The organism is Rhizobium sp. Root1203 (assembly GCF_001424945.1).
Taxonomy (GTDB): Bacteria; Pseudomonadota; Alphaproteobacteria; order Rhizobiales; family Rhizobiaceae; genus Rhizobium.
The window spans coordinates 55,160-167,280 of sequence record NZ_LMCW01000067.1; the positions used below are offsets into that span (position 1 = coordinate 55,160).

113 protein-coding genes and 1 pseudogene (2 of these 114 running past the window's edge) are annotated in these 112,121 nt (G+C 60.3%); 45 read left to right on the top strand and 69 right to left on the bottom strand.

Features of this window, described 5'->3' with window-relative positions; translation table 11 throughout:
* The 8 genes from ASC97_RS29735 to ASC97_RS29770 all read right to left on the bottom strand — a co-directional run.
* Positions 1-113 carry the start of a hypothetical protein gene (locus ASC97_RS29735; RefSeq protein WP_057471930.1) on the bottom strand. It extends 463 nt beyond the left edge of the window, so 113 of the gene's 576 nt are visible here — the first part of the coding sequence; it begins with the start codon at positions 111-113; its stop codon lies off the left edge, out of view.
* 138 nt (positions 114-251) lie between these two features.
* Complete coding sequence (locus ASC97_RS29740) at positions 252-782, bottom strand: tyrosine phosphatase family protein (RefSeq protein WP_057471931.1); 531 nt, start codon at positions 780-782, stop codon at positions 252-254.
* Entirely contained in the window at positions 779-1,348 is a 570-nt protein-coding gene (locus ASC97_RS29745; protein ID WP_057472079.1) for an HD domain-containing protein, read from the bottom strand. Before ASC97_RS29745 ends, ASC97_RS29740 begins: the two co-directional genes overlap by 4 nt.
* A 29-nt stretch (positions 1,349-1,377) precedes the next feature.
* Positions 1,378-2,217, bottom strand: coding sequence for a CAF17-like 4Fe-4S cluster assembly/insertion protein YgfZ (gene ygfZ, locus ASC97_RS29750; RefSeq protein WP_057471932.1), 840 nt, complete (start codon positions 2,215-2,217; stop codon positions 1,378-1,380).
* A gap of 61 nt (positions 2,218-2,278) precedes the next feature.
* Positions 2,279-3,028 (bottom strand): hypothetical protein, encoded by a 750-nt coding sequence (locus ASC97_RS29755; RefSeq protein WP_057471933.1) that lies wholly within the window; start codon positions 3,026-3,028, stop codon positions 2,279-2,281.
* Between the two features lie 17 nt (positions 3,029-3,045).
* Positions 3,046-3,303 (bottom strand): hypothetical protein, encoded by a 258-nt coding sequence (locus tag ASC97_RS29760; protein WP_037063989.1) that lies wholly within the window; start codon positions 3,301-3,303, stop codon positions 3,046-3,048.
* Positions 3,304-3,403: 100 nt separating this feature from the next.
* Entirely contained in the window at positions 3,404-3,859 is a 456-nt protein-coding gene (locus ASC97_RS29765) for a TIGR02301 family protein (protein WP_200959570.1), read from the bottom strand.
* 36 nt (positions 3,860-3,895) lie between these two features.
* Positions 3,896-4,312, bottom strand: coding sequence for an NUDIX hydrolase (locus ASC97_RS29770; RefSeq protein ID WP_057472080.1), 417 nt, complete (start codon positions 4,310-4,312; stop codon positions 3,896-3,898).
* Between the two features lie 90 nt (positions 4,313-4,402).
* Here ASC97_RS29770 and ASC97_RS29775 point away from each other — a divergent pair, with 90 nt between their 5' ends.
* From ASC97_RS29775 to ASC97_RS29785, 3 genes are read left to right on the top strand one after another with little or no spacing between them, the layout of a single operon-like run.
* The gene (locus tag ASC97_RS29775) at positions 4,403-4,723 is read left to right on the top strand and encodes a YnfA family protein (protein WP_057471935.1); all 321 of its coding nucleotides are present in this window, start codon (positions 4,403-4,405) and stop codon (positions 4,721-4,723) included.
* Between the two features lie 43 nt (positions 4,724-4,766).
* Positions 4,767-5,531 (top strand): SOS response-associated peptidase, encoded by a 765-nt coding sequence (locus ASC97_RS29780; protein ID WP_057471936.1) that lies wholly within the window; start codon positions 4,767-4,769, stop codon positions 5,529-5,531.
* 36 nt (positions 5,532-5,567) lie between these two features.
* Positions 5,568-6,191: a LysE/ArgO family amino acid transporter gene (locus ASC97_RS29785; RefSeq protein WP_057471937.1), complete on the top strand. Its 624-nt coding sequence runs from the start codon at positions 5,568-5,570 to the stop codon at positions 6,189-6,191.
* On the opposite strand, the gene ASC97_RS34830 is transcribed toward ASC97_RS29785, so the two are convergent.
* The 5 genes from ASC97_RS34830 to ASC97_RS29805 form a co-directional block, all read right to left on the bottom strand.
* Positions 6,188-6,328 carry a hypothetical protein gene (locus tag ASC97_RS34830; RefSeq protein ID WP_200959566.1) on the bottom strand — a complete coding sequence of 47 codons (141 nt, stop codon included), beginning with the start codon at positions 6,326-6,328 and terminating at the stop codon, positions 6,188-6,190. The two genes, ASC97_RS29785 and ASC97_RS34830, sit on opposite strands and share 4 nt — an antisense overlap.
* A gap of 160 nt (positions 6,329-6,488) precedes the next feature.
* Complete coding sequence (gene pssA, locus ASC97_RS29790) at positions 6,489-7,337, bottom strand: CDP-diacylglycerol--serine O-phosphatidyltransferase (RefSeq protein WP_057471938.1); 849 nt, start codon at positions 7,335-7,337, stop codon at positions 6,489-6,491.
* 18 nt (positions 7,338-7,355) lie between these two features.
* Entirely contained in the window at positions 7,356-8,138 is a 783-nt protein-coding gene (locus tag ASC97_RS29795; RefSeq protein ID WP_274534189.1) for a phosphatidylserine decarboxylase, read from the bottom strand.
* Between the two features lie 53 nt (positions 8,139-8,191).
* Positions 8,192-10,069, bottom strand: coding sequence for an ABCB family ABC transporter ATP-binding protein/permease (locus ASC97_RS29800; RefSeq protein WP_057471940.1), 1,878 nt, complete (start codon positions 10,067-10,069; stop codon positions 8,192-8,194).
* Between the two features lie 198 nt (positions 10,070-10,267).
* Complete coding sequence (locus ASC97_RS29805) at positions 10,268-12,268, bottom strand: LysM peptidoglycan-binding domain-containing protein (RefSeq protein WP_057471941.1); 2,001 nt, start codon at positions 12,266-12,268, stop codon at positions 10,268-10,270.
* A 155-nt stretch (positions 12,269-12,423) separates the two neighbouring features.
* On the opposite strand from ASC97_RS29805, the gene ASC97_RS29810 reads away from it, so the two are divergent.
* Positions 12,424-13,050, top strand: a complete 627-nt coding sequence (locus tag ASC97_RS29810; RefSeq protein WP_057471942.1) for a TIGR00730 family Rossman fold protein — start codon at positions 12,424-12,426, stop codon at positions 13,048-13,050.
* Between the two features lie 9 nt (positions 13,051-13,059).
* Here ASC97_RS29810 and rarD read toward each other — a convergent pair whose 3' ends face one another.
* Positions 13,060-13,974 (bottom strand): EamA family transporter RarD, encoded by a 915-nt coding sequence (gene rarD / locus ASC97_RS29815; protein ID WP_057471943.1) that lies wholly within the window; start codon positions 13,972-13,974, stop codon positions 13,060-13,062.
* Between the two features lie 113 nt (positions 13,975-14,087).
* Between rarD and ASC97_RS29820 the strand changes: the two genes are divergently transcribed.
* Complete coding sequence (locus tag ASC97_RS29820; RefSeq protein ID WP_057471944.1) at positions 14,088-14,954, top strand: protein-L-isoaspartate O-methyltransferase family protein; 867 nt, start codon at positions 14,088-14,090, stop codon at positions 14,952-14,954.
* Between the two features lie 8 nt (positions 14,955-14,962).
* On the opposite strand, the gene cimA is transcribed toward ASC97_RS29820, so the two are convergent.
* From cimA to cysS, 6 genes are all read right to left on the bottom strand, one after another.
* Positions 14,963-16,579 (bottom strand): citramalate synthase, encoded by a 1,617-nt coding sequence (cimA, locus tag ASC97_RS29825; RefSeq protein ID WP_057472081.1) that lies wholly within the window; start codon positions 16,577-16,579, stop codon positions 14,963-14,965.
* Between the two features lie 31 nt (positions 16,580-16,610).
* Positions 16,611-17,570: a prolyl aminopeptidase gene (pip, locus tag ASC97_RS29830; protein WP_057471945.1), complete on the bottom strand. Its 960-nt coding sequence runs from the start codon at positions 17,568-17,570 to the stop codon at positions 16,611-16,613.
* Positions 17,567-18,043 carry a GFA family protein gene (locus ASC97_RS29835; protein WP_057471946.1) on the bottom strand — a complete coding sequence of 159 codons (477 nt, stop codon included), beginning with the start codon at positions 18,041-18,043 and terminating at the stop codon, positions 17,567-17,569. Before ASC97_RS29835 ends, pip begins: the two co-directional genes overlap by 4 nt.
* Positions 18,040-18,528 (bottom strand): GFA family protein, encoded by a 489-nt coding sequence (locus tag ASC97_RS29840; protein ID WP_057471947.1) that lies wholly within the window; start codon positions 18,526-18,528, stop codon positions 18,040-18,042. The genes ASC97_RS29835 and ASC97_RS29840 overlap by 4 nt, the downstream gene beginning before the upstream one ends.
* Complete coding sequence (locus tag ASC97_RS29845; protein WP_057471948.1) at positions 18,525-19,001, bottom strand: GFA family protein; 477 nt, start codon at positions 18,999-19,001, stop codon at positions 18,525-18,527. The genes ASC97_RS29840 and ASC97_RS29845 overlap by 4 nt, the downstream gene beginning before the upstream one ends.
* Positions 19,002-19,143: 142 nt before the next feature.
* On the bottom strand, positions 19,144-20,535 hold the full coding sequence (gene cysS / locus ASC97_RS29850; protein WP_057471949.1) for a cysteine--tRNA ligase: 1,392 nt from the start codon (positions 20,533-20,535) through the stop codon (positions 19,144-19,146).
* Positions 20,536-20,961: 426 nt separating this feature from the next.
* Between cysS and ASC97_RS29855 the strand changes: the two genes are divergently transcribed.
* Entirely contained in the window at positions 20,962-21,654 is a 693-nt protein-coding gene (locus tag ASC97_RS29855; RefSeq protein ID WP_082530233.1) for a glycoside hydrolase family 25 protein, read from the top strand.
* On the opposite strand, the gene ASC97_RS29860 is transcribed toward ASC97_RS29855, so the two are convergent.
* The 4 genes from ASC97_RS29860 to radA form a co-directional block, all read right to left on the bottom strand.
* Entirely contained in the window at positions 21,636-22,376 is a 741-nt protein-coding gene (locus ASC97_RS29860) for an SDR family NAD(P)-dependent oxidoreductase (RefSeq protein WP_057472082.1), read from the bottom strand. The genes ASC97_RS29855 and ASC97_RS29860 overlap by 19 nt on opposite strands.
* A 96-nt stretch (positions 22,377-22,472) precedes the next feature.
* Positions 22,473-23,963: an amidophosphoribosyltransferase gene (purF, locus tag ASC97_RS29865; protein WP_057471951.1), complete on the bottom strand. Its 1,491-nt coding sequence runs from the start codon at positions 23,961-23,963 to the stop codon at positions 22,473-22,475.
* Between the two features lie 146 nt (positions 23,964-24,109).
* On the bottom strand, positions 24,110-24,736 hold the full coding sequence (locus ASC97_RS29870) for a CvpA family protein (protein WP_057471952.1): 627 nt from the start codon (positions 24,734-24,736) through the stop codon (positions 24,110-24,112).
* A gap of 93 nt (positions 24,737-24,829) precedes the next feature.
* Positions 24,830-26,233, bottom strand: a complete 1,404-nt coding sequence (gene radA / locus ASC97_RS29875) for a DNA repair protein RadA (RefSeq protein ID WP_057471953.1) — start codon at positions 26,231-26,233, stop codon at positions 24,830-24,832.
* Positions 26,234-26,384: 151 nt separating this feature from the next.
* Here radA and ASC97_RS29880 point away from each other — a divergent pair, with 151 nt between their 5' ends.
* Positions 26,385-27,020: a LysE family translocator gene (locus ASC97_RS29880; protein WP_057471954.1), complete on the top strand. Its 636-nt coding sequence runs from the start codon at positions 26,385-26,387 to the stop codon at positions 27,018-27,020.
* On the opposite strand, the gene alr is transcribed toward ASC97_RS29880, so the two are convergent.
* Positions 27,017-28,195, bottom strand: a complete 1,179-nt coding sequence (alr, locus tag ASC97_RS29885) for an alanine racemase (protein ID WP_057471955.1) — start codon at positions 28,193-28,195, stop codon at positions 27,017-27,019. The genes ASC97_RS29880 and alr overlap by 4 nt on opposite strands.
* A 182-nt stretch (positions 28,196-28,377) precedes the next feature.
* On the opposite strand from alr, the gene ASC97_RS29890 reads away from it, so the two are divergent.
* From ASC97_RS29890 to ASC97_RS29900, 3 genes are all read left to right on the top strand, one after another.
* Entirely contained in the window at positions 28,378-29,199 is an 822-nt protein-coding gene (locus tag ASC97_RS29890) for an AraC family transcriptional regulator (protein WP_057472083.1), read from the top strand.
* 71 nt (positions 29,200-29,270) lie between these two features.
* Positions 29,271-29,975, top strand: a complete 705-nt coding sequence (locus ASC97_RS29895; RefSeq protein WP_057472084.1) for an AzlC family ABC transporter permease — start codon at positions 29,271-29,273, stop codon at positions 29,973-29,975.
* Positions 29,972-30,274 carry an AzlD family protein gene (locus ASC97_RS29900; RefSeq protein WP_057471956.1) on the top strand — a complete coding sequence of 101 codons (303 nt, stop codon included), beginning with the start codon at positions 29,972-29,974 and terminating at the stop codon, positions 30,272-30,274. Before ASC97_RS29895 ends, ASC97_RS29900 begins: the two co-directional genes overlap by 4 nt.
* Positions 30,275-30,304: 30 nt before the next feature.
* Here the strand turns inward: ASC97_RS29900 and ASC97_RS29905 are convergent, their stop codons facing one another.
* The gene (locus ASC97_RS29905) at positions 30,305-31,801 is read right to left on the bottom strand and encodes a replicative DNA helicase (protein WP_057471957.1); all 1,497 of its coding nucleotides are present in this window, start codon (positions 31,799-31,801) and stop codon (positions 30,305-30,307) included.
* A gap of 329 nt (positions 31,802-32,130) precedes the next feature.
* Between ASC97_RS29905 and ASC97_RS29910 the strand changes: the two genes are divergently transcribed.
* The 3 genes from ASC97_RS29910 to ASC97_RS29920 are packed head-to-tail and all read left to right on the top strand — an operon-like array spanning position 32,131 to position 35,339.
* Entirely contained in the window at positions 32,131-32,574 is a 444-nt protein-coding gene (locus ASC97_RS29910) for a MarR family winged helix-turn-helix transcriptional regulator (RefSeq protein WP_057471958.1), read from the top strand.
* A gap of 10 nt (positions 32,575-32,584) precedes the next feature.
* Positions 32,585-34,258: an MFS transporter gene (locus tag ASC97_RS29915; protein WP_057471959.1), complete on the top strand. Its 1,674-nt coding sequence runs from the start codon at positions 32,585-32,587 to the stop codon at positions 34,256-34,258.
* Between the two features lie 16 nt (positions 34,259-34,274).
* The gene (locus ASC97_RS29920; RefSeq protein ID WP_057471960.1) at positions 34,275-35,339 is read left to right on the top strand and encodes an HlyD family secretion protein; all 1,065 of its coding nucleotides are present in this window, start codon (positions 34,275-34,277) and stop codon (positions 35,337-35,339) included.
* Between the two features lie 56 nt (positions 35,340-35,395).
* Here ASC97_RS29920 and rplI read toward each other — a convergent pair whose 3' ends face one another.
* From rplI to ASC97_RS29950, 6 genes are all read right to left on the bottom strand, one after another.
* Positions 35,396-35,974 (bottom strand): 50S ribosomal protein L9, encoded by a 579-nt coding sequence (rplI, locus tag ASC97_RS29925; protein WP_057471961.1) that lies wholly within the window; start codon positions 35,972-35,974, stop codon positions 35,396-35,398.
* A 21-nt stretch (positions 35,975-35,995) separates the two neighbouring features.
* A complete protein-coding gene (locus ASC97_RS29930; protein ID WP_057471962.1) occupies positions 35,996-36,979 on the bottom strand; it encodes a DUF2232 domain-containing protein in 984 nt (327 codons plus the stop codon).
* 156 nt (positions 36,980-37,135) lie between these two features.
* On the bottom strand, positions 37,136-37,384 hold the full coding sequence (rpsR, locus tag ASC97_RS29935) for a 30S ribosomal protein S18 (protein ID WP_004680498.1): 249 nt from the start codon (positions 37,382-37,384) through the stop codon (positions 37,136-37,138).
* 12 nt (positions 37,385-37,396) lie between these two features.
* Positions 37,397-37,867 carry a 30S ribosomal protein S6 gene (gene rpsF, locus ASC97_RS29940; RefSeq protein ID WP_057472085.1) on the bottom strand — a complete coding sequence of 157 codons (471 nt, stop codon included), beginning with the start codon at positions 37,865-37,867 and terminating at the stop codon, positions 37,397-37,399.
* A 273-nt stretch (positions 37,868-38,140) separates the two neighbouring features.
* A complete protein-coding gene (locus ASC97_RS29945) occupies positions 38,141-39,898 on the bottom strand; it encodes an adenylate/guanylate cyclase domain-containing protein (RefSeq protein ID WP_057471963.1) in 1,758 nt (585 codons plus the stop codon).
* 203 nt (positions 39,899-40,101) lie between these two features.
* Positions 40,102-41,145 (bottom strand): aldo/keto reductase, encoded by a 1,044-nt coding sequence (locus ASC97_RS29950; protein WP_057471964.1) that lies wholly within the window; start codon positions 41,143-41,145, stop codon positions 40,102-40,104.
* Positions 41,146-41,349: 204 nt separating this feature from the next.
* Here ASC97_RS29950 and fabD point away from each other — a divergent pair, with 204 nt between their 5' ends.
* The 7 genes from fabD (at position 41,350) to gmk (ending at position 47,863) form a co-directional block, all read left to right on the top strand.
* Complete coding sequence (gene fabD, locus ASC97_RS29955) at positions 41,350-42,294, top strand: ACP S-malonyltransferase (protein ID WP_057471965.1); 945 nt, start codon at positions 41,350-41,352, stop codon at positions 42,292-42,294.
* Positions 42,295-42,323: 29 nt separating this feature from the next.
* On the top strand, positions 42,324-43,061 hold the full coding sequence (gene fabG / locus ASC97_RS29960; protein WP_057471966.1) for a 3-oxoacyl-[acyl-carrier-protein] reductase: 738 nt from the start codon (positions 42,324-42,326) through the stop codon (positions 43,059-43,061).
* Between the two features lie 289 nt (positions 43,062-43,350).
* Entirely contained in the window at positions 43,351-43,587 is a 237-nt protein-coding gene (locus tag ASC97_RS29965; protein ID WP_003502080.1) for an acyl carrier protein, read from the top strand.
* Positions 43,588-43,682: 95 nt separating this feature from the next.
* On the top strand, positions 43,683-44,945 hold the full coding sequence (gene fabF / locus ASC97_RS29970) for a beta-ketoacyl-ACP synthase II (protein ID WP_057471967.1): 1,263 nt from the start codon (positions 43,683-43,685) through the stop codon (positions 44,943-44,945).
* Positions 44,946-45,060: 115 nt separating this feature from the next.
* The gene (mltG, locus tag ASC97_RS29975; protein WP_057472086.1) at positions 45,061-46,293 is read left to right on the top strand and encodes an endolytic transglycosylase MltG; all 1,233 of its coding nucleotides are present in this window, start codon (positions 45,061-45,063) and stop codon (positions 46,291-46,293) included.
* 13 nt (positions 46,294-46,306) lie between these two features.
* Positions 46,307-47,194, top strand: a complete 888-nt coding sequence (locus tag ASC97_RS29980; protein ID WP_057471968.1) for a YicC/YloC family endoribonuclease — start codon at positions 46,307-46,309, stop codon at positions 47,192-47,194.
* Positions 47,195-47,197: 3 nt separating this feature from the next.
* A complete protein-coding gene (gene gmk / locus ASC97_RS29985) occupies positions 47,198-47,863 on the top strand; it encodes a guanylate kinase (protein ID WP_057471969.1) in 666 nt (221 codons plus the stop codon).
* 60 nt (positions 47,864-47,923) lie between these two features.
* Here gmk and rsmA read toward each other — a convergent pair whose 3' ends face one another.
* The 7 genes from rsmA to ASC97_RS30020 form a co-directional block, all read right to left on the bottom strand.
* A complete protein-coding gene (rsmA, locus tag ASC97_RS29990; RefSeq protein ID WP_057471970.1) occupies positions 47,924-48,751 on the bottom strand; it encodes a 16S rRNA (adenine(1518)-N(6)/adenine(1519)-N(6))-dimethyltransferase RsmA in 828 nt (275 codons plus the stop codon).
* Positions 48,751-49,776: a 4-hydroxythreonine-4-phosphate dehydrogenase PdxA gene (gene pdxA, locus ASC97_RS29995; RefSeq protein WP_057471971.1), complete on the bottom strand. Its 1,026-nt coding sequence runs from the start codon at positions 49,774-49,776 to the stop codon at positions 48,751-48,753. Before pdxA ends, rsmA begins: the two co-directional genes overlap by 1 nt.
* 6 nt (positions 49,777-49,782) lie before the next feature.
* The gene (locus ASC97_RS30000) at positions 49,783-50,736 is read right to left on the bottom strand and encodes a peptidylprolyl isomerase (protein WP_057471972.1); all 954 of its coding nucleotides are present in this window, start codon (positions 50,734-50,736) and stop codon (positions 49,783-49,785) included.
* A 185-nt stretch (positions 50,737-50,921) separates the two neighbouring features.
* Complete coding sequence (locus ASC97_RS30005; protein WP_057471973.1) at positions 50,922-53,276, bottom strand: LPS-assembly protein LptD; 2,355 nt, start codon at positions 53,274-53,276, stop codon at positions 50,922-50,924.
* Positions 53,276-54,364 carry an LPS export ABC transporter permease LptG gene (gene lptG / locus ASC97_RS30010; protein ID WP_057471974.1) on the bottom strand — a complete coding sequence of 363 codons (1,089 nt, stop codon included), beginning with the start codon at positions 54,362-54,364 and terminating at the stop codon, positions 53,276-53,278. Before lptG ends, ASC97_RS30005 begins: the two co-directional genes overlap by 1 nt.
* On the bottom strand, positions 54,361-55,539 hold the full coding sequence (lptF, locus tag ASC97_RS30015) for an LPS export ABC transporter permease LptF (protein WP_057471975.1): 1,179 nt from the start codon (positions 55,537-55,539) through the stop codon (positions 54,361-54,363). Before lptF ends, lptG begins: the two co-directional genes overlap by 4 nt.
* Positions 55,540-55,636: 97 nt before the next feature.
* The gene (locus ASC97_RS30020; protein ID WP_057472087.1) at positions 55,637-56,434 is read right to left on the bottom strand and encodes a phosphatase PAP2 family protein; all 798 of its coding nucleotides are present in this window, start codon (positions 56,432-56,434) and stop codon (positions 55,637-55,639) included.
* A 150-nt stretch (positions 56,435-56,584) separates the two neighbouring features.
* Between ASC97_RS30020 and ASC97_RS30025 the strand changes: the two genes are divergently transcribed.
* Both ASC97_RS30025 and ASC97_RS30030 read left to right on the top strand, forming a co-directional pair.
* Positions 56,585-58,084: a leucyl aminopeptidase gene (locus ASC97_RS30025; protein WP_057471976.1), complete on the top strand. Its 1,500-nt coding sequence runs from the start codon at positions 56,585-56,587 to the stop codon at positions 58,082-58,084.
* Positions 58,081-58,530: a DNA polymerase III subunit chi gene (locus tag ASC97_RS30030; RefSeq protein WP_057471977.1), complete on the top strand. Its 450-nt coding sequence runs from the start codon at positions 58,081-58,083 to the stop codon at positions 58,528-58,530. The genes ASC97_RS30025 and ASC97_RS30030 overlap by 4 nt, the downstream gene beginning before the upstream one ends.
* A gap of 5 nt (positions 58,531-58,535) precedes the next feature.
* Here ASC97_RS30030 and ASC97_RS30035 read toward each other — a convergent pair whose 3' ends face one another.
* The 6 genes from ASC97_RS30035 to ASC97_RS30060 form a co-directional block, all read right to left on the bottom strand.
* On the bottom strand, positions 58,536-59,081 hold the full coding sequence (locus tag ASC97_RS30035) for a GrpB family protein (protein ID WP_057471978.1): 546 nt from the start codon (positions 59,079-59,081) through the stop codon (positions 58,536-58,538).
* A 60-nt stretch (positions 59,082-59,141) separates the two neighbouring features.
* Complete coding sequence (locus ASC97_RS30040) at positions 59,142-60,068, bottom strand: Gfo/Idh/MocA family protein (protein WP_057471979.1); 927 nt, start codon at positions 60,066-60,068, stop codon at positions 59,142-59,144.
* 95 nt (positions 60,069-60,163) lie between these two features.
* The gene (locus ASC97_RS30045) at positions 60,164-60,994 is read right to left on the bottom strand and encodes a polysaccharide deacetylase family protein (protein WP_057471980.1); all 831 of its coding nucleotides are present in this window, start codon (positions 60,992-60,994) and stop codon (positions 60,164-60,166) included.
* Positions 60,995-61,123: 129 nt separating this feature from the next.
* Positions 61,124-63,007: an ABC-F family ATP-binding cassette domain-containing protein gene (locus ASC97_RS30050; protein ID WP_057471981.1), complete on the bottom strand. Its 1,884-nt coding sequence runs from the start codon at positions 63,005-63,007 to the stop codon at positions 61,124-61,126.
* 47 nt (positions 63,008-63,054) lie between these two features.
* Positions 63,055-64,110 carry a GGDEF domain-containing protein gene (locus ASC97_RS30055; protein WP_057471982.1) on the bottom strand — a complete coding sequence of 352 codons (1,056 nt, stop codon included), beginning with the start codon at positions 64,108-64,110 and terminating at the stop codon, positions 63,055-63,057.
* A 126-nt stretch (positions 64,111-64,236) separates the two neighbouring features.
* Positions 64,237-64,761, bottom strand: coding sequence for a DinB family protein (locus tag ASC97_RS30060; RefSeq protein ID WP_057471983.1), 525 nt, complete (start codon positions 64,759-64,761; stop codon positions 64,237-64,239).
* Between the two features lie 236 nt (positions 64,762-64,997).
* Here ASC97_RS30060 and ndk point away from each other — a divergent pair, with 236 nt between their 5' ends.
* Positions 64,998-65,420, top strand: coding sequence for a nucleoside-diphosphate kinase (gene ndk, locus ASC97_RS30065; protein ID WP_016553456.1), 423 nt, complete (start codon positions 64,998-65,000; stop codon positions 65,418-65,420).
* Between the two features lie 74 nt (positions 65,421-65,494).
* Here ndk and ASC97_RS30070 read toward each other — a convergent pair whose 3' ends face one another.
* Together ASC97_RS30070 and ASC97_RS30075 are read right to left on the bottom strand one after the other, a co-directional pair.
* On the bottom strand, positions 65,495-66,004 hold the full coding sequence (locus ASC97_RS30070) for a hypothetical protein (protein WP_082530231.1): 510 nt from the start codon (positions 66,002-66,004) through the stop codon (positions 65,495-65,497).
* On the bottom strand, positions 66,001-66,549 hold the full coding sequence (locus tag ASC97_RS30075) for a CGNR zinc finger domain-containing protein (RefSeq protein ID WP_057471985.1): 549 nt from the start codon (positions 66,547-66,549) through the stop codon (positions 66,001-66,003). The genes ASC97_RS30070 and ASC97_RS30075 overlap by 4 nt, the downstream gene beginning before the upstream one ends.
* A gap of 63 nt (positions 66,550-66,612) precedes the next feature.
* Here ASC97_RS30075 and ASC97_RS30080 point away from each other — a divergent pair, with 63 nt between their 5' ends.
* Positions 66,613-67,509, top strand: a complete 897-nt coding sequence (locus ASC97_RS30080) for a branched-chain amino acid ABC transporter permease (protein WP_057471986.1) — start codon at positions 66,613-66,615, stop codon at positions 67,507-67,509.
* On the opposite strand, the gene ASC97_RS30085 is transcribed toward ASC97_RS30080, so the two are convergent.
* From ASC97_RS30085 to ASC97_RS30105, 5 genes are all read right to left on the bottom strand, one after another.
* The gene (locus ASC97_RS30085) at positions 67,510-67,983 is read right to left on the bottom strand and encodes a molybdenum cofactor biosynthesis protein MoaE (protein ID WP_057471987.1); all 474 of its coding nucleotides are present in this window, start codon (positions 67,981-67,983) and stop codon (positions 67,510-67,512) included. It lies immediately after the preceding gene.
* Position 67,984: 1 nt separating this feature from the next.
* Positions 67,985-68,239: a molybdopterin converting factor subunit 1 gene (gene moaD, locus ASC97_RS30090; protein ID WP_037063785.1), complete on the bottom strand. Its 255-nt coding sequence runs from the start codon at positions 68,237-68,239 to the stop codon at positions 67,985-67,987.
* Complete coding sequence (gene pgsA / locus ASC97_RS30095) at positions 68,236-68,826, bottom strand: CDP-diacylglycerol--glycerol-3-phosphate 3-phosphatidyltransferase (protein ID WP_057471988.1); 591 nt, start codon at positions 68,824-68,826, stop codon at positions 68,236-68,238. The genes moaD and pgsA overlap by 4 nt, the downstream gene beginning before the upstream one ends.
* Before the next feature lie 110 nt (positions 68,827-68,936).
* Complete coding sequence (gene uvrC, locus ASC97_RS30100; protein WP_057471989.1) at positions 68,937-70,976, bottom strand: excinuclease ABC subunit UvrC; 2,040 nt, start codon at positions 70,974-70,976, stop codon at positions 68,937-68,939.
* Positions 70,973-71,740, bottom strand: a complete 768-nt coding sequence (locus ASC97_RS30105; RefSeq protein WP_113000378.1) for an SDR family oxidoreductase — start codon at positions 71,738-71,740, stop codon at positions 70,973-70,975. The genes uvrC and ASC97_RS30105 overlap by 4 nt, the downstream gene beginning before the upstream one ends.
* Positions 71,741-72,102: 362 nt before the next feature.
* Here ASC97_RS30105 and ASC97_RS30110 point away from each other — a divergent pair, with 362 nt between their 5' ends.
* Entirely contained in the window at positions 72,103-72,738 is a 636-nt protein-coding gene (locus ASC97_RS30110) for an outer membrane protein (RefSeq protein ID WP_057471991.1), read from the top strand.
* Positions 72,739-72,853: 115 nt separating this feature from the next.
* Here the strand turns inward: ASC97_RS30110 and ASC97_RS30115 are convergent, their stop codons facing one another.
* Positions 72,854-73,450: a glutathione S-transferase gene (locus tag ASC97_RS30115; protein WP_057471992.1), complete on the bottom strand. Its 597-nt coding sequence runs from the start codon at positions 73,448-73,450 to the stop codon at positions 72,854-72,856.
* 60 nt (positions 73,451-73,510) lie between these two features.
* Positions 73,511-74,380, bottom strand: a complete 870-nt coding sequence (locus ASC97_RS30120; protein ID WP_057471993.1) for a 23S rRNA (adenine(2030)-N(6))-methyltransferase RlmJ — start codon at positions 74,378-74,380, stop codon at positions 73,511-73,513.
* An 83-nt stretch (positions 74,381-74,463) separates the two neighbouring features.
* On the opposite strand from ASC97_RS30120, the gene ASC97_RS30125 reads away from it, so the two are divergent.
* Both ASC97_RS30125 and ASC97_RS30130 read left to right on the top strand, forming a co-directional pair.
* Positions 74,464-76,602, top strand: coding sequence for a molybdopterin-containing oxidoreductase family protein (locus ASC97_RS30125; protein ID WP_057471994.1), 2,139 nt, complete (start codon positions 74,464-74,466; stop codon positions 76,600-76,602).
* Complete coding sequence (locus ASC97_RS30130) at positions 76,599-77,192, top strand: NUDIX domain-containing protein (RefSeq protein WP_057471995.1); 594 nt, start codon at positions 76,599-76,601, stop codon at positions 77,190-77,192. The genes ASC97_RS30125 and ASC97_RS30130 overlap by 4 nt, the downstream gene beginning before the upstream one ends.
* On the opposite strand, the gene ASC97_RS30135 is transcribed toward ASC97_RS30130, so the two are convergent.
* Together ASC97_RS30135 and ASC97_RS36125 are read right to left on the bottom strand one after the other, a co-directional pair.
* Positions 77,189-77,590: a type II toxin-antitoxin system VapC family toxin gene (locus tag ASC97_RS30135; protein ID WP_057471996.1), complete on the bottom strand. Its 402-nt coding sequence runs from the start codon at positions 77,588-77,590 to the stop codon at positions 77,189-77,191. The two genes, ASC97_RS30130 and ASC97_RS30135, sit on opposite strands and share 4 nt — an antisense overlap.
* Before the next feature lie 106 nt (positions 77,591-77,696).
* A pseudogene (locus ASC97_RS36125) lies at positions 77,697-77,829 on the bottom strand (type II toxin-antitoxin system Phd/YefM family antitoxin); the annotation flags it as partial.
* A gap of 158 nt (positions 77,830-77,987) precedes the next feature.
* Between ASC97_RS36125 and ASC97_RS30140 the strand changes: the two are divergent.
* A complete protein-coding gene (locus ASC97_RS30140; protein ID WP_057471997.1) occupies positions 77,988-79,151 on the top strand; it encodes an alpha-D-ribose 1-methylphosphonate 5-triphosphate diphosphatase in 1,164 nt (387 codons plus the stop codon).
* A 2-nt stretch (positions 79,152-79,153) separates the two neighbouring features.
* Here ASC97_RS30140 and purN read toward each other — a convergent pair whose 3' ends face one another.
* Together purN and purM are read right to left on the bottom strand one after the other, a co-directional pair.
* Entirely contained in the window at positions 79,154-79,828 is a 675-nt protein-coding gene (purN, locus tag ASC97_RS30145) for a phosphoribosylglycinamide formyltransferase (protein WP_057471998.1), read from the bottom strand.
* Positions 79,825-80,898, bottom strand: coding sequence for a phosphoribosylformylglycinamidine cyclo-ligase (gene purM / locus ASC97_RS30150; RefSeq protein ID WP_057471999.1), 1,074 nt, complete (start codon positions 80,896-80,898; stop codon positions 79,825-79,827). The genes purN and purM overlap by 4 nt, the downstream gene beginning before the upstream one ends.
* A gap of 246 nt (positions 80,899-81,144) precedes the next feature.
* On the opposite strand from purM, the gene ASC97_RS30155 reads away from it, so the two are divergent.
* The 4 genes from ASC97_RS30155 to ppx all read left to right on the top strand — a co-directional run bounded on the left by ASC97_RS30155 (position 81,145) and on the right by ppx (position 86,781).
* Positions 81,145-82,266: an AI-2E family transporter gene (locus ASC97_RS30155; protein WP_057472000.1), complete on the top strand. Its 1,122-nt coding sequence runs from the start codon at positions 81,145-81,147 to the stop codon at positions 82,264-82,266.
* Positions 82,263-82,976: a DnaA regulatory inactivator HdaA gene (gene hdaA / locus ASC97_RS30160; RefSeq protein WP_057472001.1), complete on the top strand. Its 714-nt coding sequence runs from the start codon at positions 82,263-82,265 to the stop codon at positions 82,974-82,976. The genes ASC97_RS30155 and hdaA overlap by 4 nt, the downstream gene beginning before the upstream one ends.
* 65 nt (positions 82,977-83,041) lie before the next feature.
* The gene (locus tag ASC97_RS30165; RefSeq protein ID WP_057472002.1) at positions 83,042-85,246 is read left to right on the top strand and encodes an RNA degradosome polyphosphate kinase; all 2,205 of its coding nucleotides are present in this window, start codon (positions 83,042-83,044) and stop codon (positions 85,244-85,246) included.
* Between the two features lie 11 nt (positions 85,247-85,257).
* A complete protein-coding gene (gene ppx / locus ASC97_RS30170; RefSeq protein WP_057472003.1) occupies positions 85,258-86,781 on the top strand; it encodes an exopolyphosphatase in 1,524 nt (507 codons plus the stop codon).
* Between the two features lie 81 nt (positions 86,782-86,862).
* Here the strand turns inward: ppx and ASC97_RS30175 are convergent, their stop codons facing one another.
* The 4 genes from ASC97_RS30175 to ASC97_RS30190 all read right to left on the bottom strand — a co-directional run bounded on the left by ASC97_RS30175 (position 86,863) and on the right by ASC97_RS30190 (position 92,035).
* Positions 86,863-88,221 (bottom strand): esterase-like activity of phytase family protein, encoded by a 1,359-nt coding sequence (locus ASC97_RS30175; RefSeq protein ID WP_057472004.1) that lies wholly within the window; start codon positions 88,219-88,221, stop codon positions 86,863-86,865.
* Positions 88,222-88,266: 45 nt separating this feature from the next.
* The gene (locus tag ASC97_RS30180) at positions 88,267-89,337 is read right to left on the bottom strand and encodes an adenylate/guanylate cyclase domain-containing protein (protein ID WP_057472005.1); all 1,071 of its coding nucleotides are present in this window, start codon (positions 89,335-89,337) and stop codon (positions 88,267-88,269) included.
* 77 nt (positions 89,338-89,414) lie between these two features.
* Positions 89,415-90,560 carry a ribonuclease D gene (gene rnd / locus ASC97_RS30185; RefSeq protein WP_057472006.1) on the bottom strand — a complete coding sequence of 382 codons (1,146 nt, stop codon included), beginning with the start codon at positions 90,558-90,560 and terminating at the stop codon, positions 89,415-89,417.
* A gap of 83 nt (positions 90,561-90,643) precedes the next feature.
* The gene (locus tag ASC97_RS30190) at positions 90,644-92,035 is read right to left on the bottom strand and encodes a multicopper oxidase family protein (protein WP_057472007.1); all 1,392 of its coding nucleotides are present in this window, start codon (positions 92,033-92,035) and stop codon (positions 90,644-90,646) included.
* A gap of 266 nt (positions 92,036-92,301) precedes the next feature.
* Between ASC97_RS30190 and aspS the strand changes: the two genes are divergently transcribed.
* A complete protein-coding gene (aspS, locus tag ASC97_RS30195) occupies positions 92,302-94,092 on the top strand; it encodes an aspartate--tRNA ligase (RefSeq protein WP_057472088.1) in 1,791 nt (596 codons plus the stop codon).
* Between the two features lie 153 nt (positions 94,093-94,245).
* On the opposite strand, the gene ASC97_RS30200 is transcribed toward aspS, so the two are convergent.
* Positions 94,246-95,433: a hypothetical protein gene (locus ASC97_RS30200; RefSeq protein ID WP_057472008.1), complete on the bottom strand. Its 1,188-nt coding sequence runs from the start codon at positions 95,431-95,433 to the stop codon at positions 94,246-94,248.
* Positions 95,434-95,684: 251 nt separating this feature from the next.
* Here ASC97_RS30200 and parC point away from each other — a divergent pair, with 251 nt between their 5' ends.
* Both parC and ASC97_RS30210 read left to right on the top strand, forming a co-directional pair.
* Entirely contained in the window at positions 95,685-97,940 is a 2,256-nt protein-coding gene (parC, locus tag ASC97_RS30205) for a DNA topoisomerase IV subunit A (protein WP_057472009.1), read from the top strand.
* Positions 97,941-98,089: 149 nt separating this feature from the next.
* Positions 98,090-98,599: an SRPBCC family protein gene (locus tag ASC97_RS30210; RefSeq protein ID WP_057472089.1), complete on the top strand. Its 510-nt coding sequence runs from the start codon at positions 98,090-98,092 to the stop codon at positions 98,597-98,599.
* Here ASC97_RS30210 and ASC97_RS30215 read toward each other — a convergent pair.
* The 4 genes from ASC97_RS30215 to hemB all read right to left on the bottom strand — a co-directional run bounded on the left by ASC97_RS30215 (position 98,538) and on the right by hemB (position 101,931).
* Positions 98,538-99,425: a DMT family transporter gene (locus ASC97_RS30215; protein WP_057472010.1), complete on the bottom strand. Its 888-nt coding sequence runs from the start codon at positions 99,423-99,425 to the stop codon at positions 98,538-98,540. The two genes, ASC97_RS30210 and ASC97_RS30215, sit on opposite strands and share 62 nt — an antisense overlap.
* A complete protein-coding gene (locus tag ASC97_RS30220; protein WP_057472011.1) occupies positions 99,426-100,202 on the bottom strand; it encodes an arginyltransferase in 777 nt (258 codons plus the stop codon).
* Positions 100,203-100,381: 179 nt separating this feature from the next.
* Positions 100,382-100,840: an RDD family protein gene (locus tag ASC97_RS30225; protein ID WP_057472012.1), complete on the bottom strand. Its 459-nt coding sequence runs from the start codon at positions 100,838-100,840 to the stop codon at positions 100,382-100,384.
* Between the two features lie 77 nt (positions 100,841-100,917).
* Positions 100,918-101,931, bottom strand: coding sequence for a porphobilinogen synthase (gene hemB / locus ASC97_RS30230; RefSeq protein ID WP_057472013.1), 1,014 nt, complete (start codon positions 101,929-101,931; stop codon positions 100,918-100,920).
* A gap of 134 nt (positions 101,932-102,065) precedes the next feature.
* Here hemB and ASC97_RS30235 point away from each other — a divergent pair, with 134 nt between their 5' ends.
* The 7 genes from ASC97_RS30235 (at position 102,066) to ASC97_RS30265 (ending at position 108,551) form a co-directional block, all read left to right on the top strand.
* A complete protein-coding gene (locus tag ASC97_RS30235) occupies positions 102,066-102,503 on the top strand; it encodes a DUF6163 family protein (protein ID WP_057472014.1) in 438 nt (145 codons plus the stop codon).
* Positions 102,504-102,633: 130 nt separating this feature from the next.
* The gene (gene ldtR, locus ASC97_RS30240; protein WP_057472015.1) at positions 102,634-103,149 is read left to right on the top strand and encodes a transcriptional regulator LdtR; all 516 of its coding nucleotides are present in this window, start codon (positions 102,634-102,636) and stop codon (positions 103,147-103,149) included.
* A gap of 421 nt (positions 103,150-103,570) precedes the next feature.
* Positions 103,571-104,875: a L,D-transpeptidase family protein gene (locus ASC97_RS30245; protein WP_057472090.1), complete on the top strand. Its 1,305-nt coding sequence runs from the start codon at positions 103,571-103,573 to the stop codon at positions 104,873-104,875.
* Between the two features lie 158 nt (positions 104,876-105,033).
* Positions 105,034-106,332, top strand: a complete 1,299-nt coding sequence (gene glyA / locus ASC97_RS30250; RefSeq protein ID WP_057472016.1) for a serine hydroxymethyltransferase — start codon at positions 105,034-105,036, stop codon at positions 106,330-106,332.
* A gap of 9 nt (positions 106,333-106,341) precedes the next feature.
* On the top strand, positions 106,342-106,818 hold the full coding sequence (gene nrdR / locus ASC97_RS30255; RefSeq protein ID WP_037063720.1) for a transcriptional regulator NrdR: 477 nt from the start codon (positions 106,342-106,344) through the stop codon (positions 106,816-106,818).
* A gap of 3 nt (positions 106,819-106,821) precedes the next feature.
* The gene (gene ribD / locus ASC97_RS30260) at positions 106,822-107,931 is read left to right on the top strand and encodes a bifunctional diaminohydroxyphosphoribosylaminopyrimidine deaminase/5-amino-6-(5-phosphoribosylamino)uracil reductase RibD (RefSeq protein WP_057472017.1); all 1,110 of its coding nucleotides are present in this window, start codon (positions 106,822-106,824) and stop codon (positions 107,929-107,931) included.
* A complete protein-coding gene (locus tag ASC97_RS30265; protein WP_057472018.1) occupies positions 107,931-108,551 on the top strand; it encodes a riboflavin synthase in 621 nt (206 codons plus the stop codon). The genes ribD and ASC97_RS30265 overlap by 1 nt, the downstream gene beginning before the upstream one ends.
* On the opposite strand, the gene ASC97_RS30270 is transcribed toward ASC97_RS30265, so the two are convergent.
* Together ASC97_RS30270 and ASC97_RS30275 are read right to left on the bottom strand one after the other, a co-directional pair.
* A complete protein-coding gene (locus ASC97_RS30270) occupies positions 108,514-109,050 on the bottom strand; it encodes a GNAT family N-acetyltransferase (protein WP_057472019.1) in 537 nt (178 codons plus the stop codon). The two genes, ASC97_RS30265 and ASC97_RS30270, sit on opposite strands and share 38 nt — an antisense overlap.
* Before the next feature lie 10 nt (positions 109,051-109,060).
* Positions 109,061-109,558: a cupin domain-containing protein gene (locus tag ASC97_RS30275; protein WP_057472020.1), complete on the bottom strand. Its 498-nt coding sequence runs from the start codon at positions 109,556-109,558 to the stop codon at positions 109,061-109,063.
* Positions 109,559-109,847: 289 nt separating this feature from the next.
* Here ASC97_RS30275 and ribH point away from each other — a divergent pair, with 289 nt between their 5' ends.
* The 3 genes from ribH to ASC97_RS30295 all read left to right on the top strand — a co-directional run.
* Positions 109,848-110,303 carry a 6,7-dimethyl-8-ribityllumazine synthase gene (ribH, locus tag ASC97_RS30285; protein ID WP_057472022.1) on the top strand — a complete coding sequence of 152 codons (456 nt, stop codon included), beginning with the start codon at positions 109,848-109,850 and terminating at the stop codon, positions 110,301-110,303.
* 3 nt (positions 110,304-110,306) lie between these two features.
* Positions 110,307-110,789 carry a transcription antitermination factor NusB gene (nusB, locus tag ASC97_RS30290; RefSeq protein ID WP_057472023.1) on the top strand — a complete coding sequence of 161 codons (483 nt, stop codon included), beginning with the start codon at positions 110,307-110,309 and terminating at the stop codon, positions 110,787-110,789.
* A 214-nt stretch (positions 110,790-111,003) separates the two neighbouring features.
* Positions 111,004-112,121, top strand: partial view of a sodium-translocating pyrophosphatase gene (locus ASC97_RS30295; RefSeq protein WP_057472024.1) — the 5' portion only. It continues 1,018 nt past the right edge of the window; the window shows 1,118 of its 2,136 coding nt (coding positions 1-1,118); the start codon lies at positions 111,004-111,006; the stop codon falls past the right edge of the window.

Genomic DNA, 112,121 nt, shown 5'->3' on the forward strand with positions numbered 1-112,121 from the left:
GTGATGTAAACCGCCTGCCAACTGAAACGCGCGCAATCCTCTTGCTTGTATGCGACGTTCTTCAATGCGCCGAGGCATCGGACAAATGTATCGCGGTAGTCCGGCAGTGACATCGATTAATCTCCTTACACGGGAGAAAACAGATGTCGGCTTAAAACGTTCCGCCTTTGCCGATCGGTTGGCCGGGTTTGCGGATGATGAGCGTACGGGCACGCTCGCGTCGACCTGTGGGATACATAGCCGTCAAACGGCTATCGATCTTGTGGCGCCCCGAGCGTCAGGACGAACGGTGCATTGCCGTCCGCATCGGCGCCACGCCCGATCGCACGTACGGCATCGGTCAGCCGTCCATTCCGGCCGAGGATCGCATCGCCGATTTCGATGATCCGCATGTTCGGCGTCGCAAACGGCGATGCCTCACGGAGACGGTGGGCGAGCGCCTCCTCGCTCTGGTCCGGCACCAGGCAAAGAGCGGCAATCAACGCCGCCGCCGGCGAACGCGAGACGCCCATCCAGCAATGAATGAGAAGAGGTGCGCCCTGATCCCAATGCCTGGAAAAGTCGATGAGTTGGCGAACATGTGTTTCGCCGGGGGCAATGAGGTTGCCTGTTCCCTTGAAAGTGATGTCGTTCATGTTGAGAAGCAGGTGACGGTGCGCCTGGATGACGGCGGGCCTGTGGAAAGCCTGTTCCTTCGCCATCAGGCTGATCATCTCACGGGCACCGTGCCGCACCGCCATTTCGGCGATACGTGCAAGCGGCGCAACGACGATCGCGTTCATGATGTACGCCTCAGGACCTCGAGCGCGTCGAAACGCTCGCAGAAGAGCCGCTGGGCTTCGATCGCCGGCAAGGGATTGATCAGCAGCATCCCCTTGGTGATGCCGCGCGGCCGACCGAAGAACTTCTGGGCTTCCGTCGCGCTGAACCCTGCGAGTTCCGACGCCTCGAAGTAGGCGGCAATCCTGTCGGCCTTCTTGATCCTGTCTTTCAGCTCGCGCGAAGGGTGGGGTGGCAGGCCGAAACGCAGGTGGATCGCCGCCTCCAGCCGCTTCTCGACCGCTTTGTACCCGCCCCCGACGACCGACTTGAAAGGTGAGATCATATCGCCGATCACATATTCCGGCGCATCGTGCAGCAGGGCCATGAGGCACTCCTCGGGCGATGCCCCGTCGAGCCGCCGGAAGATGTCCTCAACGACAAGGCTATGCTGGGCGACCGAGAAGGCGTGGTCGCCTGAGGTTTGCCCGTTCCATCGCGCAACGCGCGCAAGACCATGGGCAATGTCGCCGATTTCCACGTCGAGAGGCGAGGGGTCGAGCAGATCGAGCCGGCGGCCCGAAAGCATGCGCTGCCAAGCGCGCGGAGCCTTAACGGTCAAGCGGTGGCCTCGTCGGCTGCCGACGGGAAAACGAGACCGGACCAGGCCGGCAACGCCAAGGTAACCGGGACAGTCCCCGCAAGAAGAGGCTTGCCCGCGGCAATAGCCTCACCGGCGCGGTCTATGCGGACGATGGCAATGCCTTCATGCCCCACGACTGTGCCGATGGTCCCGATCGGCTTGCCCGCAGCAGTTATCTCGCTTCCGGAGGCAGGTAGCGGCTCTGCGCTGGTCACGGTCACGACGCGACGGCGGGCGGTTCCGCGGTGCTGCATGCGCGACACGACCTCCTGGCCGACATAGCAGCCCTTCCTGAAGGAAAGGCCGCCGTTGATATCCATCAGGACGTCGTGGGGGAAGGCATCCTGCAGGGCGTAATCCAAGCCCGAAACCGCAACCCCGTGGACCGCACGCAGCGCGTCATATGCCGCAGGATCGCTGTCACCATGTCCCCCCACGTTCCGGAAAACTGCAATTCCGGCCTTGGCAAAGCGGCTGTCTTCCCATCCCGGACCGGCGCTGCCGTCATCCCACGAAACCGTAACGCCTTCGCCGTCTGCCTTGAGATCGACGGCGGCGCGCAACTTGTACATGGCCAGTCGCTTCAACAGGGCGTCCCGCTGGCTGCCGTCCGTCTCCATCACATAACTGTCGCCATCCTGCCAGATCATGAAGTCGAACAGGATCTTGCCCTGGGGCGTCAACAAAGCGCCAGGTCGCGCTTCGTCGGTGCCCAGCGACACGATGTCGGTGGTGATCAGGTTCTGCAGGAAGGACTGAGCTTCGGCGCCACTCACCCGGATGAGCGCACGGTCTCTCAGAAAGACGGCTGGCATGGTCGCACCTGTCGCGTTGTTGTCGCTCAGAAGTATGTCTTCGGGAACAGGATCGCAAGCGTCAGTCGCCCGCGGTGAAATACTTCCACTTGCCGTCCGCAGTAATGCCGAGACGGTAAAAATTGTAGCCGCCGAATTCCTGCATGTCGGCCAGGTCACCCGCCGTCACGATACGCAACAGTTCGACGCGTTCCGGCGGCGTGAGGGCCTTGAGATCCTTCTCGGCAAAGTACGGCCAGACGTACATCTCTTCCGCCGTGCCTTGACCGACATGGACGAAACCTGTCGAGATGATATCGAGCATGATCGCCAGGATCTCGTCCCCGTCCGGGTCACCGGAGAGGTCCTTGAGCGCGCTGATCGGGTCGTCCGTCGGCTCGCCGACAGTTACCTGAGTCTGAGTGGCTCCGGTTCCGAGCAACGGACGCAGCCGCTCGAGATCGCCGGACGCAGCCGCTTCGACGATCTGCTCGCGCATGCGCCGAACAGGTTCCGGGACCTTGGTGATATCGTAGATCACGTCCACGGGCTTGGAAGCGTCCTGGGCGCCGGGAGTGGTATCGGAGCCTTGTGTCGCGGGCTTGTCGATCAGCGGGCCGGGCGAAGGAATTCCGGAAGGCGTTGCCGGCGATGTTGCGGGCTTGTTACCGCTTTGACCGGATGCGGCACCGTCGGAAAGGCCGGGCGTCTTCTGCAGTTCGGAGAGGGCTGACGCAGTCGTCGCGCTCAACAAACTGGTGGCGCCGACACTGATTGCAAGCAAAAGCGGCGCGATCGCAGGCCGCGAAGCATTGTCCTTATCGGTGCGCATAAGACTCTCTGTGGCTGTTATTGCAGGGTGCGGCTCGGTGAAAACTCACCGGCCAGCATGCGTTCGCGCAGCGATTCCAGCAAGGCTTCCGCACTGTTTTCGCCGTGAAGGCGAATAGTTTCACGAAGGGCATGAATGATGGCGGTATCGGCGATGATTTCCGGCTCGATGCCATCTGCCATGCCATCGGCCCAAGCTTCATTATGGTACTCCAAGGCCGCCTGCATCTTTTCGTGGACGATCATATCGTCGATGTCATTGAGGCTCGGTTCCATTGTTTTTTCCTCGAACTGCATGCCTTACTGCCTAGTTAACAACTCTATCAGCCTTTTCCCAAAACGACACGTCCGCGAGTGAAAAGAGGTTAATTAAACGTTAATTTCCAAAGCGAGACGTTATTTCTGTGGCAAGTGTTGCACCTTCGTTACGGTAGCGCTCTTCTGCCATGATAGCGGCCGGTGTGCAATCGGTATAAACCGAGGCGAAGGCGCGATAACCGCGATTGAAGGCGGCGGTCAGCTTTTCCTTGCGCTGCGGCTCGTCTTTCGCTTCCGAATCAAGCAGTTGCTGCATGTGCAACCGCCACTTGTCTCCGCTTTCCGCTTTGCACAGCGTCCTTAGGTAGTGCACGGACCCCAGCACTTCGGCGAGGCGAGAGAGTTTTTCGTCATAGGGCACTGTGACCGCTTTTGGTGCAACCGTCTCCGGTAAAGTCGGCGCCATTTGGCCCTGTGCCCGGGCATATATCGGTATCGCCGTGCCGGCGCAGAGAACAACAGACAGGAACACGCGTCGAACGGGAATCATTGAAATAGTTGATACCTTCAGGATGACGGGAACAAGGCATCGCGCCGGATTTCCACTTGCTTATTCTCCCTGCGCTATTCGCTCGGCGCATTCCAGCACGCTCTGTGGCGTAGGAAGCCTCCGGATTTCGTCGACGGTGTACCAGCCAAGCTCAACTGCATCGTCGGCGGCGACGGCAGTGACGGCCTCGTCCGCATCGACGAGAAAGACGGAGAGTAGGAAATGGCTGCGCAAGCTGCCATCCGGGGCATGCGTCTTGAGGTCGTAGGTCGCAAAAGGCCGCGGATCGCGAGCGCAGATGCCCGTCTCTTCCTCGAGTTCGCGCAACGCCGTTTCCGCAGGCGTCTCGCCGGGCTCGGCACGACCGCCAGGGAAAGCGTACATGTCGGCGGACGGCGGATTGCGCCGAAGGACCAGAAGAAATCGTCCTTCGCGCTGCAGGATGGCTGAGGAGGCTGCCGTAGGAACAGAAGTCATGAAGGATACCATTGGTGTCTGGCGATCGGTGCTCTCCTTGCCCCGCGCTCGTTCCACCGGATACTGGGCAGATCGATTCGGGAGGGCTTCGTGACTTATATCATCTACGCAGCCGCTGCCTTCTTCGAGATTGCCGGGTGCTTTGCATTCTGGGCATGGATTAGAATGGCAAGGCCTGTCTGGTGGCTCGCACCGGGAATGGTGTCGCTTGCCCTCTTCGCCTGGCTGCTGACACTGGTGCCGAGCGATGCTGCCGGTCGCACCTTCGCGGCCTACGGCGGTATCTACATCGTCGCCTCGTTGATCTGGCTTTGGCTCGTCGAGAACCGTGTCCCGGATCGATGGGATGTCAGCGGCGCGCTTGTCTGCCTATGCGGCACCGCGATTATCCTCTTTGCTCCGCGAGGCTGAGCCGGCGCTTGACGGGCAAAGGGCAGGGTGCAAAGACATCCCCATGTGTGGACGATATGCGCTGACGGCATCCCCTGAAGAACTGATGGAAATTTTCGGAGTCGTGGACCTCGACGATTTTCCCGCGCGTTACAATATCGCCCCGACGCAGCCGATTCTCGTGGTCGTTTCGGGCGATACGCCGGAAAGAGGGAGCAACCTTCCGGGCCGGCGGGCCGTACTGGTGCGTTGGGGTTTCACGCCCGGCTGGGTAAAGGACCCGAAGGCGTTTCCGCTTCTGATCAACGCCCGCGCCGAGACCGCGATCGGCAAGGCCTCGTTTCGTGCCGCCATGCGGCATCGACGCGTGCTCATTCCCGCCTCCGGCTTCTATGAATGGCATCGGCCGTCCAAGGAGAGCGGTGAAAAGTCCCAACCCTATTGGATCAAGCCCCGGCGTGGTGGCATCGTTGCATTCGCCGGCTTGATGGAAACGTGGTCGTCGGCCGACGGCTCCGAGGTCGATACCGGCGCCATTTTGACCACGGCTGCAAACGCCGCGATCGCGCCAATCCATGATCGAATGCCTGTGGTTATCAAGTCGGAGGATTTTTCCCGCTGGCTCGACTGCAAGACGCAGGAACCGCGCGATGTCGCCGATCTCATGCGTCCGGTCGAGGAGGACTTTTTCGAGGCGGTCCCGGTCTCCGACAGGGTCAACAAGGTTGCCAATATGGGCTCCGATCTGCAGGTGCCCGTCGCCGTCGGGAAGCCGCCGTCGCTGGGAGAGAAGAAGAAGCCGGATGACGGCCAGCTAAGCTTCTTCTGATCCTGTATTCTTGCCTTCCCATTTCCGGAAATTCACATGTTCTCCATCTCGGCCGCACTCTCCGGCTTCTTCCTCGGTGCCTCCCTTATCATCGCAATCGGCGCACAGAACGCCTTCATACTGCGCCAGGGGCTGCTGCGATCGCACGTCTTCGTCCTCTGCCTGATTTGCGCACTGTCCGACGCCCTTCTGATTGCCGCCGGCGTCGCAGGCCTCGGAACGCTGGTCTCCCGGTCGCCCTTGCTGATTTCGGTTGTTACCGTCGGTGGCGCGGTCTTCCTCGGAACCTATGCCGCCATGGCCTTTCGGCGGGCGCTTCATCCAGGCGTAATGCAAGCGGGTGCGCCGCAGGTCCTTGGCCTGAAAGCCGCGGTGGCAACCTGCCTGGCGTTCACGTTTCTCAACCCGCATGTCTATCTGGACACGGTCGTGCTGCTCGGAAGTCTATCTGCAGCCTACGAGGGAACGGATCGCATGGTATACGGCGCCGGAGCGGCCGTGGCATCATTCGTCTGGTTTTTCGGATTGGGGTACGGCGCACGCCTGTTGCAGCCGGTTTTTGCGAAACCCGCCGCATGGCGGGTTCTGGACGTGATTATCGGTTTCGTCATGGGGCTGCTGGCAACGAGCCTGCTCGTCCGGTTTTTCGCGAGCGCCTAGGCGGTTTTCTTGACCAGAGGCGGCTTGCTCTTCAGCATCAAGGCCGCGGCTAGAACGGCCTTAAGGCCGAGCGGGCGGTAGTTTGCGCTGAGATCGGTCGTCTGCGGCTGTTCGGCGCTTGTCTTCTTCGGGGTCACAACTCTCTCCTTACGTGCTGTCCCTAGACTCTTATAATTATTGCTCTTTTGTCTTTAATAGCGACAAAATGGAGGCGAGCCTCATCAGGAATTATGTACGCAAACCATAATTCGCGAGCCTTGAGCCAAGCATTTCGAGTGAGCAGCGCAGGAAAGGGCGCTAGATATGGCGACCGATGTCGTCTTCGCCGACGCCTGGTTCTTCGATCGTCAGCGTGCCGTACTTGCGCTTCCATTTCCGTGCGCCGATCGGCAGCGTCAGCAGGTAGACAACGGCGGTGACGACCATGATCTCCCATGTGAAGCTCGACAGCAGCGCAACATAGAGAACAACGCCGAGCATCATCGGCAACACCAGATCGCGCCTCAACTTGCTGCCCTCGGACTTTCCTGACCAGACGGGTAATCGGCTGATGAGCAGGAATGCGATGAGCACCGTATAGGCGGCGGAAATATAGGCGAAGGTCTTGTCGGTGGTCAGTCCCAGGAAGCCGACGTAAACGGGCAGCAGCACGAGCATGGCGCCAGCCGGAGCTGGAACGCCGACGAAATATTCCGACTGCCACGTCGCCTTGTTTTCGCGCTCGGCCATCACATTGAAACGGGCCAGGCGAAGTCCTGCGGCGATGGCGTAAATGAGCGCGGCGATCCATCCGATCGAGCGAGCCTGGTCGAGCGCGAAGACATAGACCACAAGCGCAGGCGCGACACCGAAGTTGACGATATCGGCGAGCGAATCCATTTGGGCGCCGAACTTCGACGTCGCCTTCATCAAGCGTGCGACGCGGCCGTCGATCCCGTCGAGAAAAGCGGCCAGAAGCACCATGCCCACGGCAAGTTCGTAGCGATTTTCGAAGGCGAGACGAATGCCGGTCAGTCCGGCGCAGATTGCCAGAATGGTGATGAGGTTGGGAACGACCAGCCGAAGTGGTATCTCGCGAAGCCGGGGCCCGCGCGCCGAATCGTCAAGCGGACCGTTCGGTTCGAAAGGCGGGAAGGGCGTTTCCATGTCGCGCTCCAATCGTTCTTAGCTGCGGCGGCTTACGACCGGACCCTTGGCGGAGCCGAACTCGGCAAGCACAGTCTCGCCGGCGACCGCCGTCTGCCCGAGAGTGACACGCGGGGAGGCGCCTGCGGGCAGGAAGACATCGAGGCGGGAGCCGAAGCGGATGAGGCCGAAGCGCTCGCCGGCATCGAGCGGGTCGTTCGCATTTGCCCAGCAAAGAATACGGCGTGCAACGAGACCCGCGATCTGAACGACGCCAATCTGGCCATGTACCGTTTCGATGACGAGGCCATTGCGCTCGTTGTCTTCGCTCGCCTTGTCGAGTTCAGCGTTTACGAAGCTGCCGGAGCGATAGTTGACGCTGACGATGCGGCCACGCATCGGCGCACGGTTCACATGGCAATTGAAGACGTTCATGAAGACCGAGATGCGCAGCATCGGCTCGGAGCCGAGGTTCAGCTCTGCGGGCGGAATAACCATCTGGACAGACGAAACCTTGCCATCGGCCGGCGAAATCACCAGATCGTCGTCCTGCGGCGTCATGCGCTCCGGATCACGGAAGAAATACACGCACCACAGCGTCAGGATCAGGCCGATCCAGAAGAGCGGCTTGAACACCCAGCCCAGAATCAATGAGGCGACGAAGAACGCGGCGATGAAGGGGTAGCCTTCCTTGTGCACCGGAACGATTGTGTTGCGAACCGTATTGAACAAGCTCATGTATGCCGCTCTCCTAGCGTTTTCGTATCCGCTGGTTACAGCGAAACCTTGGCGGGGGCAATGCTGGCGCCCCCTCGTGCACATCTATGGCAGGTTTCTGAACAGCAAATCGCTGACGGGTGTGATCGGGCTGGGTTTCACGTCGCCGGCGCCAGTCTGTCCACGACCCCCATGTCATCGCTTTCGCGTACCTGCTTCAGATGCTCCTCTGCCTGCGTCGCCTCACGCTGGCGGCTCCACATCGAGGCGTAGAGACCGTTTTTCAGAAGAAGCTCCCCATGCGTGCCGCGTTCGGCAATCTCGCCGCTCTTGAGGACGATGATTTCGTCCGCACCGATGACCGTCGACAGTCGGTGCGCGATAACCAGGGTCGTACGATTCTTTGAAACGACGTCGAGCGCAGCTTGGATTTCCCGCTCTGTCGTCGTGTCGAGCGCAGAGGTGGCTTCGTCCAGAATCAGGATCGGCGGCGCCTTGAGTACGGTTCTGGCAATCGCGACACGTTGCTTTTCGCCCCCTGAGAGCTTCAGGCCGCGCTCGCCCACCTTGGTATCGAAGCCTTCAGGGAGAAGGTCGATGAAATGGGCGATCTGGGCGATTTCCGCGGCTGTCTTGACGTCAGCCTCGCTGGCGGACGGGCGGCCGTAGCGAATGTTGTAGGCGACCGTGTCGTTGAACAGAACGGTGTCCTGTGGAACCATGCCGATCACCGTTCTGAGGCTCTTCTGGGTAACCTTGCGAATGTCCTGGCCATCCACCGTGATCGAGCCGCTCTGGATGTCGTAGAAGCGATAAAGCAGGCGCGACAACGTGGATTTGCCGGCGCCGGAAGGTCCGACGACGGCGACCGTTTTTCCGGCCGGCACGTCGAAGGATATCCCCTTCAGGATCGGCCGGGCCGCATCGTAGGCGAAATGGACGTCCCTGAAGGCAATGGCCCCCCGGCCGATGTCCAAGGCAACCGCATCGGGCGCATCCTTCACTTCGGCCTGCACTTCCAGAAGGTCGAACATCTGCTCGATATCGGTCAGGCCCTGCCGGATTTCGCGATAGACGAAGCCGATGAAGTTCAGCGGCACCGAAAGCTGCAGCAGCATGGCGTTGACGAAGACGAAATCGCCGACCGTCTGCTCGCCGCGCTGAACGGCAAGCGCGGACAGGATCAACATGACCGTCGTTCCGAGACCGAAGATGACACCCTGGCCGAAGTTCAGCCAGCCGAGCGATGTCCATACGCTCGTTGCCGCCTTCTCGTAGCGTTCCATTGACGCATCGAAGCGCTTCGCCTCCATCTCCTCGTTGCCGAAATACTTGACGGTCTCGAAGTTGAGCAGCGAGTCGATTGCCTTGGTGTTGGCATCGGTATCGCTGTCGTTCATCGATTTGCGAATGGAGATGCGCCAATCGCTCGCCCGGATGGTGAACCAGATATAGGCCCACACCGTGAAGGCGGTCACCGCGAGGTATGAAAAGCCATAGCCCCACCAGAAGATCACGGCCGTCAGCAGGAATTCTATGAGAGTCGGCACCGAGTTCAGGATCGTGAAGCGCACGATCGTCTCGATGCCCTTCGTGCCGCGTTCGATGATGCGGGAGAGACCGCCGGTCTTGCGCTCGAGGTGAAAGCGAAGCGAGAGCTGGTGCATGTGCACGAACGTCTTGTACGCGAGTTGCCGCACCGCATGCTGTCCCACGCTTGCAAAGAGAGCGTCGCGCATCTGGTTGAGGGCGAGCTGAATGAGACGGGTGAGATTATAGGCGATAACAAGCGCCGTCGCGCCGACGAGCAGGTCCGGCAGCTTGCCGGCAAGATCCATCTTGCCGTTCAGCGCGTCGGTCGACCATTTGAAGAAGTAGGGAACCAGCAGCAGGACGAATTTGGAGACAAGCAGAAAGACCGAAGCCCAGACCACGCGCATCTTCAGATCGGGGCGGCCGGAGGGCCACATGTAGGGCCACAGATTCAGGAGTGTCTGGAGCAGGTTGGAGTCTGAAACCGTCTTGCCGTTTGCCATGCATGTCTCCGGCCCGTAAAGGGCTCTGGCCGTGTCGCGATGTCGGCAAATTGGCAGGGGCGACGTTTGAAAATCCGCCGCCGAACGTGTCGCCGCCACCGCCAGATAGGGTGCCGGCCGGAGCAATACAACAACTGGGCACGACAGGAAAAGACCGGCCGGCTGTCATATTGACCCCGGCCGCTCGCTTGCTGCTTGCTATCGATGCCGGTCCGACATCCGCTTGCGGTGCAATTCCTCGGCGTTCGGCAACACGTCCTTGGGCAGGCCGAAGATCTGGCCCGGCAGAATGCGGTCGGGATTCGTGATCTTGTCCTCGTTCGCCACGTAGATTGTGGTGTAGCGCACACCGGCCCCGTAGATGCGCCGGGAGATCTGCCAAAGCGTGTCGCCACGGCGGATGATGACGGTGTCCTTGCTTTCCTGCAGTGGTGCCTGCTCGATCGTTGCCGGCTGGCCGCTTGCCACTTCGTTGGTCGCCGGTGCGGAAGGAGCCGCAGCGGGCGGGGCAAGGTCAGCGAGCATCGTGCCGAGATCGCCGAGCGCGTTGCCGACTGACTTGGCATCCTTCGGCAGGGCTTGCAGCACCTTCAGTGCGTTGGCGGCTGAAATCGAGGCGCTTGCTGCTCGCTCCTTGAAGTCCGCCGTCGCATCTGCCGCGGCACGGAAATCAATAATCGAGCGCAGCGCGAATTCGTTGGCGGAGCGGGCGGCCGCAAGCTGTTCCGTACCGGGGATACTTCCATCGGCGAACAGGCCGCTCAACAGCGCGAAGGCCTTGCTCAGGTCGTTCTTCAGCTTGCCGAGAGCGCCTTCGTCGAGCGTGGCGGCAGGTGCGGAGCCGTTGGCGTCAGCGGTGCCGCTCTGGGCCGCAACCGTCACCTGGTTTCCTTCAGGTCGATTGAAATTGACCGAGGCGCGAACAGAAACGTTGCCGGCGCTATCCACGACATCGACGCGGATCTTGTGATCGCCGACAGCCAGCGGCATCACGCCGTCGACGACGAAGTGGCCATCGGGGCCGGCGGTCGCCTTGCCGATCAATCGATCATCCGCATAGGCAAGCACCTGTGCCGAAGGCTTTGCCATACCCGCGACGAAAATCTTGTCGCCTTCGATCTCGACTGCGTTCACCATGACGTCGGTGGCAGCCGGAGCGACAGACGTTGGGGCGCCTGTAGCGGGCTGGTTCGATGGCGTTGCCGAAGCCTGATCCGCCGGCGCAGTGTTGCCGGCGCCGCCTGCGACTTCCGTGGTCGGGGCCGTGATCACGCGACTTGCGGTGCCCGGCTTGGAAACCATGGCAAGCAACTCCGAAGCCTTGCCGTCCTTCGGCACCGAAACGGTTGCGACCTCCTCTGAGGTGGAGCTCGTTCCGTCTTTGCCGGTCGCTTTCAGCAGCAGTTGGTGGTCGCCTGCCGAGAGGGGATTGTCGAGCACGACGGCAAAATCGCCCCCGGCGCCGGCCTGTGTGGTGGTGACAACCTTGTCGCCGTCGATAATTTCGATCTTGCTGTTCGGTTCCGCCGATCCCGCGATCACGGTCGAGCCATCCGGCTCGACGCGCAGAACGTCGAACGTCGGAAGCTTCGGGCCGGTATTCGCGGAGGTTTCCGGAGTGGGGTTGGCGGTTCCTTGCGCCCCGCTACCCTGCGTCTGGTTGCCTGCTGCAGGAACTTCAGGTTCCGGCGCGCCGGTCAGTGCCGCTTCTGCCTTTGCAACGGCAGCCGCTGCATCGGCGATGTTCTCGGGTAGCGCTTTGACGATAGCGAGCGCCTTGGCTGCGCCATCCTTCGCCTTCTGAACAGCCGCTGCGGTAACCTGGTTTGTCCCTTCTGGCACGGCAAAATCGGCCAGAGCCTGCAGCGATGTCGTCGCCTTGGACTTGGCGGCTCCGAAAACGTCTTCGGTCGGCCCCTTGCCATCGGCGAAGAGCGCCTTAAGTTCTGTGAGCGCTTGTCCGGCTGCAGCCGTCGCAGCGCCGAGTTCCCGGGTCGTGGCGGCATCGTCCGGCTCTGAGGAGCGCGATGTCTTTGCAGATTCCGTAACTGTATTCTTGACCTCGGAGCCGGCCTGGTTGATTGCATCGCCAACTTTCGCGGCGTCGCCGCCGATGCGGGGCATGACGAAAAAGACCATCAACAGAATTGCGATTACGAGTACTGCAAGGGCCAGCAAGCCGGCACGGTTTTTCATCATTAGGTCTCCCCAGGCGGCAATCTTGCCGGACTTCCTAAAATTGCTAGCGATTCCCGTTGCTTTGCACAAGCAGTCAAACTAGCCATGCAAATGTAAGAAGCAGGTTTTCCGTCATTTTTCTTGACTGGAGGCGGAGAGGATAGTTGTTTGCGACTATGACAGATCAATCTCATTCCGTTCGCTCCATTTGCGTCTATTGCGGCTCGCGCCCCGGTCGCGATCCCAGCCACATGGCCGCTGGCCGTGCTCTCGGCCAGGAAATCGCCGAATACGGCCTGCGCCTCGTCTATGGCGGAGGCACAAAGGGCATCATGGGAGCGGTTGCGAGCGGCACGCTGTCGAACGGCGGTCAGGTGACCGGTATTATTCCCGAATTCCTGATCGACATGGAGGCGACGCGCCACTCTCTCGGCCAGCTCAACGAACTGATTGTAACCCCTGACATGCATGTGCGCAAACACACCATGTTCGAGCGCTCCGATGCATTTGTCGCTCTGCCGGGCGGCATAGGCACGCTTGAGGAAATCATCGAGATCATGACCTGGGCGCAGCTCGGGCGCCATGAAAAGCCGATGGTGTTCGCCAACATCAACGGCTTCTGGGATCCGATGATGGAGCTGCTGCGCCATATGACGGACGAGGGCTTCGTCCATACCGCCCACCGTGTCCAGCCGCTGGTGATCGACAACGTTTCCGAGATAATACCGGCAATCATGGCGAGGGCTGCCGAATTGGCATCGGCCGATCGCGATGGCGAGGAAGCCGTTATCTCGAAGATGTGACGCTCGGCGCTATTGCTCGCGGCTCCCTTTGAGCATCGACCATGTATACAGGACGAGACCGGCCCAGATGAGCGGGAACGCGATCATGCGCGCAGTCCCGAGCGGTTCCTTGAAAAGGAAGACCGCAATCAGGAAGATGATCGTCGGTGCGATGTACTGCATGATTCCGATTGTCGAAAGCCGGAGTAGCTTGGCGCCGTTCGCATAGATCATCAGCGGCACGGCCGTAATGATGCCGCAGCCGAGCAACAACGCGGTATCCGTCATCCCGGTGCGATAGAGGTGCCCTTCGCCGCTGCCGAATTCCAGATAAAGGATATAGATCAGCGCCGGCCCGCTCAGGAGCAGCACTTCCAGGAAGAACCCCTGGTTGGGGCCGAGCGGAAGCGTCTTGCGGAAGAAGGCGTAGAACCCCCAGGTAATCGTGAGCGTGAGCGCCACCCACGGAACGCGTCCGTTGTCGAAGGCGAGGATGACGACCGCAATTCCGGCCAAGGCAATCGCGGCAATCTGGGCGGGACGAAGCTTTTCCTGAAGCAGAACGGCTCCGAGGAAGATGCTGAACAGCGGGTTGATGAAGTAGCCGAGCGCTGCATCGAGCGAGTGCCCGGCGCCGATGGCCCAGACATACGTTCCCCAGTTGATGGTGATGAGCACGGCCGTCAGCGAAGCCATCGCCAGCATCCGCGGCGAGCGCAGTGCCGTGCCGATATCCTGCGTGCGACCGAGAACGAGCAGCACCAGTCCCGCCAGCGGCAGCGACCACAGGATACGGTGCGCGATGACTTCCGCGGGAGAGATATGAGCGACCGCTTTCATGTAGATCGGCAGGAAGCCCCACAACAGGTAGGCCGTCAGCGCGAAGGCAAAACCGCGCGGGCTGTCTTCGTTCTTGATCAGCGGAGCGCTTGCATCTGCGGACATGGGGTGTTTCCATCATTGTTCTAATTATGGAGCCGATTATCGCAACGGCTGTGAATAGGCCAATTCATTTCAGTGAACGGATGCCGGCGCTATGTCACAGCAGGGTGATACAGATGGACACACGAGCACTCGCGATGTGCCGCAGTGCATTTGCCGTTCATATGCTCGCGAAAGAGGGCATTGCGGACGGCGCTCTGCTGCATGCCTTTGCCTCGGTCCCACGGGAGCGCTTTCTCGGACCCCCGCCCTGGAAAATGGCACATTGGGGAGGCTACGTGGACGTTCCCTCGAGCGATCCCGCGGCCGTTTACCAGGATGCGCTGTTTGCCCTCCAGCACGAACGGCAGGTGAATAACGGCAGTCCCAGCCTGCATGCGCGCGGCCTGCACAGGCTCTCGCTTCGGCATGGCGATCGTGTGTGCCACATCGGCGCAGGCAGCGGCTACTACACTGCCCTGATCGCGTCGATCGTCGGTTCCCGCGGCCGCGTTATCGCTGTGGAGTTCGATGATGAGCTTGCGGAACGCGCGAGGGACAATCTCAAGGATTATCCCAACGTCGATATGATCTGCGGCAACGGGCACGAATGGCCACGAGATGTGACCGACGCGATCTATGTGAATTTCGCGGTTCACCGTCCTGCCGATCCATGGATCGAGCGCCTGAACGTCGGCGGGCGATTGATCTTTCCTCTTGGGGTTCCCGATGTCGACGGCGATGGCGGATCGACCGGCCTTTCGTCCTATGCGGGCTTTTTTCTTGTGGAACGCCAACTTCAGGGATACGGGGTCGAGTTTCTTGGTCCTGTCGCCTTTGTTTGGGGAGAGGCGACTACCGGAACCTTCGAAAGCTACCGGACGCTTGAGGCAGCCTTTCGCAAGGGCGGGATGCAAAGCATCCGCGCCTTGCGATGGAAGACGGGTCCCCAGGCGGAGGAATGGTATACGCAGCCGGACTGGGGCCTTGTCAGCGATCCCTAGACGGCGCCCTATTCGGCGGCAATCTTGCCGGCCAGGTGGCGGTTTTTCATCAGCTTGTAGATGACCGAATCCATCAGTGCCTGGAAGGAGGCGTCGATGATGTTCTCGGACACGCCGACGGTCCACCAGCGGACACCGTCGCTGTCTGTCGATTCGATCAGGACCCGCGTGATCGCCTCGGTGCCGCCATTGAGGATACGCACCTTGAAGTCCGCAAGGACAAGGTCGTCGATCTCGTGCTGATATCTGCCGAAGTCTTTGCGCAGCGCCAGGTCGAGGGCGTTGACCGGGCCATCTCCCTCCGCGACCGACATCACCGTATTGCCATCGATGATCAACTTCACGACAGCTTCCGAGACGATCTTCACGCGCCCGTGAGAATCGAAACGCCGCTCGACCATGACGCGAAATCCCTCGACTGCGAAGAATTCCGGGATGGTGCCCAGCGTCCGGCGGGCAAGCAGCTCGAAGCTTGCATCGGCACCTTCGTAGGCATAGCCGGATGCCTCACGTTCCTTGACGAGCGCGATCAGCCGGTCAAGCTTCGGGTCGTCTTTCCCGACTTCGATGCCGCGGCGCTTCAGCGCGTTGATGAAATTCGCCTTTCCGCCCTGATCGGAGACCATGACCTTGCGGAAATTGCCGACGCTTTCCGGTGTCACGTGCTCGTAGGTGCGCGGATCCTTGAGCAGCGCCGAGGCATGGATGCCGGCCTTCGTCGCAAAAGCGGACGCCCCGACGTAGGGCATCTGATGATCCGGCGACCGGTTCAGAAGCTCGTCGAAGGCATGCGAAAGCCGTGTGAGGTTCAACAGCCGGTCGGCATTGATCGAGGTTTCAAACCGGGACGAATAGGTTTCTTTCAGCGCCAGCGTCGGGATCAGCGTCACGAGACTGGCATTGCCGCAGCGCTCGCCGATACCGTTGAGCGTGCCCTGGATCTGCCGCACGCCGGCCTCCACCGCCGCGAGTGAATTGGCGACCGCCTGGCCGGTGTCGTTGTGCGCGTGGATCCCGAGACAGCTGCCGGGAACGCCTTCCGCGATGACGGCTTCGACGATGGCGCGAATCTCCGGCGGCTGCGTTCCACCGTTCGTGTCGCAAAGCACGACCCAGCGGGCACCGGATTCGTATGCGGCCTTGGCGCAGGCGAGCGCATAGGCCGGGTTCGCCTTGTAGCCGTCGAAGAAATGCTCGCAGTCGACCATCGCCTCCTTGCCGGCCCCGACGGCCGCATTGACGCTTTCGGCGATGCTTTCGAGGTTTTCCTCGTTCGTGCAGCCGAGCGCGACCTTGACGTGGTAGTCCCAGCTCTTGGCGACGAAACAGATCGCGTCACTCTTTGCCTGCAACAGGCTCGCCAGCCCCGGATCGTTGGAAGCGGAAACGCCGGCGCGCTTGGTCATGCCGAAGGCCACGAAAGAGGCCCCGATCGTCCGCTTTTCACTGAAAAATACCGTGTCGGTAGGGTTCGCGCCGGGGTAGCCACCCTCGACGTAGTCAAGGCCGAATTCGTCCAGCAGGGTGGCGATTGCAATCTTGTCCTCGACCGAAAAATCGATACCGGGCGTCTGTTGCCCGTCGCGGAGCGTCGTGTCGAAGAGGTAGATCTTTTCGCGTGTCATGGTGTTCATCTCGTCGCGGCCTTGCGGCTCGTTATTGTTTTCCGGCAAACGCGTCCGTCGCGCGGATCAGCCTGTCGAGAATGCCGGGCTCCGAATAGGCATGGCCTGCGCCTTCGATCAGGTGGAAATCCGCCTTCGGCCAAGCCTTGTGGAGCGCCCATGCATAGCGCGCCGGGCAGGGCATGTCGTAGCGGCCATGCACGATCACCCCGGGAATATCCTTCAGCTTGCCGGCATCACGAAGAAGCTGCCCTTCATCCATCCAGCCTGCATTGACGAAGAAATGGTTCTCGATACGGGCAAAGGCGTATGCGAACTCGGCGTCCTCGAACTTGCCGCTCGTCGCAGGCTCCGGCAGCAGCGTGATCGTCTCGCCTTCCCAGATGCTCCAGGCCTTGGCGGCTTCGAGGCGCACGGCCTTGTCGGCATGCGTCAGGCGTCTGTGGTAGGCCAACATCATCTCATGGCGTTCTTCCGGTGGGATCGGCGCGATGAAGCGCTCCCACTTGTCGGGAAACATCTCGGAGACGCCGAACTGATAGTACCAGTCGAGTTCCGCTTTCGTGAGCGTATAGATGCCCCGCACGATCAGTTCGGACACGCGCTCGGGATGTTTTTCAGCATAGGCAAGCGCCAGCGTCGAACCCCACGAACCGCCGAAGACCTGCCACGTCTTGGCACCGGCCATTTCGCGCAGCCGCTCGATATCGGCGACCAGATCCCATGTGGTGTTGGCGTTGAGGTCGGCATGAGGCGTGGACTTGCCGCAACCACGCTGGTCGAACAGCGTGACGTCATAGAGGTTCGGATCGAAAAGCTGGCGATGGCTGGCCGAAAATCCGCCGCCGGGACCACCATGGAGGAATACCGCCGGCTTGGCGCCGGGCGTGCCGGAGCGCTCCCAATAGATCACGTGGCCGTCGCCGACATCGAGGTGACCGGAAGCATAGGGTTCGATCGCGGGATAGAGCGTACGCAGGACTTCAGTCATATCTTCACGCCTTCGGCTGGCCAAATATTTGTATCATGGTCGGGATGCTGGAAGGAGATGATCGCCTCCTGCTGCGCATAGAAATCAGGGTCGGTGTGAACAGGCTGGTCGAAGATCGTCTCGACCCACGGGATACGCGCGCCGTAATTCACCTGGATCTGCGGTGCCAGATCGCTGCGGTCGTCGAACGTACCGATTGCCAGCTCCAGCCCGCCGGGATGCCGGTAGGTCATGGGCGTGCCGCAGTTCCTGCAGAAACCACGCTCGATATTGATGGAAGACTGGAAATAGGTGGGCTCGCCACGCGTCCATTCCATCCCCTCGTCAGGCGTCGTCACCAGCGCCGAGAAGAAGCCACCGAACTGTTTCTGGCACATGCGGCAATGGCAGATCGATGGTCGCCCGAGCTTGCCGGCGATGCGGAAGCGCACGGCGCCGCATTGGCAGCCGCCGGTTCGGATGGGTTCGCTCATGATGATGCTCCGCTTGGCCAGTGGGTTGTGTCGTGATCGGGGTGCTGGTGATTGGTTGCCGCAATCGCGTCTTCTCTATCGGACGTCTCCGCGTCGGGTTCGATGGGCAAACCGTCAAGCTCCTGAAACCAGATCATTTTGCGTCCGGTGTTCGACTGCATGACCGGTTTCACGCTGTTCGGCTCGTCAAGCGAACCAAGCACGATGCTGATGAAATCGGCGTCGGGAACGTCGTAGAAAAGGGGCGTCCCGCACGCGCCGCAGAAGCCCCGCCGGACAACGTCCGACGAATGAAACCACGTGGGTGTTCCGCGCGTCAGCGCGAAGTCCGTTCGCCGCGCGGCGGCAAGCGGCATGAAATAGTTTCCGGCGGCCTTCTGGCACATGCGGCAATGGCACAGATGCGGATAGGCGAGCTCGCCGGCGGCGCGATAGCGAACTGCGCCGCATTGGCATCCTCCACCAAGAGCTGCGGGCGTGGTCACGAGCGCTCCTCTTCGGGCCAAACGGACGTGTCGTGATCGGGATGCTGATAGGAGACGATTTCAAGCACGAACGGTGCCGCCTCGGCGTCCTCTTCGGTTAGGCGCGCGGGAAGTTCGTGCAGGTGGTCGACAAACCCGATCTTGCCCTCGGTTCCAAACTGGATGACGGGCGGCAGGGCAGCCGGATCGTCGAACGCTCCGGCTGCGATTGCGATACCGTCCGGCGCCTCATAGGTCAGCGGCGTGCCGCAATCGCCGCAGAAGCCGCGCTCGACATAATTGGACGAGCGAAACGTCTTGCGCTCGCCGCGCGTCCATTCCAACTCCGCATCCCGCACGGATACGAGCGGCGCGTAGTAGGCACCGAAGGCCTTCTGGCACATGCGGCAATGACAGATCGACGAATCCTTCAACGTACCGCGAACGTGAAAGCGGACTGCTCCACATTGGCATCCGCCGGCATAGATGGTCATCGGCGATCCCTCCGTTGGAGCAGGCGAGAAGGCTCTTTCCAACCCTCTCCGCAAGGGAGAGGGCCAACCCGTCGCAGAAATCGAGGCGCTGCGGTGTAGCCTCGCCCTCTTGTGTGGGAAAGGGTCTCAACAAAATCCAGTCTCACCGCTTCAGCTCCCATTTCGTCAAGCGCTCCCCGGTCGATGCATCCTTGCCGTCCTTGAGCTGGATGCCCTCTGCCAGCAGCGTGTCGCGAATGCTGTCCGCCTCGGCAAAGTTCTTCGCCTTCAACAGTTCCAGCCTCGCCTTGACGCGCCTGTCGATCTCGATGGCGACAGCCTCGTCGATTTCGGCAGCTTGCGGGAGGACACCGAGCAACGCGGCGCTTGCCGCAAAGGTCGCGTGATCGCCAGCGTGTGCAAGCGCGTGAAGCGCCTGGATCGCCGCGACCGTATTCAGGTCGTCGGCGAGCGCGTCGACAACAGCCGGATCGGGCTTCGCACCACCCGCTTCGGCTGCCGGCCACTTGGAAAGCAGCCGCTCCGCTTCTTCCAGCCGCTTGATCGAGAAGTCGATCGGTTCCCGGTAGTGCGTCATCAGCATCGCAAGACGCAGCACTTCGCCGGGCCACCGCCGTCCGCCGAATTTCTCGGTGTGCAGCAATTCGTAGATCGTGACGAAATTGCCCTCGGATTTCGACATCTTGCGGCCCTCGACCTGCAGGAAGCCATTGTGCATCCAGACATTCGCCATGACCTTGGTGCCATGGGCGCAGCGCGATTGCGCGATCTCGTTCTCGTGGTGCGGGAAGATCAGGTCCAGTCCACCGCCATGGATGTCGAAGACATCGCCGAGGTAGCGTCCGCTCATGGCAGAGCATTCGATATGCCAGCCTGGACGACCGCGGCCCCACGGGCTTTCCCAGCCGGGTTCGCTTTCGCTCGACAGTTTCCAGAGCACGAAGTCGCCGGGATTCTTCTTGTGCGCATCGACGGCAATGCGGGCACCCGCCTGCTGCTCATCGAGGTTGCGCTTGGAAAGCTGGCCGTATTCCGCCATCGACTTGGTATCGAACAGAACTTCGCCGGCTGCCTTGTAGGCATGGTCGTTTGCGATCAGCTTCTCGATGATCGCGATCATTTCGGCGATATTGTCGGTCGCTCGCGGCTGCACGGTCGGCTCGAGGCAACCGAGCGACGCAGCATCGTCCAGAAACTGTTTCTCGGTCTTCTCGGTGACGGCCCGGATCGCCTCGTTGAGCGACAGGCCGGGATAGTCCCGCAACGCCCGGGCATTGATCTTGTCGTCGACGTCGGTGATGTTGCGTGCATACGTCACGCGATCACTGCCATAGACGTGGTTCAACAGCCGGAACAGCACGTCGAAGACGATGACCGGGCGCGCATTGCCGATGTGGGCGAAGTCATAGACGGTCGGGCCGCAGACATACATGCGGACATTCTGCGGATCGATCGGCGCAAAGGCCGCCTTCTCGCGCGTCAGCGTGTTGTACAGCTTGAGTTCCGGCGTCTTCGATTCCGGCTGACCGGCCATGTCTACTCTCCCAAAATGCAATGATCCGAAAAAATACTTCCACCGGCGGGCCGGGGCGTTTCTCATCTTGGACTTTTAGGAGACGAAAACGGCCAGGCCAGCGCGCGCGCTAGCGAATAATCTTCCGGCAGATGATGCAGGTAACCGTTTTCATGGCGCGTTTTATGGCCCGGCTTTGGCGTTTGGTCAAGGGGTGAGACGCGGTCCGGCGCAGCCGGAGCGTTGCTCCCGTGAAACGATTGCAACACGGAACGCCAGAAGAGAAAGTGTGGAGCTGAGACGTCGCCCGCGTTACGCCGACCACACACTGCTGGGCAACAACTGAACACGGCTCGAGGAATTCGCGTGAAGCCACTGTATGCAGCCATCGCAGCCATTGCCATCTTGGCAGTCGCGTTCGCATCGTACCTCGCATACGATCGCGCCATGGCTCCTTTCGCTCCTCCATCGCTCGAAGACTATCCCCTGCAGGGAATCGATGTCAGCCACCACCAGGGCAGCATCGACTGGAAGAAGCTCGCCGCGCAGGCGAATGTCCGCTTCGTCATCATGAAGGCGACGGAGGGCGGCGATCACAGGGATACGCGGTTTGCAGAGAACTGGCAGGCGGCAAAGGAGGCGGGCATCGTGCGCGGTGCCTATCACTTCTTCACCTTCTGCCGCCCCGGCCGCGAGCAGGCGCAGAACGTGCTCGCAACTGTGCCCGCGGAGGCGGGAACGTTGCCGATTGCGATCGACCTGGAGTTCACCGGCAACTGCGGCAAGGTTCCGACACGCGAAGAGCTGAGCGCGGAGATCGTTTCTTTCCTCGCCGAATTGAAGGGCACCTATCGGGGCAAGCCGATCTTCTACCTCAACCAGCAATTCTTCGACCAGTATCTGAAGGGAAACGAAGCCGGCTTTCCCGATCACTATCTCTGGCTGCGAAGCATCGCGGAAGAGCCGGGTCGGGGAGGTTGCCGTCAGTGGTCGATATGGCAATTTGCCGACAACGGCGCGTTGGACGGCATCGAGGGGCCGGTCGACCTCAATGCCCTATGTCCATCGGAAACAGATTTCGCCCACCTGTTCCAGACGCCGGCCGCTGAACAGGCAGAGGATTATTCGGGCAGCCGGTAGTCTGCGAGTTTGCTTTCGCGCACGATGTACAGCTTGCCGGTCTCGGTCACATCGGGTCCCACCAGCGGCAGGATCGCCTTCGCGATTTCGGACGGGTGTGGCAGGGTCTCGGGGTTTTCGCCCGGAACGGCCTGCGCGCGCATAGCGGTTCGCGTAGCACCCGGGTCGACGCTTGTGATGCGAAGCGGCGTGCTCTGGCTCTCTCCAGCCCAGGTGCGCGCAAGCGCCTCGACGGCGGCCTTGGAGGCGGAGTAGGGACCCCAGAACGGACGGCATTTGTGGGCGGCAGCCGATGAGAGGATGACGGCACGGCCGGCATCAGAGCGCGCGAGAAGCGGATCGACCGAGCGGATCAGTCGCCACGTGGCCGTCACGTTGATGGTCATCACCTTGTCGAACGTCTTCGCCTCGATGTGGCCGATCGGCGAGATGACGCCAAGCACGCCGGCATTGGCGACGAGGATGTCGAGTTTGCCCCAGCGCTCAAAGATCGAGGCGCCGAGGGCGTCGATGGCGTTCATGTCGGCGAGGTCGAAGGGAACGAGCGTCGCGGAACCGCCGACCGCCTTGATGGCGTCGTCCAGATCCTCAAGGCCGCCGACGGTGCGGGCGCAGGCGATCACATGTGCTCCGGCCTTGGCCAGCTCCAGTGCCGTGAAGTAGCCGATACCGCGCGACGCACCGGTGACGAGTGCGATGCGGTTCTTTAGCTCGATGGTCATGGTCATATCGTCCGTGTCTGTTGCGCGGAAAAGCATTCTTCCTTCAGTCCCGCAGGAATGAGGAAAGGGCGGCGGTCATCAAGGAGATGGCGTTCCCTAGCCGTTACTGGCCATGACGGCAAGCTTGCGCACGTTGCTGGTGCTGTCCTGATCGAGCAGGCGGGTCGGGTAGTCCCCGGTGAAATAGTGATCGGTAAACTGTGGGTTGGCGTTGTCGCGATTCTCGCCGCCAACGGCACGGTAGAGGCCGTCGATCGAAAGGAACTGGAGCGAGTCCGCACCGATATAATCGCACATCGCCTTCAGGCTCGTATATTGGTTGGCCAGCAGCTTGTCGGCGTCGGGTGTATCGATGCCATAGAAATCCGGGAAATAGATCATCGGGCTTGCGACGCGGATGTGCACTTCCTTGGCGCCGGCATCCCGGATCATCTGGACGATCTTGTGGGAGGTCGTGCCGCGCACGATCGAGTCGTCGACCAGAACCACGCGCTTGCCTTCGATCATCGCCCGGTTGGCGGAATGCTTCAGCTTCACACCGAAGGCGCGGATCTGCTGCGTCGGCTCGATGAAGGTACGCCCGACATAATGGTTGCGGATGATGCCGAGTTCGAAGGGAATGCCGCTGGCCTGGGCGTAGCCGATGGCTGCCGGAGTGCCGCCGTCCGGAACAGGCACGACGACGTCGGCGTCGACCGGCGATTCCTTGGCCAAGTTCATGCCCATGTTCTTGCGCGCGACATAAACGCTGCGGCCGCCGACGACGGAATCGGGGCGGGCGAAATAGACATACTCGAAAAGACACAGCCGCTCCGGCTTCGGCGCCTCCGGCTTGCGTGCGTCGATGGTGATGGAACCGTCCGGCTGAATTTCGCAGATGATCACTTCACCGTTTTCGACGTCGCGAATGTATTTCGCGCCGATGATGTCCAGCGCACAGGTTTCGGAACAGAAGATTGGTTTGCCATCGAGCTCGCCCATGACCAGCGGCCGGATGCCGATAGGGTCGCGCGCGGCAATGAGCTTCGTGCGGGTCATTGCCAGCATCGAATAGCCACCTTCCATCTGGCGGATCGCGTCGATGAAACGGTCGGAGGAGGATGCCTGCTTGGAGCGCGCAATCAGGTGAAGGACAACTTCGGTATCGGATGTAGCCTGGAAGATCGCGCCATCGGCGATCAGCATGCGGCGCATCGTCAGGCCGTTGGTGAAGTTGCCGTTGTGGGCAACGGCAATGCCGCCGACTTCGAGTTCGGCAAACAGCGGCTGGACGTTGCGAAGTGCGACTTCGCCGGTCGTCGAATAGCGCGTATGGCCGATGGAGATGAAGCCGGGAAGCTTCGCGAGAGTCGCCGGGTCGGTATAGTGATCGCCGACGAGGCCCATTCGCTTTTCGGTGTGGAACTGCTTGCCGTCGAAGGTAACGATGCCGGCGGCTTCCTGCCCGCGATGCTGCAGGGCATGTAGTCCAAGCGCCGTCAGGGTCGCGCCGTCGGGATGCCCGAGAACGCCGAACACCCCGCATTCCTCGTGGAGCGTATCGCCATCGAGTTCATCGTTGAGCGTGGAGGAATGGGACTGGTTCATTGATGCGGGCCTTTGCTCTCACAAGAATGGATCGGCATTTCCAAAAACGGCTGAGGCCCGGCGGAGCGGATGCCCGGCCGGACCTTTATTCACGTCCCGCTCAAATGGCAATTGCCATGTGCCGGGTCAAGCTGTTGAACACTGCGTCAATTAGACGGCTGCTGTGCACCATTTGCAGGGGCAGGCGTGGCATCTTCGGCAGGTGCCTGGTCGGATGCCGGCGCATTGCCACCTTCCGCGTTGCCGCCCTGCGGCTGAATCTTCTCCATTACGCTTGCCCGCACCATCTGGGCGAACTCAGCCGGCAACACCGACTGCAGCTTCACGACCATCGAATCCAGGAACGGCTTGGACTTTGCGCTGTTGACCCAGTTCGGGCGGTGATCGACATCAACGAGCCAGTTCCAGAAGGCGGTGGCAACGACGAGCAGAAGTATGCCCCTTGCTGCGCCGAAGAGAAAGCCCAAAGTGCGGTCGAGCGCGCCGATACGGCTGTCGATGATGAAATCGGCGATCTTCATGGTGATGAAGGAGATCACGATCAGCGCAATCAGGAAGACGACGGCTGCCGAACCCACGATCGCGATGCGGTCGTCATCGGTGTACTTCTTGGCGTAGGGAACCAGGTACGGATAGAAATAGTAGGCGGCGGCCGCGGAGCCGCCCCAGCTGGCGATCGAAAGAACTTCGCGGGAGAAGCCGCGCACCATTGCAAGTACGGCGGAGAAAAGAACGACGCCGATGACAATACCGTCGAAAATCGTAATGGGCATATAAATTCAACTCCAGGACGTCCGCTTATCCGCGGCTCAGTCGCGCCTCATTGCGTGCTTCCTATATCATCACCGATGGCAGGGATGAAAGGATCAAACCTCGTCTTCCACACGTCGCAGCGCACCTTTCGAGCCCGCGATCCGTGCGACCAGATCCGGCAGGCTTTCGATCTCGCTCCAGCGACCATCTGTGCCCTTCGGCAGTTCGGCGGACCCCGACGGCAGCAACGCTGCAGAAAACCCCAGCTTCTCGGCTTCTTTGAGGCGCTGGGGGGTATGCGCAACCGGCCGGACGGCGCCCGACAGGCTGACTTCGCCGAAATAGACACAATCGGCCGGAAGGGCAATACCGGCGAGCGAGGAAACCAGCGCCGAGGCAACGGCAAGGTCGGCCGCCGGCTCGGAAATGCGGTAGCCGCCGGCGATGTTGAGATAGACGTCGTGCTGTCCGAGCCGGACGCCGCAATGGGCCTCGAGCACTGCGAGGATCATCGACAGGCGCGCGGAATCCCAACCGACGATCGCTCGCCGCGGAGTACCGAGCGACGTAGGCGCCACGAGCGCCTGTACCTCGACAAGAATCGGACGCGTCCCTTCCATTCCCGCGAAAACTGCCGCGCCCGGCGATTTCGCATTGCGTTCGCCGAGGAAAAGTTCGGATGGATTGGCGACTTCACGCAGCCCCTTGTCCGACATCTCGAAGACGCCGATCTCGTCGGTGGGGCCGAAGCGGTTCTTGACGGTGCGCAGGATGCGGTAGTGATGGCCGCGATCGCCTTCGAAATAGAGAACGGCATCGACCATGTGCTCGACCACGCGCGGACCGGCGATTTGCCCGTCCTTGGTGACGTGCCCGACGAGCACCATCGCAGCACCCGTCTGCTTGGCAAAACGGATCATCGCCTGCACGCCGGTTCGTACCTGGGTCACCGTTCCGGGCGCGGACTCTGCAAGCTCGCTCCACAGCGTCTGGATGGAATCGATGATGACGAGATCCGGCCGCTTGCCTTCGGCGAGCGTCGCCAGAATATCCTCGACGTTGGTTTCCGCCGCCAGCATCACATCGGTATCGGCGGCTTGCAGCCGTTGTGCGCGAAGCCGCACCTGCGCCACGGCCTCTTCGCCCGAGACATAGATGATCCGATGGCCGCGACGGGAAAGCTCTGCCGCTCCCTGCATCAGCAGGGTCGATTTGCCGATGCCGGGGTCGCCGCCGATCAGCACGGCCGAGCCGCGAACGAAACCGCCGCCGAGCGCGCGATCGAGTTCGGAGATGCCGGTATGGATGCGCGGCGCTTCCTCGATCTCGCCGGAAAGCGCCGTGAGCGCGACGGCGCGCCCCTTTTTCGGCGTCTTTGCCGGTCCGCCGCCGATCCCGCCCATCGGGTCTTCCTCGACGATCGTGTTCCACTCGCCGCAGCCCTCGCACTTGCCGGCCCACCTGTTGTGGACCGCGCCGCAGTTCTGGCAGATGAATTGTGTTCTGGCCTTCGCCATCAATTGCCGCTTTCGTTCAAACGGCCGGGCTGTTGCCGGCTCGAATCAGTCTTGTTGCCCAGATAATCATTCGAGGCACCGATCAAAACTAATGATTTCCCTATCAGGGGCCAACATGGCATCAGTTCTCCACTTTCTGTGAGGCTGGACGATGCTCGATTACTCGCTCGCACACTGGATCACGTTTCTCTCGGCAGCAGTTCTTCTTAATCTGTCGCCGGGTCCGGACATGGCGTTCATCCTCGGCCATACGGTCAAGAGCGGGATGCGCACCGGCTTTGCAGCCCTGTTCGGAATATGGACCGGCGCGTGCCTGCATGTGGCGATGGCGGCCTTCGGCCTATCTGCAGTCCTTGCCGCTTCCGCGGTGGCATTCACGGCCGTGAAGTGGATTGGCGCGCTCTATCTGGTCTGGCTTGGCATTCAGGCTTTGCGCTCGGACGGCCAGGGAGGTCTTGTCAAGGCGGCGGAAAACACCTTGCCTTGGCGTCGTGTCTATAGGCAGGGGATTCTCGTCTCGCTGCTCAATCCGAAGGTCGCAATTTTCTTCCTTGCGTTCCTGCCGCAGTTCGTCGTCGAGGGAGCCGGCCCGACATGGCTCCAGCTCGCGGTTCACGGCGTCCTGATCATCGTCGTCGCCGTCTTCATCGAGCCTCCGCTCATTCTGGCCGGTGGCCGCCTCGCGGATCTGATCAAACGCCGCAGGAGCGTCGGCCTGTGGCTCGACCGTGGGCTGGGAGCCTTGCTCGTCGCCCTTGGCGTGCGGTTGGCGCTGACGACGCGCTAGATCGCGTCGCTTTCGTCGTCGACGACGTAGCGCCGCTCGTGACGCAGCCCAATGCTGGTCAGGATCTCGTAGCCGATCGTCCCCGCCGCCCGTGCGACATCGTCGACGGCGACGTTTTTTCCGAACAGTTCGACGTAATCGCCTGCGCGCACTGCATTTTCCGGAAGGTCCGTGACATCGAAGATCGTCATGTCCATGCTGATGCGCCCGGCAATGGGGACCGTCCGGCCGGCAATGAAGGCTTGCCCGCCCTGCGGCACGCTCTGGCGCAGCGGTACCCCGGTGCTCGATTGGCTGCGCATGTAGCCGTCTGCATAGCCGACGGACACGATCGCCAGGCGGCTGTCGCGCTTCAACTGTACCGAGTGGCCGTAGCTGACGGATTGGCCTGCATTTGCCGTGCGCACCTGGATGATCCGCGCCTCCGCGGTCACCACCGGCCGCATCGGATTGGTCATGCCGCTGACGGCTTCACCGCCATACATGGAGATTCCGGGACGGGTTAGGTCGAAGTGATAGTCGCTGCCGAGAAAGATGCCTCCCGAAGCCGCAAGGCTTGAATCGATACCTTCATAAGCGGCGCTAACCCTCCGGAATGATTCGAGCTGATGCCTGTTGATCGGCGATGAGGGATCGTCGCTGCATGCAAGGTGGCTCATGACGAGAACCGGCGCGAAACTCGCGGGGCGGGAGACGTCGTCGGCAAGCGCGATCGCTTCGTCCATCGCAAGTCCCAGGCGGTTGAATCCGGTGTCGACGTGAAGCGCACACGGGTAGTCACCATACTCGGACAGCACAGCCATCCAGAAGGCAAGCTGTTCCTCCGACGAAATCACCGGGACCAGATCGTTCTCGAAGAAACGACGCTCGGTGCCCGGCCATATGCCGGAAAGGACGAAAATCCGGGCGTCGGGTGCATAAAGCCTGAGTGTTACGCCCTCATCGACGGTGGCCACGAAGAAGTCCCGCGCACCGGCCATATACAGCGCTTCGCCGGCGTCCTCGATACCGGTGCCGTAGGCGTCGGCCTTCACGACAGCTGCGGCACGCGCCCTGCCGGAGCGGCGCGCCATATCTTTCCAGTTCTCGGTCAGCGCAGTCAGGTCGACGGTCAGGCGCAAGCCCGCGGTGGCGAAAGGATCTTCATTTTCGAAGTCATCAAGAAGTTCTGTCATGGACGCGCCGTGGGAAATGGAGTGTTGGAAATTGGAAGTACCAATCTAGCGATCAACAAGGCAAAGCGAAAGAGTTCGGGCTGCATCTCGGCCTTGCGGTCACTTTTGTTCAAGACGCATGGCGTTTGTTGGACTATTTTCATGCGATGCAGAACGTATCGCAGAAACAGGCCGCGGAAGCGATGCCGCTCGTCGATGTCGAAATGGCACGCTTCTGGCGGGCCAGGCGCTTCCGTGACATGGAATGCCTGAGCGCCAGCTTTCTCACCCATGAATATGCACCGCACGCGCATGATACCTTCAGCATCGGCGCCATCGAAAGCGGCAGCCAGATTGCGAGAGTGAAGGGCAAACGGGAAGAAACCGGGCCAGGCGACCTTTACCTCATCGACCCCGGTGTCGTTCATGACGGGGCGCCCGGCGGGGAGGGATATCGCTACCGGATGATCTATCCGGACACGACACTTCTGGTCGATATCCTGGAGGATGTAAGCGGCAAGGTGTTCAACGCGACGCCCTCTTTCCCGAAGGAGCTTCCGCGCGATCCGCAAATGGCGATCGCCTTTCATGCCGCGCATCGCGCGCTGGAGACCGGCGCCGGAGCGCTGGAATCCGAGGAGGGCATGCTTCAACTGCTCGCTGCCCTCTTCGACAGACACGGCAGCGCCGTCATCGTTCCGCTCGATACGATGGAGCGCACGGCGGTGGCACGCGCCCGCGACTACCTGATCGAGAACTTCGACACCGATATCGGCCTTGAGGAAGTGGCGAAGGTCACCGGCCTCAGCCGCGCTCATCTCATTCGTGCTTTTCGCAAGGAATACCACATCACGCCGCATGCTTTCCTGACCGACAAGCGCGTGCGCGAAGCGCGAAAGCTGCTGCGCGCCGGGCAGGCGCCGGCGGATGTTGCAATCCAGTGCGGATTTGCCGATCAGGCACATTTTACCCGTCATTTCAAAGCGCGCACCGGCGTAACCCCGGGACAGTTCCGGGCGGGCTGATCACTTTCGTTCAATACGGACGCAGTAGCCCGGAATAACACCTCCTCACTTTGATCGATCTGGAGGTTTCCATGCTTCAGCGGAACCGGCCGGGCGGCGAATTTCTCGCCGGAGCGCGCGCCATCCTGCCACTGATTGTTGCCGTCGTCCCCATCGGACTTGTCTTCGGCGCTATGTCCGCCACGTCGGGGCTCTCCGCCCTTGAGGCCACGTTGATGAGTGCGCTGGTCTTTGCCGGCGGGTCTCAATTCGTCGCAATGGGCATTTGGACCCATCCTGCAAGCTGGGCGGGGCTCGGCTTTGCGGCGTTTCTCGTCAATATCCGACATGTGTTGATGAGTGCATCGATCGGCACGAAGATGCAGTCCTTCTCCGGTATCCAGAAATATGTGGCGATGCTTTTCCTTGCCGACGAACTATGGGCGATGGCAGAGTTTCGGGCTGGCGCCACCAAGCTGACGCTATCGTGGTATGCGGGCATCGTAGCGCCCTTCTACGCTGCCTGGGTCGGTTCGACGCTTGCGGGCGCGCTGCTTGGCGCGTTCCTCGGAGATCTTGCGACAATCGGCCTCGACTTCGCATTTCCGGCTGTCTTCGTGGTGTTGGTCATGAGGTTCTGGAAGGGGAGGGAGACCGGCACGGTGCTGGCGTCAAGCGCATTTGCCGCCGTCCTGGTCAATCATTTCGTGCCTGGCGTCTGGTACATAGCCGCAGGCGCTGTGGCCGGACTTTTCGCCTCGCTTTGGGCAGGCAGGACGAAAGCGGTTACGGCATGACGCTCGACTTTCACACCCTGCTTGCCATTCTCGCCATGGCGGCGGCCACTGTCCTTACCCGCGTTAGTGGTCTTGTCATCATCCGTCACGTCGAGATGACCGATCAAACCAGAGCCGCGATCGAAGCCATCCCGCCGGCGGTACTGATGGCTGTGATTGCCCCCACGGCATTTTCCACCGGTTGGGCGGAAACGGCCGCATGTTGCATCACCGCTCTGTCGGCCCGACGCCTGCCGATGCTGGCGAGCGTTGCGCTCGGTATCGCCAGCGTCGCGCTGTTGAGAGCGATCGGGCTTTGACGACGCGGGACATCGGTCCCAACCTCGGAATCAATGTTCCTCATACTGAATGAACGACGGATCGGCGAGATCGGCAAAGCGGGTGAATTCCGACTGAAAGGCGAGCTTGACCGTGCCGGTCGGTCCGTGACGCTGCTTGGCGATGATGACGTCCGCCGTGCCTTTTACCTTGTCGAACAGCGCTTCCCATTCAGGATATTTCGGATCGGCGATGTCGCGCGGCTCGCTGTTCTTGACGTAGTATTCCTCGCGGAACACGAACAGCACCACGTCGGCGTCCTGCTCGATCGAACCAGATTCACGAAGGTCGGAGAGCTGCGGGCGCTTGTCGTCGCGGCTTTCGACCTGACGGGAGAGCTGGGAAAGTGCGATGATCGGAACGTTCAGTTCTTTACCCAGCGCCTTCAGGCCGGTGGTGATCTGGGTGATTTCCTGCACGCGGTTCTCGCCTGACTTGCCCGAGCCGGTCATGAGCTGGATATAGTCGACCACCAGGCAGTCGAGGCCGCGCTGGCGTTTGAGACGACGGGCGCGGGCCGATAGCTGTGCGATCGATATACCACCTGTCTGGTCGATATAGAGCGGCACCTTCTGCATCATCATCGAGCAGGCGACGAGCTTCTCAAAATCGGCATCGTTGATGTCGCCGCGGCGGATCTTCGACGAGGAGACTTCCGTCTGCTCGGAGATGATACGGGTGGCGAGCTGCTCGGATGACATTTCCAGCGAATAGAACCCGACGACTCCGCCGTTCTTCGCCTTCGTGCTGCCGTCGGCCTGGACTTCGCCTTCATAGGCGGCTGCAATGTTGTAGGCGATGTTGGTCGCAAGCGAAGTTTTGCCCATACCCGGACGACCTGCAAGGACGATCAAGTCGGAGCGCTGCAGGCCACCCATTTTGGAATCGAGCGAGTGGATGCCGGTCGAGATGCCGGAGAGGCCGCCATCGCGTTCCTTGGCGACTGCCGCCATGTCGATCGCCAGCGCAACGGCATCGTTGAAGGCCTGGAACCCGCCGTCGTAGCGGCCGTTTTCGGCCAATTCGAAGAGGCGCCGCTCGGTGTCTTCGATCTGTGCCTGCGGCGGCATGTCGAGTGGCGCGTCGTAGGCGATATTGACGACATCCTCGCCGATGGTGATCAGCGCACGGCGCAACGCCAGATCGTAGATCGCGCGGCCATAGTCTTCGGCGTTGATGATTGTCACGGCTTCTCGGGCGAGGCGCGCGAGATACTCGGAGACTGTCATGTCGCCGACCTTGTCGTCGGCCTTCAGAAACGTCTTGATCGTCACCGGATTGGCGATTTTGCCCATGCGGATGATGTCGCCGGCAACCTCGTAGATCTTGCGGTGAAGCGGCTCGTAGAGATGTATCGGTTTCAGGAAGTCCGACACCCGGTAGTAGGCGTCGTTGTTCATCAGGATCGCGCCGAGCAGCGCCTGCTCCGCTTCGATGTTGTTGGGTGCTTCGCGATAGTGCTGCTCCGCCGGAGCAACAGCGGCAATCTTTCGAGCGACGTCGTTCATCTTGATCCGTTCTGTCTTTTTCAGCTTCGGGTGTGCAGCGCACCGGGCGCAAAATCAAGTGTCAGGCGGTTGAAGCTTTCGAAACGGGAGCACTTTGCCCACTGTTCGACTTCTCCACAGCGGAACTTGCGGTCAAAGCAAAAATACCGAAAGTGTCACCTTGAGGACACGACACAAAACGACTCACTTTGGCCTGAGTACGTGCTAGTTTAAGCCTGCGGGAAGAGGGTTGCATTCAAAACTCGTATTCCAGGCCCTTGAAACACATCTAAAAACAGGATAGGTAGCATATATATAATTAGCATACTAACAAAAATGGATTGAATGTAATGGCAAATCCCGTTCTCGGACGTGAACTCATCGAGGACCTGGCGGCTTTCAATAGAAAGCTCAGGGCCGTCTTCGACAAGATCGTCCGGGAGCGCAACATGACGCTGCCGCGCGCGCGGGTCTTCTTTACGCTCAACAAGAAGGACGGAATCAACCAGAAGGAGCTCGCCGATCGGCTGGAGCTCGAGACGCCGACGCTGGTCAGGATCCTGGATGCGATGGAGGGGCAGGGATTTGTCGAGAGGCGGGTCGCCGGCTCTGACCGTCGCGCCAAGGAAATCTACATTACCGAAACCGGGAAGGTCGTTGCAGGAGAAATCGACGAGATTGCCGTCAGCGTACGTGCACAGGTGATCGCCGGCATTTCCGAAAACGATCTGAAGACTACCTTGAATGTAATACGGGCCATGCAGGCCAATCTTCAGGGCATCCGCGGAGTATGAGGTTGTGTGAATGAGCCTTGCTCAGACCGGCAGCGACAAGGTTGAGCCGAAGGTGACAGGCGAGGCGACTGTCGAGCCTCAGCCGGCACCGCCACCGGTGCCAATTGCGATGCCGGGTTGGAAGATACCGTTGTACATGGGCGCATCACTCCTGCTGTTTCTGACGCAGGGTCTCGGGATGAACCTCCTCACGGCGAATATCTATCAGCTCCAAGGTTCGTTCTCGGCGACCACGGCGGAGGTTTCATGGCTCTCGGCAGCCTACATGGCGCCTTATGCAAGTTTGTCGATCGCCCTCTTCAAAATCCGCACACAGTATGGTCTCAGGCGCTTTGCAGAGCTTGGTATCATCTGCTTTGTCGTCGCGGCGGCCCTCAACCTTCTCGTAACCGATCTTCATTCGGCGATTGTCGTCAGGACGATCAGCGGCATTGCGGCGGCGCCGCTGTCCACGCTCGGCTTTCTCTATATGCTGGAGGCGTTCGCGCCCGAAAAGAAGCTTTCGGTCGGCATAAGTCTGGCGCTTATGTGTACACTTTTTGCTGCCCCCGTTTCGCGCATCATATCGCCGTCCCTGTTGGATTTCGGTGGCTATCACGCGCTGTACATGCTCGAGATGGGGCTCGCGCTCATCGCCTTCGCGATTATCTATACCCTGCCGCTCACGGCACCGCCGCGCACTGTTGTGATCCAGCGGCTCGATATCCTGAGTTATCTCCTGCTTGCGATCGGCTTCGGCTGCCTCGCTGTCGTCCTGACGCTAGGGCGCCTGTATTGGTGGTTCGAAGCGCCGTGGCTGGGCATTCTGCTTGCCACCGCGGTCGGCTCTCTCGCCCTGGTGCTGGTCATCGAGTTGCCGCGCGACAATCCGCTGCTCGATTTCCGCTGGCTGCTGGCGGGCGCCAACTTGCGGATGGCGGGCGTTCTCCTTCTCTTCCGATTCGTGTCCTCCGAACAATCCTCGACAGCCGCGAACCTCTACCAGCAGCTTGGCATCCTCAACGATCAGACGACCACCCTCTATGCTGTCATCCTGCTCGCATCATTGGTCGGCGGATTGTTCTGCACGCTGCTCATGACGACGCGCTATGTCGAGACCGCTCATATTCTGGCCCTGATACTGATCGCGGCCGGCGCGTATCTCGACAGCCAGTCGACCAGCTTGACGCGCCCCGAACAGATGTACCTGAGCCAGGCCATGGTCGCAGCCGGTGCCGCGATGTTTCTCCCGCCGGTCATGGCAAGCGGTTTCAAGGCGGCAATGGCGCGGGGCATGCCCTTCATCGTCAATTTTCTGGCGATTTTTCTGTTCACGCAGAGCATAGGCTCCCTCTTCGCGTCGGCCATGCTCGGCACCTTCGTCACCATTCGCGAGAAGTTCCACTCGAACGTTCTGGTCGAACACATGCTCTTGCAAGACCCGGTGGTCGCGCAGCGCGTGTCCCAACTGACTGCCGCCTATGCCAAGGTCATAACCGACAAGACTCTGCTGAATGCGGAAGGCATTGCCCTGCTTGGCCAGCAAGTCACGCGTGAGGCATATGTCCTTGCCTATAACGATACATTCCTGGTGATTTGCCTTGCCTCGCTTCTGGGGCTGGCTGTTCTCCTCCTTCACCAAGCGTTGCGGCGGCTTCCCTGGCTTGAAATGAGCCGACAGGACTCCTCCGTAGCCCAAACCTGATCACAGAGTTCCGCGCATGTTGAAATTTTTCCGGTCGCCGGCAAGCATGATCGCCCTCCTGGCAGGCATAGCGGGGGTACTTCTCGTCCTCTACGCCTGGCGCCTGCCGCCGTTCGTCACCTCGGTCGAGACCACCGACAACGCCTATGTCAGAGGCTACGTGACGATCATGAGCCCCCAGGTCAGCGGCTACGTCGTCGAAGTTCCCGTCAAGGACTACGAGCAGGTGAAGCAGGGTCAGGTCCTGGCAAGGATCGACGGCAGGATCTATGCCCAGAAGCTTGCTCAAGCCCGGGCAGCGCTGGATGGCCAGAAGGCGTCGCTGGATAATTCGCGCCAGTCGGAACTCTCTGCCAGGGCAACGATCGCGTCGAGCGAGGCGCAGATCGACAGTGCCAACGCTGCGCTGAAGCGCGCGCAACTCGCCTGGGACCGGGTCAGCAATCTCAACGATCGCGGCATTGCATCCGCGAGCGAATCCGAACAGGCGCAGGCAACGTTGGAGCAGGCCAAGGCGGCGCTGAACCAGGCCCAAGCGGCTCTGGAAGTTTCCAAGCAGAGCCTTGCGACGATTATCGTCAATCGCTCGTTGCTCGAGGCCAATGTCGCAAGCGCCGAGGCCACCGTGCATCTGGCGGAAATCGACCTTCAGAACACCTCGATCGTGGCGCCGCGCGATGGCCATCTTGGCGAAGTGGGTGTTCGGCTCGGGCAGTATGTGGCCGCGGGCACACAGCTCATGGCCGTGGTGCCGGAGGACGTTTGGGTCGTCGCCAATTTCAAGGAAACGCAGCTTGAGGGGATGGAAGTCGGTCAGCCGGTGTCTATCGTTGTCGACGCTCTCGGAAAGCAGCGTCTGACTGGGCGCATAGAGCGCTTTTCGCCAGCCGCCGGTTCGGAGTTCGCTGTCATCAAGCCTGACAATGCGACCGGCAATTTCGTCAAGATCGCCCAGCGCGTCGGCGTGCGCATCAGCATCGATCCGGACCAATCGCTCGCCAGGAGCTTGACGCCCGGCCTGTCCGTCGTGGTCAACGTCGACAAGAGTGTCGAGCCCGAAGCGAAGACTGCGGCGAAATAGAAAAAGCCCGGCGCGAACCGGGCTTTCTGCACTCAGGAGATCGCTCTCCAGAAATACTATTCGTCGTCTTCTGCGTTGCCGTCAGCTTCCGGATCGAAAAAGTCTTCCGGACGCAGGGCGTCTTCGTCAACACCGTAGATGGCATCGACGGAGGTGAGGGTCTCGCCCTTCAGCTGGCGCTCGGCTTCTTCGGCCGAACGTGCGACGTTCAGTTCGATCTTGATTTCAACTTCGGCATGAAGCTGGAGCTCGACCTGATGCAGACCGATTGCCTTGATCGGCGTGTTCAGGTGAACCTGGTTGCGGCCGATGTTGAAGCCTTCTGCGGCGAGGATTTCAACGACGTCGCGAGCAGCGACCGAGCCATACATCTGGCCGGTTTCGCCAGCCGAACGAACGACGATGAACGACTTGCCTTCGAGAACGTCGGCGACCTTCTGGGCTTCCGACTTGCGCTCGAGGTTGCGGGCTTCGAGCGTTGCGCGCTCGGATTCGAAACGGGTCTTGTTCGCAGCATTGGCGCGCAGAGCCTTGCCGAGCGGCAGGAGATAGTTGCGAGCAAAGCCGTCGCGAACCTTTACGGTTTCGCCCATTTGGCCGAGCTTGGAGATGCGTTCGAGAAGAATGACTTCCATCTTGGTGTTCCTTTCGTGTCTCTAGATTTTCGTGTCTGTCTGTTTGGGGGCATCAGCATCCTTGTTCGGGGTGAGAGCGATCGCCTTTCGGGTATCGCTGAGCCCCACCACGAGGATGAAAAAGGCTGGCACCATCAGCAACAGCGATGCCAGGTAGCAGAGGATCAGCGCCGGCAGGCGCCAATCCTTTCCGCGGGTGCGAAAATGCAGCGCGGCAAAACCGGAGAGCAGGAAGCCGGCGCCGAATGTGCCGACAAGCGTCGCTCCGATCATCGCCGGGATGCCGCCGAAGAAAGTGGCGGCAAGTCCGACGAGGAAAATGAAGATCGAGTTGCGGTTCATCCTCAGTGAGGAGGGGATATCCTCACGGGGGCGCAGGCCGCGGCCCGACGCGCTGACGACGCGCGTGGCAATGTAGTAGGCGGCAAACAGCATGATGACCCACATGCCGCCCTGAATCGCCGGCAGCAGCAGGAGGACCAGCGACTTGGTCTGCGCAATCGTCGCAGCGTCGGGAGCGAATTCGGATTGTTGCTGTGCGATCGAGCCGAACAGGACGTCGACCAGCCTGTCGATAAGATCCGGGCCGTAGCCAATCATCACGCCCACGACGATCACGGCAACCGTCACAAGCGCACCGAGATGCAGGAGGATGTCGGAGAGTGGATACCACGCCATCAGGTGGTCGGGTCCGCCAAGCTCGGCGGCGGGACGGGCAAGGTTTGCGAGATGGCTGAGCCATCCGGCCGGCAGGAGCGTAACCAGCGTCATCATCAGCGCAAACGAAGGCGAGATGGCGATCGCGCCCAGCGCGGCAGCGGTAACCACGGCAGAAACGGCCGCGAGGTTCCCCCAGCCGAGGCCGACGAGAAGGATCGGAAGAGCGGAGGCAGCATAGAGAACGGAACTGAACGACGGCTGCAGGCTCGCGCCGAGCACCAGAAGTGCGGCGGTCAATCCGGCGAGCGCGCCGATGCCAAGCGTTTTAGTGTTCAATTGTTTCAATGTCGCTGTCCTGCTTCATCAAGCAGTTAGAGGGACTTTCCTGAATCGGTTTCAGAAAGGCCTCAACATGGGTTTTAGGAGTTCCGATCCGCGCCCATCGCGAAAGGGAGAAGGGAAGGCATCGCTGCCTTCCCTCTATTCGGTCGCGTCGGCTGATTAAGCGACGACGTACGGCAGCAGGCCGAGGAAACGAGCGCGCTTGATCGCCTGGGCGAGTTCGCGCTGCTTCTTCTGCGAAACAGCCGTGATACGGGAAGGAACGATCTTGCCGCGCTCGGAAATGTAGCGCTGCAGGAGACGAACGTCCTTGTAGTCGATCCGCGGAGCGTTTGCACCGGAGAACGGGCAGGTCTTGCGACGACGATGGAACGGGCGACGGACCGGAGCGGAGGAAGCTTCAGACATTCTCAGATCTCCTTATACACGGTCTTCGCGCGGACGGCGCGGACGGTCTTCACGGTCACCGAAGCCACCCTCGCGCGGAGGGCGAGGACCACGGTCGCGATCGCCGAAGCCGCCTTCACGCGGGCCACGGGCGCCATCACGCGGGCCACGGTCGTCGCGGTCGCGCTTCTGCATCATGGCCGACGGGCCTTCTTCGTGCTTTTCAACAGCGATCGTCATGTAACGCAGGACGTCTTCGCTGATGCGCATCTGGCGTTCCATTTCCTGGATCGCAGCTGCCGGTGCATCGATGTCCATCAGGGCATAGTGAGCCTTGCGGTTCTTCTTGATGCGGTAGGTGAGGGACTTGAGGCCCCAGTTTTCGATGCGCCCGACCTTGCCGCCATTCGCTTCGATCACACCCTTGTACTGTTCTACGAGGGCATCGACCTGCTGAGCGGAAATATCCTGTCGGGCAAGGAATACATGTTCATAAAGAGCCATGACAGCTTTGCCTTTCTTGCGTTGGTTCAACCCGATATTCGGCGGCTAAGCCTCAACGACTGCTCCTGAGAGACGACAAGCGCCAAGCAAGAAAAGCGTTCCGAGACGGTCGAGAGCGGAGACACGGGAGGCTGGAACGCTTCCGTTCCGACGATTCTCTTGCGAAAACCGGCCCTCCGTTCAGCCACCAGCCAGAAGACCGGGTTTGCGAACAGGGCGGCTTATACGGGTTTTTCGCGGAAAGGCAAGGGGTAGCGCAAGATTGCGGCGAGGTCACGTCACGACAGGGAAGCCTGCCTTGCCAAGCCCCTCGAGAAAATGCAGGCGATGGCGCCGGTCGACATAAGGCGTCAGGATCTTCCAGTAGTGCTCGATGTCCGCCGGCACGTTGGACAGCGTCTCGGGAATGAGCCGCTGTGCTTCGGCCTGTCGATCGAGCTGGCCGAGGCTTGCGAGCAGCACGACGCGGTTGAAATAGGCGCGGCGAAGCGAAAGTCCTCGTTCCGAGTAGTGCACTGCCTCCTCGTAGTTGCCGAGATGGTAGTGCGAAAGCGCGATGCGGTCGAGAATGAGGTATGTCAGCGGATCGTGCGGACTGAGTCGAAGCGCCATGTGAAGCGGATCAAGTGCTTCGGCGAAATGCCCGGTGAATATCCGAGCCCAACCCAGCCCCATGTGCGCCAACGCAAGATTGGGATTGAGGTCGATTGCCTGCTGCGCTTCTTCGACCGCTGCCGGCGCATTCTGTCCGACAAAGTGAGCAAGACACATCGCGTAGTGTGAATAGGGGTCGCGGGTGTCGAGCGCCACGGCCCGTTCCGCAGCCGCCCGAAGCTCGGCGCTGTCGCGATCGACGTCATCGCTGAAACCATGAAAGCATCGGGCATAGAGCGAGCGGGCGAGCATCATATGAGCGCGGCCGAAATCCGGGTCGAGAGCTATTGCCCGACGATGCCAGGTGATCGCGTCCACGAAATGCGCCGCGGTGTCTTGCGCGTTGTGAAGCCAGGTGCCGCGCATGTGGCTTTCGTAGGCGTCGAGATTGTCCGTGGCCCTTTGCTGGACTCTGCGGCTTTCCCCGATCAGGATTTCGGGCTCGATCGCCCCGACGACGTTTTGGGTGAGTTCGTCCTGGATGGCAAAGATGTCCGTGATTTCCCGATCGTAGCGTTGTGCCCAGAGATGTACGCCGCTTTCTGCTTCGATCAACTGGCCTGTAACGCGGACGCGGGTTCCAGCTCTGCGGACGCTCCCTTCGACGATGTAGCGAACCCCCAGATCTCGGCCGATCTGTTTCACGTCGACGGCGCGGCCCTTGTAGGCAAAGGACGAGTTCTGCGCGATGACGAAGAACCATCGGTAGAGCGAAAGGGCTGTTATGATATCCTCGGTGAGACCGTCGGCGAAGAACTCCTGCTCGGGATCGTCGGACATGTTGACGAACGGGAGCACGGCGATGGACGGCTTGTCGGGCAGCCGGAGCGGCCCGTCGAGCGCACCGGCCTCAACCGGATCCTCGCGGCTCCAGTGCACCCTGTGGACCGGCACGGGGCGTGGGATGTTCTTCAAAGTGCGGTCGCCCATCCGCACCATGGGAAAGTCAAGCTTGCCTTCGATCTGGTCCCTGACAGCGCCCGAGATGCATATTCCGGCCGGCAACGCGACCTCTTGCAGCCTCGCGGCCACGTTCACACCGTCGCCGAGCAGGTTTTCTCCCGAGACGACGACATCGCCGAGATTGAGCCCGAGGCGAAATTCCATGCGGCGATCCGTCGGCAGGTCCGCGTTGCGGCGATGAAGGGCGCGCTGGATCGCGACGGCCGCACGCACGCCCTGCACGGCACTTTGAAATTCGGCCACGAAACTGTCTCCGGCGCTGCCGAAGATCCGTCCGCCGTGCTCCGAGACCAGGTCGCCGATGGTGGCGTTGTAGGTGGCAAGCGTCGCAAGGGCATCTTCCTCGTTGGCGGCAACGAGGCGACTATAGCCGGCAACGTCTCCGGCAAGGATGACTGCAAGCTTGCGTTCCATGGAGGTGGCACTCCGGTGGCATTTGCCAAGGCCATCCGAAACTAGCTTAAATGAAGAAACTGTAGAAGCGGCAAATTGCAAACGGCCACAGCCTCGCCAAAACCTGTCGTTGTGCCCGAGGCACATCGGTCCGGCAGGGGACGATGGGCTTGAACGGTGCCGGCCGGCGAAAGGCCGGCCGGCACCGTTTGAAGCGTGCCGGCTTAGATCGGCATCGGATACTGACGATGCACCTTCTCTATGTCGGCCAGAACGTCGTGCGACAGCTTGAGGGTCGCTGAACCCACATCTGTCTCGAGTTGCTTCATCGTCGTCGCGCCGATGATCACCGATGCCATGAAGCGGCGCGTCAGGCAAAACGCGATTGCCATGGCCGAGGGATCGAGGCCGTGCCGGGCAGCGATCTCGATATATGCCCTCGTCGGTGCTTCCTGCAGATGTTGCAGCCTGCCGCCGATGTCCCCGTTGATGGACCCGCGTGAACCTTGCGGCTTGGCGCCATCGATATACTTGCCGCTCAGGATGCCCCCCGCAAGGGGCGAATAGGCGAGCAGGCCGACATCCTCATGGTGCGAGAGTTCGGCCATGTCGAGGTCGTAGTGGCGATAGAGCAAATTGTATTCGTTCTGGATGCTGGCCACGCGCGGCAGCCCTTGCTGTTCGGCAATCGTCAGGTACTTCTGCGTACCCCATGTCGTCTCGTTGGAAAGGCCGAAGGCGCGAACCTTGCCTTCCTGCACCAATGCGCCCATCGTTTCCAGGATTTCTGCGATGTTGGCGACCGCCTTGGCACGATCCTGCTTGAAGGGGTCGTAGTTCCATGCCTGGCGGAAATGAAAATGGCCGCGGCTCGGCCAATGGATCTGGTAGAGGTCGACATAGTCTGTCTTCAGCCGTTTGAGGCTTGCTTCTATGGCGAGGCGGATGTTCCTGGCGTCGGCACCCTCGCCGCTGCGGATATAGGCGCGGCCGGGCCCCGCGACCTTGGTGGCAAGGACGATGTCCTTGCGCTTGCCGCTCTTCTGAAGCCAGCTGCCGATGTAATCCTCGGTCAGGCCCTGTGTCTCGGGAGAGAGCGGCGTCGTTGGGTAAAGCTCAGCCGTATCGAAGAAGTTGACACCGTTCTCGACGGAATAGTCCATCTGCTCGTGCGCTTCGGCCTCGGTGTTCTGCGTACCCCACGTCATCGTGCCGAGGCAGATTTCGGACACGGAAATGTCGGTGCGGCCAAGTTTCTTGTATCTCATCTGAGTGCCTTGAAGGTGATCTGAAAAGGAAATCGTCGGGAAGGACGGCGCAATCTAGGCCGGAATCGAACAAGCGCAAGAGGGCGAACCAAGCTTTCTCGCAGCCGCGAAAGCCTTGGAACGCAGGCGCTCAGCACTTGACTCTGCGGGAAAGAATGTCAATTGGAGGCGAAATAACCAGAGGTCCATATAAAAGGACATAGGATGACCATCGCTTTCACATTCCCCGGGCAGGGCAGCCAGGCCGTCGGCATGGGCAAGGAACTCGCCGACAATTTCACTGAGGCCCGCGCAGTTTTCGCAGAGGTCGACGACGCTCTGGGCGAGAAGCTTTCCGAGACCATGTTCAACGGCCCTGAGGACACGTTGACCCTGACAGCCAATGCGCAGCCCGCTCTGATGGCGGTTTCCATGGCGGTCGTCCGCGTGCTCGAAGCCAAGGGGCTGGATCTCAAGGCAAAGGTATCCTACGTCGCCGGTCACTCGCTCGGCGAATATTCCGCCCTTTGTGCCGCCGGCACCTTCTCGCTCGGCGACACGGCGCGGCTGCTGCGCATCCGTGGCAATGCCATGCAGGCTGCCGTGCCGGTCGGCGTCGGCGCTATGGCAGCGATCATCGGTCTCGAACATGCCGATGTGATTGCCGTCTGCAAAGACGCGTCGGTCTTGGGCTCCTGCCAGATCGCCAACGACAACGGCGGCGGCCAGATCGTCATCTCCGGCGAGAAGGTCGCCGTTGAAAAGGCCGCTGCGCTCGCAACCGAAAAGGGCGCCAAGCGGGCGATCCTGCTGCCGGTTTCCGCGCCGTTCCATTCCACGCTGATGGCCCCGGCCGCCGACGCCATGCGCGATGCTCTTGCAAGCGTCGCAAAGTCGAACCCTGTCGTTCCGCTGATCGCCAATGTCCGCGCGGCACCGGTGACGGACGCCGACGAAATTGCCAGGCTCCTGGTGGAGCAGGTCACCGGTCAGGTGCGCTGGCGCGAAACGGTCGAGTGGTTCGGCGCCAACGGTGTCTCCACGCTTTACGAACTCGGCTCCGGCAAGGTGCTCACCGGCCTTGCACGCCGCATCGATAAAACCGTCAACGGCATCTCGGTCAACACAGCAGCTGATATCGACGCGGCCGTCGCCGCACTCATGGCCTGATTGATTTAACGATTACAAGGAACGTTCCCATGCTTGATCTTTCCGGCCGCAAGGCTCTCGTTACCGGTGCTTCCGGCGGCATCGGCGAAGAAATCGCCCGTATTCTTCACCGGCAGGGCGCAATTGTCGGCTTGCATGGAACCCGCGTTGAAAAGCTCGAAGCGCTGGCCAACGAACTTGGCGAGCGCGTCAAGATCTTTCCGGCGAACCTTGCCGATCGCGATGAAGTCAAGGCGCTGGGCGTCAAGGCCGAAGCCGAGCTGGAAGGCGTCGACATTCTCGTCAACAACGCCGGCATCACCAAGGACGGCCTGTTCGTACGGATGAGCGACGAAGACTGGGACAACGTCATCGAGGTGAATCTGACGTCGATGTTCCGACTTACCCGCGAGCTGACGCACCCGATGATGCGCCGCCGCTATGGCCGCATCATCAACATAACCTCTATCGTAGGGGTCACCGGCAATCCTGGTCAGGCCAACTACTGTGCCTCCAAGGCCGGCATGATCGGCTTTACCAAGTCGCTGGCGCAGGAAATCGCGACCCGCAACGTCACGGTAAACTGCGTCGCGCCCGGGTTCATCGAGTCCGCAATGACCGGCAAGCTGAACGACAAGCAAAAAGATGCGATCATGGGTGCTATCCCCATGAAGCGGATGGGCACAGGCGCCGAAGTTGCGTCTGCAGTTGCCTATCTGGCGTCGTCGGAAGCCGCCTACATGACAGGCCAGACTTTGCACGTAAATGGCGGCATGGCCATGATCTGAAACGGGAAACTGCCCGCGGGACGGATTTTCCCCGCAATAGCGTGTTGACCAACCCGGTGGGGTTGATTTTCTGGCTTTGCGGCAGACTTAAACCGTGTTAAGCGGGCCATGACTGTGAACAGTCTCCCGAGAAAGAAGACGGACCGGCAGGCTTTTGTGCAAGCCTGGGACATCTCTGGAAGCCGGGTTCAACGAGTTTGCCGAGGGTGGCTTTAGGGCGCCGCAGGCTGAAACAGGGTAGGGATGTCAAAAGGCATTCTGATCAGGACATAAGGTCGAGGAAACCGACATGAGCGATATCGCAGAACGCGTAAAGAAAATTGTTATTGATCATCTTGGCGTCGATGCCGACAAGGTTGTCGAAGGCGCCAGCTTTATCGACGATCTGGGCGCTGACTCGCTCGACACCGTCGAACTGGTCATGGCGTTCGAAGAAGAATTCGGCGTTGAGATTCCGGACGACGCTGCTGACTCGATCCTGACGGTCGGCGATGCCGTGAAGTTCATCGAAAAGGCCCAGGCTTAATCCTGAGCAATTGAGAAAGGGCGGACCCGGAGTCCGCCCTTTTTATTTCCGGCATGGTTCTCCATAAAACACAAAAGGCGGGGGAAATGCAGTCGATGAGACGGGTCGTTATAACTGGTACCGGCATGGTATCGCCATTGGGATGTGGAACGGAAGTGACCTGGTCCCGGTTGCTCGCGGGCCAGAACGGCGCTCGCCTGGTCACTGAATTCGAAGTCGAAGACCTCCCCGCCAAGATCGCTTGCCGCATTCCCGTCGGTGACGGCACGGACGGTACGTTCAATGCCGACGATTGGATGGAACCGAAGGAGCAGCGCAAGGTCGATCCCTTCATCATCTATGGCATGGCCGCCGCCGACATGGCGCTGAACGACGCCAACTGGCATCCGCAAACGGATGAAGACCAAATCTCGACGGGCGTGCTGATCGGTTCCGGCATCGGCGGCATCGAAGGCATTGTCGAAGCCGGTTATACGCTTCGCGACAAGGGCCCGCGCCGCATCTCGCCCTTCTTCATCCCCGGCCGCCTGATTAATCTCGTGTCCGGCCAGGTCTCGATCCGCCACAAGCTGCGTGGCCCGAACCACTCGGTCGTCACTGCCTGCTCGACCGGAGCTCACGCAATCGGCGACGCCGCCCGTCTCATCGCATTCGGCGATGCCGACGTCATGGTCGCAGGCGGTACCGAATCTCCTGTGAGCCGCATATCGCTGGCTGGCTTCGCCGCCTGCAAGGCGCTGTCGACGCAGCACAACGGCGATCCGACCAAGGCTTCGCGTCCCTACGACAGGGATCGCGACGGCTTCGTCATGGGTGAGGGCGCCGGCATCGTCGTTCTGGAAGAGCTTGAACATGCCAAGGCACGAGGCGCCAAGATCTACGCGGAAGTGGTTGGCTACGGTCTTTCGGGTGACGCCTATCATATCACCGCGCCGTCGGAAGACGGCGAAGGCGCCGGACGCTGCATGGCGGCTGCGCTGAAGCGCGCGGGCCTGACACCTGCGGATGTCGATTACATCAACGCCCACGGCACGTCGACCATGGCCGACACAATCGAGCTGGGTGCCGTCGAGCGCCTGGTCGGCAACGCCGCGTCGAAGATCTCGATGTCGTCCACGAAATCCGCCACGGGCCATCTCCTCGGTGCCGCGGGTGCGATTGAAGCCATCTTCGCAACGCTTGCCATTCGCGACAACATCGCCCCGCCGACGCTCAACCTCGACAACCCCGAGCGCGACACGGCGATCGATCTGGTCCCGCACAAAGCGCGCGAGCGCGAAATCAACGTGGCGTTGTCGAATTCGTTCGGATTTGGCGGTACCAACGCATCGCTGGTGCTTCGCCGCTACGTCGCTTGACGTCAAGCTTGACGTTCGCGACAGGCTGGGCAGTGCGAGATCGGGCTGCCCACCTGCATTTTGCCGCATTGCTTCGCAAGAAGCAGGACGTGGGGCCAAGTTTAGAGGATTGCCGGTGAGCGATACGAACCAGAGCAATGACACGGTTGGCCAGCAAAGCCAGCAGTCGCAAAGCGGGCCGATCATTCCTAAATCGCCCAACGAGGCGTTGCGCCCGGAGCGCGTCCCGGAGCCGCCCAAGCGCTCGAAGAAGGCACGAAGCCAGGTCATTATCTTCCTGAACTTCCTGATGACGCTCGTCGTGCTCGGCTGTGCCGTGGCCGTCGTGGTCTTCTACTATGCCATTTCCACCTATCAAGGCCCTGGTCCGCTGGAAGCGAACACCAATTTCATCGTGCGCAACGGTGCGGGCATCACCGAGATCGCTTTTAACCTGGAGCGGAACAATATCATCTCCGACGGGCGTGTTTTCCGCTACCTGACGGCCACACACCTCAACGATGGCGAAAGCCTCAAGGCCGGCGAGTATGAGATCAAGGCGCATGCCTCGATGAATGATATTATGGAGCTGCTCAAATCCGGAAAATCCATCCTCTATTCGGTTTCCTTTCCCGAGGGGCTGAGTGTTCGCCAGATGTTCAACCGGATGAACGAGGATGGGATCCTGGAAGGCGACCTGCCGGCTGTCCTGCCGACCGAGGGCAGCCTGCGCCCGGATACATACAAATTCTCGCGTGGTACGAAGCGCGCGGAGATCATCGAGCAGATGGCGGCGGCCCAACAGAAGCTGGTCGATCAGGTCTGGGAGAAGCGGGATAGTTCGCTCCAGCTGAAGTCCAAGGAAGAGCTGGTCACGCTTGCTTCGATCGTGGAAAAAGAGACCGGTGTTCCGGACGAGCGTGCGCACGTGGCGTCTGTTTTCCTCAACCGTCTGGGCAAGGGAATGCGGCTTCAGTCCGATCCCACAATTATATACGGCCTGTTCGGTGGCGACGGCAAACCCGCCGACAGGCCGATCTATCAGTCCGACCTCAAGAAGGACACGCCCTATAACACATATGTGATCAAGGGCCTGCCGCCGACGCCGATCGCCAATCCGGGGCGCGACGCCCTGGAAGCCGTCGCCAATCCGTGGAAGACCCAGGACCTCTATTTCGTGGCCGACGGTTCGGGTGGCCACGTGTTTGCAGCCACGCTCGAAGAACACAATGCCAACGTCAAGCGCTGGCGCAAACTGGAGGCGGACAAGGGCGCCGACCCGAATATCGCTGTCGATGGACAGCCCGATGGAGCGGCCCCGGCTGAGGCGCCCGCTGCTCCTGCACAGAAGAAAAAGAAAACGAACTGATTTCGGAGGTCGCATGGCTTTGCAGTCCATGACTGGTTTTGCGCGGCGCGAAGGGACGACCGGCCGCTGGCGCTGGGCATGGGAATTGCGCTCCGTCAACGGCAAGGGGCTGGATGTCCGCATTCGCTTGCCGCAAGGTCTGGAGCGGCTGGAGAACGACGTTCGGCGGCTCATCGGCGAACGGTTCAGCCGTGGCAACATGCAGGCGTCGCTATCGGTGTCCGCAGCCGAGAATCGTTTCGAGACCGTGCTCAATCAGGAAGCGCTTGCTGCCGTCCTCGCTTTGCGGGACCAGCTCGGCGGTATCATCGATCCGACACCGCTGCAGCTGGATACGCTGCTCTCCATCCGGGGTATCATCGAATTTCGCGAGACCGAAGACAGTGAGGACGCACTCGCCGTTCGTGATGCGGAGATCGCCGATGGGTTGCTCGTCGCGCTCTCCGACCTGCGATCGATGCGCGAACACGAAGGTGCCGCGCTCGGGCGTGTGCTGAACGACCATGTTTCGGCAATCGAGGGATTGACCGTCACCATCGAAGGCGACCCGTCGCGTTCGCCCCGCGAGATCGCCGCCAGGCTCTCTGCCCAGGTGGCCATGCTGATGGACACTGCTGGAAAGTTCGATCAGGACAGGCTGCATGCGGAGGCGGCGCTGCTTGCGACCAAGGCTGACCTGCGCGAGGAGATCGATCGGCTCAAGGCGCATGTTGTGGCGGCACGCGAACTGCTTGCCAAGGGTGGCCCCGTCGGTCGAAAGCTCGATTTCCTTGCACAGGAATTTAACCGCGAATCGAATACCATCTGTTCGAAGTCGAATGCATCGGCGGTAACCGCCGCCGGAATTGAGCTGAAGGTCGTCATCGACCAGTTCCGCGAACAGATTCAGAATCTGGAGTGATACATGAGCCCGGCACAGTCGAGCACACCCACCACAATCGCCCGGCGCGGGCTGATGCTCGTCCTTTCCTCGCCGTCCGGCGCGGGCAAGTCGACGATTGCCGGCAACCTGCTAAGAGACGACCATAGCCTGGAAATCTCGGTTAGCGTCACGACCAGGGCCAAGCGGCCGAGCGAGATCGCCGGCAAGCACTATCACTTCATCACCGTACCGCAGTTCGAGAAGATGCGCGATGCGGGCGATCTGCTCGAATGGGCAGAGGTGCACGGCAACTTTTACGGCACGCCGCGGGAGCCCGTGGAGTCCGCGATGGCCGGAGGTCGCGACATGCTGTTCGATATCGACTGGCAGGGCGCGTTGCAGCTTCAGGACAAGATGAAGGCCGATATCGTGTCGATCTTCGTGCTACCGCCGACGATGACCGAACTCCAGTCGCGCCTGCATCGCCGCGCCGAGGACTCGGAAGAGGTCATTCGTACACGGCTTCTGAATTCTCGCGCCGAGATCGAACGCTGGCGCGAATACGACTATGTCATCGTCAATGACGATCTCGACGAAGCCTTTCGCAATGTCAGCTGTATCGTCAATGCCGAACGGGTCCGCCGAGACCGCCGCCACGGCTTGTTCGACTTCGTCAACAACCTGCTGACGGAAGAGCCGAAGCTTTAAGACCATCAATTTTGACGCGATGGTGCTTGCGGGGCAGGCACCCGCACTGCCGTCAGATGTCTACAAGCAGTTTGCCAACAGGCAGAATTCAGCCACGGACAGAGTTTCTGCACGACGCTGCGGGTCGATCCCGGCCCTTTGCAGCAGGGTCTCGCCACCGATCGGTTTCAGGCTCTGCCTCAGCATCTTGCGTCGCTGACCGAATGCCGCATGGGTGACCTTTTCCAGATTGGCGACGGAGCAGGGGATCGGATTTTCGTTCGGCGTAAGGTGAACCACCGTGGAGGTAACTTTCGGCGGTGGCGTAAAGGCCTGCGGCGATATGTCGAACGCCATGCTGGCGCTCGCACGCCAGCCACAGAGGACGCCGAGGCGCCCGTAGTGGTCGTCCTCTTCCGTCGCGACGATACGCTGGCCGACTTCCTTCTGGAACATCAGCGTCAACGACTGCCAGAAAGGCGGCCACTGTTTCGGCAGCAGCCAGTTCACGAGCAACTGCGTGCCGACGTTGTAGGGCAGGTTGGCGATGATCTTCACCGGCCCTTCCGGCGCGAGCGCCTCGAAGTCCGTCTTCAGCGCATCGCCTTCGATGACATCGAGACGTCCGGGATAGTGAGCAGAAATCTCGGCCAGCGCCGGCAGGCACCGCGAGTCGCGCTCGATGGCGACGACCTTTTTCGCACCGAGGGCCAAGATCGCACGGGTCAAGCCCCCCGGTCCGGGGCCGACTTCAAAGACGGTTACGCCTTCAAGCGGACCTGCCGTTCTGGCAACCTTTTGCGTGAGATTGAGATCCAGCAGGAAATTCTGTCCGAGCGCCTTGCGCGCATCGAGGCCGTGACGCTGTATGACGTCGCGAAGAGGCGGAAGCCCGTCCAATGCGGCCATCAGCGACGGCTCTCTTCCACGCGACCGAGGTGCGCGGCAAGCTTGAGAGCCGCGACCAGGCTGCTTTCCCGAGCCAGTCCCTTGCCGGCGATGCCGAAAGCGGTGCCATGATCAGGGGAGGTGCGCACGAAAGGAAGACCGAGAGTGACGTTGACCGCGTCGTCGAAGCCAAGTGCCTTTGCAGGGATCAGCGCCTGGTCATGATACATGCAGATTGCGACGTCGTAGCGGGCACGGGCATCGTCATGGAACATCGTATCGGCCGGCAGCGGCCCGATCGCATCGATGCCCGCTGAACGCAGGAACTGGACGGCCGGAAGGACGACTGTCTCATCTTCCTTGCCGATCGTTCCGCCTTCGCCGGCATGCGGATTGAGCCCCGCAACGGCAAGGCGCGGTTGGGCAATGCCGAACCGATGAAGGAGATCGGCGTGCGCGATGCGGCAGGTCTCGATGATAAGGTCTGCCGTGAGTTTGTGCGTCACATCCTTGATCGGGATGTGGATGGTAACGGGAATGGTCCGGAGCTTCGGCCCAGCCAGCATCATCACCGGGGTAACCGGCTTTCCGGTCGATCGCGTTGCCAATTCAGCCAGAAACTCGGTATGGCCAGGAAATGGGAAGCCGCTTTCGTATAAAACGGATTTGGCAATCGGGTTCGTCACGACGGCGAGCGCCTCACCGTTCAGAGTGAGCGCGACCGCCTTCTCTATGGCCGCAATCGTGCCTTTAGCCGTGGCCACGTGGGCTTCGCCCGCAATGACTGCTATACCGGCTGATATGGGGATAACCGGCAAAGCCTCCGCAAAGACGGTGTTCGCTTGCGCGCAGCTGGTTTCCCGGATCGCTACCGTCAGATCCAGCGACCGTGCACGTGTCGCGAGAACGTCTGGATCGCCGATGAATACGAACGGTGGCAGGCCAAGCTCACGCCGCCGCAGCCACGCCATCAACGTGACGTCGGGGCCGATGCCTGCGGGATCACCTTGACTGAGCGCAAGTGGGCGCGAGAAGGAAATTGTCATCGGGTCTCAGGGGCGCAGGATCTGCGCTTTTTTGCGCAGCTCGTCGAGATACTTCTTGGCATTTGCGTTTTCGGGGGGAGCGCCCTTGCTTCCCTTTGCGTTGGCCAGGTCTTCCTGGCGGAAAACCATCTCTGCCGCCTGGTCGTCCGATACCTGGCGCTGGCTGCAAATCGCGAGATATTCAACGCCCCGCTCCGTCACGCGCGTAGCCGTGGTGTTGCCTTTTGCCTGCTCGATCAGAGGCTTCCATTCCGCGGGTAGTTCGGGTGCCAGAACACGGCCCAGCTCGCGAACAGACACATCGCGCATCGTCGCGGCGAAAACCTTTGCTTGCTCGCAACCCGGATATTTCGAACGCGACGCTTCAGCTTCGCTCTTGCGCTTGCCGACGATTCCCTTCTTGCTGGCCGGGACGACGAAGATCATTTGCTGGAGAATATATTCGGTCGTTTCCGGCTTCTGCTTGTTGTTCTGCATCATGCGGGCAACGAGGTCGGAGTTCGACATCTTGCTGCTAGCGCCATAGCGGGCATTGACCAGCCGCGGCCAGCTCATCTGCACGGCGATGAAGGCCTTGAAATGGTCGACGCCGACACCGGACTGATTGAGAATCTGTGTCATCTGCGCGGCGGTCAGCTTGTTACCGGTCGAAAAGCGTTCAAACGACGCGTCGACGTCTTCCTTGGACACCGACATGCGAACGCGAGATATTTCCTGCTGTTTCAGCGCCTGTTCGACGAGCTGGTCTTCGGCAGCTTTCGCATCGGCCTTCTGATGCTGCAGTCGCAGGAAAGCCTGGCGCTTGGCAACGTCACCGCTGGTGATCGCTGTGCCGTTGACGACGACCCTGACTTCGCTTGCGGCGAAAGCGGTTCCTGCCTGTGGCATAGCCAAGGCCGTCAGCATGGCAAAAGCCATGCCGGCCATCATCGTCTTTACGGTTCTCGTAGCGCCAATCATCTGTCGACCCTTCCCATTGACGCCGCGCTTTCGCATCGCGGCGTGCCTAACTTATCAAGACAAGACGAACATCGCTGCTCCGGGCAGATTCAGCGCATGTTCCAGATGTCAACCGGCGACAATGTCCTGCACAGTGTTACGGCGAAAGAAAGGCTCTCCTTCTTTCGCCGCACTGTAAAATCCGGTCAGTTATAGATGTTCCTGTTGGCGTCGCTTATGTCGCCGACGTTGATGTCGCCGAGCGTGCGGAACGTCAACTTGGCGCCGATGTTCCAATCGCTTGCGGTCTCGTCGCTAGTATCCCGCCTATCAGAGTAGGCGATCGTGAAGATCGTGCACTCGTCTTCATAGGTCAGTCCTATCGTCTGCCTGGTCACGGTTTTCTCGTTCAGATCGTACGCGACCCCGCCGAAGATCGACCAGTAGTCCTTGAATTTGACCGTTGCCCGGGCCTGGACTTCGTCGTTGTCCGAATCGAAGCCGTAGGCGGGCTGCGCGGAGACGTGCGTATAGAGAAGCTGACTCTGGAAAAGGTCGGTCTGGAATCCCGCGGTCAGATCGCCGCGGCGCAGCTCGAAGCTCTTCTCGTCCAGACGATAAGACGCGGCGAAAGCAAAGCCCTGAGGTGTTTCGACGCCGCCGAGGCCGACATAATCGGAGGTGGTGGTTTCGAGACCAGAGTCGGCGCCCACGTTGACGAGATCGTCCGTGTCAAAGGAGTTCTGTCCGGCAAGCTGATAGGACTGGCCGAAAATGCCGTGCAGTTTGTAACCGTTATCGAAAGTACCCGTATATTGGATACCGACGTTGGCGCGTGTGCCGCCCTCGATGCGGTCGTAGCCGGAGAACTTGTCACGCTCGAACAGGCTGGTGGCGTCGAAGACGAAGCTTTGCGCATCTTCGTTGGGAAGGCGGCCGGCGAGCTGTTCATTCGGCCTGGCGTAAACCTGCACGATCGGTTCGAACAGATGCGTGCTGTTCGCTGTCGTGGCAAGGATCGGATAACGCATCTCAAGACCGGCTGTCAGCATCGTGCGGGTCGCCGCATCGCTGTTGTCGTAGTTGCCGTCATAGGCAAACTCGCCGAACCTAGGCGGTGGCGTCATGTTGAGTGCCAGCGCATCGCCACGGGCCGCAAGCAACGGAGTAATGAGCACACCCTCGGGCGTTACGAAGGTACGCTTCCAGGCAAGTTCTCCGGTCAGGCGAGACGTTTGCCCCTCCAGGCCGGGAAAGCGATTGTAGCCGGCGCTTTGGTAAAAATCTTCGTGCGACCGCGATAGATTCGTCAGATTCACGTCCGCGGAGAGTTCGCCGCCTGCAAGCGGCTGCGGCGCAACGTAGTGATAGTCCATCGCCGGATAGACGATCGGCTGTTGCTTTTCCGCCGTGTTGGTGGGATCGGCGTCCTGCACGTCGAAATAGAAGGATCGCAGATCGAAGTAGTTCCGCTTTCCGAGGCCGGTAAGATAAGCCTGATTGGTGTGCGTCGAACCGTTGAGACCCTTGAGATTGTAGGTATAAGCGAAATTGTTGTCGCTTTGCACCATGACGTCCCAACCGAACGTCCAGCGTGGATTGATCCGGAAATCCGCCTTGGACGACACGACGCCGCGGAAATCTTCCTGTGCATCGCTCGTGCCGGGACTAAACGTCCCTGGGCTCATCTGGTTGATGCCCGCTACCCGCAACGTGTGCGTTCCGTTTTCGAAACGTTGGCGAAATTCTGCGTCAACCAGGAAGCCCTGGGTGGTGTAGCCGGTTCCCGTAACCGTGGCGTCCATGCTGGGCGAAATGACGTAGTAATAGGGAACCGATAGCCCGAAGCCCAGGTTCTGGGCTGTGACGAAGCTTGGAAACAGGAAGCCGGATTTCCGCTTCACCGTGTTGTCGGGTACTTCCAGCCACGGCACATAGGCGATCGGGTGGCCGAGGAGCTCCAAGCGCGCCGTCTCGAGACGAATCGTGTGCTTCTCACCATTTTGAATGACGCGTTCGGCCTTCACCTGCCAGAAAGGCGGTTTCTGCGGATTTTCCGCGCAAGGCAGACAGGCGGTGTAGACGCCCCGGTTCAGGATCATCTCTGTGCCGCCGACACGTTCCCCGCTTTCGGCGACGATTCGCGTGTTGTCAGCTGTCTCGATTCGCAGGGAATTGACGAAGCCGTTCGCGAAGTCGTCTGTCACATCCAGCTTGTCGGCATACATGCGGTTGCCGTCGGGGCTGATGAGCTCGACGTTACCAAGCGCCATAAGCCGGCCGGTCTTCTGGTTGTATTCGACGCGCTGCGAAACCATTTTGTAGCCGGCGTAATTGATCTGTACGCCGCCGACAGCAGAAACCACTTCTGCATCTTTGTTATAGATGAGCTCATTTGCCGAAAGAAGCATCTTTGCTTCCGCCGGAACATTGGGCTTCATGCCTTGTAAAGCGTCCTGTGCAATGGCAGCGGGAATGCCGATTGAATAGCTGCACAGGGCTACGCCTGCGAACAGGGCAACCAATTGCTTACCAAAAATCTTGCGGTTGCCTGCCGCCACTAGCCATCCTCCTGATGAAGCAGAATTGTTGCACCCAAAGCCAAGGCGACGGTGACCGGAATCCATGTCGCCACGAAAGGCGGGACAACCCCACTGCTTCCGAATGCTTTTACAAGCACGGTGATCACATAAAGCACGAAGCCCGAAAGGATTCCACCCAGAATCACGGACCTCGATTGGTTGAACCGGCTAAATTTTAGGGACACTGTTGCAGCAATGAGAGTCATTGCCACCAACAACAGTGGTTGCGACAATAATGAGTGAAATTGAGTCTCCAGGGCCTTGGTTGGAATCCCGAAGGATTTTGCGGCCTCGATACGACCCGAGAGATTAAAAAATGCAATAGTTTCAGGGGCTGTAAGCCGCTGCTGGACGAAATCCTGTTTCAAATTGGTGCGGACTCGCACCTCATCCTTGCGCTCGGCGATCTCACCCGGGCGACGCTCGACGACGTTGTTAAGGAGCCAGTAACCATCCTTCAATTTTGCCGTGCCTGCATCCTGTCTCAGAACGATATGCCCGGTCGAATCAAAATGTATCAGCACGGCATCGACAAGCAGCGTGCCATCCTCGAGAATGCTGTGCGCACCGATGATAACGTCGTCCTCGCCGCTGATTTGTCGGATCCAGGGAACCTCAGGTGCGCTGCTGGACGAACCGCCGTCTCCGCGCCAGTTGCTCTCCACGAGTGCGGCCTGCCGCTGCCCCCATGCCGCGAGCGGATTGAGCACTGTCATCACACCAATCCCGAGCAGGAAGGCGCCCGCGACGAACGGCGACATGAACTGCCAGACCGAAATTCCGGCTGCGCGCGTAACGACAAGCTCGTACTTCCGATTGAGGCCGATCAGCACAGTCATGCCGACGAAAAGCGTGATGAAGGGCACGGTCTGCTGCAGAATAAGGGGCAGGCGCGCGGCCGTCATCAGCAATCCGCCTGTGACCGTATACCCGGGCAGATTCCCCATGCGGCTTGCCGTCTCGCTGAAATCGACCAGGTACACGATCGCGATGACACCGAGAAAGAACCAGATCGTTGTCGACAGGTAACGGCGGAAGAAGTAGCGCCCGAGCGTCCCGAAAATCATGCGCCGCCTCCTGTTGACGGCCCCGTGGAACGGTGGCGTCGCTGCTGGAACTTGCGCCAGCCGGTCGCAATCCGGTCGAACAGCATGCCAAACAGCGACAGTCGCTTGTGAAGCGCGAGAGACAGGATGGCGATCAGGCTGACGACAACCGGGATGGCATAGAGTACGCCGATGAACATCGGTTCCGTGTCGATTTGGTTGGCCGCATAGAACGTCGCCCAGCGGATCGTAAAGGCCAGCACCAGGGCGGAGACCATCGGATGAAGCCGCGCTTCGCGATGCGAGCGCGCGTCGCCGGCGATGGCGAGCGATATCAATGCGAATACCATCGGCAAAAGCCAGTCGGTCAAACGACGATGCAATTCCGCGCGATAGCTTTCCGGGCGGGAGATGTAGTCCTTATCGGTCGGATCGGGGTTCAGAAGGAACGGCAATTCGCGGTCGGACGCGCGCAGTGTTGTTTGGCCGCGGTTCTGCGTGAGGTCGGAAAGATCGAAGGAATAGGAATCGAACCGAATGACGGAAACATCGCCAGCCGGCGTTTTGCGGTGAACCTCCCCATCGTGCATGATGAGCGAAGTGCCCTTGCCGTCGACAGCGCCTTCGCGGGCATAATAGATGAGATCGAACGCAGGATCGCGCTCGTCGACGACGAACAGGCCCTTGAGGACGCGCCCGGCGAGCCTTTCCGATATCTGAACGTAGAGGCCGGTATCGATCCGGCGGAAATTCTTCTCTTCGATAACGGTAGACAGCAGGTCGGCATAGGCGGCTGCGATCATCTGGCGTGCGCCGGTCTTCGCCTTTGGCTCGACAACGTTGTCCACAAGGAAGGAGAAGACGCTGATGACCGCTGCAAGAATGAGAATCGGACGGAGGATGATGCTGCGCCGGGCCCCGGCGGCGTCGATGACAGCAAGCTCCGAATCGTTGTTCATCGTCGTAAGCGTCTGCGTTACGCCGATAACCAGCGCAAACGGCAGGACGACCGGGATGATGGACGGCAGGATCAGCGTCGCGAGCTTCGCAAACGAGCCGATCGACTGGCCGCTATCAGTGACCAGATTGATACGCTGCAGCACCTGCGTCGTCCAAATGATCGCAAGGACAGGCAATAGGGCGACGAGAAACATCTGGCCGACGCGCCGCAATATGTATGTTTCAAGCAGTTTCATGCACGCCCTTGAACGCTCTTTGCAAACCCTTGCCGCTGCGCAGCGAAAATCATCTACGCTCTTTGCTTTCCTTTTGCGACAAGCCGTCGTCAAAAATTCATTCAATTTTCAGTTTTTTTTCCCGCTGTGGCGAATCGGCTAGTGCGAGCAATCCCGCGAAAACAACAAGTGACGAAAGCCAGCCGAGGACCACGTCCGAAAGATAGTGGGCGCCAAACGCAACGCGCAGTGCCGGCGCCAGCAACGAAATCGTCGCCAGGGGAGGCAAGAGCGCCGACCGTAAAGGCTGGGGTACAAGGAGGACAAGGCAGAACAGCCAGCCGGCACCCGCCGCCTCGCCAGACACGAAGGAGCAATTCGACAGGCATTTTCCTGCCATGGACCCAGCCTGCACGAAATCGAAATGGCCACCGAAATCGAGTGTTTCCGATGGCCGAGGTCGACCCCAGTAGCTCTTGAGAATCGAATTCACCAGGACAATTGGGCCGATGACAAGTGAGGCGAGCGCGACTTTCAGTGCGCGGGCGCGTTCAGCATTGAACGTTGCGCCGTGGTGTCCGTAGCAATCCAGCAGCTTCCACAGCAAGACAACGGCGACCACAGAGGGCAGTCGAAGGAACAGCGTCCGAAGCAGCTGAAAAAATGGATCTTGCCGGTAGGGGAAATGGCCACAGTTTTCCCCGATCGCTGGGGCAGTGCTACAGGCTTCGCGCACGAAAAAATGCGCGGAGACGTAAGGGTCGATCTGCGGAAAGGTATTGAATAGTGCGAGCGATACACCCCAGAGTCCCAGAAGGACCCAGAAGGCATCCCACGCGGCACGCCGCCGCCGCAGGAACACCCGCGGTCCTGTTGCTTTCAATGTTGAGATCAATGTCGATTCGTGTCCTGTCATTGCGGAGCGATCGATAGCTGCGGCGGATGACAGCCCGTTGACGTGATTTCCGCGCAATGGCGAACGGAACGCCCGACGCAGACTTGTTTTCGAGGGTGAAAACCGAAATGATCAGGGTAGAGGGCTCTCAAGAAACCCACTGGAGAAGACATGTCTGTCAAGTTCGATATATCGTTTGAGAAATCTGCCGAGATTGCCGGTGGTTGCGCAGTTCTGCTGAAGACGAAGGACGCGGATTCGTCCGCTGGCGCGCAGGCCGCGGATCCATCCGGCGTGGTGGCAAAGGCCGCCAAGATTGCCGGATTTACCGCCAAGCTTGCGTCTGCTCTCGATATCGTTGCGCCTGAAGGCTCGTCCGCCGAGCGCATTTTCGTCATCGGTCTCGGCAAGGCCGAAGAGCTGGCATCGCATGATTGGCTGAAACTGGGCGGAGCAGCCGCTTCAAAGATCAAGAACACGACCTTGGCAACGATATTCCTGGATGCGCCAGGTGCCAGGGTCGGCGCCAGCGAGGTCGCGGACTTTGCGCTGGGCATGCTGCTGCGTGCCTACAGCTTCGATACCTATAAGACGAAGAAGAACGAGGACGATGGCAACGGCAAGAGCCGGAATGGAGCCGTCAAGGTGACCATCGTCACGGCCAACGCAAGTGAGGCTGCAAAAGCCTTCAAGATCTCGAAAGCCGTGGCTGACGGCGTCAATCTTGCCCGGGATCTCGTCAACGAGCCTCCGAACGTCCTCGGTCCGGTCGAGTTCGCCGCGAAAGCCAAGGAGCTCGAGAAGCTCGGCGTCGACGTGGAAATCCTGACCGAAACGGAGATGAAGAAGCTCGGCATGGGCGCGCTGCTGGGCGTGGCGCAGGGGTCCGTACGTCCGCCGCGTCTTGCGGTCATGCAGTGGAAGGGCGGCAAGAGCGGACAGAGCCCTGTCGCCTTCATCGGCAAGGGCGTCGTCTTCGATACCGGAGGCATCTCCATCAAGCCGGCGGCGGGTATGGAAGAGATGAAAGGCGACATGGGCGGTGCTGCAACAGTCACCGGCCTCATGCACGTGCTTGCCGCGCGCAAGGCGGCAGTCAACGCGGTCGGCATCATCGGCCTTGTCGAGAACATGCCTGATGGCAACGCCCAGCGTCCCGGCGATATTGTCACCTCGATGTCCGGCCAGACGATCGAGATCATCAACACCGATGCCGAAGGTCGCCTGGTCCTCTGTGACGCCCTCTGGTATTGCAATGACCGCTTCAAGCCGAAATTCATGATCGACCTTGCAACACTGACCGGCGCGATCTTGGTTGCCCTCGGCAATCTGCATGCCGGGTTGTTTTCAAATGACGATCAGCTTTCCGAACAATTGACAGCGGCGGGCCTTGAGACCCGCGAGAAGCTCTGGCGAATGCCGCTCGGCAAGGAATACGACAAGATGATCGACAGCAAGTTCGCCGACATGAAGAACACCGGCGGCCGCCACGCGGGCTCGATCACCGCTGCACATTTTCTCAAGCGATTCGTACAGGAAACGCCTTGGGCTCACCTCGATATCGCCGGGACTGCGATGGGCTCCCCATTGGACGAAATCAACCAGTCGTGGGGATCCGGCTTCGGCGTACGTCTGCTCGATCAGTTCGTCCGCACCAACTACGAATCATGACGGAAGTCCTGTTTTACCATCTGACGGAATCCAAATTGGAGGATGCGCTTCCGCCGCTGCTCGACAAAAGCGTCGAGCGCGGTTGGCGCGTCTGCGTGCAGATGAAGGATGCCGCCCGCCGCGAACTGCTGGACCAGCATCTATGGACATTTCGCGAGGACAGCTTCCTGCCGCACGGCACGGATGAAAGCGACTTCGCCGCAAGCCAGCCGGTGCTCCTGACGATCTCGGACGATAACGCCAATGCCGCGACGGTGCGCTTTGTCGTCGACGGCGCCGAGCCGCCGCCGGTCGATACCTATGAGCGCGTCGTCTTCATGTTCGACGGCTATGACCAGGAGCAACTGGAAGGCGCCCGAGCGCAGTGGAAAAAGCTGAGAGGGGAGGCGCACTCCCTCACATACTGGCAGCAGACGCCCGAAGGGCGGTGGGAAAAGAAGGCCTGAGCTGATTAGGTCAGGCCGCAGTCCCTGACGACCTTGTCGATAAAGTCCCGCTTTGCTTGCGTGTATTCAGCACGGCTTTCGGCATGCTCGCCAGCCAATCCGACTTTCAGCTGCTCGTATGCGCGGGCAAGTCTGGCGTCCCCACGGAGTGCGTCGCGAAACGCGATCATCCGGTTCCAGTTGTGGCCGCGATATTCCACCACATGAACCAGATGGGTTCGGGTCTCGCCCTTGATGCCGCGGCCGAAAATATGGTCGTCGGGAACGATATCGCTGCCGGCGTAGTCGTAGCCGATGCTTTCCATTGCTCCGATACAGGCCAGGCCATCTGCGAAATGCTTCACGCCGACCAATATGTCGATGATCGGTTTTGCCTTGATCCTCGAAATAGCAGTGCTGCCGACGTGCTGTATGTCAATCGCCATGTCACCGAGCGCCTGCCGGATCGCTTCCGCTTCAGCTTCATAGGCGTCGTGCCATAGGACGTTTGGCTCGGCGAGCGAAACCGTTTGATTCTTCAAGCCCAGTCCATAGGACGCATCGTCGCGCATGCCAAACCTCGCGAAAACCCATGAGCGCTTCACAGTATCATGAGGTTCGGCATCGCGAAATCAATCGTAGAACGCGTCGACGAACTTGCGCTTGCCGAGCATGAAGGCATCGGCGACATGGCGCAGCGGGGCAAGATCGACATCGGATTTGCCTGCCTTGACGATTTCGGCGAAGCGGCTGTAGAGCGCCGGGTATTCAGCCTCGGGTGCCGAGAATGTCAGTTCGCCGTTGACCGATAGCTTCGAACCGCCTTCGGCTAGAATCATTTGCCCCGCCGCCGTCTCGGCAACGATGTCCCAGCTTTGCTTTCCCGTCTGGCGCCAATCGAATTCGGCATGGACAGGCACATTGTCGGCGTTCTTGAAATGCAGGTCCGCTGCGATCGGCGCGTCGCGGTTCTCGGGGAATTCCAACGTCGCGCGGGTCAGGAAGATCGCCTTGGGAAGGATGTGCGTGACGATCGAGAGCGCGTTGATGCCCGGATCGAAGACACCAAGGCCACCGGCCTGCCAGATCCAGTCCTGGTTCGGATGCCAATGACGGACGTCTTCCTTCCAGATCACATGAACGCTCTGGAAGCTCGTGGAGGCGAGGAACGACTTGGCAGCTTCGACGGCGGCGGCATAGCGTGAATGCCAGCTCGCAAAAAGCGAAACGCCCTTGCTCGCGGCAAGGCTTTCAAGGTCGGCGACCTCGCTCAGCGTCGCGCCGGGAGGCTTTTCCAGGAAAACGTGCTTGCCCGCCGAGAGTGCCTTGTGAGCAGCCTCGTAGCGATATTGCGGCGGCATGCAGAGGGAGACGGCATCGATCGCGGGGATTGCTTCCAGCATTGCTTCGATGGTCGTGAAACTCTGGATACCCTCGACGGTGCCATGACGGCTTGCCGTCGCGATCAGATTGAAATCCGGGTTCTTGGCGACGGAGGGAAGGTGCTGGTCGCGGACAATCTTGCCGACGCCAACAATGGCGAGGTTGATGGGTGACATGCTGGTAGCTCGCGTTCGGTGTTTCGCTCAAAAGTATGATTTATTTTTAATCCGTTTTATCAGAAAGAAGCCGGCGGGCAAGCGCCGGTTGTCGATTACAGCGACGCCATTTCAGCAGGAGCTGCGGGCCTTTTGAATTTCAGCGTTACTACCTGGTAGCCCTCGGCTTCGAGCCTGCTGAGGAGCGTCGGCAGCATCGTGGCGGTGCGGTTATGGATGTCGTGCATCAGGATGATCCCGCGCCCGCGCTTGTGCAGTAGGTCCATCGTTCGCTTGGTGACATTGGCGGGCGAGACGCTGAAATAGTCCTTGGTGTCGATGTCGACGTCCATAACGACCATGTCGCGCATGGCGACGGCGGCCCTCAGCTTGTGGCTGTCGGCCAGATAGGGAAAACGGAAGAAGTTGACGTCCACGCCGGTTGCCTTCGTCACCGCAGCTTCACCGCGCGTTACTTCCGCCATCGCCATGTCGAATGTCAGCGAGGCGAGGTTGTCGTGCTTGTAGGTGTGGCTTCCGATCGCATTGCCGTCGATGGCCACCTTGCGGGCAAGTGCCGGATGCAGGGCTGCCATTTCCCCGACCATCATGAAGGCGCCCTTGACGCCGAACTCGTCGAGTGTCGCAAGCACGCGGTCCGTGCGTCCGGGGATTGGGCCGTCGTCGAAAGAGAGGATGACTTCCTTGTCCTGCAGGCGCAGCTCGTTGAGCGAAGAAATCGTCAGCGTGCGCCCCGCCAGATGGTGCTTGCCGCCGTAGCGTGAGGCTGGCAGTTCGGTGGTCCCGGCATCCGGTGCCGGCTTACCTTCGGGAGAGACGATCGAAGAGGTCTTTATGGTCGTATCTGGGGCGGGATGTCTTGCGGTTTGGCAGCCGGCAAGCACGGTACATAGAATGAGACCGGAATAAACAGCGATGCGATGCATGAAAGTTGGCTCAACAAATCAGTAATGAATGTTGAGACAACCTTTCGGATTATGGTTAACGATCGGTTTCAATTGCTGCGGATTGCGTTCACGCAAGCCGAATTTGGTACGCTTGCGAGAGGCGTGTGACTATCCTGCCATAGCCTCTTCGTATTGGGAGGAGAGTTCCAGCCATTGCTCCTCGGCGAGGGCAAGCTTTGCCGCGGCCTCGCCACGCTGTTTTGCTTTGTCGGCGGCCTTCGCAGGCGCCTTCTCGTAGAGCATGGGATCCGCAAGTTCGACATCAAGTGCCTGAATCACTTTCTCCAGCTTGCCCGTCAAGGATTCGATTTCGTTGATCTTTTTCTTGAGCGGCGCAAGGGAAGCGCGCTTCTCGGCGTTCAGCTTGCGCTGATCGGCTTTCGAGGCCGCATCGTCATTCAGCTGCGGCTTTTCTTCTTTTTTTTTACCGGATGCGACGACGATGTCTCGGTATTCGTCCATGTCGCCTTCAAAGGTCGTCACCGTGCCGTTGTTGACCAGCCAGAGCCGGTCGACCGTCGCTTCGATGAGGTGCCGGTCGTGCGAAATCAGGATAACGGCGCCTTCGTAGTCGTTCAGCGCCTCGATCAGCGCCCGGCGACTGTCGATGTCGAGATGGTTCGTCGGTTCGTCGAGGATCAGCAGGTTCGGTGCATGGAAGGCCGCAAGGCCCATCAGCAGGCGGGCCTTCTCGCCCCCGGAGAGATCCTTGGCAGCCGTCGCCATCTTTTCGGTCGCAAGGCCCATCTGGGCGACGCGGGCGCGCACCTTTGCTTCCGGCGCCTCCGGCATCAGCCGGCGCACATGCTCGACTGCCGACTGGTCCGGAATGAGATCGTCTAGCTGATGCTGCGCAAAGAAGCCGATCTTCAGGCTCGGCGCGAGCTTGACCTCGCCGGCCTCGGATTTGAGGCGGCCTGAGATGAACTTCGCGAACGTCGACTTGCCGTTGCCGTTCGAACCGAGCAGCGCGATGCGGTCGTCGTTGTCGATGCGCAGGTTGAGGTTCCGCAGGATCGGATTTCCGGGCTCATAGCCGACAGAGCCGCCGCTGATGGCAACGATCGGGGAGGCGGGCTGCCTCTCAGGTTCGGGGAAAGTGATCGGCTGCACATGATCCTCGATCACCGCCGAGACCGTTCCCATGCGTTCCAGTGCCTTGACGCGGCTCTGCGCCTGGCGTGCCTTGGTTGCCTTGGCTTTGAAGCGATCGATGAAGCTCTGAAGATGCTTGCGTGCCGCATCGTTCTTTGCTTTCGCCTTGGTCTGCAATTCGTCCGCCTCGGCCTTCTGCCGTTCGAACTGATCGTAGCCGCCCCGATAGAAGGTCAGCTTCTTCTGGTCCAGGTGAACGATCGAATTGACCGCGTTGTTGAGAAGATCGCGGTCGTGGCTGATGATGATCACGGTATGCGGGTAGCGACGAATATAGTCCTCGAGCCACAGCGTGCCTTCAAGGTCGAGATAGTTCGTCGGCTCGTCGAGGAGCAGCAGGTCCGGTTCGGCGAAAAGTACGGCGGCAAGCGCCACGCGCATCCGCCAGCCGCCGGAAAATGCCGAAGCCGGACGCGACTGCGCCTCCTGATCGAAGCCGAGGCCGGCAAGAATGGCTGCCGCACGGGCTTCGGCGGAATGCGCATCGATGTCGACGAGGCGCATCTGGATATCGGCGATGCGGTGCGGATCGGTGGCGGTTTCCGCCTCGGCGACCAGGGCAGCGCGCTCCTTGTCGGCAGCGAGCACGATTTCGATCAACGCGTCTTCCGTTCCGGGCGCTTCCTGAGCGACCTGACCGATCCGCGTATTCTTCGGGATCGATACCACGCCAGTTTCGGAACCCAGGTCGCCGGTGATGACGCGAAACAGCGTGGATTTGCCAGCGCCGTTGCGCCCGACGAGGCCGGCTTTGGTACCGGATGGCAGCGAAACGCTGGCGTGGTCGAGAAGCAGCCGGCCGGCAATGCGTGCGGAAATATCGGTAATCGTGATCATAGGCGGCGTTTTGGCCGAAACCTGCGGTTAGCGCAAGAGCTTGTCGTTCAGCGCCCGAAGGCCTGGACGGGTTGGCGCCGGTTCGACTGGGCTGCATGCAGCGCAATGCGGCCGTTCGCCACCAACTGCGATGCCGTCGTCGCATCCGCGCTCAACGCCACTCCCAGCGAGATCGTCAGCCGCGTGGCGCCCACAGTGTCGGTGGCGGCAAAGACGACATTTTCTTCGACCGACGTCCGCAGACGCTCGGCGATCGCCAACGCCTCCTGCATTCCCACATTGGCGAACAGGAACGTGAATTCGTCGCCATCCGTGCGTGAAACGAAATCGTTCTTCTTGATCGATTTTCGAAAGAGGTCGGCAAGCTTCTTGAGAAGCCTGCTGCCGGCTTGCGTGCCGTAGCGACCGTTGAGCGCTTTAAAATCGTCGATGTCGACCATGATGAGCGCGCTGCCTGAGGCGCCGTCTTCGCGTTCGTAGAGGTCGAGCATCGTCTTGTTGAGAGCGACGCGGTTCGGAAGGCCGGTCAGTCTGTCGGTCGAAGATGCCGATTGCGCTGCCACAACGCCACGCTCGAGCGCCTCCAGCTTTTCGATGTCACCGCGGAGCTTTGCGGAAAGGCTCGTCTCCCCGGCCAATACCTCGGTCAACGACGTCGACAGGTAGTCCATTTCGCTCATGAAAGATGCGAGGCTTTGCTCCGGATTGCCGGCAATCGAATGAAGAACGGCTTCGGCCGAGCGCACGAAACTCTGCTTCTGCCGCAGGCTTTCGGAGAGATGTGCTGCCATATCCTGCAGCATTCTCCCCATCTCGGCCTGGGAGGACTCGCCGACGAGGCCACAGTGACTTACAAGGCGGTATTTCAGACCGATCTCATCGAGGGCGGGTTGTTTGGGGGAAGGGCCAAGCGCAGCGATGTCCTGCGCCAGGGCGGCGTTCTGCCCGATGATTGCATAATGCAGCAGCTCGTAGTTGCGCGGTATGCCGGCAATGCCAAGCCGTGCCATATGCTGGCTGATCCGCTGGATGTCCGTTGCCGGCACGGCCGCCGGGCGCGGGGCTTCGCGTTGCACCTGTGAACTCGATGCTGCATTTCGCATGGCGGCTTCCTCGCTCGTTGGCTCTGTGCGGCCTGGCGTCTCTTCCGCTATGCACCCGAGGGTTTAAAATAGCCTGAATTCGCACCCGGATTGGAGGAAAGGAGACGCAGCGATCGGAGAACGCGGTTAATGCGATGTTGATCGAAGCCACGGCTTGCCGTCTCCGCGTAGGAAATAGGCCAAATCGAGCCCCAGGCTCGGTTTGCCGAGCGCGGTCAGGATCATATGGCATTGCCCCCGATGATGCGTCTGGTGGTTGAAGAAATGCGAAAGACTTGTCCATAACGGCTGGGTGATGGAGATCGGCTGGGTGATTGGCGTGTAGGTGAAGTCAGCGGCAAGCGCCCGTTCGTCGAGTTCTCTCACCCATTCGACGATGCGTCGGTCCTCGACCCGTCTCGCCAGCGAGAGGGAGGCAAGATCGTCGAACAGGACACTGTCGAGCGCCGTTGGAGCCTCGCCTGTGCCCGTGAAGCGCTTCATCCAGATGCGGTCGGCGGCGATCAGGTGGTTCAGCGTGCGGTGCAAAGAACCGAAGAAAGCGCCCTTGTCGTTCCGAAACTCGGCTTCGGACAATTCGGATGCGGCGCCATAGACGAGTGCGTTCGCCCAGCGATTATAGTCTGCGAGCATTCCATACTGCTGCAACATCTCGTCCTCCGTTTGCAGGCGATACTATGCGATTTCCGCGCCGTTGCCTTTGATGACGCCATGAATATTCATGATGGGCGACGGGCCCACCACCCTCGATGGCATTGAATACCGAAGGAGCGTATCGATGCGGTCAGGCCTGTGACAGGGACGTGAAATTACTGCTGCCCCCTTGTTTTCAGGCCATCGGACGGGTAAAGACCGCCCACTTTTCCCCGATAACTGAGGATTTCACAATGGCGATTGAACGCACCTTCTCGATGATCAAGCCCGATGCAACGAAGCGTAACCTGACGGGCGCCATCACCAAGATGCTCGAAGATGCCGGCCTGCGCGTCGTCGCCTCCAAGCGCGTCTGGATGAGCAAGCGCGAAGCAGAAGGCTTCTACGCCGTTCACAAGGAACGCCCTTTCTTCGGCGAACTGGTTGAAGGCATGACCTCCGGCCCGACGATCGTTCAGGTTCTGGAAGGCGAAGGCGCCATCCTGAAGAACCGCGAAATCATGGGCGCGACCAACCCGGCAAACGCTGACGAAGGCACGATCCGCAAGGTTCACGCTCTCTCCATCGGCGAGAACTCGGTTCACGGTTCCGACGCTCCGGAAACGGCTGCCCAGGAAATCAAATACTGGTTCTCCGACACTGAAATCGTTGGCTGATTCAAGCGTTCAGCAGATCTGCCGAACGCATTGAAATGACTCTCGAAGCCGGGGCATTGCTCCGGCTTTTTGATTCAGACCGCCGGGCACGTGTCTGTGTTGGAATAGTCCACGGTTCCGTCCGGTTTGAAGACCTCCGGGTTCTTGTTGTAGAACGGGCCGACGACGAGCGGCTTGCCTGGCAGCATCGCGGCTTGATCAACATCCGAGATCAGCTGCGTCTTCAGTTCCTGCAACGTCTTGCCGCCTGCATCCACGAGCCGGATATTGACGGCATAAGGCCTGTCCTTGCGGATGCAATGGACGGGCGGGCTCTGCAGCGTGATTTGGTCCCAGGCAGGGTAGACTTTTTCATTGAGCACGATTGGCTCGCCGCCGGCTGGATCTTCGAATTCGGCGATTGCCACGGAACCATCGGGAATGGGTGCCGTCTTTCGCAATGTCACGAGATAGGTTGCCGTGGCGACACGGTAGTTGAAGACGAAGAGGTGACCGCTGACTTCGACCATTTTCTCCATCTCGCGCTGACACCCGGCGATAAGCCAGGCGCTCAATGCCAGCGCGGCAATGACCTTCATCCTCATGGCATCTCCTCCTTCTTTCGGCGATAGTGGCGGTGCGCCTTGGCGCGATTGCCGCAAACCGCCATGTCGCACCAGGCGCGGCTCCTGTTCTTGCTGCGATCAATGAACAGCCATCCGCAGTTCCGGCAAATCTTCGTGCGCTCCGGCTCGGAGGTCGCGATGAGCTTCAGCACGGAATGCGCGGTTGCTCTGTCCAGGTCGTTCTGCCCCGATGAACCGCGCAATATCAGCGCAGTTGCCTCCAGGAGGTCAGCGAGCAGCAAGTCGTCGCTGCCCGTCAGTATGCGGCGGCGAAAATAGCCGTCCGTCGCTTCGCGCAGCGAAAAGAATTTTGCCCTGTTTTCCGGTGCCGCGGGCTGTAGGTCGCCGAATAGCGCGCGCTCGGCGCAAAACACCGACGCCGCCTCTGGAAAGGCATCCAGCTGCTGGTCAACCGCGAAGCGGTCGACACGGCGAGCCTCGTCATGCCTGAGAATGACGCTGTTTGCGACGTCCAGCGCCAGCGCGCCGCCAGAGAAACGATGGGAGGTCCACGAAAATGTCATACAGAAAATATAACTGGTAAAACTTATTTTGCCAGTTATGATTTTGGCGATCGGGAGTTTTTGATGGCGTACCTGCTGCAGCAACTGGCGAATGCGATACCGCTGGCCGCGCTCTATGCTGCGCTCGCCTTTGGCTATGCGCTCGCCTTCGGCGTCACGAAACGGGCCGACATAACCTATGGCGCGATATTTGCGTTTGCAGGGCAGATCCTGCTGCTCTTCACCGATTTCGGGTACAACAGGCTTTGGCTGATCCTCCCGGCCGCCCTGGCGTTTGGCGTTATCCTGTCGCTCGTCTATTCGATGGGGGCGGGAATATGGATCGGCCGCTCGATCATGTTGCCGCTCGTTCGCCAGTCTTCCAACACCGTTATCGTTGCGGCTCTCGGCATCACGATCGTCCTGATGGAGACCGCCCGGCTGGCGTCGAACACAAGAAGCCTCTGGCTGTCTCCCTTTCTCAACGGCGGCGTCGTGTTCTGGCGAGACGGAACCTTCGAGGTCGTGCTGACGGAGATCCAGCTCATAAATACAGTGTTCATGTGCACCTTCATCGCGGTTGGCGCCTTCGTCCTCAAACGCACCTCCTGGGGGCGCGTCTGGCGCGCCGTCACGGACGATCCGCTGGCCGCCGAACTCTGCGGTGCCAGCGCCGACCGGGTCTTTCTCTTCGCCTATGCCGGCGCCGCACTGGTCGCGACGCTGTGCGGCATCCTGTCCACCGCCTATTACGGTACGATGGATTTTGGCGCGGGCCTGATGTTCGGGCTCAAGGTTCTGATGGTAGCGGCCGTGGGAGGCTATTCGGATCCGTTGAAGTCGGCAGGAGGGGCTGCAGGTCTCGGCGTCGTCGAGACGTTATGGACGGCCTACGGCCCGTTCCTGTGGCGCGATTTCGTGGTCTTTTCCCTGCTCGTGCTTCTGTTGGTGCTCAGCCGGCGCGAACGCGCCATTCCATAGTCACTTCCATTTGTCGCGCGCCGCGTCGTCCGCATCCTTGGCAGCGATCCAGGCGCCGGACGACCCATCCGTTCCATGTTCTTTTTTCCAGAAGGGCGCCGCGGTTTTCAGGAAGTCCATGACGAAGCTGGCACCGTCGAAGGCTGCATGGCGATGGCGCGCGGCCGCAATGACGAGCACGATATTCTCGCCCGCTGCGATCTTCCCGTGGCGATGGATCGCTGTCAGTCCCAGAAGGCCGAAACGCTCGATAGCGCGTGTGGCGATCCGCGTCATCTCGGCCTCGGCCATGCCCGGGTAGTATTCGAGTTCAAGCGCCGCGAGCGTTCCGCCTTCGTCACGACAGAGGCCGGAGAAGGTCACGATCGCACCGATACCGGGAACGCGCTTGGTCAACAGATCGACTTCGGCCTGCAGGTCGAAATCCTCGCTTTGAACGCGGATCGTCGGGGCGGAGGATAAGCTATTCGTCAATTTATCCCCCTGTCATTGGCGGGAAAATGCCGATCTCCCGCGGATTGCCTATGGGTTCGTCGTGCTCGACATGCTCCTGGTCGAGCGCCACCCGGATCACGTCGGGGAACTGAAGTGCCGTCTCATACTCTTCGCCTAGCGTCTTCAAATGACTCAGAAGATCCGACACGGTGACAACCGACTGGGGCAGGGTGATCTCTTCCTCGCCCTTGCCGATCCGTTCTCGCACCCAGGCGAAATATACGAGCTTCGTCATTCTTCGTCGTCCACGATGTGCTTGATGCCCGCGCGGAAATAGTCGTAGCCGGTATAAATGGTCAAAATGGCCGCGATCCAGAGCAGGCCGATGCCCGTCTTCGTCGTGTACGGAAAGACTTCGTCCCCGGCCGGGCCGGCGAGCAGGAACGCAATCGCAACGAGCTGGACGGTCGTCTTCCATTTGGCGATGCGGGTGACCGGTACGCTGACCTTCAGGGCTGCCAGGTATTCGCGAAGCCCGGACACTAGAATTTCACGGCACAGAATGGTGATCGCCGCCCAGATCGACCATCCGGCAATCGTCTGATCCGCCGCAACCAGCAACAGGATCGAAGCGACCAGCAGCTTGTCGGCGATCGGGTCGAGCATCCGGCCGATATTCGACGTCTGGTTCCAGATGCGCGCAAGATAGCCGTCGAGGAAGTCGGTCAGCGACGCGATGATGAATATCCACAGCGCCACCCATCGGGCGGTATTGCTGATCGCCAGCTTTCCTTCGAGGAAAAAGCACAGGACGATGAGTGGCACGGCCAGGATACGGCCATAGGTCAGCAGATTGGGAATATTATATGCGCGCGATGCCATGAAGCTTTTCTCTGAATTGGTGCGTCCGTAGATGACGGCTTTGACCGCAAAGCGTCAACATTCTTTCTGTTTTTTTGCTGCCTTTGCGTGGAATTTGCGACCGACTCCACCTATTTCGCGGCGTCGTCGTGAAAATGATTGTAAACCTGCTTGGCAACGGTTTCCGAAATTCCCTCGACGGCCATCAGGTCGGAAAGGGCGGCACGCGAAACCGCCTTCGCTGTCCCGAAGTGCTGGAGCAGGGCGCGCTTGCGCGACGGTCCGATGCCGCCGATTTCGTCGAGGGGATTCTTGACCATCTCCTTCTTGCGTCGCGCCCGGTGCGAGCCGATGGCGAAACGGTGTGCCTCGTCGCGCATGCGCTGGATGAAGTAGAGCACCGGATCGCGGGGCGGGAGGGTGAAGCTCTCGCGGCCCTTCGGGAAGAAGCGCTCGCGGCCGGCGTCTCGGTCGACGCCCTTGGCTACCCCGATGGCCGTAACGCTGTCGGTAATGCCGAGCTCGTCCAAGATTGCCCTCACTGCCGTCATCTGCCCCTGGCCGCCATCGATCAGGATGACGTCGGGCCATGCAGGAAAGGGCATATCCGCAGCGTCGGCAGTCGATACCGGCTGGCTCCGATCCGGAATGCCTTCCTCCTTGATCAGCCTCGAAAAACGCCGCGTCATCACCTCGCGCATCATCCCGAAGTCGTCGCCCGGCGTGATGTCCGTCGATTTGATGTTGAACTTGCGATATTGGTTCTTGACGAAACCCTCGGGACCCGCGACCACCATGCCGCCGACGGCGTTGGTGCCCATGATGTGCGAGTTGTCGTAGATCTCGACGCGCTGCGGCACATATGGGAGCTTGAATGTCTCTTTGAAGCCTTCGAGCAGCCGCGACTGCGATGCAGTTTCGGCGAGCTTGCGCCCATGCGCTTCGCGCGCGTTGCCGATAACGTGCTCGACGAGGTCGCGTTTTTCGCCTCGCTGCGGCACCTGGACGGAAATCCTGCGTCCGGCTTTTTCAGCGAGCGCCGCGGCAAGAAGCTCCATCTCGTCCACCGTCTCCGACAGCAGGATCTGTTTCGGCACTGGCTTGTCGTCGTAGAACTGCGCCAGGAAGGCGCTCAGCACCTCGGCGCCCGAAAGCTGCGGATCGGCTTTCGGGAAATAGGCACGGTTGCCCCAGTTCTGCCCGGTACGGAAGAAGAAGACCTGGATACAGGAAATGCCGCCTTCGTGGTGAATTGCAAAGACATCCGCCTCGTCGACGCCCGCAGGGTTGATGCCCTGATGGCTCGACACATGCGACAGCGATGCAAGACGGTCGCGATAGACCGCAGCCCGCTCGAAATCGAGATCCTCGGCTGCCGCGTTCATCGCCTCCGCCATATGCGCCTTCACCTTCTGGCTCTTGCCGGAAAGGAAATCCTTGGCTTCCTGCACGAGTTCGCCGTAGCCCGCATCGCTGATCTCGTGCGTGCAGGGCGCCGAACAGCGCTTGATCTGGTAGAGCAGACAGGGGCGGGTGCGCGTCTCGAAGACGCTGTCCGTACAGGTGCGGATAAGGAAGGCGCGCTGCAGTGAATTGATCGTGCGGCCAACGGCACCGGCAGAAGCGAAGGGCCCGAAATAGTCGCCCTTTCTGGCGCGTGCACCGCGGTGTTTCAGGATGGCCGGTGCGCGGTGGTCGCCGGAGATGAGGATATAGGGAAACGACTTGTCGTCGCGCAGCAGAACGTTAAAGCGCGGCCGCAAGCGCTTGATCAGATTCGCTTCCAGCAACAGCGCTTCGATCTCGGTGCGCGTCGTCACGAACTCCATGTTTGCCGTCTGGCGCACCATCTGGGCAATGCGATTGGAGTGGACGCGGCCCATCGCATAGTTGCCCACGCGCTTCTTCAGGCTGCGGGCCTTCCCGACGTAGAGCACGTCACCCGCTTCGTTGAACATGCGATAGACGCCAGGGCTGTTCGGCAATCGCTTGACGAATTCGGCGATCAGATCGGCACCGATCAGCCCGGTCTCGTTGAGCCCGCCCTCGTTCCAGTCGACCACAGCCGAGATCGGCTGAGCGGAGGCATCGCTCTCCACTTCGATTTCGTCGTCGTTCTCGTCCGTTTCGTCGTAAAGAACGCCGCCGTCCGGCAGCTTCCTTGATGTCATTCCGTAATCTCCGCCACATCGGGCGTCTGCCAGGCAAGATGCTGGCCGCCGTCCAGGGCAATCATTTGGCCGGTGATCGAGGGCGTGTCGTAGAGGAAGCGGATCGTCCGTCCGAACTCGCCGAATCCCGGCCCCGCCTTCATGATAAGCCCGTCGACCTGTGCCTGGAAGTCCTCTTCCGTTTGCCGAGCACTGCGCACCGTCGGGCCGGGGCCTAGCGCATTCACGCGGATCCGCGGCGCAAAGGTCTGCGCCATGGTCTGCGTTGCCGTCCACAGCGCGGCCTTGGAAAGCGTATAGGAAAAGAAAGTGGGATTGAGCGCCCAGACACGCTGGTCGATCACATTGACGATCAGGCCCGCATCGTCTTCCGGCAATTGTTCGGCGAATGCAGCGGCCAGTATCGAGGGGGCCCGGACATGCAGCGCGAAATGCTCCTCCCACGCGGCAGGGTCGAAACGATTTGCCGAATCGTTGTGGAAGGCCGAGGCGTTGTTCACGAGCAAATCGATCGGACCGAGCGCTTCCGAAGCCCTGTTTATCAGCCCGTTCGTCGCGGCAATATGCTTCAGGTCGGCTTGCAGCGAAATCGCGCCCAGACCCCTTTGCCGCAATTCTGCCGCGAAATTCTCGGCCGCGTCGATCGAACGGTTTGCATGGATGGCGACGGAAAAGCCGTTCGCTGCCAGATCTTCGACTATCGCCCGGCCTATTCTGTTGGCCGCGCCGGTCACGAGCGCGGTACGAAGTCTTTTGTCCCTCAAAATCATGCCTCTTCATCACGCGAGTCTGTGCGATGCTATATAGGCGCGTGCGCTGACCTTATAAATAGGCGGTGCGATCGAGGTGAGGGGGATCGACGTTGTCCCCGTTATTTAAAGTAATGCTCTATTAAAATAAGTATTGAAGTTTTAATCATTCGTTATGGTTAACAAATAGTTTGTTGCGGTAAAGCAACATCGAATTTCAGCCACCCGTGCGCCACAATCAAATCACATTTTGGCTCTTTCAAATCCTCATTTGGGCATCAGTTTCCCTCTCGATCCGAAAGGGACGTAAGTAATTGCTCGCGAATGCTTCGCTGTAAGACAGTTGACGAAGAGCGCGGGTTTGAAAGGAGACGAGTATGCGTACTTTTATTGCTAGCCTGTTGGTTTCGACCGTTGCCCTTGGTGGCGTATCCGCTGCTTACGCGGCAGACGCCGTTGATCAGATTCCCGAAGCCCCGATTGCACAGAATGAGCCGGTGACTCCGGCTGGCAACTGGCAGGGCTTCTACCTCGGCGGCGCCGGCACCTATAACATGGGCAGCTTCGCCGACACGTACAACGCTCGTGCTTTCGGCGGTCAGATCTACAGCGGTTACAACTGGCAGCAGGGCCAGATCGTATACGGCGTTGAAGGCGACATCGGCTATTCCGGCGCTGATGCACCGGTCGATGGCGGCACCGCCAAGAACGAAGTGAACGGCTCGCTCCGTGGCCGCATCGGCTACGACCTGAACCCCTTCCTGCTCTATGGTACGGCTGGTCTGGCTGCGACCAAGAACAAGTTCAGCAACTCTGTCGGCTCCGACACCGATACGGCGCTCGGCTACACGGTTGGCGCCGGTGCGGAAACGTTCATCACGAACAACATCACGGCTCGTGTTGAATATCGCTACACCGACTACCAGCACAACGACTTCAACATCGGCGGCACCAACGTATCGCGCGGCTATGACGAACACAGCGTCAAGGTCGGTATCGGCATGAAGTTCTAAGCCGAACATCGAATGAGAAAAAGCCGGGCGCAATGCCCGGCTTTTTCGTTTCTTGTCGGGAGCTATGCAGCTCGACATCCCCAGGTGCTGTTTTCTCAAAGCGACCGGGCAGGCCTCAGCTCTGAGGCTTCAGCTCGCCGTAGGCCGAGAATTTCTTCTCGAAGTCGCGAAGCCAGCCGATCAGTTCGGAGTGATCCGCCTCCCAGTGCCCCTTGAAGCGCAGATCGAGGTAGCCGAGCGTCGCAGCAAGCGCAAAGTGGCCGCCATGCAGCTTTTTGCCGATCTTCGGCAGGTGGACGCTGAGGTGGTTGAGCCCGCTGACGGCTTTCTTCCATTGCCGATCGATCCAGGGCTGGTGCACTTTTTCCTCGTCGCGGGACCTGCGTTCGTAGACGATTGCCAGCAGGCAATCGCAAATGCCGTCGCACAATGCTTCGAGTGTCTCGGCCTCGGTGCGCTTGCCGTTCTTTGTCGGATAGAGCTGTTTGCCTTTCAGTCGGCCGAAATAGTGCATGATCGCGATGCTGTCGAAGATCGAAACCCCGTCGTCGGTCAGCAGGGTAGGGATTTTACCGAGCGGATTGTTATCCACGAGGACGGCCGGTCCGGCGTTGGTGTCGACACGAATTTCGGTGACATCGAGATCAAGATAGCGCGCGGCCATCCGCACCTTGCTGGAGTAGGGCGAGGTCGGTGCGCAAAGAATCTTCATCGTTTTTCTCTCTGAAAAGCTGCCTGTGTGCCCGGACTATTTCGCTCCGGAAGGCGTCGGTCAATCGTCTTTCGCGGCCTTGCTCTCCCCGCGCAGCCAGAATGCGCGATGTGAGGCGTAGCGGTCCTGGGCCATATGGTCCTTGAGCGCTGGAAGCAATGCGTGCAGCTCGTCCTTCAGCGTATAGGGAGGATTGACAACGATCAGGCCCGACCCCGTGAGGCCGGTAATGCCGCGATCGCTGCGGACGCTGAGTTCGGCGCAAAGTATCTTCGGAATATCGAGGGCCTGGAGTGCCTCATGGAATTCCTTGACGGGCGCGCCCCGCTTCAGCGGATACCAAAGGCAATAGGTCCCGCCCGGGAATCGGCGATAGGCCTTGGCAAGCCCGTCGACCAGGCGGTCGTACTCGCCTTCCTCTTCAAACGGCGGATCGACAAGCACGATGCCGCGCTTTTCTTTCGGCGGCAGATGTGCGCCGAGCGAAAGCCACCCATCGAGCTCGGTGATGCGGGCATGATGGTCGCCTTCGAACACGCGGTGCAGGCGCACATAATCCTCGGGGTGCAGTTCCATGGCCGAGAGCCTGTCCTGCGGGCGAAACAGCATACGCGAGACCTTGGGCGAACCAGGGTAAAAACGGATGCCGCCATCCGGGTTGAGTTCCCGGACAACAGTGAGATAGGGCTCCAGCAGCTCTGCAATTTGAGGCGCGAGCTCGGCGTCCAGTATCTTGCCGATGCCGTCCCGCCATTCGCCCGTCTTCTGCGCCTCCTCGGAGGAAAGGTCGTAGAGCCCGATGCCTGCATGCGTGTCGAGCACGCGAAAACCCGCATCCTTCTTCTGCATGTAGCGAACGAGGCGAGCCAGGACGGCATGCTTCAGCACATCCGCAAAGTTGCCCGCATGATAGATGTGGCGATAGTTCATTTTCGCTGATGCCCGTGATGAATTCGCCTGATCGGCGTCATTTGTGGCTTTTGGCCGGTTCCGCGTTGGAATATAGAATTCCCATGAACATTGCGACCCCCGTCCAAGCCAAATCTCCGAAGTCTGACATCAAGGTCGGCCATACCGCCTGTCCGCACGACTGTCCGTCCACCTGCGCGCTCGAGGTCGAACTGACCGAGGACGGTCGCATTGGCCGTGTGCGCGGTGCCGGTGACCACTCCTATACGGCTGGCGTGATCTGCGCCAAGGTCGCGCGCTATGCCGAGCGGCTCTACCATCCGGACCGGCTCATGCATCCACAACGCCGCAAGGGCGCCAAGGGGGCAGGTCAATGGCAGCAGATATCCTGGGACGATGCGCTGGACGAGATCGCCGAGGCTTTCGTCAAGGCGGAGGCCAAGGACGGCAGCGAAGCGATCTGGCCCTACTACTACGCCGGCACAATGGGCTGGGTTCAGCGCGACTCCATCGATCGCCTGCGTCACGCCAAGCGCTACTCCGGTTTCTTCTCGTCGATCTGCACCAATCCCGCCTGGACAGGCTTCACGATGGCGACCGGTACGCTTCGCGGCCCCGATCCGCGCGAGATGGCGCGCACCGATTGCGTCGTCATCTGGGGCACCAATGCGGTCGCGACCCAAGTCAACGTCATGACCCATGCGATCAAGGCCCGCAAGGAACGCCAGGCTAGGATCGTCGTCATCGACATCTACGACAATCCGACGATGAAGCAGGCTGACATGGCGCTGGTCGTCAAGCCCGGCACGGACGCGGCGCTCGCCTGCGCCGTCATGCATATCGCCTTCCGGGACGGCTATGCCGACCGGGCCTACATGGCGAAATACGCCGACGACCCGAGTGGACTGGAGGCCCACTTGAAATCCAGGACGCCGGAATGGGCCGCAGCCGTCACCGGTCTTTCCGTCGAAGAGATCGAGGCCTTCGGCAAGCTCGTCGGAACGACGAAGAAGACCTATTTCCGTCTCGGTTACGGTTTCACCCGCCAGCGCAATGGCGCGGTTGCAATGCATGCTGCCGCCTCGATCGCAACCGTGCTCGGCTCCTGGCAATATGAGGGCGGCGGCGCGTTCCATTCGAACAGCGACATCTTCCGCATGAACAACGCGGAGCTGACCGGCAAGCCGATGAAGGATGCGGACGTCCGGATGATCGACCAGTCGCAGATCGGTCGGGCTCTGACGGGCGATGCCGTGGCGCTCCGCAACCGCGGCCCCGTTACGGCCATGCTGATCCAGAACACGAATCCGGTGAACATCGCGCCCGAGCAGCGGCTGGTGAAGCGCGGCTTTGGCCGCGACGACCTCTTTGTAGCGGTGCATGAGCAGTTCATGACCGAGACAGCCGAAATGGCCGATATCGTCATTCCGGCCACGATGTTCGTCGAGCACGACGACATCTATCGCGCCGGCGGCCAGAACCACATTTTGCTTGGTCCCAAACTCGTTGAACCGCCCTCGACCGTACGCACCAACCTCTTTGTCATCGAGGAACTTGCCAAGCGCCTCGGCGTCGCCGGTCGCCCAGGCTTCGGCTTCACGGCGCGCGAGATGATCGATCGGGTTCTCGCATCCAGCAACCTGCCGGGCTACGACCATTTCCTCGAGCACAAGTGGTTCGACCGCCAGCCGGAATTCGAGGATGCGCATTTCCTGAATGGCTTTGCGCACCCGGACGGCAAGTTTCGCTTCCGCCCCGACTGGACCAACCAGCCGGCGCCAAACCGCCCGCCCGATGCTGTCGGACTGCTTGGCCCGTATGTGGAGCTGCCCGCATTCCCCGATCAGGTCGATGTCATTGAAGTGGCGGACGCCGAGCATCCTTTCCGCCTGGCGACATCGCCGGCGCGCAACTTCCTGAATTCCAGCTTCTCCGAGACGAAGACGTCTCGCCAGAAGGAAGGACGCCCAGAGCTGATGATCAATCCTGAGGACGCCGTCGCGCAGGGCATTTCGCACGGCGATATCGTTCAGGTCGGCAATAGGAGGGGCGAGGTGCGTCTCCACGCCCGCATCACGAACGACGTAAAACCGGGAGTTTTGATCGCCGAAGGGCTGTGGCCGAACAAAGCGCACGTGGATGGAGAGGGGATCAACGTTCTGACCGGCGCCGATCCCGTGGCCCCTTATGGAGGGGCCGCCGTTCACGACAACAAAGTCTGGCTGCGCAGGGATCCCGCATGACGAAATTCGAGAAGGCAAAGGCCGAAGTCGTTGGCGACGAGACGCTATCGAAAGGCTGGACGCGGCTCAGCAACTACCTGGTCGACTACACCGATTCTGAAGGGGAAACCCATCGCGTCAGCCGCGAGGTCTACCACCGCACGCCTGCAGCGACGATCCTGCTCTACGATCCCAAACACGGGACAGTGGTCCTCGTCCGGCAGTTCCGCCTGCCGCTCCAGCTTCACGGCGAACCCGCCTGGATCCTGGAAACACCCGCCGGCCTCCTGGACGGCGACGAGCCTGAGGCTGCCATCCGCCGAGAAGCGATGGAGGAAACCGGATTTCGGGTTCGCGATGTCCGCTTCCTCTTCACGGCATACAGCTCGCCAGGCTCCAGCATGGAAGTCATCCATTTCTTCGCAGCCGCCATCGATACGACGGATCGTGTCTCGAACGGCGGCGGTCTTGCTGAAGAGCACGAGGATATCGAGGTGCTGGAGATCCCGCTCGAAAAGGCAATGGCGATGATCGAGAGCGGCGAGATCGTCGATCTGAAGACCATCGTCTTGCTGCAATGGGCCGTTCTGAACAGGACTTCCCTTGGCTAAGCCTGGCGCGGTATCCTCACCGCTTCGGCCGCTCGCTTGAGTTTAGCATCGGCCGTCGCAAGCGGCACCGCTTGTATCAAGGCGAGCGCAAGGTAGGCGGCATCATAGGCTGAAAATTGATGTTTGCGCGCAAGTCGGATGACGGTCGGATGATCGTCGTCGAAGTTTGTCCGCAGAGGCAGACTCTCCAACCGCATCAGGCAGGCGAGGACATCTGCGCTGGCGATGCGATGCCGTCGTTCTGCTCTGAGCAGGATATTGCGCATTTCATGCCAGAACAGGTCCGGCACAAGCGCATCTTCGCTTTCCAGCAGCGACAACGCCCTTTCGGCCTCCTGATTGTCGTCGTCCGGCAGGAGCCACGCAGCGGCAACCGATGCGTCGACGACAAAGGGCATCCGCGCTGCCCCTCCCGCCGCCATTCCTGTATCTCTGCAGCGGTTGCCTTCGTTCGTTCGGCTCGTTCGATGCGAAGCAGTCTGATGGCTTCGGCCCGTTCGCCGGCGTTGTCGATCCTGCTCAGACGCGCCACGGGAGTGCTGCCACGCGATATCTCTATTTCCTCGCCCTTCTCAACTTTCGCCAGAAGTTCAGACAGATGCGTTTTTGCTTCCGCGACCTTTTCCTTGATTGCCATTCCGAAATCCTTCTTCTTGGCTCAGGATAGGCCGCGCCAGATAGTGGTCAACTGGTTGACCAACTTCGCAAATGCGTCGGTGGTATTCACACCTATGTCATGAATCGGGGTTATGCGCTCCGGCTTGTCATAATTCATCGTCCGTTAGGAGAAAGCCTATGTGGCTCAGCAATTTCACGATCGTTCTTCCAGATGAGGTCGTGAAAAACGGCTCGATCCGCATCGAGGAAGGCGTTGTTGCCGAGATCCGGCCGGAAGCCGTCGCGGGTGGCGCAATCGATGGCGGCGGACGTCTGTTGATGCCCGGCTTCGTCGATCTGCACGGAGATATGATCGAACGCGAAATCGCGCCGCGTCCGAATGCGATGATGCCGATCGACTTCGGTATTCACGAACTGGACAAGAAGCTTGCCGCCCATGGCGTGACTACGGCTTTTGCTGCCGTCTCCTTTGCCACCGAGAGCGTCTACGGCCATGTTCGCTCGCTCGAAACCACCGCCGCGATCATTGAGGGGATCACCGGTCTCAGGGAGGATTTGCTGATCGATCACCGCGTGCATGCGCGCTACGAGATCACCAATCTGGGTGCGGCGCCGGCGCTGGAGAAGCTGCTCGACGCCGGCCATATCGACATGGTGTCGTTGACCGACCACACGCCGGGGCAGGGCCAGTACAACAACATCCAGAGCTATATCCTGAGCATTGCCGAGCGGCGCGCCGTCTCCGAGGAAATGGCAGCCGAGATGGTGGCGAAGCGTATCGCGATGCGCGACAATCCGGAGATCGACGTCAAGCTCAAGCACATCGTCGACCTATCGCTGCGCCATAAGCTGTCGCTTGCCTCCCACGACGACGACAGCGCGGAGAAGGTCGCCGAGATGCACGATCTCGGCGTCACGATCAGCGAGTTTCCGGTGACGCTTTCGGCGGCCGAGGAAGCGCGGCGTCGTGGCCTGTGGACGCTCATGGGAGCTCCGAATGCACTTCGCGGCCAGTCCATGTCGGGCAATCTGAGTGCACTGGATGCGGCAAGCGCCGGCCTGCTGACGGTTATCGCCGCCGATTACCATCCGGCTGCCTTCGTGCCCGGCATCTTCAAGATAGCCGGTCAGACCGATCTGCCGACCGCCGTTGCTATGGCGACCAGGAACGCCGCGCGCTCTGCGGGCCTTATGGATCGCGGAGAGATCGCCATCGGCCAGCGTGCCGATCTGGTTGTCGTCGAAGCAGGCGATGTGCACCGGATCCGCGCGACCTTCCGCGGCGGTCGCTTCGTCTACAGCGACGGCACACTGCACCAGCCACGGGCACTTGCTGCCTGAGCCTAGGCCCGGTCGCCGATGATGGAGATGACCTGGCCGCCCGTCGCGGGCGCTGAAGCGGTGCCGACGACGACGGCCTTGCCGTCTTCCATCGTCACCTTGCCCTCGGCGAAAAGCCGCAGGGACCGGGGATAGAGTTGGTGTTCGACACTAAGCACGCGCGCCGCCAGTGTCTCGGCGGTGTCTCCGGACAGGATCGGTACCGCGGCCTGCCCGATGACCGGTCCTTCGTCCATGCCTTCTGTCACGAAATGCACGGTGCAGCCCGTAATCCGCATGCCGGCGTCGATCGCGCGCTGATGCGTGTGCAGACCGGGAAACATCGGAAGCAGCGAGGGATGAACGTTGATCATTCGCCCCTCATAGCGCCGGATGAACGTGCCGCTAAGGAGGCGCATATATCCCGCAAGGCAGAGGATGTCGGGCGATAACTCATCGAGCGCGGCAAAGATCGCCGCTTCGTGGGCTTCCTTGCCGGCATAGTCCTTGCGCGCGAAGGCGAAGGTCCGAATGCCTTCTGCCGCCGCCTTGGCAAGTCCGCCGGCATCGGTCTTGTCGGAGATCACGCCGACAATCTCTGCCGGAAAATCGGATGCCTTGGCCGCGGCGACGAGCGCCATCATGTTGGAGCCGCCGCCGGAGATGAAGACGACGGCGCGTTTGCGCGGTGACGTCATATGGCGAGCGTGCCCTTGTAGAGCGTGCCGCCGGCGCCTTCCGCCCGCGCGATCATGCGGCCGAGTTGCACGACCTGCTCGCCCTCCGCTTCAAGCGCAGAGATGACCGTTGCAACGTTTTCGGCGGAGACGACGGCGATCATGCCGATGCCGCAGTTGAAGGTGCGCAGCATTTCAGTCGCTTCGACGCCACCGGTCTTGGCAAGCCAGGAGAAAACCGGGGGAACGTTGACCGCAGCCAGGTCGATTTCCGCCGCCAGATGCTTCGGCAGGACGCGCGGAATATTCTCCGGGAATCCGCCGCCCGTGATATGCGCCAGCGCCTTGATGGCATTCGTGTCGCGGATCGCCTTGAGGAGCGGCTTCACATAGATGCGCGTCGGCGTCAGCAGCGCTTCGCCGAGGTTCTTGTCGGCAGCGAACGGAGCCGGTGCGTCCCAGGCAAGGCCAGAAATGCCGACGATCTTGCGAACAAGTGAGAAGCCGTTGGAATGAACGCCCGAGGAGGCAAGGCCGAGGATCACGTCGCCCTCGGCAATGTCGCCGGACGGCAGCAACTGGCCGCGTTCGGCAGCGCCGACCGCAAAGCCGGCGAGATCGTAGTCGCCGGACGAGTACATGCCGGGCATTTCCGCCGTCTCGCCGCCGATCAGCGCACATCCAGCCTCGCGGCAGCCCGCGGCGATACCGCCGACGATAGCCGCACCCTGGTCGGGATCAAGCTTGCCGGTGGCGAAATAGTCCAGGAAGAACAGCGGTTCGGCGCCTTGGACCACCAGATCGTTGACACACATCGCGACAAGATCGATGCCGACGGTCTCGTGATAATCCGCATCGATCGCGATTTTCAGCTTGGTGCCCACGCCGTCGTTGGCGGCGACGAGAACAGGATCTGTGAAGCCTGCTGCCTTCAAGTCGAAAAGACCGCCGAAGCCGCCGATTTCGCCGTCCGCGCCCGGCCGACGCGTCGAACGCACGGCAGGCTTGATCTTCTCTACCAGCAGGTTGCCGGCGTCGATATCGACGCCTGCGTCGCTATACGTCAGGCCGTTTCTTCCAGACTGGCTCATACTGCTCTCCGATGGCTGTCTTCGGGCGGGTAAATGTCCCCGCGTCACATGCGGGTCGCAATTGCATGACAGGGGCCTTTATGCAAGGGATCGCACGGAGAAAGCCCCAATTTCCCGCTCTTTTGACCGACCTGTTCGGGATTTTGAGCGTCGGGGTTGACCATTCTCGCACCTGCATCCTATTTGGCTCAAAGGCTGCACCAGCGTGGTGCAGCTCGAAGCGGCAGTCGATCAGCGGGGAATGTGATGCCACAGCAGGTTAGCGGTGCAGGCCTCAAGCGCCAGGTCGTCTTCTGGCTTGTCGTACTCGCTGTTTTCATCGGGTTTCTCTTGGTGTTCAGTTCAATCCTGCTGCCGTTCCTGGCAGGCATGGCGCTGGCCTATTTTCTGGATCCGGTTGCCGACAGGCTCGAGCGGCTGGGTCTCAGCCGGCTCATGGCCACGATCGTCATTCTGATCGCCTTCGTGATCGTGATCGTCCTGGCGCTGATAATCCTCATTCCGATCCTCGCCAGCCAGTTCGCCGATTTTGCCGGTCGTCTCCCGACGTATATCGACCAGCTGCAGAAATTCGTTGCCGAGCAGCAGAATTCGATGCTGCCGGACTGGATCAAGAGCCAGCTCGGAACGATCAAGAACAATTTCTCCGAAATCCTGTCTCAAGGCTTCGGTCTGTTGACCGGCCTGTTCGGCCAGGTCTGGAACTCCGGCCTCGCCGTGGTCAACCTGATTTCCCTGATGATCGTGACGCCGGTGGTGGCGTTCTACATGCTTCTCGATTGGGACCGGATGGTCGCCAAGGTCGACCAGTACATCCCCCGCGACTACGTGGCGAACGTCCACCAGATCATGCGCGAGATCGATCAGGCAATCGCTGGGTTTATTCGCGGGCAGGGGTCCTTGTGCCTCATCCTGGGGATCTGGTACGCCGTCGGCCTGTCGGTCGTCGGCCTGAACTTCGGCCTGCTTATCGGCCTTTTCGCAGGCATGATCAGCTTCATCCCCTATGTCGGTTCCATGGTCGGCCTGATCCTTGCGGTCGGTGTCGCCATCGTCCAGTTCTGGCCCGATTACATCTGGGTCGGTGCCGTTCTTGCCGTCTTCTTCAGCGGCCAGTTCATGGAAGGCAATATCCTGCAGCCGAAGCTGGTGGGCCATAGCGTCGGCCTGCATCCGGTCTGGCTGATGTTCGCGCTCTTTGCCTTCGGAGCGCTGTTCGGCTTTGTCGGACTTCTGGTCGCGGTTCCCGCAGCCGCTGCTGTCGGCGTGCTTGTCCGGTTTGCTCTTTCGCGCTACCTTGAAAGCGATCTTTACGCGGGCGGGTCGACGACTGGCCGCGCCCGGAAGACAAAAGCTGATCTTAAATGACTGAAGTGAAAAATGCTGATTCAAGGCGCAGGGCCGTCGAGCAGCTACCCTTGGCCTTTTCTCACGATGCCGCAACCGGGCGCGACGACCTCCTGGTCTCCGAACGGCTCGCTGCCGCAGTCTCGATCATCGACGCCTGGCCGCAATGGCCATCCCCGGTCGTAATCCTTGCAGGCCCCGTCGGATCGGGAAAATCGCATCTCGCCAAGATTTGGCAGGAGCATAGCGGTGCCGCCGATATCTGGCCGAATGCCGGCTCCAATGCGAGCCTGGTCGCCGCCTCGGGGCCAGTGCTTTTTGAAGACGTCGATCGTGTCGGTTTCGACGACACCGAGCTTTTCCACGTGATCAACAGCGTCCGCGAAAACGGCAACAGCCTGTTGATGACGAGCCGCCTGTGGCCGATGTCGTGGCCGGCGCAACTGGCAGACCTGCGTTCCCGTCTGAAGGCCGCGACCGTCGTCGAAATCGGCGAGCCGGACGAGGAATTGCTGTCGCAGGTCATCGTCAAGCTGTTTGCCGACCGCCAGCTTGGAGTTGATGACAAACTTGTCCTCTATATCGTCAATCGGATGGAACGGTCGCTGAACGCCGCCCAGACGATCGTCGAGAGACTCGACCGCCTCGCCCTCTCGCGGGGTACGAAGATCACCCGGTCACTCGCGGCCGAAGTATTGAATGAATTGGGTAATTCGGACCCGATCGATTGACTGTCACAGTTCCGTCGTGAAACTGATATACTTCGCTTGGCCAAATGAAATAGGGCAATCAGATCATGGACAGCGCAGTCGCGGAGCACCACGAACCTACTCCTGAATCCAAGGAGAACGTTCCGCCGCTGGAAGAGTTGCTGGCCAGTCCCGAACGGTTCATCAACCGCGAATTCTCGTGGCTGCAGTTCAACCGTCGCGTCCTTGAGGAAACGCTGAACACTGAGCATCCGCTGCTTGAGCGCGTGCGTTTCCTCTCGATCTCGGCTGCCAACCTTGATGAATTCTTCATGGTGCGCGTCGCCGGCCTTGAGGGTCAGGTGCGCCAGAACATCGTCGTCCGCACGCCGGATGGCAAGACGCCCGCAGAACAGCTCGACGCCATCCTGCAGGAAATCGACAACCTGCAGATGGAGCAGCAGGCATCGCTGGCCGTTCTGCAGCAGTATCTGGCCAAGGAAGACATCCTGATCGTCCGTCCCGGCGCGCTCAGCGAAACGGATCGCAACTGGCTGGCGACCGAATTCGAGCAGGCGATCTTCCCCGTCCTGACGCCGTTGTCGATCGACCCGGCCCATCCTTTCCCCTTCATCCCCAACCTCGGCTTCTCGATCGGCCTGCAGCTGGTCAGCAAGAACGGTCGCGACCCGATGACGGCGCTGCTGCGCTTGCCGCCGGCGCTTGACCGTTTTGTGCGGCTGCCCGACGACGGCAATACCATCCGCTATATTACGCTGGAGGACGTCGCAAATATCTTCATCTATCGGCTCTATCCCGGCTACGAGGTGCAGGGTTCCGGTACCTTCCGCATCATCCGCGATAGCGATATCGAAGTGGAGGAAGAAGCCGAGGATCTGGTGCGCTTCTTCGAAACGGCGCTCAAGCGACGTCGCCGCGGTTCAGTGATCCGCATCGAAACCGATTCCGAGATGCCGGCATCGTTGCGCCAATTCGTCGTCCAGGCGTTGAATGTCCCGGACAACCGCGTCGCAGTCCTGCCAGGCCTGCTCGCCTTGAACACGCTCTCCGAGATTACCAAGGCGCCGCGCGACGATCTTCGATTTCCGCCCTACAATGCTCGATTTCCCGAACGCGTCCGCGAGCACGCTGGCGACTGCTTCGCCGCCATCCGGGAAAAGGACATGGTCGTCCACCACCCCTATGAATCCTTCGACGTGGTGGTCCAGTTCCTTCTCCAGGCTGCGCGCGATCCTGACGTTCTGGCGATAAAGCAAACGCTCTACCGCACCTCCAACGACAGTCCGATCGTCCGTGCGCTGATCGATGCCGCCGAATCCGGAAAGTCGGTGACTGCGCTTGTGGAACTCAAGGCTCGTTTCGACGAAGAGGCCAACATCCGTTGGGCGCGCGACCTCGAGCGTGCCGGCGTCCAGGTCGTCTTCGGCTTTATCGAACTGAAGACGCACTCCAAGATGTCGCTGGTGGTGCGCCGCGAGGAAGGCAAGCTGCGCAGCTACTGCCATCTCGGCACCGGCAACTACCACCCGATTACCGCGAAGATCTACACCGATCTCTCGTTTTTCACCTGCAACCCGGTGATCGCCCATGATATGGCGAACATCTTCAATTTCATCACCGGATATGGCGAACCGGAAGAGAGCATGAAGCTCGCGGTTTCCCCGTACACGCTGCGCTCGCGTATCGTTCGGCATATCGAGGAAGAGATCAGGCACGCCAAGAGCGGCGCGCCGGCGGCGATCTGGATGAAGATGAATTCCTTGGTCGATCCGGAGATCATCGATGCGCTCTACACGGCAAGTCGCGCCGGCGTCGAGATCGATCTGGTCGTTCGCGGTATTTGCTGTCTGCGCCCACAGGTGCCCGGCCTTTCCGAGAATATTCGCGTCAAATCCATCGTTGGCCGTTTCCTGGAGCATAGCCGCATCTTCTGCTTCGGCAACGGTCAGGGACTGCCCTCCGACAAGGCGCTGGTCTACATCGGCTCCGCGGACATGATGCCTAGAAATCTCGATCGCCGCGTGGAAACACTCGTTCCGTTGACCAATCCGACCGTTCATGAGCAGGTTTTGTCACAGATCATGCTCGGCAACCTCATTGACAATCAGCAAAGCTACGAGATATTGGCCGACGGAACGTCCCGGCGCATGGAAGTGCGCAAGGGCGAGGAGCCGTTCAACGCGCAACAGTATTTCATGACCAACCCCAGCCTTTCCGGCCGCGGTGAAGCCCTGAAATCCAGTGCGCCAAAGCTTATTGCCGGCCTGCTTTCCGGCCGAACGCAAAGATAAACTGGACCTGCATGGTTGAATCAGAAGCCCAGGGGCGCCTTCCAGGGATTGCTCCGGTCTCCGTCGTCGATATCGGGTCGAACTCGATCCGAGTGGTCATCTATGAAGGCATGTCCCGGTCGCCGACGATCCTTTTCAACGAAAAGGTACTCTGCGGTCTCGGCAAAGGCATCGCGCTGACCGGCAAGATGGATGAGGCCAGCGTCGAGCGCGCCTTGAATGCCCTGCATCGTTTCAAGGCGCTGTCGGATCAGGCGCGCGCGGCGACGATGTACGTACTCGCCACCGCCGCTGCCCGAGAGGCGTCGAACGGACCCGACTTCATTCATCGTGCCGAAACCATCCTCCGTCGCAAGATCCGCGTTCTCTCCGGTGAGGAGGAGGCGAAGTTCTCCGCTCTCGGTATCGTCAGCGGCTTCTTTGCCCCGGATGGCATTGCCGGCGACCTCGGCGGCGGCTCGCTTGAGTTGATCGACATCAAGGGCAAGGAGATCGGCAAGGGCATTACGCTGCCGCTCGGCGGCCTGCGCCTGTCGGAATACGCCGGTGGTTCGCTCGCCAAGGCACACGCCTTTGCCCGCAAGCATGTAAAGACCAGTGCCAAGCTGCTGGCAAAGGGAGAGGGGCGAACCTTCTATGCGGTCGGCGGCACATGGCGAAACATCGCCAAGCTGCACATGGAGATGTCCAATTATCCGTTGCACATGATGCAGGGCTACGAAGTCTCGCTTGATGCGATGATGCAGTTCCTCGGTCAGGTCGAAACGGCCAAGGATTCCAAGGATCCAGCCTGGATGGCGGTTTCGAAGTATCGCCGCGTACTGTTGCCGTTCGGGGCCGTGGCAATGAAGGAAGTCCTGAGCGCGATGAAGCCCTCGGTGATCTCTTTTTCGGGGCAGGGTGTCCGCGAAGGCTACCTCTATTCGCTGCTATCAGAAAGCGAACGTCGCGCCGATCCGTTGCTGGCGGCTGCGAGCGAGCTTGCCATTCTGCGAGCGCGCTCTCCGGAGCACGCCCGGGAACTCGCCGAGTGGACGGGCCGGATGATGCCCTTGTTCGGCATAACCGAGACAGAGGAAGAGGCTCGATATAGGCAGGCCGCCTGTCTTCTTGCCGATATCAGCTGGCGCGCCCATCCTGACTATCGTGGCTTGCAGGCGCTGAATATTATCGCGCATTCGTCATTCGTCGGCATCAGCCACCCCGGACGGGCGTACATTGCCCTCGCGAACTACTATCGCTTCGAAGGCCTGAACGACAACGGCGCGACGGGTGCGCTGGCGACGATCGCCACGCCGCTGTATGTCGAGCGCGCCAAGCTGCTGGGAGGCATTCTACGCGTCGTGTACCTCTTTTCGGCCTCGATGCCGGGAATAGTGCGCAATCTGACGTTCGCGAAGTCGTCCAACCCGGATATCGACCTCGAGTTCGTCGTTCCGGCGGAATATCGCGATTTTGCCGGCGAGCGGCTCGATGGCCGCTTGCAGCAGTTGTCCAAGCTTACCAACAAACGCCTGGCGTTCCGCTTCGAGTAGTCATTGTCGCTCGCAGCGCTCCGACACGAAAACAGCCCCCGTTCCAGCAAACGGGGGCTGTTTCAGTTGTTGTTGGACGCTCTACTTCGCGTTCAGCACCTCGCCGACTTCGAGCAGGTTGAACTCGTTGTCGTCAGCCTTGTCGACCGCGCGGCCTGCGGAGAAAGGCAGGTTGTTGTCGTTGCCGACGACAATGTGCGTAGCATCGACGCGATCGACGTTTTCGATCGTCACGAACGGCATATCGTAAAAGCCGTTGCCGCCGCCCTGCCTCTTCCTGTTGTCGGGGTCTTCGATGCGCATCAGGTCGATATAGCCGATCTTGCGCACCGCCTTGCCGGCATTGGCGTCGTTGAACTCGATCTTGTAGATGCGCTTGAGGTCGGCAGGAGCCTCGAAGCAGTCCGGCTTCGGCTGCTTGGGATCGGCGCAAGCCTTCTCCTTCGTGCCCGCTCCGTTGTCTCGCTCGATCACGAGGGCGGTCGCATCGTCCAGCATGTTGAAGTCGCCGATCGAGGCACCCTTGTCTTCGAAGGGATAGAGCCAGCTGCGACCCGTCCAGCTCTTTGAAGCCGTGTCGAATTCGATGACGCGGATGGCGGTGTGGCCGTCAACGGTCTCCATCTTGCCGTCGTCCTGATAAAGCGCGCCTTCCAGCAGTCCGTAGAGTTTGCTGCCGTCCTTGGACATCGCCAGACCTTCGAAGCCGCCCGAGCGCTTCAGGTTGAAGACCGGCATTTTGGCGGCCGGATTGGCCGGAACCGCGAGAAGTGGGTTGTCGGGAGACAGAACAGGCTTTCCGTCGACAACCGTCGCGACAACATCTGTCAGGCGACCTTCGGTATCGAACTTGAGGATGTAGGGGCCGAATTCGTCACCGATCCAGAAGCCGTCGGCAACCGGCTGCACCGATTCGATGTCGAAATCCGCGCCGGTGAGATAGCGCTTCTCAGCGCCCTCGAGCACGATCGGGAAGGGGGCCTTCTTGTCCGGGTCCGAAAGGAACACGTTCTTCACAACGTCGACCTTGCCGGTGTTCCAGTCGAATTTCACCTGATGCAGGAAGAGCATGGCATCGCTGGAATTTGCCTTCGAGCCGAAGCCGTTGTCCGACAGCGTCCAGAATGTGCCGTCCTGCATGGACTTGATGCCGGAGAAGCCCTGGACCGGCTGCCCGTCGAAGGGAAGCTTAAGATCGGTGATGCGAACCCCGTCCTTGCCCGGAACGGTGCCGAGCGCTTCGGTGCGCTTGCGGTCAGGCGTCGTGAACTTCCCTGAATGCTTGAGGAACTCGGGAGCATCGGCCGGTGCCGGAACGAGCGTGTTGGCGGGCAGAATGGCTTGGCCTGCGAGCTTTGCGGGAAACTGCTGCTGGTCGGCCGCGGCGGAGCCGGCAATCAAAAGAACAAACGAAGCGGAAGCAAGAAGAGCATTTTTCATGGAAACCCCCAGGGAACGGAATGCGGGTTTCGATTAGCAGGGCTTTCATGTCGGCGCGTTGACGCCTGCATGAAGCTTTGGTGACGCCAGCCGACCGTCGGCCTTGGAAAGCGCAATAACGGCAAGGCTTTGCCCGCGTCCCTTGACGGCGTGATGCCCGAGGTCCTCAGCCGCAACAGTCTCCGGCAGCTTGATCCGCTGGGCGAGGTCGGCCGATATGAGGACGGAGCGGTTCAGCGTCTTGCAAAGAGATTCCAGACGGGCCGTGGTGTTTATCGTGTCGCCGAAATAGGTGATCTTGTGGTGGTCGATCCCAATCTCAGCGGTGATGATGTTTCCGCCATGCAGGGCCGCGCGAAGACGTGGGACCTGGCCATATTGCGTCAGCCAGCTTTCGGCGTCGGCTTCTATCGTGCTGATGATGTCGAAGATACAGTTCACGCATCTGGCAAACTTCACTCCGCGCTCGAGCGGCCAGGTTATGATCGCCGCGTCGCCGACGTAGTCGTCGATGGTGCCCTTGTACTTCCTGACCGGCTCGGCGAATGCTGCAAACAGCGAACTCAGCATCTGCTGCGCGCGCAAATCCCCATGTTTTTCCGCAAATGCGGTCGAGTCGACCAGGTCGATGAAAAGGAAGACGCGCTCCTCGCTGATCGGCTTGCGATAACGGCTGATCAGCATGCTGGTAAAGACATCGCGGCCAAGCAGTTCTCGAACGCGAAACACAAAGATGAGGAGGGTGCAGACGGCCAGCGCATAGAGGAAGACATGGAACGGGAGAATGACCACATCGACCCAGGAAGCCGGCTGGATCAGACCAAGCCCCCAGAGCAACAACCCGGCAGCGGCAAAGCCGACGCTCATCAGGATTTCGTATATGAACAGCTCGGCCAGGATAAAGGTCAGCGTCGGTAGCGATTGAATGCGGCGGTAGAGGCCGCGGAACAAGACCTTTCGCTCAAAGGCGAGGATCGGCATACCGATGAAGAGGGCAAACGTTGCGCCGATAAACGGACGGCTGTCTCCATAGAACAAAACGTCGTAAAGAACGCCGCTTGCCGCCATCACGAGCGCGATCAAAAGCCAGTTCTGGACCGGAGATATTTCCCTCATGCCGCCTTTTTCGCTCTGACAGTTCGCTTGATGCCCGCTCGGCATATAGGAAATACAAAGCGTTTAAAAAAGGGCGATCAGAGAGTGACCGTCTCGACTTTCTTACCGACGAAGCGAAGCGCGACCTGACCCTGGATCAGCTGTAGCGCCGGCTCGCCGAAAAGCTCCCGTCTCCATCCCTGGAGGGCTGCGACCTCGGCCTTCTCGCCTTCGGCGGCAATTTTGTCGAGATCCTCGCTGTTGGCGATCACCTTCGGCGCAACGCCGTGCTTTTCCGAGATCAGCTTCAAGAGAACCTTCAGCAGTTCGGCCGCGGCCGCAGCGCCTTCGGGCGGCTGGCTTTGTCGCGGAGCGTGAGGCATGTCGGCCTTCGGCAGGGCGAGCGCCTCGTTGACTGCCTCGACCACTGCGGCACCTGCCGCCGAACGTTCCCAACCCTTCGGGATCGTCCGTAGCCGGCCGAGGGCTTCGGCGTCCTTGGGCTGCTGCTGTGCGACCTCGTAGATCGCATCGTCCTTCAGGACGCGCGAGCGCGGAACGTTTCGCGAGCGTGCCTCGCGTTCGCGCCAGGCAGCGACGTATTTCAGGATCGCAAGCTCTTGCGGCTTGCGCAGACGCATTTTCAGGCGCTGCCAGGCATCGTCGGGATGCAGGTCGTAGGTTTCGCGGGCTTCGAGGATGTCCATCTCCTGCGAAAGCCAGGAGGAACGCCCTTCGCGTTCGAGCTCGGCCTTCAGATAGAGATAGACATCGCGCAGATGCGTCACATCGGCGAGCGCGTAGTCGAGCTGCTTTTCGGAAAGCGGACGGCGGCTCCAGTCGGTGAAGCGTGACGATTTGTCGATCTGAACGCCCTTGGTGCGGCTGACGAGCTGGTCGTAGGAGACTGAATCGCCAAAACCGCAGACCATGGCTGCGACCTGCGTATCAAAGATCGGATGCGGGATCAGGCCACCGCGATTGAAGATGATTTCGATATCCTGACGCGCGGCATGAAACACCTTCAGCACGCTGGCATCGGCCATCAGCTCGAAGAACGGCTTGAGATCGAGTCCCTTCGCCAGCGGATCGACAAGGACTTCCGTCGTCGGGCTGGCCATCTGGATCAAGCAAAGTTCCGGCCAGAACGTCGTTTCCCGAAGAAACTCGGTATCTATGGTAATGAATTCTGACTTGGCCAGCTCTTTGCAGGCCGCCTCCAATTCGGCGGTTGTTTCGATCATCTCAATTCATTCACAGGATAAAGGTTGATAAATCTTCCTTCTCCTTTCAGCCGGATATGTCAACCGGAACCCGCAATTGTCCGTCAAACAACCCTGATATAACTCGTCATGCCGGTCTTCTGATGCTCGATGATGTGGCAATGCAACAGCCAGTCACCCGGATTGTCGGCCACGAATGCGAGCTGCACTTTCTCGTCCGGCTGGATCAGATAGGTGTCGGAGACGAGCGGCATGACCTCCCGCGTCGATGATGAGATCGTCGTGAAGCTCATCCCGTGCAGGTGGATAGGATGGAAGTGGGGCGTGACGTTCTCGAGCTGCAGAATATAACTCTGCCCCAGCTTGAGCTCGGCAAGCGGGGCGGTGGGATCGGATGTGTCCCCCGGCCACGGCACCTTGTTGATCGCCCAGAAACTGTAGCCCAGCGTGCCGCAGATGCTGTCGGCGGGTGCGCTTTCGGCCGTCGCGCTGAGGACGAGCGGTATCTTCTGTGCTGACGAAATGTCGGCCTTGGCAACGGGGTTTTCCCCAAGCGCCGCCAGGTCGCCGGCATTGCGTTTCAAGGACTGTCCGACCGCCCTGAGCTTGGCGATCGTCTTCGGGGATGTCCCGCGGATGTCTTCCAGTGTCGCAGTCGCGCCTTCGGTGTCGGGCATGCGGACGGCAAGGTCGAGACGCTGTCCGGGGCCGATCAGCAGGAGGTCGAGGGGAAACCGCTTCGCGACCGGGTTGCCGTCGATCGCGATCACGGCCGCCTCGGCGCCCTCCATTTTCAGCGAGAAGATGCGGGTGACATCGGTGACGGCAATCCGGAGCCTGATCAGGCCGCCGGCGGGCGCGTCGTACTGTGGCTCCTGATGCCAGTTGGCGGTCCTGACCGTTCCGTAGGTGCCGGTCTTCGCCGCATCGCGCGGACGGAAGGGGGCAATGAACTGGCCGTCGCTGCCGAGCCGCCAGTCGCGCAGATTGAGCACGACCTCGGAATCGAACGTCGGATCCGCTGCATCCTCGACGACGATCACGCCGGTCATGCCTTGGCCCATCTGCGTGAGCGTGTTGCAATGCGGGTGATACCAGAAAGTGCCGGCATCAGGTGGCGTGAAGGCGTAGTCAAAACTGTCGCCTGTATAAACGTAGGGCTGCGTCATGAAGGGGACGCCGTCCATCGTGTTGGCGATTCTCAAGCCGTGCCAATGGATGGTTGTCGGCTCGTCGAGCGTGTTGGTCAGCCGCGCGGCGTAGGGTTTCCCCTTCGCCATCCTGAGCACCGGCGGCATCCCCCCGTCGCCCCAGCTCATGATGTCTTTTGTCAGCCCCGTATTCGTGAGGGTCGCCTGCGTCTTCACCGCTTTGAGCAGGTACGGTTCAGGCGCGGCTTCCGCGAGCCCGAATTTTCCCGCCACCCCAATGCCGACCCCGTAGGCACCCGCAATGGCCGAGGCTTTCAAGAGATTGCGGCGGGTGAGAAGAGGCATGACGAGGCTCCGGGACACGATATCGTTCCTCTTTAAAGTTGACCGCCGGTTTCAGCAATATGCGTGGAGCTGCCAAACTGCCGCACGGCGTCACGGGGATGCAGGTCGAGGTCGTTGCGGCAAACCTTGCAAACCGAACGCTGATTGCGCCAAGTCTTGACAAATCAGGCAGTCCATGCGCTTTTCCGCCCGATTTTCTTGTCGGCGCGGGAGAGCCATTGGAGCCCCTTGCTGCCGTCTTAAGCCAAATACCGGGAATTGAGATTATGCATCGCTACCGCAGCCACACATGTGCAGCCCTCCGCAAGTCGGACGTCGGCTCGACTGTCCGGATTTCCGGCTGGGTCCATCGCGTTCGCGACCATGGCGGCGTTCTCTTCATCGACCTCCGCGATCACTACGGCATCACCCAGGTGGTTGCCGATCCGGATTCGCCCGCCTTCAAGCAGGCCGAAACCGTCCGTGGCGAGTGGGTCATCCGCATCGATGGTCTCGTCAAGGCGCGCACCGATGACACCGTCAACAAGACGATGGCAACCGGCGAGATCGAACTCTACGCGCAGGAGATCGAAGTTCTCTCTGCCGCCAAGGAGCTGCCGCTGCCTGTTTTTGGCGAGCCCGACTATCCGGAAGACGTTCGCCTGAAATACCGCTTCCTCGACCTTCGCCGCGAGACGCTGCACAAGAACATCGTCAAGCGTACGCAGGTGATCTCCTCCATGCGCCGCGAAATGGGCAATGTCGGCTTCACCGAATACACGACGCCGATTCTGACGGCATCTTCGCCGGAAGGCGCGCGCGACTTCCTCGTGCCGAGCCGGATTCACCCCGGCACCTTTTACGCGCTGCCGCAGGCGCCGCAGCAGTATAAGCAGCTGCTGATGGTTGCCGGTTTCGACCGTTACTTCCAGATCGCCCCGTGCTTCCGCGACGAAGACCCGCGCGCCGACCGTCTGCCGGGCGAATTCTACCAGCTCGACCTCGAAATGAGCTTCGTCGAGCAGGAAGACATCTGGAATACGATGGGTCCCATGATGACCTCGATCTTCGAGGAATTCGCCGAAGGCAAGCCGGTCACCAAGGAATGGCCGCGTATCCCCTACGACGAAGCGATCCGCAAATACGGCTCGGACAAGCCGGACCTCCGTAACCCGATCGTCATGGAAGCCGTCACCGATCACTTCGCCGGCTCCGGCTTCAAGGTCTTCGCGGGCATGATAGCCTCGAACCCGAAGGTCGAAATCTGGGCGATCCCGGCAAAGACCGGCGGCTCCCGCGCCTTCTGCGACCGCATGAACGCCTGGGCGCAGAGCCAGGGACAGCCGGGCCTCGGCTACATCTTCTGGAAGGAAGAGGATGGCAAGATCGCCGGCTCCGGCCCGCTCGCCAAGAACATCGGCGAAGAGCGCACCGACGCAATCCGCACGCAGCTCGGTCTCGAAGCGGGCGACGCCTGCTTCTTCGTCGCCGGCGAGCCGTCAAAGTTCTACAAGTTCGCAGGCGAATCCCGCAACCGCGCCGCCGACGAGCTGAACCTCATCGACCGCGACCGCTTCGAGCTATGCTGGATCGTCGACTTCCCGTTCTTCGAATGGAGCGAGGAAGAGAAGAAGATCGATTTCGCCCACAACCCGTTCTCGATGCCTCAAGGTGGTCTCGACGCGCTGCTGAACCAGGATCCGTTGACGATCAAGGCCTACCAGTACGACGCGGTTTGCAACGGCTTCGAAATCGCTTCGGGCTCGATCCGCAACCAGTCACCGGAAACGATGGTCGCCGCCTTTGAAAAGGTAGGTCTCAGCCAGCAGGACGTGGAGGATCGCTTCGGCGGTCTCTACCGCGCCTTCCAGTACGGCGCACCGCCGCATGGGGGCGCAGCCTTTGGTATCGACCGTATCGTGATGCTGCTCGTCGGCGCCAAGAACCTGCGCGAAATCTCGCTGTTCCCGATGAACCAGCAGGCGCAGGACCTCCTCATGGGCGCCCCGACCCCGGCAACGCCGGCACAGCTGCGCGAACTGGCGATCCGCCCGATCCCGCCTGTCAAGAAGGACTGAGCAGGTCTGTTTTTGAATAAGAAAAGCCGGCGATCGATTTCGCCGGCTTTTTGCATTGCGGAAGGCCCCCCGACCAGACTTCCTCGCCAAGCCTAACGCAAAAGCACCCGGCGGGCAGGGCGCGCCGGGTGCTTCTAGTCGAACTTAGCAGCCTTAGTCGTTCGCCGAAACCTTGACGCCGAGAACTTGCGGCAGCGTGTTTGGTGCACCCATTGCCGCACCCATGATCATCGGCAGCGGCACCGGCTTGGCAGGCGCTGCGCGGACCGTGAGGCTCTTGGGGTCGTCGAGGAAGGTAGTTACCGCAGCCGATACCGCATTCTGCAGCTCAGGTATATTGAGCTGCGCCAGCATGATCGGCGTCATCGCCTTCAGCGAATCCGCCATCTGCTTGCCGGACATGCCCTGCTGGCTGCCGGCGTAGTCGAGCGCGCGCTGGGTGATCGATGCATCGTCGAAGCGGATCTGGGCGCTTTCGAACGACAGTTGCTGCATCAGACCAAGCATCGACAGCCCGAGTGCCTGCTGCGCTTCCTCCTTGTTCTGGTTGGCTTCTGCCTGCTTGGCGGCTTCCTGCAGCGACTTCACGAAGGGCATGGTGTAGCCGGAGATTTTGAACGCAAGGTTGAGCTTGCCGACATTCGTGAAGTCGAACGCGAGCTCAGACACGTCGATCGTGCCGGGCGTCAGCTCCCAGGCGCCCTTCATGGTGATATCGCCATTGATGTGCTGGAGTGCGAGTTTGTCGATCGCTTCCTTGCTCTGCGGATCGCTGGCCTGGGTGAGGTCGGCCTTGAGGCTCTTGAACGCGCCGTCGAAATCGAAGCCGGATTCGTCTTCGCGCAGCGTCAGATTGACGTCGCTACCGCCGAGCGAGAACACCTCGGCGCCGTCCTTGACGACTTTCACCGGGCCGCTGTGCGCGCTTTCATAAAGCAGCATGGAATCCAGGCCTTCGCCCTTCGGATCGGCGGGAACCGAGATACCGCCAAGCGTCAGCTCTGTCGCCGTGAGCGTCGCGCCATCGTTTGTCTTGTTGATATCGGGGAAGGCTGCTTCCTCGATGTAGTAGCCGCCGTCCTCATCTTCCTCGACACCCGTCAGCGTGATTTCGCCGATCGGCAGAGCCGCGCCGCTGTTCGGCTTGAAGCTGGCATTTTTCAGCGTGACGGTGGTGCCGTCGACATCGACGCCGTCGGCCAAGAGCGTGCCGCCCTGGAGGGTATAGGCCGCGTTGATCTTCTTCAGCAGGTCCTGGCCGTCAAGGGCGAAGGCGGAGCCGGCAAGAGAAAGAAAAGCCACGCCCGAGAGCATTAGCCGCGTCGTCCTGTAAAATGTCATTGGTAGTCCTCTGGTGGCGGAGTGAAATTGCCCGTCAATCTACTACGGATCGATGGCGGTTTATATTTCGGGATTTCTAAATTTGTGTTGAAGAGATAAGCAAGCAAATTGTCTTGAAGGAATAAGCAAACAAAGTCCAAATTCAGGCGGATCGGTCTGCCGCGTTGTTTTCTTGACGTTGGAAGACGTCATCCACAGCCGCAGTGCCCGGATTCCTTGCTCGGAACCGGCATCTCGGCTAGTCAAGACGTATGGGACAAGAGATTTTGCCGCCCTCGGGCGGAGACGATGACAGCATTTTGCCGGTCGACCTCAAGGCAGCGCTCGAGGAGCGATATCTTGCCTATGCGCTGTCGACCATCATGCACCGCGCCTTGCCTGACGTTCGTGATGGCCTGAAGCCCGTCCACCGCCGCATCATCCATGCGATGAGCGAGATGGGAATTCGCTCGAATTCGTCCTTCAAGAAGTGCGCCCGCATCGTCGGCGACGTCATCGGTAAGTTCCATCCGCATGGCGACCAATCGGTCTACGATGCGCTGGTCCGCCTCGCGCAGGATTTCTCGCAGCGCTATCCCGTTGTCGACGGGCAGGGCAACTTCGGCAACATCGACGGCGATAGTGCCGCCGCCTATCGATACACCGAAGCGCGGATGACGGAAGTGGCGTCGCTGCTCCTCGAGGGTATCGAGCAGGATGCCGTCGATTTCCGGCTGACCTACAACGAGGAAGATGAGGAACCGACTGTTCTGCCGGGCGCGTTCCCGAACCTCTTGGCAAACGGCTCCTCGGGCATTGCCGTCGGCATGGCGACTTCGATCCCTTCGCACAATGCACATGAACTCTGCGACGCCGCATTGCACCTGATCAAGCATCCCGACGCGACCGTCGAGAAGCTTGTCGAGTTCATTCCCGGTCCTGACTTTCCAACCGGCGGCATCATTATCGATGACCGCGAGAGCATCGTCGAGGCCTACAAGACCGGCCGCGGCGGCTTCCGTGTCCGTGCGAAGTGGCAGATCGAAGATCTGGGTCGCGGTGGCTATCAGATCATCGTCACCGAAATTCCGTTCCAGGTTCAGAAGTCACGGCTGATCGAAAAGATCGCCGAGCTGTTGATCGCACGCAAGTTGCCGCTGCTGGAAGACATCCGCGATGAGTCGGCGGAAGACGTCCGCGTTGTGCTGGTTCCCAAAAACCGCACGGTCGATCCGACGATCCTGATGGAATCGATGTTCAAGCTGACGGAGCTCGAAAGCCGCTTCCCGTTGAACATGAACGTGCTCTCCATGGGCCGCATTCCGCGCGTCATGGCGCTGAACGAAGTCCTCAAGGAATGGCTGGATCACCGCCGCGAGGTGCTTCAGCGACGCTCGCGCTTCCGCCTTGCGGCGATCGACCGGCGCCTCGAAATCCTCGGCGGCTTGCTCATTGCCTACCTCAACATCGATGAGGTGATCCGGATCATTCGCGAGGAGGATGAGCCGAAGCCCGTGATGGTCGCCCGCTGGGGGCTGACCGACAATCAGGTGGAAGCGATCCTGAACATGCGGCTGCGCTCGTTGCGCAAGCTGGAAGAGTTCGAGATCCGCACCGAGTTCGACGCGCTGACCAACGAGAAGGGCGAGATCGAAGCTCTCCTCGCGTCCGAGGAAAAGCAGTGGCAGACGGTCGCCTGGGAAATAGGCGAAGTGAAGAAGAAGTTTGCGAAGGCAACCGAGCTCGGCCGCCGGCGCACCCAGTTTGCCGAGGCCCCGGACGCCGACGAAGAGGCGATCCAGCAGGCGATGATCGAGAAGGAGCCGATCACCATCGTCGTCTCTGAAAAGGGATGGATCCGCGCACTTAAGGGACACATCTCCGACACAGCGACCCTTACCTTCAAGGAGGGCGACGGACTGAGGATCGCCTTCCCGGCGCAGACGACTGACAAGATCCTGATCGTCACGACGGGCGGCAAGGCGTTTACGCTCGGTGGCGACAAGCTTCCGGGTGGCCGTGGCCATGGCGAACCGCTGCGCATCATGATCGACATGGACAACGACCAGGACGTCCTGACCGCCTTTGTCCACGATCCCCAGCGCAAGCAGATGATCGTCTCGACGGGCGGCAACGGCTTCGTCGTGGTCGAAGCCGACATGGTTGCCAACACCCGAAAGGGCAAGCAGATCATGAACGTGTCGATGCCCGACGAAACAAAGCTCATCGTTCCGGTCAGCGGCGATCATGTCGCGGTTGTCGGCGAAAATCGCAAGCTGCTTGTATTTCCCCTCGATCAGGTGCCGGAGATGTCGAGGGGCAAGGGTGTGCGGCTGCAGCGATACAAGGATGGCGGCATATCGGATGTACGCTGCTTTGCGATCGCCGATGGGCTCGTCTGGGAAGACAGCGCCGGCCGCACCTTCACGAAGAGCAAGGATGAGCTCGCCGAATGGCTGGCTGATCGCGCCTCTGCCGGTCGCTCCGTTCCGAAAGGCTTCCCTCGCAGCGGCAAGTTTGCCGGCTGAAATATATCAGCGCTCCGCTCTTGGCGAGCGGGGCAATTCCTCTAAGTTTGTCCTGTAATCACAACATGGACAACATCATTCCGCGGGCGGTCGGAATGATCGTATGTGCGGCTGGCAAAGCCGGCACGTCCGATCACGGAGGAATGTTGATGGGTGCCTGCAATACCATTACGTTGACAGTATCGCATACTTACACAGCGTCGCCCTCTGCAGTTTATGACGCGTGGCTTAATCCTGAGATCGCCAAGCGGTTCCTCTTCGCGACAGATGATGGCCGGGTTATCCGCGCCGATATCGAGCCGCGCGTCGGCGGTCATTTTCTCGTCATCGACCGGCGGCCCACCGGTGATGCGGTTCACTACGGCGTATTTCTGGAGTTGCGCCGGCCGCGGCGGATGGTTTTCTGCTTCTCCGTGGCGGAGCACGATCACAATGCCGATCGTATCCAGATCGAAATCGAACCGCTGGCAGAAGGAACGCGGCTGACGCTCTCACACGAAATGTGCGCTGAGTGGGCGCAATTCGAGGAGCAGACCCGCCAGGGCTGGGTTCACGTGATGCACGGTCTTGAACGCGAGTTGGACGCGATGCGGATGGTCAATGTGCAAGAGCTTGTTGCGCAGGCTTCCGCCGCACCATCCAAAGCGAGTGCGCCATAATCGCGCATACGAGAATAGCGCCGCCGATCAGCGTCATCGTCGGTGGCATCTCCGCGAAGATCATCCACATCCATATCGGCGCCAGAATTGTTTCGAGCAGGTAGAACATTCCTACTTCAGGGGCAGACAGGTAGCGCGGCCCGGTGGCGAGGCACCAGAATGCCACGGGCATCAGGATCGCGCCGTTGAAGACGATCCAGGCAGGGTTCTCGATCGAAAGGCCGGTCGGCATGACGATTGCGAAACCGAGAGCCGCAGGAATGGCGGCGGCCAGCAGCGGCACGAAGCCCATATCCTTCCGCGACGCACGACCGATGGTGATGGCCGAAGCAAGGATAAAGGCGCTGAGCAGCGCCATCGCATCGCCGAACACATGACCGCCGGCCAATCCGTCGTAAACGATCAGACTGACACCGAAAACCATGACCATCATGGTCGCTATGGTGGCGATAGCCGGCCGCTCCTTCAGGAATACCCATGACAGGAGGGCGCCGAACATCGGATTGAACGCGACGATGAACACGACATTTGCCGTCGCCGTGTGAAAGACCGCCAGCAGAAACGTCAACGTTGAAAGCCCGTAGAGCAACCCCGCGGCAATGCCATGGCGACCGGGCACCAGGACGGGCCAAGCTCCTCGTCCATAGCGTATCGCGCAAACGACGAGCAGCGTCACGACAACGGTTGTGATGCTGCGTGTGCCGAGGATTGACCACATGTCACCATGTGCGAGGCGGACGAGGGGGATGTCCATGGAGAGCGCAAGGCCGCCGATCGCCGTCAGCAGCAGGCCCTTCCGATGGTCGGAAAGAGCGGGGAGGGACATTTAGTCGTGGGTACTTTCGGGCAGACTGGAGGGATCGAAACGCTCCCAGCCACGCGGCGTCAGATGCTCCTGCGGCTGGAAGCGTGTCTTGTAGTCCATTTTCCGCGAGCCTTGAACCCAATAGCCGAGATATACGTGCGGCAGGCCGAGCGCCTTGGCGCGCCGGATGTGGTCCAGGATCATGAAGGTGCCGAGCGAGCGCCGTTCGAGCTCAGGATTGAAATAGGAATAGACCATTGAGAGGCCGTCACTCATGGTGTCGGTGAGCGCAGCCGCAACCAGTTCCCCGCTCGGCCGGGACTCGAGGCCGGAACCTTCCTCGCGACGCCGGTATTCTATGATCTTGGTATTGACGTGGGTGTCCTCGACCATGATCGCGTAGTCGAGCACCGTCATGTCCGACATGCCGCCTTGCTGATGCCGGTAGTCCAGGTAGCGGCGAAACAGCGAATACTGTTCGCTGGAGGGCTGGGCCGGAAACTCCGTCGCGATGATATCGGCATTGGATGCCAGCACTCGCTTCATCGATTTCGTCGGCTCGAACTCCTGCGCGAGGATGCGAACGGAAATGCAGGCACGACAGGCTTCGCAGGCCGGCCGGTAGACAATATTCTGCGAACGACGGAAGCCACCCTGCGTCAGGATGTCATTCATTTCGGCCGCGCGCGGGCCAACGAGATGCGTGAAGACTTTGCGTTCCATCTCGTGGGCCAGATAGGGGCAGGCAGCCGGAGCCGTCAGATAAAACTGCGGTGATGGCGTTGTCTGCGTGTTCATCTGCTGCAGAGATTTCCCTTGGTTCGATGCATATAAGAACAGCATGACTTAAGAAAAGAAAACGTCAACAGCGCGGCGGATGTCCGCGCCTGTTGAACAGCTATACTTTTGGATATGGGCCACGGCTTTCTCCGGCAAAGGCCGGAGAAGCAACATATTTCAGCGCGTTGCGAGGATCGTCAGGCTGTACGGACCGTGACGGTGCCGACGAGAAAATCGTGAAGGAGGCGGCTGCGCTCGGTGAACAGTCCGACAAGCAGAATCAGCGGGGTCAGAACCGAGTTCAGGATCCAGAACAGGGCGAGATGTACGATCGCAAGCAGGAAATCCATGCGTTGCCCATCGACGCGCGCGATCGCGATACCCATGGCTCGCATTCCGAGCGAAGCCTGGCTGGAACTACCCACCGTGAACCCGAAATAAAGGCCGGCGACGATTACGAAGAGTGCAGGGTAAAGGAAGAAACCGAGCCCCAGCGTGACGATCGACAAAAAGAACAGCACGACGGCCGCCGGGATGCAGAGCAGCAGAATGATGACGTAGTCGAGAACGAACGCAAAGACGCGACGGCTCAGCGTGCCGCTATAGGCGCGCCAGTCGTCCGGGGCGGCATAGAGCGGGTTCGGGTTGAGCGTCATATTTGCGGTCTCCTTTCGAGAAGCGATGCCGCAAATATGGTATCGCTGCTCTTAAATACAATATTGCCGGGCAACGATCAGCGTTTCGCCAGCAATCTGGCAACCTCGACAGCGAAATAAGTCAGAACGCCGTCGCATCCGGCGCGCTTGAACGCCAGCAGCGTTTCCAGCATGGCCCGTTCGCCGTCAATCCAGCCGTTCATTGCGGCTGCCTTGATCTGCGAATATTCGCCCGAAACCTGGTAGGCGAAGGTCGGCAACCCGAATGCTTCCTTCATGCGCCAGCAGATGTCGATATAGGGCAGGCCGGGCTTGACCATGAGCATGTCGGCGCCTTCCTCGACGTCGAGCGCCGCATCCCTGATCGCTTCGGTGCCGTTGGCCGGATCTATATAGTAGGTCTTCTTGTCGCCCTTCAGCAGGCCCCCGGTGGAGATCGCTTCCCGATACGGCCCATAGAACGCCGAAGCGAACTTGGTGGCGTAGCTCATGATGCCGACATCCTGATGGCCAGCGGCGTCCAGCGCCCGGCGGATTGCACCGATCCGACCATCCATCATTTCGGAGGGGGCAATGATATCGGAGCCTGCATCGGCCTGAATGACTGCCGCTCGACAGACCTGTTCGACGGTTTCGTCGTTGACGATCGTGCCGTTCCTCAAAATGCCGTCGTGACCGTGACTGGTGAACGGATCAAGCGCCACATCCGTGATGATGCCGATATCGGGGACTGCCCTCTTGATGGCGGCCGTCGCCTGATTGATCAGATTGTTTGCCTCAAGACTATTGGAGCCGGTTTCGTCGCGCAGCGCCATTTCGATATTCGGAAAGGTCGCGATCGCCGGGATGCCGAGATCGGCGGCCTCTTTTGTGGCCTCGACCAGCATGTCGACGCTCATGCGGTTGACGCCCGGCATGGCCGCGATAGGTTCGACGATACCGGAACCCGGCACGACGAAGACCGGCCAGATGAGATCGTCCACCGTCACACGGTTTTCCTGTACCAGCCGGCGGGTCCATTCGGCTTTGCGGTTGCGGCGCATGCGGCGGTGGCCGGTGATTTCATCCACGAGGTGCGTCTTGTCCTGCATGATCGTTCTAGCTTTCGGTCGGTCCAATTGTCGGTGTGCTCATTATCATGCTGCCCGCAAAATCGAAACCGGACGATTGGCCGCAATGGACGAACCGCTGGCGAAGACGCACCCGCAACCCTATTGTCTGAAGCATGGACGCTGATTCTCCGACGATACCGAAAAGCACGCTGGCAAGCGTTCTCTTTATCCTTTTCCTGCGGCTGGTTGCGGTCTCCTGCTTCTGGTTCGGGCTGCAGTATTGGGCGATGCTCGTCGGCTATTCGCTGGTCGGCGCTGGCCGCTTCGATCTTCTGAGCCTGCCGTGGAAGGTGGCAAGCACATGCCTGGCTGTCGTCTTTCCTGTCGCGGCCCTCGGTCTATGGCTGATCGTGTCTTGGGGGCCGGTGATCTGGGTGCTCGCGGCTGGCGGCCAGATCATCATGTACGGCCTCCTGCCGGAGACTTTCGGCGCCAACCGTCTGATCATCCTGCTGCACATTCTTGTCGCTGTTTTATATTGCATATTTCGCGTTATCCTCTGGCAGGAGAAACGCAGGCGCCGGCAGCAGGTAAGCGTTGATTTACCCTGATACAACGATGGGTTTTCGGTAAGGCACTGTTAAGCCTGCAGTTTAAGTAGAATTTTATTTGTATTCGATAGGGTCTGTCTCAAGGCGGGAAGAAAACCAACACCGCCAAACAAACAGTGAGGCAGTCATCATGAACACGAAAATCAAGCCGCAGGCGGTATCGAACTTCCGTGACCAGCAGGAGCAGGGCATCCGTGACCTTTACATGGAATCCCTTCATCTTGTTGAACGTCTTCACCGCCGTCTCCTCGACGTCATCAAGGACGAGTTCGACCGTCAGGGTCGCAGCGACGTCAACGCCGTGCAGGCTCTCCTACTTTTCAACATCGGCAACTCGGAGCTGACCGCCGGCGAACTTCGCTCACGCGGTTACTACCTGGGCTCGAATGTGTCCTACAACGTCAAGAAGCTCGTCGACCTCGGCTTCATCAACCATCAGCGCTCGCGCATCGACCGTCGTTCGGTCCGCATCAGCCTGACCGAAACCGGCCAGGACATCGCTGAGACCGTCGGCAAGCTCTATGAGCGTCACATCGGCTCGATCGACAAGGTCGGCGGCATCGGCACGGACGAATTCACGCAGATGAACAAGCTGCTGACCCGTCTCGACCGCTTCTGGAACGATCAGATCCTGTACCGTCTCTAAGGAATACGACCCCTCCAAGGTCAAAGAAAACCGGATGCGTTCCCTGCGCGTCCGGTTTTGCCGTCGGGGTTCCGCGTGTCATCTCTGCAACGCATGGCAGGCAACCGCAATCTGCTGTTTTCAAGCCGTTTTTTAGCCGCTATTAACCCGCACGGTTGGTGCAACGCTGCCCGCTATCGACGGTTGAGTTCTGCACTTGCGACACGAATTGGCCATATTAGCATGTCAGCGGAAATGCACGGCAACTGGGGCTTCCCAAATCAGAGGTCCGAGAACCTCGCGCTTCCCGCTCGCAATCGTGTGATCGCCGGCAGCGGAATTTTGTGACGTGCCGGCAACGGGTGATAGGGATCTGCGTTCTCGCAGGGATAGAGCAAATGCCGCCGGTCTCTCAAGCAGCGGCAATATAGTGGTTGGGATGATGTCGAAAAAAAACGGAACTGAAGTTCTCTCTCGCCGGGCGTTTCTAGCCTCAGCGGCAATGATCGGTGCGGGAGCTGTTGCAGCACCTGCCTTGGCGCAGACAGCGATCGATTCGTTGATCAATGCGCCGGAGCGCGGCGATTGGGACGATCAGTTCGACGCGAAGGCTGCTTCCAGAACGGCGACTGCCATCGTTTCCAACACGCCGATCCTCGGACCGCAGTCGGTCGGCAGCATTCAGCAGGCCATTTCCCAATATCAGCAGATTGCTTCAGCCGGCGGCTGGCCTCAGGTCAATCCGGGCGAGCAGCGTCTTCAGATCGGCGTCACCGACCAGTCCGTACAGGCTCTTCGGCAGCGCCTTGCCATCACGGGCGACCTGCCGCGTGAAGCTGGCATGTCCTCGGCGTTCGACTCATATGTCGATGGTGCCGTGAAGCGCTTCCAGGCTCGCCACGGTCTTCCGGCCGATGGCGTTATCGGCGAGTTCACGCTGAAGGCGATGAACATTCCGGCTGACGTGCGCCTTCAGCAGCTGAACACCAATTTCATCCGGCTACAGACCTTCCCGGCCGAGCTCGGTCGCCGCCACGTCATGGTCAACATTCCGGCTGCCTATGTCGAGGCCGTCGAAGACGGCAGCGTGGCGACGCGCCATGCGGCGGTCGTTGGTCGTCTCAGCCGCCCCACGCATCTCGTCAACTCGAAGATCTACGAGGTTATCCTCAATCCTTACTGGACCGCGCCGCGCTCGATCGTCGAGAAGGACATCGTGCCGCTGATGCGCAAGGACCCGACCTATCTGGAGAGGAACGCCATTCGCCTTCTCGACGGCAAGGGCAACGAGGTTGCCCCGGAAACGATCGACTGGAACGCCGAGAAGGCTCCCAACCTGATGTTCCGGCAGGACCCGGGCAAGATCAACGCCATGGCGTCGACGAAGATCAATTTCTACAACAAGAACGGCGAGTACATGCACGACACGCCGCAGCAGGGCCTTTTCAACAAGCTGATGCGCTTCGAATCGTCGGGGTGTGTCCGCGTTCAGAACGTCCGCGATCTGACGAACTGGTTGCTGCGCGACACTCCACCCTGGTCGCGCCAGCAGATGGAGCAGGTCATCACCACCCGCGTCAACACGCCGATCAAACTTGCTGAGGAAGTTCCGGTTTACTTCGTCTATATCTCTGCCTGGGGCATGCCTGACGGCGTGGTGCAGTTTCGCGACGACATCTACCAGATGGACGGCAACGCCGAGCTGGCGCTCGATACGACCGCTGGCACGGAACAGCCGGTTCAGTAAGGCCAAGGCAAACTGCTCAGCGATTTGTATTCGAAGCCGCGCCTTTCCGGGCGCGGTTTTTTGTTGCGCGTAGATTGCCTAGCAAATGTCGTTCTTCGTATTGCTCTCGGCAAGGCGGAAGGCTAAAGCTTCGCGCATTCAAGTTGAGGAGCCCGCCCATGACAAATGCTTCCACTCAGACCTTCTTCAATCGCTCGCTTGCCGATACCGATCCGGATATCTTCGGCGCGATCGAAAAGGAGCTCGGCCGCCAGCGGCATGAGATCGAACTCATTGCCTCGGAGAATATCGTTTCCCGAGCGGTGCTGGAAGCCCAGGGCTCCATCATGACGAACAAGTATGCCGAGGGCTATCCGGGCAAGCGCTATTATGGCGGCTGCCAGTTCGTCGATATCGCGGAAGAACTTGCCATCGACCGCGCCAAGAAGCTCTTCGGCGTCAATTTTGCCAACGTTCAGCCGAATTCCGGCAGCCAAATGAACCAGGCCGTATTCCTGGCGTTGCTGCAGCCGGGCGATACCTTCATGGGCCTCGATCTCAATTCGGGTGGTCACCTGACGCACGGTTCGCCGGTCAACATGTCCGGCAAGTGGTTCAACGTCGTCTCCTATGGCGTCCGCGAAGGCGACAACCTGCTCGACATGGACGAAGTTGCCCGCAAGGCCGAGGAAACCAAGCCGAAGCTCATCATCGCCGGCGGCACAGCTTATTCCCGCATTTGGGATTGGAAGCGTTTCCGCGAGATCGCCGACTCCGTTGGCGCCTACCTCATGGTCGACATGGCTCACATTGCCGGCCTCGTTGCCGGTGGCCAGCATCCTTCGCCGTTCCCGCATTGCCACGTCGCCACGACCACGACCCACAAGTCGCTACGTGGTCCGCGCGGTGGCGTGATCCTCACGAACGACGAGGGTCTGGCGAAGAAGTTCAATTCGGCCGTCTTCCCGGGGCTCCAGGGCGGTCCGCTGATGCACATCATTGCTGCAAAGGCCGTTGCCTTCGGCGAAGCGCTGCAGCCAGAGTTCAAGGACTATGCCGCGCAGATCGTCAAGAACGCCAAGGCGCTTGCCGAAACGTTGATCGCAGGCGGCCTCGACGTCGTTTCCGGCGGCACCGACAACCATTTGATGCTCGTTGACCTTCGCAAGAAGAACGCAACAGGCAAGCGCGCCGAAGCGGCGCTTGGCCGCGCCTACATTACCTGCAACAAGAACGGCATACCCTTCGATCCCGAAAAGCCTTTTGTCACCTCGGGTGTTCGCCTTGGCGCACCGGCCGGCACGACGCGTGGCTTCAAGGAAGCGGAATTCAGGGAAATCGGCAATCTGATCGTCGAGGTTCTCGACGGCCTGAAGGTTGCCAACTCCGACGAAGGCAATGACGCCGTCGAAGCGGCCGTACGCGGCAAGGTGATGAACCTCACCGGCCGCTTCCCAATGTACGACTACATCGGCTAAGGATAGCGCATGCGCTGCCCATTTTGCGGATCGGAAGACACACAGGTCAAGGATTCACGCCCGGCGGAGGACAATACGTCCATCCGCCGCAGGCGTATCTGTCCTGATTGCGGCGGCCGGTTCACCACCTTTGAACGCGTGCAATTGCGCGAACTCATGGTGTCGAAGAAGACGGGCCGCAAGGTGCCTTTCGACCGCGACAAGCTGGTTCGCTCCTTCGAGATCGCACTGCGCAAGCGTCCGGTCGACCGGGACCGCATCGAACGTGCTGTCTCCGGCATCGTCCGACGGCTGGAAAGCTCCGGCGAGGTGGAGATCAGCTCCGAACAGATCGGTCTTCAGGTGCTGGAAGCCCTGAAGAGCCTCGATGACGTTGGTTTCGTGCGTTATGCGTCGGTCTATCGCGACTTCTCTCATGCCGAGGATTTCGAGAAGGTCATCTCCGAGATCAACGCCAAGATCGCCCGCGACCCCCTGGACATATAGCCGATGAGCGCTTCGCCGGACGACGCGCATTTCATGCAGGAGGCGATCCGGCTGGGTCTCCTTCATCTTGGCCAAACATCGACCAACCCGTCGGTCGGCTGCATCATCGTCCGCGAGGGCGAGATCGTTGGCCGTGGCGTGACCGCGATCGGCGGCCGCCCGCATGCCGAACCGCAGGCATTGGCGGAAGCCGGAGACTTGGCACGCGGCGCCACCGCATACGTGACGCTGGAACCGTGCTCGCATCATGGCAAGACGCCACCTTGCGCCGAAGCGCTGATCGCCTATGGCGTCGGCCGCGTTGTCATAAGCGTCACGGATCCGGATGCGCGGGTTTCGGGCAGGGGCATCGCCATGCTGCGTGACGCTGGTATCGAGGTCGATGCAGGCATCCTGGAGAAAGAGGGCAAGCGTTCGCTCGCCGCCTATCTCATGCGTCAGACGAAGCATCGCCCCTATGTGATTCTCAAGCTTGCAGTTTCTGCCGACGGAATGATCGGCAGGAGGGGCGAGGGCCAGATTGCCATTACCGGCCCTGCAGCGCGCGCTGAGGTGATGAAGCTTCGGGCGCAAACCGATGCGATCCTCGTGGGTATCGGTACGGCGATTGCGGACGATCCGCTGTTGACCGTCCGCTCGCTAGGGCTGGAGGGGCAGTCACCCATCCGCATCGTGCTCGATGAAAAGCTGTCTCTGCCGCTGAGCAGCAGGCTTGTCGAGACGGCCAGGGACGTCCCGGTCATGGTCGTCGCAGCCGAGCCGCCCCACTTCGACAACAGCGACGACGCTGAATTCCTCGCACGCCGGGCCGCGCTTGATGCAGCTGGCGTTGAAGTCGTGCAATGCAATCCCTATCGTCCGGACGAGCTTCTTCCCGCTCTTGCCTCGCGGGGGATCTCGTCATTGCTCGTCGAGGGCGGGGCGAAAACAGCGCGGCTCTTCCTCGACGGCGGCTATGTCGATCGCATCCTGCTCTACCAGGGGCCGGGCATCATTGGAGACGGCGGTATTGAAACGCCGCTGGATAGAACCGATATCCCATCCGGCTTTATCCATATGGGCACCTTCATTGTCGGCGACGACCGCCTGGACGAATACGAAAGAGACGTTTGATGTTTACAGGAATTGTCACTGATGTCGGCACCATCGAATCCGTTTCGCCTTTGAAAGAGGGCATCAAGCTTCGCGTTGCCACAAGCTACGATCCGGCGACGATCGACATGGGCGCCTCGATCTCTCATTCCGGCATCTGCCTGACCGTTACCGGCCTCCCCGGCGAAGGAAGCAACGGCCGCTGGTTCGAAGTCGAAGCGTGGGAGGAAGCACTGCGGCTGACGACGATCGCGACCTGGAAAGAAGGCAGCCGCGTCAATCTGGAGCGCTCGCTGAAGATCGGAGACGAACTGGGGGGCCACATCGTCTCCGGGCACGTTGACGGCAAAGCCGAAATTCTGTCGGTCACGGAAGAGGGGGACGCCACGCGTTTTCGCCTGCGGGCACCGGACCACCTGGCCAAGTTCGTGGCGCCTAAGGGATCGATTGCGCTTGATGGCACGTCGCTGACGGTCAATGCCGTCGAAGGCACTGATTTTGATGTGCTTTTGATCCGTCATACGCTCGAGGTGACGACCTGGGGCGCGCGCAGGGCCGGCGATTTCGTGAATTTCGAAGTGGATACGATGGCCCGCTATGCCGCTAGGCTGGCGGAATTTCCGACCGCGAAAGCAGAATGACCTCGCCGTGATAGTCGGCCCGTCCGGCCTCCCGGAAGCCGAGCTTTTCCGCGACGCGCAACGAGGCTGCGTTGTCGGGGTCGATGATGCAAGTGATAGGCTTTGACGGAAAGTGTTCCTCCGCCCAAGTGATGAGCGCCTGCAATGCTTCTGTCGCATAGCCGCGGCGCTGGGCACCCGGAAGCAGAGCCCAGCCGGCCTCCAGGGTTCCCTCCGTCGTGATCGGCTTCATGTCTCGTTTGACGTCGAGGAAACCCGCTTCCCCGACAAAGCGCCCGCTCTGCTTGTCCTCGATCGCCAGAAAGCCAAATCCCAAATGGTGCCACATCCCGGCTGCGCGCAACAGACGAGCCCAGGCCTGTTCGCGTGTTGAAGGAACGCCGCTGATGAAGCGTACGACGGCCTCGTCGCTCCACAAGGCTTGATAGTCTTCGAAGTCTTCAACGGTATGCGGCCGCAGCGTCAGCCGCTCCGTCTCGATGATGGGAATAGTTGCCATGAAACGCTCCCTACGCACCGGGTTCGCCGTCCCAATAGTCGAGATTGCCCGTTTCACGCCCCATGAAACGGAAGCGGCTGGCGTCGTCGCGCCTGGTTTTTGCAAGGAATTTTCCGGAGTCCGGGTATTCTACGATCTCGGTTTTCGCACTGGTCGAAATGCCGAGATAGATGAGGGTCGTTGATCCGGTATTGATGATCTGGTGCGCCGTCTCCGGGCCGCCGGCTGGCGCTGCGAGCGTGTCGCCCTTCCTGATTGAATACCGTTCCTGGCCGAAGCGGTATTCACCGTTTCCCTCGATGATGAAGAACAATTCGTCTTCGACATGGTGGTTGTGAAATGGACAGCTCGACTTGCCTGGCGGAACCTCGTTGTAACTGATGCCGAGCCCTGCCAGGCCGATAAGCGACCCGAACGACACGTCGTTGCTTTCATATAGCTCTCCCTGTATCGAACGATCGAGCTTCAGATCGGCAATATTGACAATGGGGGACTTTGGGCCGGACATCGCTACCTCCTGCTGTGTGCGAGCAGGAGGCCCTATCCAGTCAGAAAATACAACCCGTCGCGCGAAACACCGGCGCCATTGTCTTGGCGAGGCGCGGATCTGCCGCGTCGGCATTTCCAGTGCGACGAAACAAGCATATGGTCGGCCCTTCGGCCCATACCGGGCGTCGCCTGACAAGATTTCCGATTTTGCACTTCAGCCATGAGCCGAATTTGCTTGCCATTCGACCAAAGGCATGTTTTGACCGCGGCCTGCCGCGTGGCAGTCCTCTAAGAAATGAAGGTGAAGCATGGCGCGAGAAACCGCTCCCCATATTCTGATCGTCGAAGCTCGCTTCTACGACGACATGGCTGATGCCCTTCTTGAAGGTACGACGTTTGCCTTGAAGGAAGCAGGAGCGACCTACGACGTCGTGACCGTTCCAGGCGCGCTCGAGATTCCGGCGGCGATTGCCATGGCGCTCGACGGAGCGGATAATGACGGCACGAACTACGATGGCTATGTGGCTCTTGGCATGGTGATCCGCGGGGAGACCTATCATTTCGACATCGTTTCGAATGAATCCTCGCGTGCATTGATGGACCTCGCGGTCAGCGAATCTCTCGCTATAGGAAACGGGATTCTTACTGTCGAAAACGACGAACAGGCTTGGGCGCGCGTACGCCGCTCCGACAAGGACAAGGGCGGATTTGCTGCCCGCGCAGCTCTCACGATGATCGAGCTGAAGAAGAAACTGGGTGCATAACGAATGAGCAACGAAAACTCGGAGCGTCCGGTCAAGACAGCGAACCAGCGTGGCGCGGCGCGCCTTGCTGCGGTTCAGGCGCTCTATCAGATGGATATCGGCGGCACGGGCGTACTTGAGATCGTCGCGGAGTACGAAGCGCACCGCCTCGGGCAGGAAATCGACGGCGAGACCTACCTCAAGGCCGACGCCTCTTGGTTCCGGTCAATCGTGTCGGGTGTCGTGCGGGAACAGACGCGCCTCGATCCGCTGATCGCCGCCGCGCTGCAGGATGATTGGGCGCTGTCGCGCCTCGACAGCACTGTTCGCGCCATCCTGCGGGCCGGCGTTTTCGAACTTATCGAGCGCAAGGATGTTCCGGTCGCCGTCATCGTCACGGAGTATGTCGAGATCGCACAGGCTTTCTTCAGCGATGACGAGCCCAAGCTTGTGAACGCGGTCCTTGACCGCATTGCCAAGCAGGTTCGCGGCGAAGCCAAGAAATAGCGTGCTGCACGTCGTCGGCTGACCGCTCCCCATTTTAGCGTTTCCTCCTTTCCCGTTGCTCCGTAAGGGTTTTCAGCCCTTGCGGGCTTGACGTCCTGTTTTCCTCCACGCAATCTCCGCCCGACGTTGCCGCATTTCTGAGGGAGGAAATCGAGTCGACGTGTTCGCAGCCGGAGAGGGAGTGAGCTCCGGCTCTTTTGGAGGAAAGAGCGAAATGACCATTCTTTTATGCGTAATTGCATGCGGTCTGCTCTCGGTGGTCTATGCCATCTGGGCAACCAGGTCGGTGCTGGCCGCCGATCAGGGAAATAGCCGAATGCAGGAAATTGCGGGCTATATCCGCGAAGGCGCACAGGCTTATCTGACGCGCCAATACAAGACCATTGCCATCGTTGGTATCGTTGTTTTCGTTGCAGCCTGGCTGCTACTCTCCGGCACCGCTGCAATAGGCTTTCTGATCGGCGCGATACTATCCGGCGCCGCCGGCTTTATCGGCATGCATGTTTCCGTCCGCGCCAATGTCCGGACAGCGCAGGCTGCATCGCAAAGCCTTTCCGCCGGACTCGACATTGCGTTCAAATCCGGCGCGATCACCGGCATGCTGGTGGCCGGGTTGGCTCTTCTTGGTGTTTCGATCTACTACTACGTGCTGACGGTCGTCCTCGGCCATGAAGCCGGGTCGCGCGAGGTGATCGATTCACTGGTCGCGCTTGGCTTCGGTGCATCCCTGATATCGATCTTCGCCCGTCTCGGCGGCGGCATCTTCACCAAGGGCGCGGACGTCGGCGGCGACCTCGTCGGCAAGGTCGAAGCCGGCATTCCCGAAGACGACCCGCGCAACCCGGCGACTATCGCTGACAACGTTGGCGACAATGTCGGCGATTGCGCTGGCATGGCTGCGGACCTCTTCGAAACCTACGCAGTCTCCGTGGTCGCGACCATGGTTCTGGCCTCGATCTTCTTTGCCGGAACACCGATCCTGGAATCGGCAATGCTCTACCCGCTTGCCATCTGCGGCGCCTGCATCATCACCTCGATCATAGGCACCTTCTTCGTCAAGCTCGGCAGCAACGGTTCGATCATGGGCGCGCTCTATAAGGGCCTCATCGTGACCGGCCTTCTTTCGATTATCGGGCTGGGCGCAGCAACCTCGCTGACGATCGGCTGGGGCTCCATAGGCTCTGTTGGCGGTGCAGATATCACCGGCATGCACCTCTTCCTGTGCGGGTTGGTGGGTCTCGTCGTCACGGCGCTGATCGTGGTCATCACCGAATATTATACCGGCACCAACAAGCGGCCCGTCAATTCGATCGCCCAGGCGTCAGTCACCGG

Coding starts and splice junctions, on each gene's coding strand:
- ASC97_RS29740 (WP_057471931.1), bottom strand. CDS start 782: ATGAACGCGATCGTCGTTGCGCCGCTTGCACGTATCGCCGAAATGGCG.
- ASC97_RS29745 (WP_057472079.1), bottom strand. CDS start 1,348: ATGCTTTCGGGCCGCCGGCTCGATCTGCTCGACCCCTCGCCTCTCGAC.
- ygfZ (WP_057471932.1), bottom strand. CDS start 2,217: ATGCCAGCCGTCTTTCTGAGAGACCGTGCGCTCATCCGGGTGAGTGGC.
- ASC97_RS29755 (WP_057471933.1), bottom strand. CDS start 3,028: ATGCGCACCGATAAGGACAATGCTTCGCGGCCTGCGATCGCGCCGCTT.
- ASC97_RS29760 (WP_037063989.1), bottom strand. CDS start 3,303: ATGGAACCGAGCCTCAATGACATCGACGATATGATCGTCCACGAAAAG.
- ASC97_RS29770 (WP_057472080.1), bottom strand. CDS start 4,312: ATGACTTCTGTTCCTACGGCAGCCTCCTCAGCCATCCTGCAGCGCGAA.
- ASC97_RS29780 (WP_057471936.1), top strand. CDS start 4,767: ATGTGTGGACGATATGCGCTGACGGCATCCCCTGAAGAACTGATGGAA.
- ASC97_RS29785 (WP_057471937.1), top strand. CDS start 5,568: ATGTTCTCCATCTCGGCCGCACTCTCCGGCTTCTTCCTCGGTGCCTCC.
- pssA (WP_057471938.1), bottom strand. CDS start 7,337: ATGGAAACGCCCTTCCCGCCTTTCGAACCGAACGGTCCGCTTGACGAT.
- ASC97_RS29795 (WP_274534189.1), bottom strand. CDS start 8,138: ATGTGCACGAGGGGGCGCCAGCATTGCCCCCGCCAAGGTTTCGCTGTA.
- ASC97_RS29800 (WP_057471940.1), bottom strand. CDS start 10,069: ATGGCAAACGGCAAGACGGTTTCAGACTCCAACCTGCTCCAGACACTC.
- ASC97_RS29805 (WP_057471941.1), bottom strand. CDS start 12,268: ATGATGAAAAACCGTGCCGGCTTGCTGGCCCTTGCAGTACTCGTAATC.
- ASC97_RS29810 (WP_057471942.1), top strand. CDS start 12,424: ATGACAGATCAATCTCATTCCGTTCGCTCCATTTGCGTCTATTGCGGC.
- rarD (WP_057471943.1), bottom strand. CDS start 13,974: ATGTCCGCAGATGCAAGCGCTCCGCTGATCAAGAACGAAGACAGCCCG.
- ASC97_RS29820 (WP_057471944.1), top strand. CDS start 14,088: ATGGACACACGAGCACTCGCGATGTGCCGCAGTGCATTTGCCGTTCAT.
- cimA (WP_057472081.1), bottom strand. CDS start 16,579: ATGACACGCGAAAAGATCTACCTCTTCGACACGACGCTCCGCGACGGG.
- pip (WP_057471945.1), bottom strand. CDS start 17,570: ATGACTGAAGTCCTGCGTACGCTCTATCCCGCGATCGAACCCTATGCT.
- ASC97_RS29835 (WP_057471946.1), bottom strand. CDS start 18,043: ATGAGCGAACCCATCCGAACCGGCGGCTGCCAATGCGGCGCCGTGCGC.
- ASC97_RS29845 (WP_057471948.1), bottom strand. CDS start 19,001: ATGACCATCTATGCCGGCGGATGCCAATGTGGAGCAGTCCGCTTTCAC.
- cysS (WP_057471949.1), bottom strand. CDS start 20,535: ATGGCCGGTCAGCCGGAATCGAAGACGCCGGAACTCAAGCTGTACAAC.
- ASC97_RS29855 (WP_082530233.1), top strand. CDS start 20,962: ATGGCTCCTTTCGCTCCTCCATCGCTCGAAGACTATCCCCTGCAGGGA.
- ASC97_RS29860 (WP_057472082.1), bottom strand. CDS start 22,376: ATGACCATCGAGCTAAAGAACCGCATCGCACTCGTCACCGGTGCGTCG.
- purF (WP_057471951.1), bottom strand. CDS start 23,963: ATGAACCAGTCCCATTCCTCCACGCTCAACGATGAACTCGATGGCGAT.
- ASC97_RS29870 (WP_057471952.1), bottom strand. CDS start 24,736: ATGCCCATTACGATTTTCGACGGTATTGTCATCGGCGTCGTTCTTTTC.
- radA (WP_057471953.1), bottom strand. CDS start 26,233: ATGGCGAAGGCCAGAACACAATTCATCTGCCAGAACTGCGGCGCGGTC.
- ASC97_RS29880 (WP_057471954.1), top strand. CDS start 26,385: ATGCTCGATTACTCGCTCGCACACTGGATCACGTTTCTCTCGGCAGCA.
- alr (WP_057471955.1), bottom strand. CDS start 28,195: ATGACAGAACTTCTTGATGACTTCGAAAATGAAGATCCTTTCGCCACC.
- ASC97_RS29890 (WP_057472083.1), top strand. CDS start 28,378: ATGCCGCTCGTCGATGTCGAAATGGCACGCTTCTGGCGGGCCAGGCGC.
- ASC97_RS29895 (WP_057472084.1), top strand. CDS start 29,271: ATGCTTCAGCGGAACCGGCCGGGCGGCGAATTTCTCGCCGGAGCGCGC.
- ASC97_RS29900 (WP_057471956.1), top strand. CDS start 29,972: ATGACGCTCGACTTTCACACCCTGCTTGCCATTCTCGCCATGGCGGCG.
- ASC97_RS29905 (WP_057471957.1), bottom strand. CDS start 31,801: ATGAACGACGTCGCTCGAAAGATTGCCGCTGTTGCTCCGGCGGAGCAG.
- ASC97_RS29910 (WP_057471958.1), top strand. CDS start 32,131: ATGGCAAATCCCGTTCTCGGACGTGAACTCATCGAGGACCTGGCGGCT.
- ASC97_RS29915 (WP_057471959.1), top strand. CDS start 32,585: ATGAGCCTTGCTCAGACCGGCAGCGACAAGGTTGAGCCGAAGGTGACA.
- ASC97_RS29920 (WP_057471960.1), top strand. CDS start 34,275: ATGTTGAAATTTTTCCGGTCGCCGGCAAGCATGATCGCCCTCCTGGCA.
- rplI (WP_057471961.1), bottom strand. CDS start 35,974: ATGGAAGTCATTCTTCTCGAACGCATCTCCAAGCTCGGCCAAATGGGC.
- rpsR (WP_004680498.1), bottom strand. CDS start 37,384: ATGTCTGAAGCTTCCTCCGCTCCGGTCCGTCGCCCGTTCCATCGTCGT.
- rpsF (WP_057472085.1), bottom strand. CDS start 37,867: ATGGCTCTTTATGAACATGTATTCCTTGCCCGACAGGATATTTCCGCT.
- ASC97_RS29945 (WP_057471963.1), bottom strand. CDS start 39,898: ATGGAACGCAAGCTTGCAGTCATCCTTGCCGGAGACGTTGCCGGCTAT.
- ASC97_RS29950 (WP_057471964.1), bottom strand. CDS start 41,145: ATGAGATACAAGAAACTTGGCCGCACCGACATTTCCGTGTCCGAAATC.
- fabD (WP_057471965.1), top strand. CDS start 41,350: ATGACCATCGCTTTCACATTCCCCGGGCAGGGCAGCCAGGCCGTCGGC.
- fabG (WP_057471966.1), top strand. CDS start 42,324: ATGCTTGATCTTTCCGGCCGCAAGGCTCTCGTTACCGGTGCTTCCGGC.
- ASC97_RS29965 (WP_003502080.1), top strand. CDS start 43,351: ATGAGCGATATCGCAGAACGCGTAAAGAAAATTGTTATTGATCATCTT.
- fabF (WP_057471967.1), top strand. CDS start 43,683: ATGAGACGGGTCGTTATAACTGGTACCGGCATGGTATCGCCATTGGGA.
- ASC97_RS29980 (WP_057471968.1), top strand. CDS start 46,307: ATGGCTTTGCAGTCCATGACTGGTTTTGCGCGGCGCGAAGGGACGACC.
- gmk (WP_057471969.1), top strand. CDS start 47,198: ATGAGCCCGGCACAGTCGAGCACACCCACCACAATCGCCCGGCGCGGG.
- rsmA (WP_057471970.1), bottom strand. CDS start 48,751: ATGGCCGCATTGGACGGGCTTCCGCCTCTTCGCGACGTCATACAGCGT.
- pdxA (WP_057471971.1), bottom strand. CDS start 49,776: ATGACAATTTCCTTCTCGCGCCCACTTGCGCTCAGTCAAGGTGATCCC.
- ASC97_RS30000 (WP_057471972.1), bottom strand. CDS start 50,736: ATGATTGGCGCTACGAGAACCGTAAAGACGATGATGGCCGGCATGGCT.
- lptG (WP_057471974.1), bottom strand. CDS start 54,364: ATGATTTTCGGGACGCTCGGGCGCTACTTCTTCCGCCGTTACCTGTCG.
- lptF (WP_057471975.1), bottom strand. CDS start 55,539: ATGAAACTGCTTGAAACATACATATTGCGGCGCGTCGGCCAGATGTTT.
- ASC97_RS30020 (WP_057472087.1), bottom strand. CDS start 56,434: ATGACAGGACACGAATCGACATTGATCTCAACATTGAAAGCAACAGGA.
- ASC97_RS30025 (WP_057471976.1), top strand. CDS start 56,585: ATGTCTGTCAAGTTCGATATATCGTTTGAGAAATCTGCCGAGATTGCC.
- ASC97_RS30030 (WP_057471977.1), top strand. CDS start 58,081: ATGACGGAAGTCCTGTTTTACCATCTGACGGAATCCAAATTGGAGGAT.
- ASC97_RS30035 (WP_057471978.1), bottom strand. CDS start 59,081: ATGCGCGACGATGCGTCCTATGGACTGGGCTTGAAGAATCAAACGGTT.
- ASC97_RS30040 (WP_057471979.1), bottom strand. CDS start 60,068: ATGTCACCCATCAACCTCGCCATTGTTGGCGTCGGCAAGATTGTCCGC.
- ASC97_RS30045 (WP_057471980.1), bottom strand. CDS start 60,994: ATGCATCGCATCGCTGTTTATTCCGGTCTCATTCTATGTACCGTGCTT.
- ASC97_RS30050 (WP_057471981.1), bottom strand. CDS start 63,007: ATGATCACGATTACCGATATTTCCGCACGCATTGCCGGCCGGCTGCTT.
- ASC97_RS30055 (WP_057471982.1), bottom strand. CDS start 64,110: ATGCGAAATGCAGCATCGAGTTCACAGGTGCAACGCGAAGCCCCGCGC.
- ASC97_RS30060 (WP_057471983.1), bottom strand. CDS start 64,761: ATGTTGCAGCAGTATGGAATGCTCGCAGACTATAATCGCTGGGCGAAC.
- ndk (WP_016553456.1), top strand. CDS start 64,998: ATGGCGATTGAACGCACCTTCTCGATGATCAAGCCCGATGCAACGAAG.
- ASC97_RS30070 (WP_082530231.1), bottom strand. CDS start 66,004: ATGAGGATGAAGGTCATTGCCGCGCTGGCATTGAGCGCCTGGCTTATC.
- ASC97_RS30075 (WP_057471985.1), bottom strand. CDS start 66,549: ATGACATTTTCGTGGACCTCCCATCGTTTCTCTGGCGGCGCGCTGGCG.
- ASC97_RS30080 (WP_057471986.1), top strand. CDS start 66,613: ATGGCGTACCTGCTGCAGCAACTGGCGAATGCGATACCGCTGGCCGCG.
- moaD (WP_037063785.1), bottom strand. CDS start 68,239: ATGACGAAGCTCGTATATTTCGCCTGGGTGCGAGAACGGATCGGCAAG.
- pgsA (WP_057471988.1), bottom strand. CDS start 68,826: ATGGCATCGCGCGCATATAATATTCCCAATCTGCTGACCTATGGCCGT.
- uvrC (WP_057471989.1), bottom strand. CDS start 70,976: ATGACATCAAGGAAGCTGCCGGACGGCGGCGTTCTTTACGACGAAACG.
- ASC97_RS30110 (WP_057471991.1), top strand. CDS start 72,103: ATGCGTACTTTTATTGCTAGCCTGTTGGTTTCGACCGTTGCCCTTGGT.
- ASC97_RS30115 (WP_057471992.1), bottom strand. CDS start 73,450: ATGAAGATTCTTTGCGCACCGACCTCGCCCTACTCCAGCAAGGTGCGG.
- ASC97_RS30120 (WP_057471993.1), bottom strand. CDS start 74,380: ATGAACTATCGCCACATCTATCATGCGGGCAACTTTGCGGATGTGCTG.
- ASC97_RS30125 (WP_057471994.1), top strand. CDS start 74,464: ATGAACATTGCGACCCCCGTCCAAGCCAAATCTCCGAAGTCTGACATC.
- ASC97_RS30130 (WP_057471995.1), top strand. CDS start 76,599: ATGACGAAATTCGAGAAGGCAAAGGCCGAAGTCGTTGGCGACGAGACG.
- ASC97_RS30135 (WP_057471996.1), bottom strand. CDS start 77,590: ATGCCCTTTGTCGTCGACGCATCGGTTGCCGCTGCGTGGCTCCTGCCG.
- ASC97_RS30140 (WP_057471997.1), top strand. CDS start 77,988: ATGTGGCTCAGCAATTTCACGATCGTTCTTCCAGATGAGGTCGTGAAA.
- purN (WP_057471998.1), bottom strand. CDS start 79,828: ATGACGTCACCGCGCAAACGCGCCGTCGTCTTCATCTCCGGCGGCGGC.
- purM (WP_057471999.1), bottom strand. CDS start 80,898: ATGAGCCAGTCTGGAAGAAACGGCCTGACGTATAGCGACGCAGGCGTC.
- ASC97_RS30155 (WP_057472000.1), top strand. CDS start 81,145: ATGCCACAGCAGGTTAGCGGTGCAGGCCTCAAGCGCCAGGTCGTCTTC.
- hdaA (WP_057472001.1), top strand. CDS start 82,263: ATGACTGAAGTGAAAAATGCTGATTCAAGGCGCAGGGCCGTCGAGCAG.
- ASC97_RS30165 (WP_057472002.1), top strand. CDS start 83,042: ATGGACAGCGCAGTCGCGGAGCACCACGAACCTACTCCTGAATCCAAG.
- ppx (WP_057472003.1), top strand. CDS start 85,258: ATGGTTGAATCAGAAGCCCAGGGGCGCCTTCCAGGGATTGCTCCGGTC.
- ASC97_RS30175 (WP_057472004.1), bottom strand. CDS start 88,221: ATGAAAAATGCTCTTCTTGCTTCCGCTTCGTTTGTTCTTTTGATTGCC.
- ASC97_RS30180 (WP_057472005.1), bottom strand. CDS start 89,337: ATGAGGGAAATATCTCCGGTCCAGAACTGGCTTTTGATCGCGCTCGTG.
- rnd (WP_057472006.1), bottom strand. CDS start 90,560: ATGATCGAAACAACCGCCGAATTGGAGGCGGCCTGCAAAGAGCTGGCC.
- ASC97_RS30190 (WP_057472007.1), bottom strand. CDS start 92,035: ATGCCTCTTCTCACCCGCCGCAATCTCTTGAAAGCCTCGGCCATTGCG.
- aspS (WP_057472088.1), top strand. CDS start 92,302: ATGCATCGCTACCGCAGCCACACATGTGCAGCCCTCCGCAAGTCGGAC.
- ASC97_RS30200 (WP_057472008.1), bottom strand. CDS start 95,433: ATGACATTTTACAGGACGACGCGGCTAATGCTCTCGGGCGTGGCTTTT.
- parC (WP_057472009.1), top strand. CDS start 95,685: ATGGGACAAGAGATTTTGCCGCCCTCGGGCGGAGACGATGACAGCATT.
- ASC97_RS30210 (WP_057472089.1), top strand. CDS start 98,090: ATGGGTGCCTGCAATACCATTACGTTGACAGTATCGCATACTTACACA.
- ASC97_RS30215 (WP_057472010.1), bottom strand. CDS start 99,425: ATGTCCCTCCCCGCTCTTTCCGACCATCGGAAGGGCCTGCTGCTGACG.
- ASC97_RS30220 (WP_057472011.1), bottom strand. CDS start 100,202: ATGAACACGCAGACAACGCCATCACCGCAGTTTTATCTGACGGCTCCG.
- ASC97_RS30225 (WP_057472012.1), bottom strand. CDS start 100,840: ATGACGCTCAACCCGAACCCGCTCTATGCCGCCCCGGACGACTGGCGC.
- hemB (WP_057472013.1), bottom strand. CDS start 101,931: ATGCAGGACAAGACGCACCTCGTGGATGAAATCACCGGCCACCGCCGC.
- ASC97_RS30235 (WP_057472014.1), top strand. CDS start 102,066: ATGGACGCTGATTCTCCGACGATACCGAAAAGCACGCTGGCAAGCGTT.
- ldtR (WP_057472015.1), top strand. CDS start 102,634: ATGAACACGAAAATCAAGCCGCAGGCGGTATCGAACTTCCGTGACCAG.
- ASC97_RS30245 (WP_057472090.1), top strand. CDS start 103,571: ATGTCGAAAAAAAACGGAACTGAAGTTCTCTCTCGCCGGGCGTTTCTA.
- glyA (WP_057472016.1), top strand. CDS start 105,034: ATGACAAATGCTTCCACTCAGACCTTCTTCAATCGCTCGCTTGCCGAT.
- nrdR (WP_037063720.1), top strand. CDS start 106,342: ATGCGCTGCCCATTTTGCGGATCGGAAGACACACAGGTCAAGGATTCA.
- ribD (WP_057472017.1), top strand. CDS start 106,822: ATGAGCGCTTCGCCGGACGACGCGCATTTCATGCAGGAGGCGATCCGG.
- ASC97_RS30265 (WP_057472018.1), top strand. CDS start 107,931: ATGTTTACAGGAATTGTCACTGATGTCGGCACCATCGAATCCGTTTCG.
- ASC97_RS30270 (WP_057472019.1), bottom strand. CDS start 109,050: ATGGCAACTATTCCCATCATCGAGACGGAGCGGCTGACGCTGCGGCCG.
- ASC97_RS30275 (WP_057472020.1), bottom strand. CDS start 109,558: ATGTCCGGCCCAAAGTCCCCCATTGTCAATATTGCCGATCTGAAGCTC.
- ribH (WP_057472022.1), top strand. CDS start 109,848: ATGGCGCGAGAAACCGCTCCCCATATTCTGATCGTCGAAGCTCGCTTC.
- nusB (WP_057472023.1), top strand. CDS start 110,307: ATGAGCAACGAAAACTCGGAGCGTCCGGTCAAGACAGCGAACCAGCGT.